We start from the raw sequence: 115,343 nt of genomic DNA on the forward strand, positions 1-115,343 counted from the left end.
AAGGAGTTTTCCGTTTCGACTGCGCCGGAAGTGGGGCGAATTATAGACGTCCAGAATCTGCCGTCAACCCCTAATTCCAGCTTTATTCGGATTTGAGCGAAATACGTGCAAACGCCTTCTTGCCTGCCTGGCAAACATGGGTCGCGCCCAGTGCATATATAAAGGTGCGATCAACAACCTCACCATCTACACGCACACCGCCAGAGTTCAGCAGGTCACGCGCCACCGCCGAGTTTTTCACCAAGCCAGCCTTATTAAGAACAGCAGCGATCGGCATATCTTCAGCAGCCGTCAACTCAACCTCCGGCAGGTCATCCGGCAGCTCGCCATCCTTCATGCGGTTACCTGCCGCACGATGGGCATTGGCCGCAGCCTCCTCACCATGGAAGCGCGCAACGATCTCTTCAGCCAACTTGATCTTGATATCCCGCGGATTGGCACCCGCCTCGACATCGGCACGGAACGCATTGATCTCGTCCATGGAGCGGAAGCTGAGCAACTCGAAGTAGCGCCACATCAGCGCATCCGGCATGGACACCAGCTTGTTGTACATCACGCCCGGGGCCTCCTGGATACCGATGTAGTTCCCCAAGGACTTGGACATCTTCTTCACGCCGTCCAGACCTTCGAGCAACGGCATGGTCAGAATGCACTGCGGCTCCTGCCCATAACCACGCTGCAGCTCACGCCCCATCAGCAGGTTGAACTTCTGATCGGTGCCCCCCAGCTCGACATCCGCGCGCAACGCGACCGAGTCGTAGCCCTGAACCAGCGGATACAGAAACTCGTGAATGGCGATGGGCTGATTGGTGGTGTAGCGCTTGTCGAAGTCGTCACGCTCGAGCATGCGCGCGACGGTGTACTGCGAAGTCAGACGAATGAAGTCGGCCGGCCCCATCTGATCCATCCAGGTGGAGTTGAATGCCACTTCGGTTCTGGCCGGATCCAGGATCTTGAACACTTGAGTCTTGTAGGTCTCGGCGTTCTCGAGAACCTGCTCACGCGTGAGGGGTGGACGCGTAGCACTCTTGCCGCTCGGGTCGCCGATCATCCCGGTGAAGTCACCTATAAGGAAGATCACCTGATGCCCCAGCTCCTGGAACTGGCGCAGCTTGTTGATCAGCACGGTGTGCCCCAGGTGCAAATCCGGCGCGGTCGGATCGAAGCCGGCCTTAATACGCAGCGGCTGGCCACGCTTGAGCTTTTCTACCAGCTCGGACTCGACCAACAGTTCTTCCGCACCACGTTTGATCAGCGCTAGCTGCTCTTCAACCGACTTCATAACAGACCCGCAAGGCTCGAATTCAAAGGGAACCAACCATACAAGATCACGCGTCAAATACAAAATTTGGCCAGCGCAATGACGCCAATCCACCGGCAGAACGTCCGCGGACTTGCTTCAGAGATGATTTGGTTATATTTTATACAGTTATTTCATCTTCATCATGTCATTCATCTTTTCCAATTCATCTTTTCAAAGCCAAAATTACTTATGACCAACGAATCGTCTAAAGCGCCACCGCTTTACCCGAAGACCCACCTGCTCGCAGCAAGCGGTATCGCCGCCCTTCTGAGCCTGGCGCTTCTGGTATTCCCTTCCAGTGATGTAGAAGCCAAAAAGACAACTCTGAGTCTTGAACTGGAAAGCCCTGCTGAACAACTGACACAGGATCAAGACGCTGCTGACGCCGCCCAAGCCACAAATGAGCCGGTAACTTCCCCATTCGCGCAGATCGAAAACAGCGCCGAGGAGACTCAGGAAACCGCCCAGGCCGCACCGGCAGCAGCCGAAGAGAAGCAGAACCCCAATCACCGGGAAGTGATCGTTGCCAAAGGCGACACGCTGTCGACCCTGTTCGAGAAAGTCGGCCTTCCCGCCACTGCCGTGCATGAGGTGCTCGCCAGCGACAAGCAGGCCAAGCAGTTCAGCCAACTCAAACATGGCCAGAAACTCGAGTTCGAACTCAACCCTGAAGGTCAACTGACCAACCTGCACACTAAAGTCAGCGACCTCGAAAGCATTACCCTCACCCGCAATGACAAGGGTTACGCCTTCAATCGCATCACCGCCAAGCCGACCGTGCGCTCGGCTTACGCCCATGGCGTGATCAACAGTTCACTGTCGCAATCTGCTGCACGCGCCGGGCTGTCTCACAGCCTGACCATGGACATGGCCAGCGTATTTGGCTACGACATCGACTTCGCCCAGGATATTCGCCAGGGCGACGAGTTCGACGTGATCTACGAACAGAAGGTCGTCAACGGCAAATCGGTCGGCAACGGCCCCATTCTCTCCGCGCGCTTTACCAACCGCGGCAAGACCTACACCGCCGTTCGCTACACCAACAAACAAGGCAACAGCAGCTACTACACGGCTGAAGGCAACAGCATGCGCAAGGCGTTCATCCGCACGCCGGTAGATTTCGCCCGCATCAGTTCCAAATTTTCCATGGGCCGCAAGCACCCGATCCTCAACAAGATTCGCGCTCACAAAGGTGTCGACTACGCCGCTCCACGCGGTACACCCATCAAGGCGGCGGGTGATGGCAAGGTACTGTTGGCGGGCCGCCGCGGTGGCTACGGCAATACCGTGATCATCCAGCACGGTAATACCTACCGCACGCTGTACGGACACATGCAAGGTTTCGCCAAGGGTGTACAGACCGGCAGTTCGGTCAAGCAGGGTCAGGTTATCGGTTACATCGGCACTACCGGCCTTTCCACTGGCCCGCACCTGCATTACGAGTTCCAGGTCAATGGCGTTCACGTCGACCCGCTGAGCCAGAAGCTGGCCATGGCGGATCCGATCTCCAAGGGCGAGCGCTCGCGATTCCTCGCGCAGAGCCAGCCACTGATGGCGCGCATGGATCAAGAGAAAGCCACCATGCTGGCTTCGAGCAAGCGCTAAGCCATGACGCTCTATATAGGCGTAATGTCCGGGACCAGTCTCGATGGTCTGGACATTGCGCTGGTGGAACTCGCTCCGGCGATCAAGCTGATCGCCACCCACTACACCCCAATGCCTGACGCCCTGCGCACCGAGCTGCTGGGTTTGTGCGCCAGCGGACCTGACGAAATCGCCCGTTCGGCCATTGCCCAGCAAAACTGGGTGAAGCTGGCGGCAGACGGCATCCGCGCCCTTCTTGACCAACAGAACCTGAAACCCGCAGACATTCGCGCGATTGGCAGCCATGGCCAGACCATCCGCCACGAACCGTCACGCGGATTCACCGTGCAGATCGGCAACCCTGCCCTGTTGACCGAGCTGACCGGCATTACAGTCGTCAGCGACTTTCGCAGTCGGGACGTCGCGGCCGGCGGCCAGGGGGCACCCTTGGTCCCCGCCTTTCACGAAGCATTGTTCGAAGAACAGGCAGGCAGCCGTGCGGTGCTGAACGTCGGCGGATTCAGCAACCTCAGCCTGATCGAACCCGGCCGACCCGTGGCCGGGTTCGACTGTGGCCCTGGGAATGTTCTGCTGGATGCCTGGATTCACCAGCAACGGGGCGAAAACTTCGACCGCGACGGCCAGTGGGCTGCCAGCGGCCAGGTCGAACCGGTACTGCTGGAGGCACTGCTGAGCGACAGCTTCTTCGTGACCAAGGGCCCGAAAAGCACCGGTCGCGAAGTGTTCAATCTGGCTTGGCTGACCCAGCACCTTTCGCGGTTGCCGTCGCTTGCCGCCGAAAACGTGCAGGCCACACTGCTGGAACTGACGGCGCTGACCATCATTGAATCACTGCAAGGTGCCCAGGCCGATACCCGGGAACTGCTGGTGTGCGGTGGTGGAGCCCACAACGCCACGCTGATGCAACGCCTGGCCAGCCTGCTGCCGGACGCCACCGTCAGCAGCACGGCCTCTCACGGGGTTGATCCGGACTGGGTCGAAGCCATGGCCTTCGCCTGGTTGGCTCATTGCTGCCTGGAAGGCATCGCCGCCAATCGCCCCAGCGTCACCGGTGCTCGCGGCCTGCGCGTGCTTGGCGCCATCTACCCGGCCTGAGCCGCAGACAGCAAAACGCCGCAGGGCCCTGAAGCCCTGCGGCGCTTTTGACTGCCGATACCCGCGATCAGATCGAGAACGAAGAGCCGCAGCCACAAGTGGTCGTGGCATTCGGGTTCTTGATCACGAAACGCGAACCTTCCAGACCTTCCTGGTAATCCACCTCGGCGCCCGCCAGATACTGGAAGCTCATCGGGTCAACCACCAGGCTGACGCCTTCGCGCTCGACGATGGTGTCGTCATCGGCCACTTCTTCATCGAAGGTGAAACCGTACTGAAAACCTGAACAACCGCCGCCCGTCACAAATACGCGCAGCTTCAAGCGATCATTCCCCTCTTCATCGACCAGGCTCTTAACCTTGTGCGCGGCACCGTGGGTGAATTGCAAAGCCGTGGGGGTGAAGGATTCGACGCTCATGCTAACTATCTCCCGGCGTTACGCCGCCATAATGCGTGATGACGCGCATTATCCGCTTCTCCGAGAAAATCGGTCAACTATTGTTACGGTATATCAATAAACCCGATCGCCGGTTGCGAATGCAAAAAGGCCCGTTCGACGGGCCTTTTTGCTGTGCGCGAGGAAGCCTTACGGCAGCATGCCCGCGTGGGACAAGCCCAGGCGCTCATCCAGCCCGAACAGGATGTTCAGGTTCTGCACCGCCTGGCCCGACGCACCTTTGACGAGGTTGTCGATGACCGACAGCACAACGACCAGATCACCGTCCTGCGGGCGGTGCACGGCAATACGGCAGACGTTGGCGCCGCGCACGCTACGGGTTTCCGGGTGGCTGCCGGCCGGCATGACATCCACGAATGGCTCGTTGGCATAACGCTTCTCGAACAGCGCCTGCAGATCCACCGAGCGATCAGCCACCGTCGCGTAAAGCGTGGAGTGAATACCGCGAATCATCGGGGTCAGATGCGGAACGAAAGTCAGACCGACATCCTTGCCCGCTGCGCGACGCAACCCCTGACGGATTTCCGGCAAGTGACGGTGACCTTTTACGGCATAGGCCTTGAAGCTTTCCGAGGTTTCGGAGTACAGCGATCCGACGGATGCACCACGACCAGCACCGCTGATGCCGGATTTGCAGTCAGCGATCAACCGCGTGGTATCGGCGAGGCCGGCTTCGAGCAATGGCAGAAAGCCCAGTTGCGTGGCCGTCGGATAGCAACCCGGCACGGCGATCAAACGGGCCTGCCTGATCTGCTCGCGATTGACTTCCGGCAACCCATAGACGGCTTCTTCCAGCAACTGCGGCGCGCCGTGCGGCTGGCCGTACCACTTGGCCCATTCATCAGCATCCTGCAGGCGGAAATCCGCAGACAAGTCGATGACCTTGGTCCCGGCCGCCAGCAGTTCGCCGGCCAGCGCGTGGGCCACGCCGTGGGGTGTGGCGAAGAACACCACGTCGCAGGCACCCAGGGTCTTCACGTCCGGAACGCTGAACGCCAGGCCATCGTAATGACCGCGCAGGTTCGGGTACATGTCGGCCACGGCCAGGCCGGCCTCGGATCGGGAAGTGATCACCACCACTTCAGCTTGCGGATGCTGCGCCAACAGACGCAGCAGTTCGACACCGGTGTAACCCGTGCCGCCGACGATACCGACCTTGACCATAAACCTGCCCTCAACGAACCCACTGGAAAGCCGTCGATAATAGGGCCCGTATCGCCCTGCGACAACCGTCGACGTGACGTGCGGGCGCTCAAGCCTCTACTATTCGGCCTACCGTGAACCTGGGAATAATCAAAAATGCTTTATCTGTGGCTCAAAGCGCTTCATATCGTCAGCATGGTCTGCTGGTTTGCCGGCCTGTTTTACCTGCCGCGCCTGTTCGTCTATCACGCACAAAGCGAAGACACCGTCAGCAAGGAACGCTTCAGCCTCATGGAGCGCAAGCTGTACCGCGGCATCATGGGCCCGGCGATGATTGCCACGCTGATCTTCGGCGGCTGGCTGATCAGCCTGAACCCGAGTGCGTATTTCGGTCAGGGTGGCTGGATGCACGCCAAATTGACCCTGGTGGTCATTCTGATCGGCTATCACCACATGTGCGGAGCGCAGGTCAAACGTTTCGCCCGTGGCGAGAACACCCGCAGCCATGTCTTTTATCGCTGGTTCAATGAAGTGCCGGTTCTGATATTGCTGGCTATCGTAATTCTGGTCGTGGTTCGGCCGTTCTGATTTCAACCAGCATCACTTACCGGGGTACTTCCAATGTCGCTGCCCGCTTTGCTCGAACAACGTTTGCGTTTGCCCGTCGTGGCGGCGCCGATGTTCCTGATTTCCAATCCACAACTGGTGCTTGCCTGCTGCCGTAATGGCGTCGTAGGCAGTTTTCCCGCGCTGAACCAGCGTGAGAGCAGCGGCTTCAAAGCCTGGCTGGAAGAAATAGAAGCAGGCCTGGCGACGCTGGAAAATCCAGCGCCTTACGCGGTGAACCTGATCGTCCACAACAGCAATCCACGCCTGCAAGCGGATCTGGAGATTTGCATCGAACACAAGGTGCCGATCGTGATCACCAGTCTGGGGGCGGTCAAAGAACTGGTGGACGCGGTTCACGGCTATGGCGGCCTGGTTTTCCATGATGTAACGACACGTCGGCATGCCGAGAAAGCTGCCGAAGCTGGCGTCGACGGCTTGATCGCCGTCGCGGCGGGCGCCGGTGGCCATGCAGGCACCTGGAGCCCGTTTTCGCTGATCGCCGAAATTCGCCAGTTCTTCGACAAGACCCTGTTGCTCGCTGGCTGCCTGAACCACGGCCACGAAATCCTTGCCGCGCAAATGCTCGGCGCGGACCTGGCCTACTTTGGCACACGTTTTATCGGCACCACCGAAAGTCATGCGCCTGACGCCTATAAAGACATGCTGCTGACGTCCAGGGCCGCCGACATCATCCACACACCCGCCGTGTCCGGTGTACCCGCCAGCTTCATGCGCCAGAGCCTGGAAGCTGCAGGTTTCGACATGGCCGCCCTGCAGAACAAGGGCGACGTCAATTTCGGCGCCAAGCTCAAGCCCCTGAACGACGAGGCCAAAGCCTGGAAAACTGTATGGTCGGCCGGCCAGGGCGTCGGTGAAATCAAGGATCTGCCAAACGTCGATCAACTGGTCGCACGACTGGATGCCGAATACCGCAAGGCGACGCAGTTGGCAGCACAGCTTCCCCAGCGCTGGCCGCGCTGACAGCAAGCTTGGCCAGTCACCCCCGACTGGCCTTACACTCACCGTCGGCCACGCCCCTCTCTCAAACTCTCGCGACAAGGAAGCCTCGCCATGAGCGAAAACCGGTTCAAGATTGTGTTCGACGGCGCCCTGCAGCCCGGGGTCGACGGCACTACCGCCCGGCTCAATCTCGCTGAGTTGTTCAAAAGCGATGTCGCTGCCGTCGAGCGACTGTTCAGCGGTCGCCCCGTGGCACTCAAGCGGGATCTTTCGCAGACGGAAGCGCAGGCTTACCTGCAAGCGCTGAGTCAAACCGGCATTGACGCACGAATAGAAAGCGACCCCTCGATCGAACTCAACCTGTCAGACGTCCAAGATCACGCCACTGCCGATCAAGCTCCGCCCGCCGAGCCGCAATCACCCTACGCACCACCCCGCGCGGCGGTGGGTGAAACGTTACCGGGGTTCTCCTCGTTGAAGCCGTTCAGTTATGAAGGGCGCATCGGTCGTCTGCGCTACCTCGCCTGGACCATGACGCTGACGCTGGTGACCCTTGGCATCGGTAGCCTCTTCGCCCTCTTCGGACTTGCACTCATCAGTTCGGACTCCACTGGCGGCCTGATTCTCGCGGGGTTGCTGGCCTTTATTCTGGTCGTGGTGCTCGCGGTGGTCAGCGTCCTGCTCACGATTCAGCGCCTTCATGATATCGGCTGGTCGGGCTGGCTCTGGCTGTTGACCCTGGTGCCCTTCGTCGGCAGCATTTTTCCGTTTGTCATCATGGTCGTACCCGGTAACGCCACGGCGAATCGATACGGTGCGCCACCGCCACCCAACAGCACCGCGGTCAAAGTTCTGGCTGCACTGTGGCTGGTGTTTATCGCGATCATGTTTATCGGCGGACTGGCCGGTGGACTGACCGCTATCCAGGACGAGTACGAAAACGCCGCACAAAGCAGCTATGAAAGTAGCTCGGTCATCACCGACGAAGTGGAGGTCGAGCCTGCCGAACAGGCCGAACCGATACCCGATTCCGCAGAGGATGAAGCCGAAGAAGCCCCGCCCCCTGTAGACTCTGCCAAAGAATGAACAGCGCTCCCCGCTCGTGACACCTGCGTCGCCGGCGCGGAGCTGTTGCGATGGAGAACTGCATGACCCGTTACGCTCTGATCACCGGTGCTTCCAGCGGCATCGGCCTGGCGATGGCCGAAGCACTGGCGCGCCGTGGCCGCAGCCTGATTCTGGTGGCCCGACAACGTGATCAGTTGGAAAGCATTGCGATTGAACTGACTCAACGGTTTGGCGTGGAGGTATTGTTTCGTGTCTGCGACCTGGGCGAGCCGCTGCGGCTGTCCGGTTTCCTGCTGGAACTGGAAGAAAGCGACCGCCAGATCGACCTGTTGGTCAACTGCGCCGGCATCGGCACCTGCGGCCCGTTCCTCGCGCAGGACTGGATGACCGAACAAGACCTGATCGAAGTGAACATCCTCGCCTTGACGCGTCTTTGCCATGCCATCGGCAACAGCATGGCCTTGCACGGCGGCGGACAGATCCTGAATGTCGCCTCGATCGCGGCGTTCCACCCCGGCCCCTGGATGAGCACCTATTACGCCAGCAAGGCCTATGTGCTGCATTTTTCCGAGGGATTACGCGTCGAGCTTAAAAAATGCGCGGTCAAGGTGTCGGTGCTGTGCCCCGGTCCGACCCGCACCGCGTTCTTCCGCACGGCGCAACTGAACACCGACAAACTGGCTGCCAGCAACCGGCTGATGAGCCCCGAGGAGGTTGCGCTCTACACCGTGCGAGCCCTGGAAAAAAATCGCGCCATCATCATTCCGGGCTGCCGCAACCGCTGGATCGCCTTCCTGTCGCGGTGTGGCTCACGCTGGTTGAACCGGACAATCACCGGCATGCTCAACAAGGCTTATTGTCCACGATGATGGCCGCAGGGTAAAAGACTGGGCTCGGACCAGCCCCTATGGGTACACTCAGGCCAGCCCAAACAACGGAGAAAACAGCTGTGGATACTCTGTTCACCAAGATCATCAACCGGGAAATACCGGCGAAGATCATCTACGAGGACGACCAGGTACTGGCCTTCCACGACATCGCCCCACAGGCACCGGTGCATTTCCTGGTGATCCCGAAAAAACCGGTGCGCACCTTGAACGACCTCACCGAGGACGATAAGGCACTGGCCGGGCACATCCTCTTCACGGCACAGCGTCTGGCCCTGGAACTGGGTTGTGAGGAAGGGTTTCGCGTGGTCATGAACTGCAATGAATTGGGTGGACAGACCGTCTATCACATTCATATGCACGTGCTGGGTCAGCGTCAGATGACTTGGCCGCCGGGCTGAGTTCGCGGTTTCTGCAGGAGTTGACATGGGGCGTCAGGTAGCCAGCGTTCTCGTTTACGGCCATCGCCAGCATGCTGGCTCCTACAGGGAAATGACCCAGCGCAAACCTTGGGTGGCCGATTGGGGTAAACTGGCCGCCGAGATTCTTCCCGGAGGTCAGCATGACTACCCAACGTCACTACTCGCCGATTGACCGTCTTCTGCTGCAAGCCGATGCCGCGATGCGTACCCTGCTGCCTTTCAGTGGCCAGCCGTACCGCCCGTCGCCGGCCATCGTGCAGCCGGAGGTGCAAATGAGCGACGAAGACACCCGGCACGTGGCCGGCCTGATGCGCATCAACCATACCGGCGAAGTCTGCGCCCAGGCGCTTTATCAAGGCCAGGCCCTGACTGCCAAGCTGCCGCAGGTTCGCGCCGCCATGGAACATGCGGCCGAAGAAGAAATCGACCACCTGGTCTGGTGCGAGCAACGCATTCATCAATTGGGCAGCCATACCAGCATTCTCAATCCCCTGTTCTACGGCATGTCGTTCGGGATTGGCGCCGTCGCCGGGCTGATCAGCGACAAAGTCAGCCTGGGATTCGTCGCCGCCACCGAACATCAGGTGTGCAAGCACTTGAACGAGCACCTCGAACAGTTGCCGGCAGAAGACGAGAAGTCCCGGGCGATCCTCGAACAGATGCGCATCGACGAAGAGCACCATGCTGAAAGTGCCCTGGAGGCCGGTGGCTTCCGCTTTCCGGCGCCGGTGAAGTTCGGGATGAGCCTGTTGGCCAAGGTGATGACCAAGAGTACCTACCGGATTTGAGACCGTATCGCGAGCAAGCTCGCTCCTACAGAAGAAGCGAGCCGTGACCCAGGTATGAAAAAGGCGACTGCCGTGAGGGAGTCGCCTTTTTTTGTGTTCAAGGATCTCAGCCCGGCATGTTGCGCGCGTAGAAAATCTCGAGCATTTCGTGTTTCACCCGGTCGGTCACTTGAGCCCTCTGCTCAGGGGACAGGTTGCTGGTAGCGTCGCCGAACAGGTAGTTATCCAGTTCGAAGTTCTTCAACAGCATTTTGGTGTGGAACAGGTTTTCCTGATACACGTTCACATCGGTCATCTGGTACGCGTCGCGGGTGTCTTCGGACAGGTAGTTCTGGATCGAGTTGATCTCGTGGTCGATGAAGTGCTTCTTGCCTTCGACGTCACGGGTGAAGCCGCGCACGCGATAATCCACGGTCACGATGTCCGAGTCGAACTGGTGAATCAGGAAGTTGAGTGCCTTGAGCGGTGAAATGACCCCACAGGTCGACACGTCGATGTCCACACGGAACGTCGCGATACCGTCATCCGGATGGATTTCCGGGTAGGTGTGCACCGTGATGTGGCTCTTGTCGAGGTGGGCCAGGATGATCTCTGGCAGTGGACCCGGGGATTCTTCGATCTGGCTCTCGGTCGGGGTCACCGGCTCTTCAGAGATCAGAATCGTAACGCTGGCGCCCTGTGGCTCGTAGTCCTGACTGGCGATGTTCAGGATGTTGGCACCAATGATATCGACAACTTCCGTGAGGATCTGCGTCAGGCGTTTCGCGTTGTACTCGGCGTTGATGTACTCGACGTACGCCTGCTGGTCTTGCGGGGTTTCCGCGTAGCAGATGTCATAGATGTTGAAGCTCAAGGTCTTTGTCAGGTTATTGAACCCGTGGAGCTTGAGTTTGCTTTTCACCGTTAAAAACTCTCTATGTATTGCGGCCCGGCCGCGTGATCAAGCATGCCCGTCAGATGCGAACAACGCACCTGCGTAGGACGGTTAACACCTCTTCGCGATGGCGATTTTGGTTGTCTGATCGGGCGAGCGGTCTGTCGGCTGACGGACCACCACCCTGAAAAAAGTGGCGCATTATGCAGACGTCAGCCATGGATCGCCAGAGTCTGCACTGCTTTTATGATAGTTGAATGTCGATTCAACCGAGTTCGACGATCTCGTAGTCGTGGGTAATCGCAACACCTGCCGCGCCGAGCATGATCGATGCCGAGCAGTACTTTTCGGCGGACAACTCGATGGCGCGCTTGACCTGAGCCTCTTTCAGCCCGCGGCCCTTGACCACGAAGTGCATGTGAATTTTGGTGAAGACTTTCGGGTCTTCGGTCGCGCGCTCGGCCTCGAGGAAGGCTTCACAGCTTTCAACGGCCTGACGGGACTTCTTGAGAATGCTGACGACGTCGAAGTTGCTGCATCCACCGACACCCAGCAGGAGCATTTCCATGGGCCGCACACCCAGGTTACGACCACCTGCGTCGGGCGGACCGTCCATGACCACGACATGACCGCTACCCGACTCGCCGAGGAACATGGCTTCGCCAGCCCATTGAATGCGTGCCTTCATCGCCAAGACTCCACTGTAAAAAAAGGGTCGTCAGCTTAGCACAGGGCCCTTGATTGACAGTGCTCGCCTTCCTAGGACATAACCGGTTGCCCAGTAGGTAAATTCTCGAATATTGCCGGAACTGTCTGTTAAGCTGACGCCAATTAGCTGGCGCATAGCCACCTGCGCAGCAACCCCAGCGCCTCATAAAAAATCAAACATACCGTGCAGTCTTTTCGGGATACAACCATGGTTGCTATTGCCCCACCCCCCAAAATCAAGAACCTCGACAAACTGTTGATGCATTGTCAGCGCCGGCGCTATGCGGCCAAGAGCAATATCATTTGTGCAGGCGACCGCTCGGAAACGCTGTTTTTCATCATCAAGGGTTCGGTCACCATCCTGATCGAGGATGACGACGGTCGTGAAATGATCATCGCCTACCTGAACCCCGGAGACTTCTTCGGTGAACTGGGCCTGTTTGAGCAGGCCGGTATGGAACAGGAGCGCAGCGCCTGGGTTCGCGCCAAGATCGAGTGCGAAGTTGCGGAAATCAGCTACACGAAATTCCGCGAGTTGTCCCAGCAGGACCCCGACATTCTTTACGCACTCAGCGGACAGATCGCACAACGTCTGCGCAACACCACTCGCAAGGTCGGTGACCTGGCCTTCTTCGACGTGACCGGCCGCGTGGCCCGCTGCCTCCTCGAATTGTGCAAGCAGCCGGACGCCATGACCCACCCCGATGGCATGCAGATCAAGGTGACGCGTCAGGAAATCGGACGGATTGTCGGATGTTCGCGGGAGATGGTTGGTCGCGTGCTCAAGGACCTGGAAGAACGCAACCTGGTGAACGTCAAGGGCAAGACCATGGTGGTGTTCGGGACGCGTTAAGTACCGAACATGGCCGCCAGCATCTGACGATAAAGCGTGTCGAGCCGCGCCAGTGCATCCGGTGCAACGAACTTCTCATGCAGGGCAATGTGGCTCTCGGCGCGAACCCGCTGCTCCAGGCCGCAGGCCTGATTGAATCGGTTGACCGCCGCGACCATCGACTCGCGCTCGTTATCGAGCAACATCGCACCGTGCACCAGGCCCACCGGCCGCAGTCCCCCCTGGCTTTGGCGCCAGCGCTGGGCGGTGCCCACCATCTTGCGGCCGTCGAGGTTGACATTGAAACGGCCATCGCAGAACGCACCGTCGATTTCGCCCAGAGACGAAACGCCACCCAACTCATCCAGCAGTTGGCATATCGGGTCGCATAAACGCCGGTAGCCGGACTCGATGCGATTCAGATCACCTTCGCTGCGCGGCGGTGCGTAGACCAAAGCGATGTTGAGGGTGCACGCCGATTGCGGCACCGGCTCGCCACCGGTCTCACGCAGCAGCACTGGCCAGCCTGCAGCCGACGATGCCTCGCAGGCCGCTTCGAAACCCGGCAGGCGACTCAATCGGCGCGGCATGACCAGAGCGCGATCACTGGGGTGCCAGAACAACAAGCCGAACTCGGCATCACCTGCGCAGACGGACGCCAGCAAATCCTGTTCGGCTTGCAGGCCGGCTTCGATGGTCAGGGAAGTAGGATGCGACATGATCGGCTCCGGGAGGTCTCAGCTAGCTGGAACATTCCAGACCCTGTTCGCGAGCAAGCCCGCTCCCACATTCGAAACACATTCCAGAGTGGGAGCGGGCTTGCTCGCGATAGGGTCAACTCGCTTGGCGCGTGATCAGTCCAGCGTCGAACCGCTGACAGGCACGCCACGCTCCGGGAAGAACAGACGCTGCAGTTCGTTGCCCGGTTGCTCGGCACGCATGAACGCTTCACCCACCAGGAATGCATACACGTCGCTGATTTCCATCAGCTCCACGTCCGCCCGGTTGAGAATGCCGCTTTCGGTGATCACCAGACGGTCGCGCGGGATTCGCGGCAACAGGTCGAGCGTGGTTTCCAGGCTGACCTCGAAGGTGTGCAGGTTGCGGTTGTTCACGCCCACCAGCGGTGTGTCGAGGGTTTTCAGGGCCCGCTCCAGCTCGTCGCCATCGTGCACTTCCACCAGCACGTCGAGCCCCACACCCTTGGCCACCGCTGCCAGCTCGGCCATTTTCACGTCATCCAGTGCGGAGACGATCAACAGCACGCAATCGGCGCCCAAAGCCCGTGCCTCGACGATCTGGTAGGGATCGATCATGAAGTCCTTGCGGATGACCGGCAGTGCGCAGGCCGCTCGGGCCTGCTGCAGATAGGCATCGGCACCCTGGAAATAATCGACGTCGGTAAGCACGGACAGACAGGTCGCACCGCCCCGCTCATAGCTCCTGGCAATGTCGGCAGGCACGAAGTCCTCGCGGATCACGCCTTTGCTTGGCGACGCCTTCTTGATTTCGGCAATGACCGCTGGCTGCTTCGATTTCGCCTGGGCGATCAGGGCCTGGGCAAAACCACGGGGCGCATCCGCTTCCCTGGCCAGTCGTTCCAGCTCGGCGAGGCTGACGCGAGCGCTACGCTCGGCCACTTCCTCGACCTTGCGCGCCAGAATTTTTTCCAGAACCGTCGGTACGCTCATCCCTCATTCTCCACTTTGAATACCGCCGTAAACGCACCCAGCTCCTCCAGCTTTTCCCGAGCGAGGCCGGTGTGCAGCGCGTCATGCGCCAGGGCAACGCCCTCTTTCAGACTGCTGGCGTGATCGGCGGCGTACAGCGCTGCACCCGCGTTGAGCATGATCATTTCAGCCGCTTTCTGACCGTTTTCAGTTTTGCGCTTGCCCAGCGCATCGCGAATCAGTTCAAGGGAAGCCTGCGGGCTATCGACTGCCAGACCGTGCAGGCTCTGGCTTTTCATGCCCAGGTCTTCCGGCTCGACCCAATACTCGGTGATCTGGTCGTTTTTCAGTTCTGCCACGAAGGTCGGTGCCGCCAGGCTGAACTCGTCCAGGCCATCCTTGGAATGCACCACCAGCACATGCTTGCTGCCCAGGCGCTGCAAGACTTCGGCCAACGGCCGGCACAAGGCCTGGGTGAACACGCCGACGACCTGATGTTTGACGCCGGCCGGATTCGTAAGCGGGCCGAGCATGTTGAACAGGGTGCGCAGGCCCAGGTCCTTGCGCGGTGCAGCAGCGTGCTTCATGGCACTGTGATGGGTCTGGGCGAACATGAAACCGATGCCGACGTTATCGATGCAGCGCGCCACCTGGACCGGCGTCAGGTTCAGGTAGATGCCGGCCGCCTCCAGTAGATCGGCACTGCCGCTCTTGCCCGAAACCGCACGGTTGCCATGTTTGGCCACGGTGCAACCGGCCGCCGAGACCACGAAGGCGGAAGCGGTCGACACGTTGAAAATATTCGCACCGTCACCCCCGGTGCCCACCACATCGACCACGCCGTCGAGGGTCTTGAGCTCGACCTTGTCCGCCAGCTCGCGCATGACCGATACGGCGCCCACGATCTCGTCGATGCTTTCGCTCTTCATGCGCATGGCCATCATGAATGCGCCGATCTGGGCATCCGTGCATTGACCGGTCATGATTTCGCGCATCACGTCGCGCATTTCCTCGGTGCTGAGGTCGAGGTGATCGACGATACGGCTCAGGGCTGTCTTGATATTCATGGAAAGTCCTTAGCGCGTGCCGCCGGTTTGTTTGAGGAAGTTGGCAAACAGTTCGTGCCCCTGTTCGGTCAGGATAGACTCGGGGTGGAACTGCACGCCTTCAATGTTCAGGGTCTTGTGACGCAGGCCCATGATCTCGTCGATCGAGCCGTCTTCATGCTGGGTCCAGGCGGTCAGTTCCAGGCAGTCGGGCAGAGTTTCGCGCTTGACGATCAAGGAGTGGTAGCGAGTAACTGTCAACGGATGATTCAGGCCTTCAAACACGCCCTTGTCTTCGTGGAACACCGGGCTGGTCTTGCCGTGCATCACCTGACGGGCACGCACCACATCCCCGCCGAAGGCCTGGCCGATGGACTGGTGGCCCAGGCAGACGCCGAGAATCGGCAGTTTGCCGCCAAAATGCTTGATCACGTCGATCGAGACGCCGGCTTCAGTCGGCGTGCAAGGGCCGGGCGAAACCACGATCCGCTCAGGGTTCAGGGCTTCGATTTCGGCGATGGTGAGCTCATCGTTGCGCACCACCTTGACCTCGGCACCGAGTTCGCCCAGGTATTGCACAACGTTGTAAGTAAAAGAGTCGTAGTTGTCGATCATCAGCAACATGGCTTGAGAACCTCTTGAATTCACTGACTTTAAAGGCTGCCTTCGAATGAATGTCCCGCAGCGTCCAGCGCTTTGTCAGCCAAAGCGGCATGGCATACGGGCGGCGTTCATCGGTCAGCTTTCCGGGGTTTGTTCAGCCAGGGCGACGGCACGGAACATTGCACGACGCTTGTTCAGGGTTTCTTCCCATTCCAGCGCAGGCACCGAGTCGGCAACGATGCCGCCGCCGGCTTGTACGTGCAGTTCGCCGTCCTTGATCACCGCCGTGCGAATGGCAATCGCGGTGTCCATGTTGCCGTTCCAGGCGAAGTAACCGACTGCGCCGCCGTAGACGCCACGCTTGACCGGCTCCAGCTCGTCGATGATCTCCATCGCACGAATTTTCGGCGCACCGGACAGGGTGCCCGCCGGCAGGATCGCCCGCAACGCGTCCATCGCCGTCAACCCGGCCTTCAACTGACCGGTGACATTGGAAACGATGTGCATCACGTTGGAGTAACGCTCGATGACCATTTTTTCAGTGAGTTTCACCGACCCGACTTCGGACACGCGACCGGTGTCATTGCGGCCCAGATCGATCAGCATCAGGTGCTCGGCGATTTCCTTGTCGTCGGACAGCAGATCCTGTTCCAGGGCCAGATCGGCTTCCTCACTGGCGCCGCGCGGACGGGTACCGGCAATCGGGCGCACAGTGATCAGATTGTCCTCGACCCGCACCAGCACTTCCGGCGAACTGCCGACGACGTGGAAGTCGCCGAAATTGAAGAAGTACATGTAAGGCGTCGGGTTGAAGCAACGCAGCGCCCGATACAGATCGATGGGCGCGGCCTTGAAGTCGATCGACATGCGCTGGGACGGCACTACCTGCATGCAATCCCCGGCCAGGATGTATTCCTTGATGGTGTCGACGGCTTTTTCGTAATCGTGCTGGGTGAAACTGGAACGGAAGACCGGGTCGGCAGATTGTTGCTTGCTGAAATCCAGGCCCCGGCGCGGGGTGATCGGCTGACGGAGTTTTTCCAGCAGTGCCTCCAGACGCACACGACCTTGCTCGAAGGCGTCTTCCTGCGCGGGGTCGGCCAGGACGATGGCGTGCATCTTGCCGGCGAGGTTGTCGAACACCACCACGGCGTCGGAGACCATCAGCAGGATATCCGGTACGCCCAGTGGATCCGGATTCGGGCATTTGCCCAGGCGTTTTTCCACGTAACGCACGCAGTCGTAGCCGAAGTAACCCACCAGGCCGCCGTTGAAACGCGGCAGGCCCGGGATGGTCGGTACGTTGTAGCGCGCCTTGAAGGTTTCGACGAACGCCAGCGGGTCTTCCACGTCATGGCTTTCGATCTCGACGCCGTCATGGGTGACGCTGACGTGATGGTCATGAACCCGCAGCACGGTGCGGCACGGCAGGCCGATGATCGAGTAACGGCCCCACTTTTCGCCGCCCTGTACGGATTCGAGCAGGTAGGAGTTGGGTTCGTCGGCCAGTTTCAGGTAGATCGACAACGGTGTGTCGAAGTCGGCCAGGGTTTCGCAGGCAAGCGGGATGCGGTTGTAGCCGGCAGCGGCCAAGCGCAGGAATTCTTCGCGGATCATGGTGTAGCCTCGTGGCTTGAGGTGCGAACAGTCAGGTATGCAAACGCGCCGGTAATACCGGCCAGGAACAAGTCAGGCGCGCCAACGCCAACGGGCCAGGGCCTTGATGACTTTCATCCAGAGTTTGCGAGTGACCACCACGATGGCGTTTCCAGAAGGGGGTTTAACAACGTCGCCCAACGTTATCTCAGCGGCCGGATCCAGGCAACCGGGAATTAGCTTGCGCAAATCGTCGATGACCAGCGCCGGCGACTCTTCGGCAATCGGCCGGCCATGATTGTAGCCGTAGCTGAGCGCCACGCATTTGACCCCTGCGGCTTTGGCGGCCAGCACATCGCTGCGCGAATCGCCGACAAACAGCGATTGCGATGCCGGAATGTTGGCCATTTTCATCACGAAAAACAGCGCGGCGGGATCAGGCTTCTTCTGCGGCAGGGTGTCGCCGCCGATGATCCACTTGAAGTACCGGCCGATTTTCATCTGATCCAGCAACGGCGCGACAAAACGCTCCGGTTTGTTGGTGATCAGGGCCATTTCCACGCCGTGCTTGTTCAACCACTTGAGGGTGTCGCGCACACCGGGGTAAACCACCGTCAGTTCATGACCCGCCTCATAAAAGCCGTTGAACAGCTCCAGGGCCTGTTCGGCCTCGAGCTCATCGACACCCTCGGCGTCGATGTGGTTGGCCAAGGCACGCCGCACCAATACAGGTGCGCCATTGCCGACCCACTCGCGCACCGACTCGAGGCCGGCCGGTGGGCGTCCGAGCTTGAGCAGCATGTTATCCACCGCCGCGGCCAGGTCAGGGACGGAATCGATCAGCGTGCCATCCAGATCGAACATCACCAGACGCGGCAGTCGGCCCGGAAACAGTTGCTCAAAACCACTCATGGGCGGGCCAGCGCCAGTTCAGCGCGCATCTTCTCGATCACTTCCTGGTAGTTCGGCGCATTGAAGATCGCCGAGCCGGCCACAAAGGTGTCGGCGCCCGCCGCCGCGATTTCACGGATGTTGTTCACGTTCACGCCGCCGTCGATTTCCAGACGGATGTCGCGACCGGACGCATCGATCAGGGCGCGGGCTTCACGCAGCTTGTCGAGGGTGCCGGGGATGAACTTCTGCCCGCCGAAGCCTGGGTTGACGCTCATGAGCAGGATCATGTCGACCTTGTCCATCACGTACTTGAGCACGTCCAGCGGGGTCGCCGGGTTGAACACCAGGCCGGATTTGCAGCCGCCTTCGCGGATCAGTTGCAGGGAGCGGTCGATGTGCTGCGTGGCTTCCGGGTGGAAGGTGATGTAGGTCGCGCCAGCCTCGATGAAGTCACCGACGATGCGGTCCACCGGACTGACCATCAGGTGCGCGTCGATCGGCGCGGTGACACCGTACTTGCGCAAGGCGGCGCACACCATCGGGCCGATGGTCAGGTTGGGCACGTAGTGATTGTCCATGACATCGAAGTGCACGAAATCTGCACCGGCGGCCAGAACGTTGTCCACTTCCTCACCCAGACGGGCGAAGTCGGCGGAGAGAATCGACGGAGCAATTACGAAGGGCTGCATGACGCACCTTTTCTGAGCTAAATCACGATGGCGCGCATTGTATACCTCATGCTTTGACGCGCGCACCGTGAGCACGATGATCAGTACGCCGAGCGATAGATCTTCTCGATATCAATGGCGCTCAACTTGCGCGGATTGTTGCGCATCAAGCGCTCAATGCCCGCAGCTTCCACGGCCATGGCGGGAATGGCGTCCTCGGGAACCCCGAAACTGCGCAGGCCAGGGGGAATTTCCACCGCTGCACACAGCTCGGTCATCGCTTCGACGGCTTTGTCGGCCGCCTCATTGGCGCTCAAATGAGCGGTTTTGACCCCCATGGCTTCGGCTATATCCTGCATGCGTTCAACGCAGGCCATCTTGTTCCAGGTCATGACATACGGCAGCAACAAGGCATTGCTGACGCCGTGGGCGATGTTGAAGCGCCCGCCCAGCGGATAGGCCAGGGCATGCACCGCACCGACCCCGGCATTACCGAAAGCCATGCCGGCCATCAGGCTGGCGGTGGCCATGTCTTCGCGGGCTTGCAGGTTGGACGGGTTGGCATAGGCCTTGGGCAGCGCCCTGGCGATCAGCTTGATTGCGCCGATGGCCAGCGCGTCGGTTATCGCCGAGGCGTTGACCGACAGGTAGGACTCGATGGCGTGCACCAGGGCATCGACGCCGCTGGCGGCGGTGACGCTGCGCGGACAGGTCAGCGTCATCTGCGGGCTGACCAGCGCCACGTCCGGCAATAGATAGTCGCTGACGATGCCTTTTTTCAGCTGCGCGACCTTGTCGGACAGGATCGCCACATTGGTGACTTCCGAACCCGTACCAGCGGTGGTCGGGATGGCAATCAGCGGCGGCCCCTTGCGCGGCACCTGGTCGATGCCGAACAGATCCTCCAGCGCACCGTGATAACCGGCATAGGCCGCGACGGCTTTGGCGATGTCGATGGCACTGCCGCCACCCAGGCCGATCAAGCCATCGTGCCCGCCTTCGCGGTACACCCGCATGCAGTCTTCGACGATGGCGATTTCCGGGTCGGGCAGCACCCGGTCGAAAATCTCGAAGGCCCGGTCTCCCAGCTGCGCAAGCGCCAGCTCGACCGTACCGGACTTGACCAGCGCCGCATCGGTGACAATCAACGGGTTATCGATGTCCAGGCGTGCGAGTTCGGCGGACAGCTGCTCGATGGCGGCCGCACCGGTGATCAGTTTGTGAGCGATTTTGAACGAGGAAAGACTCATCGTGCGCAGCCTCTTATAGACAGGGGAGCTGGGCACAATAGTAGCTGGGGATTTGGGGTTGTCTGCCATTCAGGTCGTGAATGACAGCACGGGACAACTGTGGGAGCGGGCTTGCTCGCGAAGGCGTCGTGTCAGCCAACATTGATGTCGTCTGATAAACCGCTTCGCGAGCAAGCCCGCTCCCACCTACCCACCGTGGGTCGCTTCAGACCTGCGCAGTCCGCAATTTTTCGCTACGGCCTCGCAGCCACTCCAGGGTCAGCAGCAGGATGACCGAAAAGGCGATCAGCAGCGTCGCGGCGGCGGCGATGGTCGGGCTGAGGTTTTCGCGGATACCGCTGAACATCTGCCGAGGCAAGGTCGCCTGTTCCGGGCCGGCGAGGAACAGCGTCACCACGACTTCATCGAACGAGGTGGCAAAGGCAAACAGCGCCCCCGAAATCACACCCGGTGCAATCAGCGGCAAGGTCACCCGGCGAAAGGCCGTGAGCGGTGACGCGCCGAGGCTGGCAGCTGCGCGCACCAGATTATGGTTGAAGCCCTGCAAGGTCGCCGACACGGTAATGATCACGAACGGCACACCCAGTACCGCGTGGACCACGATCAGCGAGAAGAAACTGTTGCCCAGGCCCAGGGGAGCGAAGAACAGGTAGCTCGCCACACCGATGATCACCACCGGCACCACCATCGGCGAAATCACCAGCGCCATCACCAGGGACTTGCCCGGGAAATCGCCCCGCGTCAGGCCGATCGCCGCCAGCGTACCGAAGACCATGGCCAGCGCCGTGGCCGCCGGGGCGACGATGATGCTGTTCTTCAATGCCCGCATCCACTCCGCCGACGCGAAGAAATCGTGATACCACTGCAACGAGAAGCCCTGCAGCGGGTACACCAGGAAGCTGCCGGAGTTGAACGACAACGGGATGATCACCAGCACCGGCAGCACCAGGAACAACAGGATCAGGCCGCAGAGAATCCGCAAGCTGTAGAACCACACCCGCTCGACGGGCGACATATAAGGACTCAGCATTTCAATTTCCCCTTAGCTCAGGCGCAGGCGACTGGCGCCCACCAGCCAGCTGTAAATCAGGTAAAGCACCACGGTCGCCAACAGCAGCAGCCCGCCGAGGGCGGTCGCCATGCCCCAGTTGATGCTGGTATTGGTGTAGAACGCGACGAAGTAACTGACCATCTGATCGTTCGGGCTGCCCAGCAACGCCGGGGTGATGTAGTAGCCAATGGCGAGGATGAACACCAGCAGGCACCCGGCACCGACGCCGGCATAGGTCTGTGGGAAGTACACCCGCCAGAAACTGGCGAACGGGTGGCAGCCGAGGGAAATCGCGGCGCGCATGTAGGTCGGCGAGATGCCTTTCATCACGCTGTAGATCGGCAGGATCATGAACGGCAGCAGGATGTGCACCATGGAGATGTAGACCCCGGTGCGGTTGAACACCAACTCCAGCGGCTTGTCGATGATGCCCATGGCCATCAGGGCGCTGTTGATCAAGCCACCCGATTGCAACAGCACGATCCAGGCCGCGACCCGCACCAGGATCGACGTCCAGAACGGCAGCAGCACCAGGATCATCAACAGGTTGCTTTGGCGTGCTGGCAGGTTCGCCAACAGGTACGCCAACGGATAGGCCAGCACCAGGCAAAACGCAGTGATGATCAGGCCCATCCAGAAGGTACGGGCAAAAATGTCGAGGTAGATCGCCTGATCGGGGGTCGCTGGCGCCAGCTCACCCAGGTCATCGATGCGGTGATCGACCGCCGCCAGCAGGTAATACGGGGTGATGCTGCTGGTGTTGCGACGCACCGCCTGCCAGTAGGCCGGGTCTCCCCAGCGCTCGTCGAGGCCTTCCAGCGCTTCCTTGTAAGAAGGCGGTTCTTCGGCGAGCGGCAAGGCACGGGCGGTTTTGGTCAGCAGGCTGCGGTAGCCGGCCAGCTCCATGTTCAGGCGCTTGGACAAATCACCCAGGGTCTGATTCTTGCGGGCTTCGGCGAGGTCTTCGGCGGCCGCTTTGTACACGGGTTCGTCAGGCAGGCCGCGGCCGTCCCAACTGGCGATGGCCTGGACCGTGCGCGGCATGCCGCCGACCACTTCCGGGTTGCCCACGCTTTTGTAGAGCAGCGCCACGATTGGCACCAGGAACACCAGCAACAGAAACAGCACCAGCGGTGCGATCAAGGCTTGGGCCTTCCAGCGGTTGACCCGCTCGGCATGCTTGAGCCGCTGCTTCAAGGTGGGGTCGGTGCCCGCGTTCACGGGAACGGCGATAGCCATGGCGTACTCCGGAAATCTATTTTTCTAGTTCGAAAAAACCTGCAGGAGCGGGCTTGCCCGCGAAGGCTTTGGCACATTCAACATCAATGGTGAATGACACGCCCCTATCGCGAGCAAGCTCGCTCCTACAGCGTAAGCCCGCGCTGCGGTCTTACTTGGCAGCCCAGGCGTTGAAGCGCTGCTCCAGTTGCTCGCCGTTGTCAGCCCAGAAGCTGACGTCGATCTGCACCTGGTTGGCGATGTTTTCCGGGGTGGTCGGCATGTCCTTCAGGACATCCTTGGCCAGCAACGGCACGGCCTGGGTGTTGGCAGGACCGTAGGCGATGTTTTCCGAGTAGGTCTTCTGCTGCTGCGGCTGCACCGAGAACGCGATGAACTTCTTCGCTGCCTCGGCACGCTCCTTGCTCAGGCCACGTGGAATCGCCCAGGCGTCGAAGTCGTAGATGCCACCGTTCCACACCACTTTCAGGTTGCTTTCTTTCTGCACGGCGGCGATCCGGCCGTTGTAGGCCGAGCTCATGACCACGTCACCAGAGGCCAGGTATTGCGGCGGTTGTGCGCCGGCTTCCCACCACTGAATGCTTGGCTTGAGTTCATCGAGCTTCTTGAACGCGCGGTCCTGGCCATCTTTACCGGCCAGCACCTTGTAGACGTCTTTCGGCGCAACACCGTCGGCCATCAGGGCGAATTCCAGGGTGTACTTGGCGCCTTTACGCAGGCCACGCTTGCCCGGGAACTGCTTGGTGTCCCAGAAGTCCGCCCAACTGGTCGGTGCGGTTTTCAGCTTGTCGGCGTTGTAGGCCAGGACGGTCGACCAGACGAAAAAGCCCACGCCGCAAGGCTGGATAGCGCCCTTGACGTAGTCTTCGGTCTTGCCGAAAAGTGCCGGGTCCAGTTGCTCGAACATGTCTTCGTCGCAACCACGGGACAGTTCCGGCGATTCCACTTCCACCAGGTCCCAGGACACGCTCTTGGTGTCGACCATGGCCTTGACCTTGGCCATTTCACCGTTGTACTCGCCCGCTACGATCTTGCCATTACCCGCCGCTTCCCACGGCGCGTAGAAGGCTTTGACTTGCGCCGCCTTGTTCGCCCCGCCAAAGGACACCACGGTCAGGTCCGGGCCCGCTGCCATCGCGTGTGCCGCACCGATCATGCCCATGACCAGGGCGGTGAATTTCAGGGATTTCAACATTTATATTGTTCTCCACGTGCAGGTTGGTGAAGCAGAAGGACGATTAATTCGCCTCTAGAAGTGGGTCGAGCGCACGGACGTGTTCGACCTGCCAGCCAAGCGGTACCACATCGCCAACCGCGAGCGCAGGGTCGAGCTCGGCGATCGGTTGTTTCACAAAGAAGTCGGTCTTGCCGCAGACTTCCAGGCGAACCCGGACGTGGTCGCCCAGATAGATGAATTCCGCCACCCTCCCTGAGAAGCGGTTGACGCAGGACTCGCTCGAACCATTGAGGCTCACGCGTTCCGGGCGAATCGACAGCGTGACGGGTTCGCCGGCCTTGCCGACATTGACCGCCAGGGCTTCAACCTTTTCACCACGACTGAGTTCGACCACGCAACGGTCGCCGGTGTGGCTGTGCAAACGGCCATTGAGACGGTTGTTTTCGCCGATGAAGTTGGCGACGAAGGTGTTTTTTGGCTCTTCGTAGAGGTGACGCGGCGGGGCGATCTGCTGGATTTCGCCTTGGTGGAACACCGCGACGCGGTCGGACATGGTCAAGGCTTCGCCCTGGTCGTGGGTCACGTAGACCACCGTCACGCCGAGGCGCTCGTGCAGGTGCTTGATCTCCATCTGCATGTGTTCGCGCAATTGCTTGTCCAGCGCACCGAGCGGTTCGTCCATCAGCACCAGCTGTGGCTCGAACACCAGTGCGCGCGCCAATGCCACCCGCTGCTGCTGGCCGCCCGACAACTGTGCCGGGTAGCGCTGGGCGAAGGTGTCGAGCTGGACCATGCTCAGGACTTTCTTGACCTTGTCGCTGACATCGCTTTTGTTCAGGCCGCGCACGGTCAGTGGAAACGCGAGGTTCTCGGCCACGGTCATGTGCGGGAACAGGGCGTAGTTCTGAAACACCATGCCGATGTCGCGTTTGTGCGGTGGCACGTTATTGATCGAGCGCCCCGCCAGGAGGATTTCACCGGCGGTCGGGGTTTCGAAACCGGCGAGCATCATCAGGCTGGTGGTCTTGCCCGAACCGGACGGCCCGAGCAGGGTGAGGAATTCGCCCTTGCGAATGTCCAGGTTGAGGTCTTTGACGATCAGGTTCTCGCCGTCGTAGCTCTTCTGCACTCCACGAAAGCTGACCAGAATGTCACTGGCCCCTGCGCTTGAATCGACCTGGCTCATACCCACACCTTTGTTGTTGATGACTGCTGTGGACTAAGCCTAGTGGACGCTGGGGAGCACGCAAATCGGGGCGCAGGAGAGAATCGCCTCAGCCGGATGGAAGGCTGGGGGTAGGGATTGCCCTACAAGGATGGCGCGTTTTGGCAACCGCGGCGGCACGCGCCTGGTTGCAGGCCGCCGTTCCACGCAAAAGCGCTGAGGCGGCATGTCGCAAATGGACATGCCGCCCCCACAGGGTCTTCCGTGATGCCTAGAGGAGCTTGTGCTCCATTGCGTACTTCACCAGCTCGGCCAGCGAAGTGATGTTGAGCTTCTGCATCAGCCGCGCCTTGTGGGTGCTGATGGTTTTGTTGCTCAGGGCCAACTGCTGGGCGATGTCGTTGACGTTGGCGCCCTGGGCCAGGCGCTCGAACACCGAGAACTCGCGCTCCGACAACAGCGAATGCAGGGGGCGCGAATCAGTCAGACCGACTTCAAAGACCATGCGGTCGGCCAGCTCCGGGTCGATGTAGCGCCCGCCCGACGCCACTTTGCGAATCGCCGTCAGCAGCAGCGCCGGATCACTGTCCTTGGTGGCATACCCCGCCGCGCCAACCTTCAATGCCCGCGCCGCCATTTGCGCTTCATCGTGCATCGACAACACCAGGATCGCCGGCGGATTGTTCAGTGCGCGGATCCGCGGAATCGCCTCCAGGCCATTGACGCCCGGCATGGAGATGTCCAGCAACACCACTTCACAGGGCACATGGCGCAAGGTCTCGAGCAACTGCTCGCCATTGCTCGCCTCCCCCACCACTTGCAGATCCTTGGCCAGGCCAATCAACTGCTTGATGCCTTCGCGAACGATGGTGTGGTCTTCGGCTACCAGTACACGGATCACAGACTTCTCCAGATTCAAGATCGATCGCGAGCAGACTCGCTCCCGCTGACATCCGCATCCAGCGGCACTCGCACGCTCAAGGACGTGCCCTCCCCCGGCTCGCTCTCCAGCGACAACCGCCCCCCCATGATCAACACCCGCTCACGCATGCCGACCAGACCAAAGGACGTTGGCCGGCCGGCTGCGGCAACAAATCCTACGCCATCATCGCTCACGGTCAGGCACAACTCGTCGCCCTCGAGAGTGAGTGTCAGTTCGACAGTATGCGCCTGGGCGTGACGCATGACATTGGTCAGCGCTTCCTGGAGGATGCGAAACAAGCCGATGGCCTTGGCGTCGCTGAGCACCGGCAGGTTTTCCGGCACCTGCACCAGGCACGGAATCTGTGTGCGCGCCTCGAAACGTCGCGCTTGCCACTCGATGGCCGAGGCGATCCCGGCATCGAGAATCGGCGGGCGCAACGCGGTTGCGACATCACGCACCAACTGGAACAGCTGGGCAATCAGCCGTTTCATGCTGTGCAAACGCTCGTTCAAGCCCGGGTCGAGCTGTGCGTAGGCCAATTCACACATGGACGTTTCCAGCTTCAACACCGTCAGCATCTGCCCCAGCTCGTCATGCACTTCCCGGGCAATTCGGGCCTTTTCCTCTTCCCGGACGCTCTCAAGGTGCGCGGAGAGTTCGCGCAACTGCTCACGGGAGCTGGCCAGCTCCAGTTCGATGCGCTTGCTCTCGCTGATGTCCCAGACAATGCCGTCCCAGACCGAACTGCCATCCTCGAGCCGGCGGGTGATGGCCTTGATCTCGGCCCAGCGCATATCACCCTGACGCGTGAGAATCCGCCCTTGCCACGACCAGTCGCTGTCGGTGTCCAGCGCATGGTCCTGGGTCTGGTGGTAACTGCCCTTGTCGTCCGGATACACCAGGCTGCGCAAACCTTTGTCACGATGGGCCAGGGTCGCCGGCGAATAACCCACCAGGCTTTCGCTGCCCTCACTGATGTAGGCAAAGTCGATCTGCCCGGTCACCGGCGCCCGCTCCAGGCGAAAGACCAATCCCGGTACATTGGCGGCAATGCCTTGCAGGCGCGCCTCGCTTTCCTGCAGTGCGGCCAAGGCGCGACGGCGTTCGGTCACGTCGTTGAGGTAAACCACCAGGTATTCGCCATCACGAAATCGCAGGAAGCTCAGCGAAACGTCGGTCGGCAACATGCTGCCATCGGCCCGCAGGCAATTGGTTTCGAAACTCAGCGGTCCTTCCTCGCTGGCACGGGCGCGCTTCCACAAGTTCAGCCAGCGGTCCATGTGCAGACCGGGCTCAAGGTCGATCAGCGGTCGGTCGATGATGCCACCGGCCGGATAGCCCAGCATGGTTTCGGCGGCACGATTGGCGTAGCGCACGTGGCTGTCCCAGTTGACCCAGAGAATCCCGACCGTGCTCTGGTCGATGGAAAACTGGGTGAGACGCAAGGCCTCTTCACTGGCGGCGCGCAGGGCGATGTCTTCCCGCGCGGCCAACAGACGGTGTTCCAGGCTCAGTTGCTGCCGACGCTGCCAGAACACGATGGCCATGCTGCTCAACATCAACACCGCCAGCAGCAGGCTGAGGTTCTGCCAGAACCCCCGTGACTCGGTGAGGCGCGGATACTTGGGCCGCAACCATTGGTTGTGCAATTGCTCCAGGTCCTTGCCCGGGATCGCTCGCAGCGCACTTTCGATAATGCCGGCCAACTCCGGCCAGTCGCGGCGGGTGGCCACGCGCAACAACTGGGGCAAACCAATGTCGCCCACCACCACCAGCGCGGCGAAGTCCGGCTCGACGGACAGCCGTCCCAGTTGCGCTTCATCGACCACGGCGTAACTGGCCTGCTGGCTTACCAGCAGTTGCAAGGCCTGGCGCTCGAGCGGCACACCTTGGAGATTCAGATGCGGATAGGTGCTGCGCAGATAATCGGCGGTGGCGCTGGGCATGCGCACGGCCACGCGGGTCTGGCTGTCGAGTTTCTCCAGTTCGACGACACCGGCGGCCTTCTGGTCGCTGACCACCAACTGCGGCACCCGCATGTACGGATCGGAAAACTGCCACAGGCGCAAGCCGCCAGGGGTTTGCACCAGCCCGGGGGCGAGATCGATTTCACCCTCGCGGGTGGCGGCTTCGAGTTGCGCCAGATCGGGAAAATTGCGCCAGCTCAGCTCGACATTCAGCGCCTTGGCCAACCACTTCATCAGCTCGACGTTGACTCCGGACAAGCGCTGCAAGCGGCGATCGTATTGCGCGTAGGGCATCTGCAACACCACGCCGACACGCAGCTCGCGATGTTGCGCCAACCATTGTTGCTGGGTGGCGGACAATGGCGCGACCTGTGCTGGTGGCACAGAGGATGCCCACCCCATCAAGGGAAACCACAAACAGCCGATAACCCACAGGCAGCGAATACGCTTCATTGAAGTCTCACACACTGACAAATACTGACCAACCCATTAGGCTGCCGGAATACCTTCTGGCCTGGAATATCCGATGCCCCCTGTCTACCGCCTGGCACTGCCAGCATTGTGCCTGTCGTTGATCCTGCCTTGTGCCTTTTCTGTCAGCGCCGCCGACCCGGTACCTGTTGCCGAGGAAAAAGCGCCGGAACGTCAGCCGCTGCTTGAGCGTAGTCAGGAAGAAGCGACTGCACTCGAGCGCAAGATCCCTGCCCAGGAACAGCAACAACTGCAAGCGGGCAACGATACGTTTCTGGCCTTGTGGAAGCCGGCCAATACTGCCGAACCCAAGGGCGCGGTCATTATCATCCCGGGTGCCGGTGAAACCGTTGACTGGCCGCAAGCAATCGGCCCATTACGCCGCAAACTGCCGGATGCCCAATGGAGCAGCCTGAGTATCACCCTGCCTGATCCGCAAAGCGAAGCCATCGCACCTCGTGTGGTCGAAGTGCCAGCGACGATCAAAGCCCCTGACGTCGGCAGCAAGGACTCGACCACCGCCGCGCCCATCGAACAGGTGGCCGGTGGTGAAGCCGACATGGTCGACAAGGCGGTCGTCGAGACCAGCGATGAACAGGTCAAGGCCGATGCCGAACGCATCTTCGCGCGCATCGATGCAGCCATTGCCTACGCCGAGCAACAAAGCGCACGCAGCATTGTGCTGCTTGGCCACGGCACCGGCGCCTATTGGGCGGCGCGCTATCTGAGCGAAAAACAGCCTTCGCAAGTCGAGAGATTCGTGATGGTCGCGGCTCAAGCACCTGCCGCAGCCAAACCCGGGCTGGCGGAACTCACGCCGACGCTGAAACTGCCGACCGCCGACCTCTTCTATCAGGACAAGCCGCTGGATCGCAACGCGGCCCTGGAGCGTCTGCAGGCCAGCAAGCGACTCAAGGCCTCTGCATTCAGTCAGGTCTCGCTCAAAGCGTTGCCGGGCAACAGCAAGGACCAGCAAGAGCAGTTGGTGCGCCGGGTCAGGGGCTGGTTGAATCCCCAGTCAGAGGACTGATCCACTGCATCGCCTCTATCGCGAACAGGCTCGCTCTCAATCAATGGGGCGCCTGTCGCGATAGCAGCTACGTCGCTGCGCTAACGAAAATCGCGCCGCTGACGAATCAACGTATACGCACTGTGCAAGTCTCGTGTCATTTCCGTGGCCTCACGCACTTGCGAAGCTGTCGCGCCGCTGCCGGCGACTTTGTCCGGGTGATGACGACTGAGCAGGCGCCGGTACGCACGCTTGATCTGCGCCGGCTCAGTGTCGGCAGTTACCCCCAGCAATTGCAGCGCCTCCTGATAAACCTGAGAACTGTTGGCCAGCGGACGCTTGGCCGGCTCGTAATCGGCCGCCAAAGCCTGCACCTGGTATGACTTCCAGCCGAGCCACTTGCCCCATTGGGTAACCAGCCTGCGCTCGGCCGTACCGGCACGACCGTCCGCCCAGACCATGCGCCAGCAGGCCCGCAACACACCTTCCGCCGCATGGGGCTGAACGCTGAGGCGACGCAAGTACCGGCGCAAGGGGTCATGACCGGACTTGCCGCGATTGAATGCCGCGATGGCCCGCTGCTTCGCCGCCTCGGTCATTTCCAGCGACTGCATCTCGCGCCGGGCCTGGAGGATGTGGCCATCCAGCACCCGCCCGTTGCTCTTGGCCAACCGCCCGAGCAGTACGAACAGCAGTTCATCGTTGCGCAGCACCGAGCGCCCGCCCAGCGCTTCGCGCAAATGCGCCCAGCTCTGCAACTGGGCGCGTCGATCCAGTGCCTGGCCCAATAATGCGCCAAGCATGGCCCCCGGAATGCTGGCAACGAAAAAGCCCACTCCGGCTCCAATCAGAGTCCCTGGCCACAGCATGTCAGCGACTCGCTTCAATCAAGGTTTCGACTTCAGCGAGACGCTCGTGGGTGCCGACATCCACCCAGCGACCGTGCAACCGCTCCCCTGTCACTTGCCCCTCGGCCATCGCCTTGCGCAGCAGCGGTGCCAATTTGAAAGCGCCCGCCGAGCACCCATCGAACAGCTGTGGATGCAGTACGGCGATGCCACTGTAGGTCAGGGTCGCCCCGCCTGGCTGGCCATCGCGAACCTGGCCGTCGTCCAGCATGAAGTCGCCGGCCGGATGGTGTCGCGGGTTATCCGCCAGCACCAGATGAGCCAGGCCGGAAATGGGCGCGTGCAGCACGCTGAAGTCGTAGTCGGTCCAGATATCGCCGTTGACCACCACAAACGCGTCATCTCCCAACAACGGCAATGCGCGAAAGATTCCGCCACCGGTTTCAAGGGGTTCGCCTTCCCGCGAGTACTGGATGCTCACGCCATATTGCGAGCCATCACCCAGGTAATCTTCAATCTGCCGGCCCAGCCACGCATGGTTGATCACGATATCGGTAAAACCGGCGGCGGCCAGCGCGAGCAGGTGATACTCGATCAAGGGCACGCCATTGGCGCGGACCAGCGGCTTGGGGGTCGTCAGGGTCAGGGGACGCATGCGCTCCCCCTTTCCGGCAGCCAGAATCATTGCCTTCATGCATTTGCTCCGGCACGCAGACTGAGGAGCAACACGTCCAGCTCAGCCAGTTCGGGCCGGCGGGCGATCACTGCGTCTATATAAGCAAAGAAGCGCGGCACGTCCGCCAGGTAGCGTGGTTTGCCGTCGCGATGACAAATACGGGCAAAGATACCGATGACCTTCAGGTGACGCTGCACCCCCATCAGGTCGCTGGCCCGCAGGAAGTCGTCGAAATCCGGCTGTACCGGGATACCCAGGGCCGCCGCTTGCTTCCAGTAGTTTTCCAGCCAGCCGTGTACACGTTCTTCGGGCCAACTGAGGAAAGCGTCCTTGAACAGGCAGGTCACGTCGTAGGTTACGGGGCCGTAAACGGCATCCTGGAAATCCAGCACGCCGGGATTCGGCTCGCTGAGCATCAGGTTGCGCGGCATGTAGTCGCGGTGGACCAGCACCTTGGGCTGGGCCAGGGCACTGTCGATCAACAGCTCGGTGACGTTATCCCAGAGGACCTGCTGCGCCGGATCGAATTCGATACCCAGCTCGCGCTTCACGAACCACTCCGGGAACAACTCCAGCTCGCGACGCAACAGCGCCACATCATAGCTGGGCAGTGGGGCTACCATCGGCAGTTGTTGAAAAGCGACCAGAGCCTGCAGGGCATCGGTGAATAAATCGTCGGCATTTTCACTGTCGATGACGTCCAGGTAGGTCTTGTTGCCCAGGTCATTGAGCAAAAGAAACCCGCGTTCGAGGTCCTCGGCGTAAATTTTCGGCACATTTATTCCGGATTTCGCCAGCAAAAAGGCGATATCCACGAAGGGTTTGCAGTTTTCCTGAGGGGGCGGCGCGTCCATGACGACGAAACTTCGACCTGCGCCTTCCCACCGGAAATAGCGCCGAAAACTCGCATCACTACTGGCCGCAGTCAACGTGGCCGGGGGTACGGCGCCCCAACCCTGCTCGGCAAAGAGGACTGCCAACTGCTCATCGAGCCAAACTTTCAGGTGTTGCAAACGTACATCTTGGTCAGGCATTACAAGGGTCTCCGACGGCCCTAGCCGTCAAGCGGGTCATGCTTTATTATCCAGCATCTTTTTCAGACCATCGAGAGGCGTGCGGCCCACACCGCGGGCAGATGGCACGCAGGAAGCCCGGACTAATAAGATGGCATTGAAATCCCCCGCGTTTCGTAAAAAATTTCCGTTGTTGGTCACTGGCAGTCTGCTGGCCCTGCAACCCCTAGCCACTTCGTTCGTGGTCGCCGCGGAACAGTATGACTGCTCAGTCTCTGCTTCGGGTGCCTGGGACTGTGCGCCAAAGACGCCGGCGGCAGCCTTGCCTCCGCGTCCCGTCCATGACGGCAGCGCAGTCAGCTCCAGTGGCGACGCCCCGGCGCAAGCCGGCGCTGACGAAGAAACCGGCGCCAAGCCCGTGCTGGTGACCGAGTCCAAGGGTCGCGGCCTCAAGTCACGTAGCGAAGACTACAGTCATCTTGACTGGGTTCCGCGCGAGAAGCTCACTGCAGCGCAATTGGCCGAAACCGGTCCTTACTGCTCTGGTTCCTATATCGAACCGATTCGTCCTGGCATGAATGACAAGACGAATAAAAGTGACGCACCGACCTTCGTCGGCGCCAAAGCCTCGCGCTACAAGCAGGATGAGCAGATTGCCACCCTGGCCGGCGACGTCGTCCTGCGCCAGGGCAGCATGCAGGCCGAAGCCGACGAAGCGAACCTCTACCAGGCCGAGAGCCGTGGCGAACTGGACGGCAACGTGCGCATTCGCGACAACGGCGCCCTGATCGTCGGCGACCACGCCGAAGTGCAGCTCGACACCGGTGAAGCCAAGGTCGACAACGCCGAATACGTGATGCACAAGTCCCGTATCCGCGGCAACGCGCTGTATGCCAAACGTGCCGAGAACGCGATCATCCGCCTCAAGGATGGTACGTACACCACGTGCGAACCGAACAGCAACGCCTGGCAGCTCAAGGGCAACAACATCACCTTGAACCCGGCCACCGGTTTCGGTACCGCGACCAACGTGACACTGCGGGTCAAGGACATTCCGGTCCTGTATACGCCGTACATCTATTTCCCGATCGACGACCGTCGCCAGTCCGGCTTCCTGCCGCCGACCATCGGCAGCGGCAGCGACACTGGCTTCCTGCTGGTCACCCCTTACTACTTCAACCTGGCACCGAACTACGATGCCACGTTGTACCCGCGCTACATGAGCAAGCGCGGCCTGTTGATGGAAGGCGAGTTCCGTTACCTGACCCAGTCCAGCGAAGGTCAGTTCGGCGCCGCGTACCTCAACGACGACGACACCGAACGCAGCCAACAGACCGACTACGAAAAAACCCGCTACATGTACAACTGGCAGCACAAGGGTGGCCTCGATTCGCGCGTACTGACCCAGGTCGATTACACCAAGATCAGCGATCCTTATTACTTCCAGGATCTGCAGACTGACCAGATCGGCGTGAAAAGCGACGATTACGTCAACCAGCAGGGTTCCGTGACCTACCGTGGCGACAGCTACACCGCTCGCTTGAACGCCCAGGCTTACCAACTGGCGACCGTTTCGAACGTCACGCCATATGATCGTCTGCCGCAGATTACCTTCTACGGTCAGCTGCCCGTCCACCCTAGCGGCCTGAATTTCGACTACGAAACTGAAATCGTGCGATTTGATCGCGATCTGAAGACTGGCAACTTTGTACAGGAAGACGGCGTAACAACGGAGCGACGTCTGGACACCAACGTGTTCGGCCTGGCCCGTGCCAATGGTGATCGCCTGAACCTCAAGCCAGGCGTGAGCCTGCCTTTGAACTGGACGTATGGCTTCCTGAAGCCATCGCTCAAGTATCAGTACACGCAATACCAACTGGATCTCGATGGTCAGGGCAAAGCCGACATCGCCGGTCAAGGTGCTGAAGGCGACCGTCTGAACGGTACGTTCAGCAGCAATCAGAACCGTGGCGTGCCGATTGCCAGCGTCGATAGCGGCCTGTACTTCGATCGTGATACCACCTGGTTCGGCAAAAATTACCGTCAGACCCTGGAACCGCGCCTGTTCTATCTCTATGTGCCGGAGAAAGACCAGTCTGACATCCCGGTGTTCGACACCGGTGAGTACACCTTCAACTACGCATCGCTGTTCCGCGACAACCGCTTCTCCGGTGCCGACCGCGTCGGCGACGAAAACAAGCTGTCGCTGGGCGTGACCAACCGCTGGATCGAAGACAACGGTTTCGAGCGTCAGCGCATCAGCATTGGCCAGGCCCTGTATTTCAGGGATCGCAAGGTCCAACTGCCGGGTATCGACGCAAGAACCCGGGAAGACTCGCAATCCGACGTTTCGCCTTACGCGCTGGAATACGAATACCGCTGGAACCGCGACTGGCGCACGACCGCCGAGTACAACTGGGACCCGGACAGCCGCAGCCCTCGCTCGGGTAGCGCGATGTTCCACTACCAACCAGAAGACAACCCGAACAAGGTCATCAACGCCGGCTATCGCTACCGTAATGACCAGGTCCGATACGATCAGAACACTGGCCAATGGTCGGTGGGTGGTGGTGACTACGGCACGCCGGGCCAGCCTGGCTACGTGAAGGACTATTACAAGATCCAGCAGCACGACTTCTCGGTGATCTGGCCGATCGTGCCGCAATGGAACGCCATCAGCCGCTGGCAGTATGACTACAACCGTAACCGTACCCTGGAAGCCTTCGGTGGTTTCGAGTACGACAACTGCTGCTGGAAACTGCGCCTGATCAACCGTTACTGGGTCAGCTATGACGAGTTCAGTCAGAACGCCCCGGAAAACGAAAAAGGCGACCACGGCGTCTTCCTACAAATCGTTCTGAAAGGTCTCGGCGGCCTCACCGGCGCCAAAGTAGAGAGCTTCCTCGACAAAGGCATCCAAGGTTATCGTGAACGTGAAGACCAAGCTTTCTGATTGTCTGCGCCCGCTTGTGCTGGGCGCGCTGTTCCTGGGTACCGCAGCGAATGCCGCGGTACAGTCCATCGATAAAGTGGTGGCCATTGTCGACAATGATGTGGTCATGCAGAGCCAACTGGACCAGCGTGTCCACGAAGTTCAGCAAACCATCGCCAAGCGCGGTGCTGCCGTGCCGCCCGCCGGCGTGCTGGATCAGCAGGTGCTCGAGCGCCTGATCGTCGAGAACCTGCAATTGCAGATCGGCGAACGCTCCGGCATCCGCATCACCGATGAAGAGCTGAATCAGGCCGTCGGCACCATTGCCCAGCGCAATAACATGTCGCTCGAGCAGTTCCGTGCCGCGTTGTCTCGGGATGGCCTGTCTTACGAGGACGCTCGCGAGCAGATCCGCCGTGAAATGATCATCAGCCGCGTGCGCCAGCGCCGTGTGGCCGAGCGCATCCAGGTGTCCGAGCAGGAAGTGAAGAACTTCCTGGCTTCCGACCTGGGCAAGATGCAGCTGTCCGAAGAGTTCCGCCTGGCCAACATCCTGATCCCGACGCCGGAAAGCGCCAACTCCGACGCCATTCAGAGTGCAGCCAAACAAGCAGACGCGGTCTACCAGCAACTCCAGCAAGGCGCCGACTTCGGCCAACTGGCCATTGCCAAATCCGCCAGCGAAACCGCACTGGAAGGTGGCGACATGGGCTGGCGTAAAGCGGCTCAACTGCCGCCTCCGTTCGACCGCATGCTGAGCACCATGGGCGTGGGTGAAATCACCGCACCCATGCGCACCCCGGGCGGCTTCATCATCCTGAAGATCCTCGACAAGCGCGGCGGCGAAACCCAGGTACGTGACGAAGTGCACGTGCGTCATATCCTGGTCAAGCCAAGTCCGATTCGCGATGAAGCAAAAACCAAGGCTCTGGCCCAGTCGCTCTACAGCCGTATCGAAGCGGGTGAAGACTTTGCCGAACTGGCCAAGAGCTACTCGGAAGACCCGGGTTCGGCCCTCAACGGTGGCGACCTGAACTGGATCGACCCGAATGCACTGGTGCCCGAGTTCCGCGAAGTGATGGCCAAGACCCCGCAAGGTCAGCTGTCCAAGCCGTTCCAGACCCAGTATGGCTGGCACGTTCTGGAAGTCCTTGGCCGCCGCGCCACCGACAGCACCAACCAGGCCCGCGAACAGCAAGCCATGACCGTACTGCGTAACCGCAAATACGACGAAGAGCTGCAAACCTGGCTGCGCCAGATCCGTGACGAAGCCTACGTAGAAATCAAACTCCCTGGTGCAGACCAGGCAGCGCAGTGAAACCCCAACGTTTCGCGCTGACACCCGGCGAACCAGCGGGCATAGGTCCAGACCTGTGCCTGCTGCTCGCCTCGCAACTCCAGCCACACCCCCTGATTGCCATCACCAGCCGTGACCTGCTCCTGGAGCGGGCCGCGCAGCTGGGTGTGGTTGTCGATGTGCTGGCGGTATCACCGGCCAACTGGCCGGACGCACCCGCACCGGCGGGCAGCCTGTATGTCTGGGATACACCCCTCGGTGCGCCGGTGACGACGGGCCAGCTCGACAAGGCCAATGCGGCCTTTGTGCTGGAAACCCTGACCCGCGCGGGCCAGGGATGCCTGGACGGGCATTTTGCCGGGATGATCACCGCGCCCGTGCACAAGGGTGTGATCAATGAATCGGGCATCGCCTTTTCCGGCCACACGGAGTTTCTCGCCGACCTGACGCACACTGCACAGGTGGTGATGATGCTTGCGACGCGTGGCTTGCGCGTAGCCCTGGTGACCACCCACCTGCCCCTTCGCGACATTGCCGACGCCATCACGCCGGAGCGTCTGGAACGGGTGACGCGGATTCTGCACACCGACCTGCAAGAAAAATTCGGCATCGCCCGGCCACGCATCCTGGTATGCGGACTCAACCCGCATGCCGGCGAAGGCGGTCACCTGGGCCATGAAGAAATCGACATCATCGAACCTACCCTGGAGCGCCTGCGCGGCGAAGGCATGGACCTTCGCGGTCCACTGCCCGCCGACACGCTGTTTACCCCCAAATATCTGGAGCACTGCGATGCGGTGCTGGCGATGTACCACGACCAGGGACTGCCCGTGCTGAAATACAAAGGCTTCGGCGCGGCCGTCAATGTGACCCTCGGCTTGCCGATCATCCGCACCTCGGTCGACCACGGCACCGCCCTGGACCTGGCCGGCAGCGGCAGGATCGACACCGGTAGCCTGCAGGTCGCCCTGGAAACCGCCTACCAGATGGCCGAGACCCGTTTATGACCGAGCACTACCAACACAAGGCGCGCAAACGCTTTGGCCAGAACTTCCTCCACGATGCCGGCGTTATCGACCGCATCCTGCGTTCCATCCATGCCAAGCCCGAAGACCGGATGCTGGAAATCGGCCCGGGCCAGGGGGCACTGACCCAAGGCCTGCTGGGCAGCGGCGCGCAACTGGACGTGGTGGAGCTGGACAAGGACCTGATCCCGATCCTCAACCAGCAATTCGCCGGCAAGAGCAATTTCAACCTGCATCAGGGCGACGCGCTGAAGTTCGACTTCAACAGCCTCAACGCTGCGCCGAACAGCCTGCGTGTGGTCGGCAACCTGCCGTACAACATCTCCACGCCGCTGATCTTCCACCTGCTGAACAACGCAGGGATCATTCGTGACATGCACTTCATGCTGCAAAAGGAAGTGGTGGAGCGCCTCGCAGCCGGCCCTGGCGGCGGCGACTGGGGGCGCCTGTCGATCATGGTTCAGTATCACTGCCGCGTGGAGCACCTGTTCAACGTCGGACCGGGTGCGTTCAACCCGCCACCAAAAGTCGATTCGGCCATTGTGCGGCTGGTGCCGCATGCCGTCCTGCCGCACCCTGCCAAGGATCATCGGTTGCTGGAGCGTGTCGTGCGCGAAGCCTTCAACCAGCGCCGCAAGACCCTGCGCAACACCCTCAAGTTGTTGCTGAGCAGCGACGAGATCACCGCCGCCGGTGTCGATGGCAGCCTGCGCCCCGAGCAGCTTGACCTGGCGGCCTTCGTACGCCTGGCCGACAAGCTCAGCGAACAAGTCCTACAGAAACCTGCCGCCGACTGACAGACAACCAGCATTATCGGGTAGGACACCAGCTTCCATGTCTGGTCTACTACCCGATACTTGGCCTAGACTGAATCTCATCAGCTACGCCACCGCGTCCCGCTCAGTTTTTAAGGCCCCTTGCATGTCCGATCCTCGTTACCAGGTCGACGTCAGCGTCGTCACCCGCTATCTGGCAGAACAATCGCAACCCGAGCAAAACCGCTTTGCTTTCGCCTACACCATCACTGTGCACAACAATGGCGAATTATCGGCCAAACTGCTGTCGCGCCACTGGGTGATCACCGACGGAGACGGGCATGTCGAGGAAGTGCGGGGTGCCGGTGTAGTGGGTCTGCAGCCGTTGATCCAGTCCGGCGCAAATCACACCTACAGCAGTGGCACCGTCATGACGACCAAGGTCGGTACCATGCAAGGCACCTATCAAATGATTGCCGATGACGGCAAACATTTCGATGCCATCATCGCCCCCTTCCGCTTGGCGGTACCAGGAGCGCTGCACTGATGGCGACCTACGCCGTCGGTGACCTGCAAGGCTGCCTTGAGCCGCTCGAATGCCTGCTCCAGCAAGTCGCCTTCGACCCTTCCCGGGACACGCTGTGGCTAGTAGGCGATCTGGTCAACCGTGGCCCGCAGTCGCTGGAAACCTTGCGCTTTCTCTATGGCATCCGCGAGTCGCTGGTGTGCGTGCTCGGCAATCACGACCTGCACCTGCTGGCTGCCGGGCACAACATCGAACGCCTGAAAAAATCCGACACCCTGCGCGAGATCCTGCAGGCACCGGACAGCGCGGAGTTACTCGAGTGGCTGCGCCAGCAAAAGCTCATGCACTACGACGAACAGCGCAACATCGCCCTGGTCCATGCCGGCATCCCTCCACAATGGTCGCTGCGCAAAGCGCTCAAGTGCGCGGCGGAAGTCGAGGAGGTCCTGCGCGATGACAACCGGCTGCCCCCTTTTCTCGACGGCATGTACGGTAACGAACCGTTGAAATGGGACAATGACCTCAAGGGCGTGACACGTCTGAGAGTGATCACCAATTATTTCACCCGGATGCGGTTCTGCACCCGCGAAGGCAAGCTTGACCTCAAGAGCAAGGAAGGCATCGACACCGCGCCGTCCGGCTACGCGCCCTGGTTCACCTACGACGACCGCAAGACCCGAGACACCAAGATCATTTTCGGTCACTGGGCTGCGCTCGAAGGCCGGAGTGACCAGCCAGGCATCTTCGCCCTCGACACCGGCTGCGTCTGGGGTGGGGCGATGACCCTGATGAACGTCGACACCCTTGAGCGCATTCAATGCCAATGCGACGACCACGGCCACGCAATGCGGCCAGGCGTCCCGTCTCTTTCCGCCTCAACGTCAGCTGGCGCCCAGCGCTAGACTGCGCCTTCAGCCGAGCCCCAGGAGCCCGCCATGAGCGAATTCAAACGTATCCCCCCAGAACAGGCCCAGGCCCTGCGCGAACAAGGCGCGGTCGTGGTCGATGTCCGAGACCCGGCGACATTTGCCGCGTTGCACATCAGCGGTTCGAAGCATCTGGACAATCATTCCCTGCACGCCTTCATTCAGGGCGCCGATCTGGATGCACCAACAGTCGTGGTCTGCTATCACGGCAACTCCAGCCAAGGCGCGGCGGCTTATCTGGTCGGCCAGGGCTTCTCCGACGTTTACAGCCTGGATGGCGGTTTTGAGCTGTGGCGCACGACCTATCCGGCAGAAACCTCGCAAGATACCGGCGAATAATTTTTTTGTAATGCGCAAGCCCCCGTCCACCGGGGGCTCGGGCGGCACCGGACGAACGGTCCGCCACAACTAATTACGTATCCGCCCTTTACCTCTCGAATTCCCAACTATCCTTAAGCGCAGGCCATCCAAAACAGGGGAGAGCCGGTACACCGGCGCGCGGATCATCGGGAGTAGCCTTCACAGTCGTCAGCTGCGAAGGGTTTCTGGGGGGTAAACAGCAACTGCCTGTTCGGTTGCTGCCAGCATCGACTGAGTGATCCGGCGTCGGCTCCACGTATCGAGCGAGGTGACGTCATGAGTATCTTTAGCCACTTCCAACAACGCTTCGAGTCCACACGCCAGGAAGAATTCTCGCTGCAAGAGTACCTGGAGCTGTGCAAAAAGGACCGCAGTGCCTACGTTTCCGCCGCCGAGCGTCTCTTGCTGGCCATCGGAGAACCGGAGCTGCTGGATACTTCCACCAACTCGCGACTGTCGCGAATCTTCTCCAACAAGGTCATCCGTCGCTATCCGGCCTTTGAAGACTTCCATGGGATGGAAGAATGCATCGACCAGATCGTGTCGTATTTCCGCCATGCCGCCCAGGGACTGGAAGAAAAGAAACAAATTCTCTATCTGCTCGGCCCTGTCGGTGGCGGTAAATCGTCCCTGGCTGAAAAGCTCAAACAACTGATCGAAAAGGTGCCTTTCTACGCCATCAAGGGCTCGCCGGTCTTTGAATCACCTCTGGGTCTGTTCAACGCCACTGAAGATGGCGCGATCCTCGAGGAAGACTTCGGCATCCCACGGCGTTATCTCAACACCATCATGTCGCCGTGGGCGACCAAGCGCCTGGCCGAGTTCGGTGGCGATATCAGCCAGTTCCGCGTGGTGAAACTCTATCCGTCGATCCTCAACCAGATCGCCGTGGCCAAGACCGAACCGGGAGATGAAAACAACCAGGACATCTCGGCGCTGGTGGGCAAGGTCGATATCCGCAAACTGGAAGAATTCCCGCAGAACGACGCCGATGCCTACAGTTACTCCGGCGCACTGTGCCGGGCCAACCAGGGCTTGATGGAGTTCGTCGAAATGTTCAAGGCACCGATCAAGGTGCTGCACCCATTGCTGACGGCCACCCAGGAGGGCAACTACAACAGTACCGAAGGCCTGGGGGCGATTCCGTTTACCGGCATCCTGCTCGCCCACTCCAACGAATCGGAATGGCACACGTTCCGCAACAACAAGAACAACGAGGCGTTCATCGACCGGATCTACATCGTCAAGGTCCCGTATTGCCTGCGGGTCAGCGACGAAGTGAAGATCTACGACAAGCTGCTGTTCAACAGTTCGCTGGCCAAGGCCCACTGCGCCCCCGACACCCTGAAGATGCTGGCCCAGTTCACCGTGCTTTCTCGCCTGAAAGAACCGGAGAACTCCAACATCTACTCGAAAATGCGCGTGTATGACGGCGAAAACCTCAAGGACACCGATCCAAAGGCCAAGTCGATCCAGGAATACCGCGACAACGCCGGTGTCGATGAAGGCATGAACGGTCTGTCGACCCGTTTCGCGTTCAAGATCCTGTCCAAGGTCTTCAACTTCGACCCGCACGAAATTGCCGCCAACCCGGTGCATCTGCTGTACGTACTGGAACAACAGATCGAACAGGAACAATTCCAGGCGGAAACCCGCGAGCGTTACCTGCGTTACCTCAAGGAATACCTGGCACCGCGCTATATCGAATTCATCGGCAAGGAAATCCAGACCGCCTACCTCGAGTCTTATAGCGAATACGGCCAGAACATCTTCGATCGCTACGTGCTGTACGCCGACTTCTGGATCCAGGACCAGGAATACCGCGACCCGGAAACCGGCGAAATCCTCAATCGCGTGGCATTGAACGAGGAACTGGAAAAAATCGAAAAACCGGCCGGCATCAGCAATCCGAAGGATTTCCGCAACGAAATCGTCAACTTCGTGCTGCGGGCTCGCGCCAACAACAATGGCAAGAACCCGACCTGGCTCAGCTACGAAAAACTGCGGGTGGTCATCGAGAAGAAAATGTTCTCCAACACCGAAGACCTCCTGCCGGTCATCAGCTTCAACGCCAAGGCCAGCAAAGAGGACCAGCAGAAGCACAACGACTTCGTCACGCGCATGGTCGAGCGGGGCTACACCGACAAACAGGTACGGCTTCTTTCCGAATGGTACCTACGGGTCCGGAAGTCGCAGTGAAGCAGCGGCAAGCTTCCAGCTACAAGCTGCAAGGGAACAGCGGTTGATTCCCCAACTCGGGAATTGAAGGCGCTTTCGCTTGCGGCTTGAAGCTCACGACTTGAAGCTCCCCGGAGGGGCCTATGAGCTATGTGATCGACCGACGTCTCAATGGCAAGAACAAGAGCACGGTAAACCGCCAACGGTTTCTGCGGCGATACCGTGACCACATCAAGAAGGCTGTCGAAGAGGCGGTCAGCCGGCGTTCCATCACTGATATGGAACACGGCGAACAAATCAGCATCCCCGGCCGGGATATCGATGAGCCGGTGCTGCACCATGGACGCGGTGGCAAACAGACCGTTGTCCACCCAGGCAACAAGGAGTTCACCACCGGCGAACACATCGCCCGCCCACCAGGAGGCGGCGGTGGCCGAGGTCCCGGCAAGGCCGGCAATTCCGGCGAAGGCATGGATGAATTCGTCTTCCAGATCACCCAGGAAGAATTCCTCGAATTCATGTTCGAGGACCTCGAGCTGCCCAACCTGGTCAAGCGCAACCTGACCGGCACCGATACCTTCAAAACCGTGCGTGCAGGGATCAGCAACGAGGGCAACCCGTCGCGCATCAACATCATCCGCACCTTGCGCTCGGCCCATGCCCGACGCATTGCATTGTCCGGCAGCAGCCGGGCGAAATTGCGCGAAGCCAAGGAGGAACTGCTGCGACTCAAGCGCGATGAGCCGGATAACTTCGGCGATATTCAGGAAATCGAGGCGGAAATCGAAAAACTCAGTGCGCGTATCCACCGCGTTCCGTTCCTCGATACCTTCGACCTCAAATACAACTTGCTGATCAAGCAACCCAACCCCAGCTCCAAGGCCGTGATGTTCTGCCTGATGGACGTATCGGGGTCCATGACCCAGGCCACCAAGGACGTCGCCAAACGCTTTTTCATCCTGTTGTACCTGTTTCTCAAGCGTAACTACGACAAGATCGACGTCGTGTTCATCCGCCACCACACCAGCGCCCGGGAAGTGGACGAGGAGGAGTTTTTCTACTCACGGGAGACCGGTGGCACCATCGTTTCCAGCGCCTTGAAGTTGATGCAGGAGATCATGGCCGAGCGCTATCCCGCCAACGAATGGAACATCTACGCGGCGCAGGCCTCCGATGGAGACAACTGGAACGATGACTCGCCGATCTGCCGCGACATCCTGATCAATCAGATCATGCCGTTTGTGCAGTACTACACTTACGTCGAGATCACCCCCCGGGAACATCAGGCACTGTGGTTCGAATACGAGCGCATCGCCGAAGCCTTTTCTGACACTTTTGCCCAGCAACAACTGGTCTCGGCCGGGGATATCTATCCGGTCTTCCGTGAACTCTTCCAGCGCAGGTTAGTGACATGACCGCCAAAGAGCAGAAGCGCCAACCCATTTCCACCGGCTCTGAATGGACGTTCGAGCTGATCCAGGCCTACGACCGTGAAATCAGTCGTATTGCGGCTCGCTACGCGCTCGACACCTACCCCAATCAGATCGAAGTCATCACCGCCGAGCAGATGATGGATGCGTACGCCTCTGTCGGCATGCCGCTGGGCTATCACCACTGGTCCTACGGCAAACACTTCCTCAGCACTGAAAAATCCTACTCCCGGGGCCAGATGGGGCTGGCCTACGAGATCGTGATCAACTCTGACCCCTGCATCGCGTACCTGATGGAGGAAAACACCATCTGCATGCAGGCCCTGGTGGTGGCACATGCCTGCTACGGGCACAACAGCTTCTTCAAGGGTAACTACCTGTTCCGCACCTGGACCGACGCCAGCTCGATCATCGATTACCTGGTGTTCGCCAAGCAGTACATCATGCAGTGCGAGGAGCGCCATGGCATTGACGCCGTCGAGGACCTGCTCGATTCCTGCCATGCACTGATGAACTATGGCGTCGACCGCTACAAACGTCCTTACCCGATTTCCGCCGAAGAGGAACGCCGGCGGCAGAAGGATCGGGAAGAGCACATGCAGAAACAGATCAACGATCTGTGGCGCACCATCCCCAAGGGCGCCGACAAGTTCAGCGACAAGGACAATGCACGCTTCCCCGCTGAGCCGCAGGAAAACATCCTGTATTTCATCGAGAAACACGCGCCGCTGCTGGAGCCCTGGCAGCGGGAGATCGTGCGTATCGTGCGCAAGATTGCCCAGTATTTCTATCCACAACGCCAGACCCAGGTGATGAACGAGGGCTGGGCCACGTTCTGGCATTACACCCTGATGAACGACCTGTACGACGAAGGCCTGGTCACCGACGGCTTCATGATGGAATTCCTCACGTCCCATACCAGCGTGGTCTTCCAGCCTGGCTTTGACAGCCCTTACTACAGCGGCATCAACCCCTACACACTGGGATTTGCCATGTACCGCGACATCCGGCGCATGTGTGAAAACCCCACCGAAGAGGATCGCCGCTGGTTCCCTGAGATCGCCGGCAGCGACTGGTTGTCGACCATCAAGTTCGCCATGAGCAGCTTCAAGGACGAGAGTTTCATCCTGCAATACCTGTCACCCACGGTGATCCGCGACCTGAAACTGTTCAGCATTCTCGATGACGACCAGAAGGACGATCTGCTGGTGCCGGCCATCCACGATGAAGAGGGCTACCGCACCATCCGTGAAACCCTCGCCGCGCAATACAACCTGGGCAATCGTGAGCCCAACGTGCAGATCTACAGCATCGACCGCCGGGGCGACCGCTCCCTTACCCTTCGTCACCAGCAACACGACCGTAAACCGCTGGGCGAATCCACGGAAGAAGTGCTCAAGCACCTGCACCGCCTCTGGGGCTTCGACATTCATCTGGAGACCCTGCAAGGGGATCAGGTGATGAAAACCCACCACGTGCCACCCCGCAACGAACAAAGCGAAGGCGACTACGGCCGGCTGGACCTGGCCGTCATTCATCTCTGATCAAGGTTTGTGCCTCCGAAAGTTCGACACAAGGGTTATTCTGTCGGGCTAACGGAGGTTTTTTATGCAGATCTATAAAGTCGGTGGGGCCGTTCGTGATCGCCTGCTGGGCAAACCCGTCACCGATATCGATTGGGTCGTGGTCGGCGCCACCACCGAGGAAATGCTCGCCAAGGGCTTTCGCCCGGTGGGGGCGGATTTCCCTGTGTTTCTTCATCCCAAAAGCGGCGAGGAATACGCGCTCGCGCGAACCGAACGCAAGAGTGGGCGTGGCTACGGCGGTTTCACCTTTCACGCCAGCCCCGAAGTGACCCTTGAAGAGGACCTGATTCGCCGCGATCTGACGATCAACGCCATGGCCGAAGACGATCAGCAAAACCTGACCGACCCATACCACGGCCAACGCGACTTGCAAGCCCGCATTTTACGTCATGTTTCCCCGGCTTTCGCCGAAGATCCCCTGCGCGTATTGCGTGTTGCCCGCTTCGCGGCCCGCTATGCCGAGCTCGGATTCACCGTCGCCGCAGAAACCTTGGAACTGATGCGCGAGCTGAGCGAATCCGGGGAACTGCAGGCACTGACCGCAGAACGCAGCTGGAAGGAAATATCCCGGGCACTGATGGAAGACCAACCGCAGGTGTTCATCCAGGTGCTGCGCGAATGCAACGCCTTGAAAGTGCTGATGCCGGAAGTCGACGCACTGTTCGGCGTTCCCCAGCCAGAGGCCCATCACCCGGAGATCGACACCGGCGTACACACCCTGAGCGTGCTCGAACAAGCCGCACGACATCGACAACCCCTGACCGTGCGCTGGGCCTGCCTGCTGCATGACCTGGGCAAGGGGCTGACACCCGAGGACGAATGGCCCCGGCACATTGCTCACGAACACAGGGGCCTGAAGCTGATCAAGGCCGTTAACGAGCGCTTCAAGGCGCCGAAGGATTGCCAGGAACTGGCACTGCTGGTGGGCCAATACCACACGCACGGCCATCGAGCGCTGGAACTGAAGCCGTCGACCCTGCTGGAGTTGCTGCAAAGTTTTGATGTCTACAGGCGACCGCAGCGATTCGAGGAGTTTATTGCGGCCTGCGAAATGGACGCGCGAGGTCGCAAAGGCCTGGAGCAAAGAAGTTATCCACAGGCGGATTACCTGCGCGGGGCTGCGGATGCCGCTCGGGGCGTTGCGGTTCAACCGTTACTGGAAAAGGGATTCAAGGGGCCGGAACTGGGCGAGGCGATCAAGCGCGAGCGACTCAAGACACTGAAAGCCTACAAAGAGTCACGGCTGGCCTGAACCAGGCCGCTCCTCCTGTGGGAGCGAGCCTGCTCGCGATAGCAATCTCAGCCTGGCAGCAGGCTCGACGGCGTCAGCGGTTGCCCACGCCACTCAAACGCCACCGGCGCCAACACTTGATCGATCTGCGCTTCATCCCACAGCGCAGCAAAGTTCTTGCCCACACCCGGGTGCACAAGATCCGGCGCAATCAGCGACAACGGCCACAAGACAAAGGCGTTTTTCAGAATTTCAGCACGGGGCAGCGTCAAACCGTCGAAGTTGCCGACCAGATCGCCAAACAGCAGTACATCGATATCCAGCGGCAAGCCCTTGCGGTCCGGCGCATAGCGACCATTGTCCGCTTCGATGAACTTGAGCCGGCGGTCGAGCTCCATCAGCGGCAGATCGGTATAAGCCGACACCACAAAGTTGAAAAACGGGCCGCTCTTGATGCCCACCGGCTGGCTTTCGAATACCGCCGAGCAGCGTATATCCACCAGGAAGCCCGCCAGAGCTTCCAGGCCGGCCTGCAAATGGGTTTCGCGCTCGATATTGCTACCGAGACCAAGGTACACCTGAGTCAGCGGCATCCGCGCTCGATCTCCACGCCCACACCACCGGTCGCCGCCGCAACGGCACCTGGCTTGGTCAGCTTGAGGCGCATCCAGGGGATGTTGAACTCACTCATCAACACCGCCACCAGACGCTCGGCAAAGGTCTCGACCAGCTGGAACTGCGCTTGCTCGGCAAAGGCCTGGATACGCGCGGAGACGCTCGCGTAATCGAGCGCCAGGGTCAGGTCGTCACCGGCTGCGGCTGGGCGATTATCCCAGGCGAAACTCAGATCAAGACGCAGGCACTGTCGGATGCCTCGCTCCCAGTCGTAGGCACCGATCACGGTGTCAACTTCCAGGCCCTCGATAAACACTCTGTCCAAGCACTCTTCTCCGCTGCACGACAAGGGCGCAATGCGCCGTTAGAATCAGGGCGTCCTCGCCCGGAATAGTTAGCATGTTTTGGTTACTGGCGACTCTCGCCTACCTGCTCGGCTCGCTGTCCTTCGCCATTTTGCTCAGCCGACTGACCGGAAACCCCGATCCGCGAATGAGTGGCTCGGGCAATGCCGGCGCCACCAACATGCTGCGCCTGGCTGGCAAAAAACTCGCCATCCTGACCTTGATCGGCGACCTCTGCAAAGGCCTGTTGCCCGTACTGATAGCAGGATTTGCCGGCCTTTCGCTGCAAGAACAGGCCTGGATCGGCGTCTGCGCCGTCATCGGCCACCTGTTCCCTCTGTACTTTCGCTTTCGCGGCGGCAAAGGTGTCGCCACCGCTGCCGGCATGTTGCTGGGCCTCTACCCGCCTGCGGCGCTTCTGGCGGTGTGTGCCTGGCTGCTGACGTTTTACCTGACCCGCACCAGCTCACTCGCCGCCCTGATCGCCACGCCGTTGACCCTGCCACTGCTGGCCTGGCAAGAACCGGCGGCCCTGCTGCCCATGAGCGCACTCACGGGGCTGATCGTCTGGCGTCATCGCGGCAATCTACGCGACCTGTTCGCCGGGCGCGAACGGCATTTTTAGAGGCCGGACCTGAGCAGCGCTCATCCAGCCCGCCCCTCATAGCCCCGACAGTTGTTCCATCGGCCAACGTGCCTGCACGCTGATCGCCAGGCTTTCGTGCTGGCCGGCCTGCAAACGCTGGCAACCGGCGAACGCGATCATCGCGCCGTTATCGGTACAGAATTCCGGACGGGCGTAGAACACATCGCCGTTCATGTCGCCGAGCATTTTCTCCAGCGAGGCGCGCAACGCCTTGTTGGCGCTGACGCCGCCGGCAATCACCAGGCGTTTCATACCCGCCTGCTTCAGGGCACGCTTGCACTTGATGGTCAAAGTCTCCACCACGGCTTCCTGGAACGCCAGCGCGATGTCGCAACGGACTTGCTCGCTGTCGTCCCCGGCGCCAACGCTCTGCTGCCAGGTGTTCAACGCGAAGGTTTTCAGTCCACTGAAGCTGAAGGCCAGGCCTGGGCGATCGCACATCGGACGGGGGAAGGTGAAACGCCCTGCAACGCCTTGCGCTGCCAGGCGGGCGATTTCCGGACCGCCGGGATAATTCAGGCCCATCATCTTCGCCGTCTTGTCGAATGCCTCACCGGCCGCATCATCGAGACTCTCGCCCATGAGCGTGTATTGGCCAATTCCGTCGACCTGCACCAGCTGCGTATGCCCGCCCGACACCAACAAAGCGACGAACGGAAACTCCGGCGGTTTTGCCTCCAGCATTGGCGCCAGCAAATGGCCTTCCATATGATGCACGCCCAGCGCCGGAATGCCCCAGGCGAACGCCAGCGCCTGGGCACAGGAAGCCCCCACCAGCAGCGCCCCGACAAGCCCGGGGCCCGCGGTGTAGGCGATTGCGTCGATTTCCGTTGGCACGCAGCCCGCCTCGGCCAATACCTGACGAATCAACGGCAGCATGCGCTTGACGTGATCACGCGACGCCAGCTCCGGCACGACGCCACCATAGGCGCGATGCAGGTCGATCTGACTGAACAGCGCGTCGGCCAGCAGGCCGCGTTCACTGTCGTATAAAGCGACGCCGGTTTCGTCGCAGGAAGTTTCCATTCCCAGTACTAGCATGGGTTTGCGCCTTGTTTAGGCTGAATTCGAAGGCGCGCATAATAGTCGCCGCGTGAGGCCCCGACCAGCGGTTTTCGATCAGAGGCTTTGCATTCCGAGCGATGAGGGGTTAACATCCGCAACCCTTAAAAACCGACGTCTTCAAGTGCTCTTTTGCCGCGAGGATGTTGACCCCGGTAATGAATGAAGGTAGCTCTGGATGCCAGCCGTCAAAGTAAAAGAGAACGAACCCTTCGACGTAGCTCTGCGTCGTTTCAAGCGCTCCTGCGAAAAAGCCGGTGTACTGGCTGAAGTTCGTAGCCGCGAATTTTACGAGAAGCCAACTTCTGAGCGTAAGCGCAAGGCAGCTGCTGCTGTTAAGCGTCACGCCAAGAAAGTTCAGCGCGAACAGCGCCGCGCCGTTCGTCTGTACTAATACACAGACGATCGTCGCAAGCTTCTGCCAAGCCCGGCCCTCAGCCGGGCTAATGGCATTTGCGGACAACGCTTGATGCTTCACCGTCAAAGCCGCACACGCGACCGAGACGAACTGCTTCACCGCGTCAGACCTGGCTTTTTGCCAGCGGTGCACGTCATTTCTGACGAGCCTTTCAAGGCTACTGACGAGCACACCCACTGATTCCTCTCACGACGATCAGCCCAAGGCACCGCTTGCGTGCCGCATGATGAGCTATCCGAGACCCATGATGGGTCGTCGCCGGATTCAGCGAGAAACACTTTCAAATAGTCGAATACTGATTGGAATTAACGTCAGTGGATTTTCGGCAGATACACTTCCCGACAGCGATTACGCAGACGACACTGGTTGAGCCGCACACTTTGCGTGCTTCAAACAACGACCCGCGCCCGTCCGCCCATCGCAACGGACCTCCTACAGTGCAGACGACGAGAACGCCATGGCCGGGCTGATCCCCCAGAGCTTCATTGACGACCTTCTGAACCGCACCGACATTGTCGATGTGGTCAGCTCGCGCCTGCAACTGAAAAAAGCCGGCAAGAACCACACGGCCTGCTGCCCGTTTCATAAAGAGAAAACCCCGTCTTTCAGCGTCAGCCCCGACAAACAGTTCTATTACTGCTTTGGCTGCGGCGCTGGCGGCAATGCCCTCGGCTTCATCATGGACCACGACAACCTGGACTTCCCCCAGGCCGTCGAAGAACTGGCCAAAGCCGCGGGCATGGAAATACCCCGGGAAGAAAGCGGCAGAGCACGCAAACCGCGACAGCCAACCGATTCGCCACTGTATCCGCTGCTCTCGGCCGCCGCCGATTTCTACCGCCAGGCCCTGAAAAGCCATCCAGCGCGCAAAGCCGCCGTGGATTACCTGAAGGGTCGCGGACTGACGGGCGAAATCGCCCGGGACTTCGGCCTCGGCTTTGCCCCGCCTGGCTGGGACAACCTGTTCAAGCACTTGAGCAGCGATACCCTGCAACAAAAGGCCATGATCGATGCCGGCCTGCTGATCGAGAACGCCGAAACCGGCAAACGCTATGACCGCTTCCGCGATCGTGTGATGTTTCCGATCCGCGACAGCCGTGGGCGCATCATCGCGTTCGGTGGACGGGTACTGGGCGATGACAAACCCAAGTACCTGAACTCGCCGGAAACCCCGGTCTTCCACAAGGGTCAGGAGCTTTACGGCCTATACGAAGCACGCAAGAACAACCGCAATCTCGACGAAATCATTGTCGTCGAAGGCTACATGGACGTGATCGCCCTCGCCCAGCAGGGCCTGCGCAACGCCGTGGCCACCCTCGGCACGGCCACCAGTGAAGAACACTTGAAACGACTGTTCCGCGTCGTGCCCAGCGTGCTGTTCTGCTTTGACGGCGACCAGGCGGGGCGCAACGCCGCCTGGCGAGCCCTGGAAGCGACACTGTCGAGCCTGCAGGACGGTCGCCGCGCCCGCTTCCTGTTTCTGCCCGAAGGCGAAGACCCGGACACCCTGGTTCGCTCGGAGGGCACCGATGCTTTCCGCGCCCGAATCAACCAGCATGCACAACCGCTCGCCGACTATTTTTTCCAGCAACTGACCGAAGAGGCCGATCCGCGCTCGCTCGAAGGCAAGGCCCACATGGCCACCCTCGCAGCGCCATTGATCGACAAGGTCCCAGGCGCCAACCTGCGCACCCTGATGCGCCAGCGCCTGCTGGAAATCACCGGCTTGAGCGGTGAAGCGGTGAGCCAACTGGTACACAGCGCACCGCAGGAGGCGCCGCCCGCCTACGACCCCGGCATGGACTATGACGCCATGCCCGATTATTCCGACTTCCACCAGCCCCAGGACGCATTCGCGCCCCAGCAGGAATGGACGCCGAAGAAACCCGGGGCCGGCGGCAAGAAATGGGACAAGAAACCCTGGAGCAAGAACGGCAAGCGTGGTGACCGCGAGGAGTATGCCCCGCGCACGCCCGTGGCGGTGGAAGCGCCGACGCTGATTGCCCTGCGCACGCTGATCCATCACCCGCAACTGGCCGGAAAGGTCGAGAGCGCCGATCATTTTGCCAACGAAAGCAATGTTTACGCCCAGGTACTGATCGCCCTGATCGAAGCGGTGCAGAAAAATCCTCAGCTAAACTCTATTCAATTGATGGCGCGCTGGCACGGCACCGAGCAAGGTCGCTTGTTGAGGGCATTGGCAGAAAAGGAATGGCTGATTAGCGGCGATAACCTTGAACAGCAGTTTTTAGACACCATTACTAGGTTATCTGCGGGTCAACACACGCAGACCCTGGACGAACTTATCAAGAAAGCACGACAGCCGGGTTTATCGGCTGAAGAGCAAATCCAGATAGCAAAACAGATGCGTGACCTTTTAAAACAGAATGTTTCCGCATCAAACCCGACCTCAACTGGCGCGTGAGGTCACAGCTCAGGTATAATCCTCGGCTTGTTTTTTGCCCGCCAAGACCTTCAGTGGATAGGGTGTTATGTCCGGAAAAGCGCAACAGCAGTCTCGTATTATTGAGTTGATCAAACTGGGTCGTGAGCAGAAGTATCTGACTTACGCCGAGGTCAACGACCACCTGCCTGAGGATATTTCAGATCCAGAGCAGGTGGAAGACATCATCCGCATGATCAACGACATGGGGATCCCCGTACACGAGAGTGCTCCGGATGCGGACGCCCTTATGCTGGCCGACGCCGATACCGACGAAGCCGCAGCCGAAGAGGCAGCAGCAGCGTTGGCAGCGGTGGAAACCGACATTGGTCGCACCACCGACCCCGTGCGCATGTACATGCGTGAAATGGGTACGGTAGAGCTCCTCACACGTGAAGGCGAAATCGAAATCGCCAAGCGTATTGAAGAAGGCATCCGTGAAGTGATGGGCGCCATCGCGCACTTCCCTGGCACGGTTGACCACATTCTCTCCGAGTACACTCGCGTCACCACCGAAGGTGGCCGCCTGTCCGACGTTCTGAGCGGTTATATCGACCCGGACGACGGCATTGCCCCGCCGCCTGCGGAAGTGCCACCGCCGGTCGACTCGAAAGCCGAAAAGGCCGACGACGACTCCGACGATGAGGAATCCGAAGGCTCGGATGACGAAGAAGAAGCCGAAAGCGGTCCGGATCCGGTCGTTGCTGCACAGCGTTTTGGCGCTGTCGCCGACCAGATGGAAATCACCCGCAAGGCGCTGAAAAAGCACGGCCGTGACAACAAGGCGGCGATTGCCGAACTGTTGGCCTTGGCCGAGCTGTTCATGCCGATCAAGCTGGTTCCGAAGCAATTCGAAGGCCTGGTCGAGCGCGTTCGCAGCGCTCTGGATCGCCTGCGTCAGCAGGAACGCGCAATCATGCAATTGTGCGTGCGTGATGCCCGCATGCCGCGTGCCGATTTCCTGCGCCAGTTCCCGGGCAATGAAATCGACGAAAGCTGGACCGATGCACTCGCCAAAGGCAAAAGCAAATACGCTGAAGCCATTGGTCGCCTGCAACCAGACATCATTCGTTGCCAGCAGAAGCTGACCGCGCTGGAAGCCGAAACCGGCTTGACCATCGCCGAGATCAAGGACATCAACCGTCGCATGTCGATCGGTGAGGCCAAGGCCCGCCGCGCGAAGAAAGAGATGGTCGAAGCGAACTTGCGTCTGGTGATCTCCATCGCCAAGAAGTACACCAACCGTGGCCTGCAATTCCTCGACCTGATCCAGGAAGGCAACATCGGCTTGATGAAAGCGGTGGACAAGTTTGAATACCGTCGCGGCTACAAGTTCTCGACATACGCCACCTGGTGGATCCGTCAGGCGATCACTCGCTCGATCGCCGACCAGGCTCGCACCATCCGTATTCCGGTGCACATGATCGAGACGATCAACAAGCTCAACCGTATTTCCCGCCAGATGCTGCAGGAAATGGGTCGCGAACCGACTCCGGAAGAGCTGGGCGAACGCATGGAAATGCCTGAGGACAAGATCCGCAAGGTATTGAAGATTGCCAAAGAGCCGATCTCCATGGAAACCCCGATCGGTGATGACGAAGACTCCCATCTGGGTGACTTCATCGAAGACTCGACCATGCAGTCGCCGATCGATGTCGCCACCGTTGAGAGCCTCAAGGAAGCGACTCGCGAAGTGCTGTCCGGCCTCACTGCCCGTGAAGCCAAGGTACTGCGCATGCGTTTCGGCATCGACATGAATACCGACCACACCCTCGAGGAGGTTGGTAAACAGTTCGACGTGACCCGTGAGCGGATTCGTCAGATCGAAGCCAAGGCGTTGCGCAAGCTGCGCCACCCGACGAGAAGCGAGCACCTGCGCTCCTTCCTCGACGAGTAATCACAAAACCCCCGGCCCAGCCGGGGGTTTTGCTTTCTGCAGATAAAACTCCCCCGCACGCCTCCCTCCGCCGAATAGCCCGTCTACACTCGAAGCATTCCCCGAGCCATAACGAGACCGTTATGACCAGACTGCCGACCGTGCTTTTTCTGCTGTCGATGATGAACTGGACTGCAACGGCTGGCGCGCTGACTCTGACCGACGAAGAACGTAGCTGGCTGACCGCCCATCCGGACTTGCGCCTGGGTGTCGATGCGTCTTGGCCACCTTTTGAGTTCCGCGACGAACAGGGCCGTTACCAGGGCCTTGCAGCCGACTACATCGACCTGATTCGCGAGCGGCTGGCCATCAAGCTCACGCCCATCGAGCCCGTGAGCTGGACGGAGGTACTGGATCAGGCCAAACACGCCAGACTCGACCTGCTGCCAGGCATCATGTCGACGCCGGAGCGTCAGGCCTACCTGTCATTCACGCGCCCCTACCTCGACTTTCCGATCGTCATCCTCGCCCACGTGGGCGGTGCTCAGCCGCGCAAGATCGAAGACCTGTACGGGCTGAAAATCGCCGTGGTGGAAGACTACGCGCCCCATGAACTGCTGCGAACCCATCATCCCGATCTGAACCTGGTGGGCATGCCCAACGTCGCCTCGGCCCTGCAGGCGCTGGCGACCGATGAGGTGGACGCGGTGGTCGGCGATCTTGCTTCCAGCGTCTGGAGCCTGCGTCAGCTCAAGCTGGACGGGCTTTATGTCAGCGGCGAAACGCCCTACCGCTACCAGTTGGCCATGGGTGTGCCCAAGGACAACAGGATTCTGGTAGGCATTCTGGACAAGGTGCTGGCGGACATGGCACCGGAGGAAATCAGCGCCATCCAGGAACACTGGATCGGCAACGTCCTCGACCACCGCACATTCTGGTCCGATCTGCTGGTGTATGGCCTCCCGGGCCTGCTGTTGCTGGTGACCGTGCTGGCGGTTGTGATCCGCATCAACCGGCGCCTGAGCTCGGAGATCGCCCGGCGCGTCGACCTGGAACAGGAACTGCGCAGCAGCGAATACCATTATCGCGGGCTGGTCGAGAGCCTTTCGGCCATCGCCTGGGAAGCCCGCATCACCGACTTCACCTACAGCTACGTGTCGCCCCACGCCGAAGAACTGCTCGGTTACCCCCTGTCCCACTGGCTGATCCCGGGGTTCTGGCGCAACATCATCCACCCGGCCGACCTGACCCGCGCCCAGTCCTTCTGCGATCACGAAGTGCTCGCCGGGCGCGATCACAGCCTCGATTACCGGGTCATCACCGCCGACGGCCGCTGCCTCTGGGTGCGCGACATCGTCAGCCTGATCGAGCACGGCCATGAACCGGTGATGCGCGGCCTGATGATCGACATCACCGATGCCAAGCGCACCGAGGAAGCCTTGCGCCTGTCGGAGCAGAAATTCGCCTCGGTGTTCCAGCAGTGCCCGGACATCCTGGTCATCGCACGCCTCTCCGACGGCTGCCTGCTGGAGGTCAACGAAGCGTTCGAAGAACAGATCGGGCTCAAGGCTGAAGAAGTCATCGGCCAGACCGCTACCGACCTCAACATCTGGGGCATTCCAGGCGTTGGACCGGGGCTCTTGCAGCGTTTGCAGGCTGGCAGCATCCGCAACCTGGAGATGCTGTTCCGACGCAACAACGGTCAGGTGTTCACCGGCCTGATCTCCGCCGAACCCTTCGACCTCGACACCACGCCGGCGCTGGTGGTCGTGGTACGCGACATCAACCAGCTCAAGGAAACCCAGCAGCAGCTGCAAACGTCCGAAGAAAAGTTCGCCAAGGCCTTCCATGCCTCACCCGACGGCCTGCTCCTGTCGCGCCAGAGCGACGGTTTGCTGCTGGAGGTCAACGAAGGTTTCAGCCGCATCACCGGATTCAACAGCGCAATGTCGGTGGACCGTTCTTCCCTGGAGCTGGGCATCTGGGTCAACCTCAACGAACGCAAGCAGATGCTCGACCTGCTGCACCGCGACGGCTTTGTCCGCGACTTCAGTTGCCATATCCGTCGCAGCGACGGGCAGATCCGCCTGTGCGAGGTCTCCAGCCGGCCGCTGCCGATTGGCGATGAAGACTGCATGCTGACCATTGCCCGGGACATCACCGAGCGGCACCTGATGCAGGAAAAACTGCAACAGGCTGCCACCGTTTTCGAAAGCACCGCCGAAGGCGTGCTGATCACCGACACGCAGCAGCACATCAGCGCCGTGAATCGGGCCTTTACCGAAATCACCGGCTACAGCGAAAGTGAAGCCCTGGGCCACACCCCGCGCCTGCTCGCCTCCGGGCTGCATGACAGCGCGTTCTACGCCGCCATGTGGCATCAATTGACCGCCGAAGGGCATTGGCAGGGGGAAATTTCCAACCGCCGCAAGAATGGCGAGTTGTACCCGAGCTGGCTGACCATCAGCGCCGTACGCAACCGTGACAAGTTCGTCACCCACTTTGTCGCCGTGTTCGCGGACATTTCCAGCCTCAAGCACGCGCAGGCCAAGCTCGATTACCAGGCCCACCACGACCCCCTGACCGGCCTGCCCAACCGCACCTTGTTCGAAAGCCGTCTGCTGGGCGCACTCAACTGCCAGCGAGAGAACGGCGGCCAGGGCGCCGTGCTGTTCCTCGACCTCGACCGGTTCAAGCACATCAACGACAGCCTTGGCCACCCGGTGGGCGACCTGCTGCTCAAAGGCATCGCCGTGCGCCTCAAGGAGCAATTGCGCGACATCGACACCGTGGCGCGACTGGGCGGCGACGAGTTCATCATCCTGCTGCCGGGCCTGCAGCAGGCCAGTGACGCTGACAACATCGCCATGAAACTGCTCAATTGTTTCTCGGCGCCGTTCCAGGCCGGCGAACATGAGTTCTTCATCAGCGCCAGCATCGGCACCAGCCTGTATCCCAAGGACGGTTGTGACGTCGCCACCCTGGTCAAGAACGCCGACGCGGCGATGTACCGGTCCAAGGCCAAGGGGCGCAACCGGATCGAGAGCTACACCCGCGACCTGACCGCCCAGGCCAGCGAACGGGTTGCTCTGGAATACGAACTGCGCCGGGCCATCGAACGCAATGAACTGCTGCTGCACTATCAGCCGAAAATCAGCCTCGAAGACAATCGCCTGGTGGGCGCCGAAGCCCTCCTGCGCTGGCGTCACCCGACCTTCGGCGACGTGCCGCCAGAACACTTCATTTCGCTGGCCGAAGAAAACGGCATGATCCTGCAAATCGGCGACTGGGTGCTCGAAACCGCCTGCCGGCAGATGTACGAATGGGGCCTGACGTACGAGTGCCTCGGCCCCTTGTCGGTCAACCTCGCGGGCGCGCAACTGCGCCAGCCCAACCTGCTCAGCCGGATCGAACAACTGCTCAAGGACAACCGCCTGCAGCCTGAATTGTTGCAACTGGAAATTACCGAAAACTTCATCATGAGTCAGGCCGAGGAAGCGCTGGCGGTGCTGCACCAACTCAAGCACCTGGGCGTGCAACTGGCCATCGATGATTTCGGCACCGGCTACTCGTCCCTGAGCTACCTCAAGCGGCTGCCGCTGGATATCCTCAAGATCGACCAGTCCTTCGTCCGGGGCCTGCCGGATGACCCCCATGACGTGGCCATCGTCCGCGCGATCATCGCGCTGGGGCGCAGCATGCAATTCACCGTGATCGCCGAAGGTGTCGAGACACTGGCCCAGCAACAATTCCTCGCCCAGGAACGCTGCGAACAGATCCAGGGCTACATCGTCAGCCCGCCCGTGTCCGCAGACGAATTCGCCGCGACCTTTCTTCGCGTGGCCATATCGGATTTTTCGGATAGCACAGCCGAGAAACCGTCGCTATAATCCGCGACCTACTGAGGGCCTATAGCTCAGTTGGTTAGAGCAGAGGACTCATAATCCTTTGGTCCACGGTTCAAGTCCGTGTGGGCCCACCATACTCAAAGCCGCGCACTGCGCGGCTTTCGTGTTTCTGGGTGGCACTCATTTCCGGCCTCTCAAACTGCAAAAACGCCAAAAGTGTCCACAAATCGTCCACGTTGGATGTTCTCATGCCTAACCATTTCAACGTCTAGTGACGATCCACGCAGACGCCTTGGCTCGCTCGTTCTCGGGTCGAGATGGCCAGCACGTGATCATATGCTCGTGGAACAGCTGAACGTGCGCCCCATTGCACCGGCGATCTTTTCGCCCGTGGCTTGATGGTGGCTGTACGTAGGGCGCCCTCGGGCGCGCCGGCTTTGCTGTGTTCCCCGGTCTGCTAACCTGCGTGCAGCCGCCACCCTTTCGGTTTAGCAGTCGGAAGGATGGCGCCCAATAGAGAACACACTTATGTCTAAAGCGACTCCCAACCCCCGAAATGCGGACGATGCGTCCGCACATGAAAAGATCGATCCTCAAAAGCCCGACGAAGCCACTCAGAGCCTCGCCGATGAAGATCTCCTCTCCAACGCCGACATCCGCGCCACCCGGCGCACGCCTCCCACGATGTTCATCGTCAATCCGGACGTTCATGTCATCGACCTGCTGGGCAGCGTGAGCGAGTCGCTGGCTTCGGCCAGCGTGATCACCCTGGATGTCGCCGACCGCGAAACCGGCACCAGTCGCAACTCGCTGCTGGGCATTGCTCAACTGGTGATGTTGGCGGAGATTTCGGTAAACCGGGCGCTGGGTCAACTCGACCCTCATGCACCTCAGTGACCGCAAAAAAAGAGCTCGCGCTCCGTGGTTCTTCGGTTGCTGTCACTCGGGAAACCACGGATTTCGTTCAATGTTACGTCCGGAACGAGCGGCCCGGCGGGCCTCTAAAAATATGAAGCTACGGACGTAAAAAAATGTTTCCGACTGCTACAATTCCTTCGAATCGCGTTGTGTTAACTTCAACGGACAGCAGAAAAATGGCGTCAGCAATTTTCAGGGTCTGACGGGCGCCCGGCAGGACATCTCAACATAACGGTCAAGGGTTCCTGTGAGGGGAATATGATTAAAGAGCCATACATCCTTTTCACAAGAATCCCGATTATAAAGGACGAACAAGGCAATCTATTTACAGATGCCTTGTGGGCCAAGGACATAGAACTTCACCTGGACTATATACAAAACTTCGGAATTTGCTGCCCCGTTGAAAAAACCAACGATGTCGAGGGACTGCAAAACATAACCAGCCTGAATATAAAGTGGCTTTTTGCGCTGAAGAACGACTACGGATTAACTTCAGTGCTGAAGAACCTGATCCCGAACTTCATCACCGCCATCAAGGCCTGCAAAAAAGCCAGGATCGTTCACTCCGACGGCGCCGGCTGGGCATTCCCACTCTCCTTTTATCTGTTGCCGCTCAAGCCGATTTTCCGTTTTCAATGGATTATCGTCATCGAGTCTTCATTCTGGATGCTGGGTCAGGGCGAAGCCAGGACCTTCCGGAAAACGGTGGAGCACTACGCGCATAAAATCCTGTTGAAACGCTGCCTGAAGTTGGCAAACGCACGGATATTCACCCAGTCTTTCTACAGGGAATATTTCTTGGGCGACGATGACAGCCGAGCGTTGATCAACCATGCCACCTGGGTCGACAAAAAGCACATCACGACCCCGGACGCGGTCAACAGAAAGTTCGTAGAGCGGCACGACGGCGCACTCAATATTTTCTACCCCTCACGTCTGGTCATGGATAAAGGTGTCCTGGTTGTGCTGGACGCCATAGAGCAACTCAAACACGACAACTTGAACGTCAATATCACCATCATGGGCTCTGGGGACCTGAAAGAGCATTGCCAGCGCTTTGCAGCCCAAGACCACGGCGGTATCAAGGTCAACTTCCAGAACACGGTCAATTACGGCGAAGACTTCTTCAACGCTATTGCCCAGCATGACTGGCTGCTGGTCCCGACACTCAAGCAGGAGCAGCCCAGGATCATTTTCGATGCGTTCAGCCAGGGCGTTCCGGTCATCGGTTCGGACACCTCCGGGATCCTGGACATCACGAACAAGGACAATGCGCTCACGTTCGAAACCGGTAACCCTGCCAGCCTGGCAGAGGTTATTCGCCACGCCGCCCGACATTCCGAACTGGGCTTGAAAATGGGCCTCGCCGGTTTGGCATACGCGACGGGTAAGACGCATTTGCAGATGCATCAGGACCGCGAAGCATTCCTGAAAAACAGCCTGAAGCTCCATGCCAGCCCACAAACCTGAGCCACGCCTTTAACGACCCTCGAGCGCCAGGCCGAGGATCAGGTTTCCAGCACTGGAATGGTGTGCACACACGGAAGCGCTTCAAGCCTTTCACGGGTAAAAACCACCTCGTAGGTATCCGCCGCCCGCCCCCACTGCTCGACGATGGCCATGCCGTCGACCAGCAGGCTTGCCAATTCGATGATCGTTTGTGCCAGATGTTCGACGAGGGTTTGGGTCCGCTCCCAGATCCGATCCGTTATCGACTTGAGCTCAGCTTCGATGCGCCCGGATGACCCGGGATCGGTTCCGGCGAAGGTGATATTGCGCAGCAGGTGCTGCAGCTCCTTGATTTTCGCGTAATCCTGTTCCGCCCCCAACGCCCCCTTGAGGATGGCCACCGCTTTGGATTTGTCGACGCGGGCTGACGAGAGTGTCTGCGCCATGACGCCCGCGAAGAGCACCATCATCCGGGCTTCCAGGTGCGTCTGCATGACCGCCATCGACGCAATGGGCCGGGCGAGGGTAATGGCGGCGCCCCCGCGATGCCGCAAGTCCAGGGTCACGCTCAGGCTGACGCCACCGGTTGCAAACCCCAGGGCACGAGCGATGACGTAATGGCCCATTTCATGACGGGCGATCTGTAGCGCATGCGCGCGCACGGCGCTGGGCATGTTCCTTGTCATTTCGTCGCCTCGCCTCTTCGATTTCGCATTCGACTACGCCCGACGGTGGCTGTCCATCCCATAAATGGCCTGCACGGTGTTCATCGCGGATCCGGTCCGTGCCTGTAACATGGCGTCTTCTGGATCTGTACCGCTGGAGCCCACCCTTGCCTGACGTCCGCCCACCCGTTCTTGACGAAATCGACCGCCAACTGATTGCGGCCCTGCAGATCAATGCCCGTGAAAGCGTGGCCATGCTTGCCCGGCAATTGGGCATCGCGCGCACCACCGTGACGTCGCGCCTGGCACGCCTGGAAAAGGCCAAAGTGATTACAGGATACGGCGTGCGCCTGGGCCAACGGGTGGTGGACGGCGGTTTGCAGGCCTATGTCGGCATCACGGTGCAACCCCGTTCCGGCAAGGAGGTGCTGCGTCGCCTCAGCGCCATGGCCCAGGTGCAGCAGTTGTGTGCCGTCAGTGGCGAGTTCGATTACGTGGCCTGGCTGCGCACCGACTCGCCCGAACAGCTGGATCAACTGCTGGACCAGATCGGCAGTGTCGACGGGGTGGAGAAGACCACCACCTCGATCATCCTGAGCAGCAAGATCGATAGGGGGCAGCCGGTGTGACGGGTTCGCGATGAGGGAGCATCAGCTTCCTTTGGCGGTGCTTGGACTACCGCTTTCGCGAGCAAGCCCGCTCCCACATGGATTCAATATGCAGTTTGTAATCGTCATTTTGACCAATAGACAGGCAAAACGACGACACTTTGCATCTTATTAACGTGTTGTACGCTCTCTAGAATGGCTGCCATCTTTTCCTATACTCAGACGCGCACTCCGCGTCCGAATGCCAAAGGCCAGCCATGAACAAGATCAATCGCCACCCTGCAGACGGCAAGAAACCTGTCACCATTTTCGGACCGGACTTCCCGTTTGCCTTCGACGACTGGATCGAACACCCGGCAGGCCTTGGCAGCATTCCTGCGCAGCATCACGGCGCTGAAGTGGCAATTGTCGGCGCAGGTATCGCCGGCCTCGTGGCGGCTTACGAATTGATGAAGCTGGGGCTCAAGCCTGTCGTCTACGAAGCGTCGAAGCTGGGCGGGCGCCTGCGATCGCAAGCCTTCAACGGCACCGACGGCATCGTCGCCGAGTTGGGCGGCATGCGCTTTCCAGTCTCGTCCACGGCGTTTTATCACTATGTCGACAAACTGGGCCTTGAGACCAAGCCGTTCCCTAACCCCCTGACGCCAGCCTCGGGCAGCACCGTCATCGACCTTGAAGGCAAAACCCATTACGCCGAGAAGCTGAGCGACCTGCCCGCCCTCTTCCAGGAAGTGGCAGACGCCTGGGCGGATGCACTGGAGGCCGGTTCGCAGTTCTCAGACATCCAGCAAGCGATTCGCGAACGCGACGTACCGCGTCTCAAAGCCTTGTGGAACACCCTGGTTCCGCTGTGGGATGACCGCACCTTCTACGATTTCGTGGCCACCTCCAAGGCCTTCGCCGAGCTGTCGTTTCACCACCGCGAAGTGTTCGGCCAGGTTGGTTTCGGCACCGGCGGCTGGGACTCGGACTTCCCGAACTCGATGCTGGAAATCTTCCGAGTGGTGATGACCAACTGCGACGATCACCAACATCTGGTCGTAGGCGGCGTCGAGCAGGTGCCGCAAGGTATCTGGCGGCATGTGCCCGAGCGTTGTGCCCACTGGCCCACCGGCACCAGCCTGAAATCCCTGCACCGGGGCGCGCCGCGCTCGGGTGTGAAGAAAATCGCCCACGCCGCCGATGGCCGGTTTGCGGTGACCGACAACAATGGCGATACCCGCGAATACGCGGCGGTGCTGACCACTTGCCAGAGCTGGCTGCTGACCACCCAGATCGAATGCGACGAAACCCTGTTCTCGCAAAAGATGTGGATGGCCCTGGACCGTACCCGCTACATGCAATCGTCGAAAACCTTCGTGATGGTCGACCGCCCGTTCTGGAAGGACAAGGACCCGCAGACCGGTCGTGACCTGATGAGCATGACCCTGACCGATCGCCTGACCCGTGGCACCTACCTGTTCGACAACGGCGACGACAAGCCCGGCGTGATCTGCCTGTCGTACTCGTGGATGAGCGACGCGCTGAAAATGCTCCCGCACCCGGTGGAAAAACGCGTGGAGCTGGCGCTTAACGCGCTGAAAAAGATCTATCCGAACGTGGACATCGCGGCGCGCATCATCGGCGACCCGATCACCGTGTCCTGGGAAGCCGACCCGTATTTCCTCGGTGCCTTCAAAGGCGCACTGCCGGGGCACTATCGTTACAACCAGCGCATGTACGCGCACTTCATGCAGGACGACATGCCCGCCGAGCAGCGCGGGATCTTCATCGCTGGTGATGACGTTTCGTGGACGCCGGCGTGGGTCGAAGGGGCGGTGCAGACCTCGCTCAACGCGGTCTGGGGCATCATGAAACACTTCGGCGGTGAAACTCACGCCGAGAACCCGGGTCCAGGAGATGTGTTCAACGAGATCGGTCCGATCGCCCTGCCCGAGTAGGAGAAACCCCAAATGCGCGTAGCCCTTTACCAATGTCCACCGCTGCCCCTGGACGTCGCCGGCAATCTGCAACGCCTGCATCAACTGGCACTGGAGGCCAAGGGTGCCGACTTGCTGGTGCTGCCGGAGATGTTCCTGACCGGCTACAACATCGGCGTCGACGCAGTCCGCGTGCTGGCGGAGGTGTACAACGGTGAATCGGCCCAGCAGATCGCCCGCATCGCCAAAGCGTCCGGGCTGGCCATTTTGTATGGCTATCCCGAGCGCACCGAGGACGGGCAGATCTACAACGCCGTGCAGTTGATCGACGCAAACGGCGAACGTCAGTGCAACTACCGCAAGACTCACCTGTACGGCGACCTCGACCGCTCGATGTTCAGCGCCGGGCGGGATGATTTTCCGCTGGTGGAGCTCAACGGCTGGAAACTCGGCTTCCTGATCTGCTACGACCTGGAGTTTCCGGAAAACGCCCGACGCCTGGCCCTGGCCGGTGCCGAACTGATCCTGGTGCCAACGGCCAACATGGTGCCCTACGATTTCGTCGCCGACGTCACCGTGCGCGCCCGGGCCTTCGAAAACCAGTGCTACGTTGCCTATGCCAATTACTGCGGCAGCGAAGGCGACATCCAGTATTGCGGCCAGAGCAGCCTCGCCGCCCCCGATGGCAGCCGCATTGCCCAGGCCGGCCTGGATGAAGCGTTGATTGTCGGTGAGCTGGATCGCCAGTCGATGAGTGATTCCCGCGCAGCCAATCGCTACTTGCTCGATCGCCGTCCGGAGCTTTACGGCGAGCTGAACAAGCGCTGATCCGCTAGCATGGGCGCTTCTCTGTCCTGGAAGTGCTCATGGCCGCGTTGAATCCCCTCCGCCCCCACACCGAAACTCTGGCCAACGGCTTGCGGGTGACCTTGCGTCATGCCCCGGACTTGAAGCGTTGCGCGGCGGCGCTGCGGGTGGCGGCGGGCAGTCACGATGTGTCGCCGGCGTGGCCAGGCCTGGCGCATTTCCTTGAGCACCTGCTGTTTCTCGGCACCGAGCGTTTTCCCGCCCCCCAGGGGCTGATGGCCTATGTGCAAGGCCATGGCGGGCAGGTCAATGCCAGTACCCGCGAACGCACGACCGACTTCTTTTTCGAATTGCCGCCCCAGGCATTCAGCGCCGGGCTTGAGCGCCTGTCGGACATGCTCACCCACCCACGCATGAATCCGGACGACCAGCAGCGGGAAAGGGAAGTGTTGCACGCCGAATTTCTCGCCTGGTCGCAGGATGAACGGGCGCAACAGCAGCAGGCACTGTTCGACGGCTTGTCGCCCAGTCATCCGCTGCGGGGTTTTCACGCGGGCAACCGCGACAGCCTGGCCGTTGAGCAAGCGGAATTTCAGCAAGCGCTGAAGGATTTCCACCGGCGGTTCTATCAGACGGGGCAGATGACATTGAGCCTGGTTGGCCCGCAGAGCATCGAAGAACTGAGGCAGCTGGCACTGGGGTTCGGCGCGGTGATGACCGAAGGGCAACACATCGCACAAACTTCACCGATGCCGCTGATGGCATCCGCTGACAGCTGCTATGAGAAAAACAGCGAGCAACGCCTCGACCTGCTGTTTGCCCTTGAAGATCTGCCACCTTCCTCGGGCGAAGCGCTGGCATTCTTGTGCCAATCGCTGAACGTGGCAAAACCCGGCGGGCTGCTGGCTCATCTGCGGGCCCATGATCTGGCCGGGCATTTGAAGGCGCAGGTGCTGTATCGGTTTGCCGATCAGGCGGTGTTGCACCTCGAGTTCACCACAACGGCAGAGGCGAGTGTGATTCGCCAGAAGCTGCTCGACTGGCTGGGCTTCTTCGCCGCCCAGCAAGACTGGGACCGGCTGCGCGCGGAATACGCCGTTGTGCTTGAGCGTCAGCAACAGGTCAGCGGCGCGTTGCAACGGGCTCGACTCGACAGCGAGCAGCTTGAGCCTGGCCTGTCCGAGCAAGGGGTTGCCGCACTCAAACACCTCTTGAAGGCCATTGGTGCTGTGGATAACTTCAGCGACGAATGGCACCTGCCCTCTCCCAACCCGTTCTTGCGCATCGAAGCCTCAGCGCCAAATGCCGGGCTGATTCGCGGACAAACCAGCAAACACCGCGGCCTGCGAACCTTCGCCCAGGACCGCTCGCGCAGCCGTCGCGAACAGTCACCGATGCAATTCAGCCTGGCCTTGCCGGATCACACGGCACAGGGTGCGCTCTACCTGCGCTGGCGACTTGAGGCACGCCCTCTGTCGCGCCTGCAACGGCATCTGGAAAACCGGCTGCAACCGCTGTGCGAAGAAGCGCGCCAGGCCGGCGTCGAAGTGTCTTTCAGTGCTGCAGGCAATGAATGGCTGCTGAAAATGACCGGGTTGCAGGAGCCGATGCCGAGCGTCCTGCAACAGGTGCTGAAAGACCTGACGACACCTGCCGATTACCTGCCTGAGGAACAACCGAAAAGCCCTGCGCTGATGCCCATCAGGCAACTGCTCAAGGCAATGCCCGATCAAGGTCTTGAACACACGGGGTCCTCTGATGATGCGCAGCACCTGTGGTCGAGCGCACGCTGGGAAGGCCTGGCCATCGGCTTGTCAGCGCAGACACAGGCGGCATTGGGGCTCGCCTTGAGCCGCGCGCCGGGGGTTGCCGACCATCAACCCTGCGCGCCCGCCTCGATCAACCGGCAACGGCTGTGGACGACCGTCGACACCGGCACAGGTGAACACGCGCTGTTGCTGGTGTGCCCGACGGCGACGGCGACGGCGGACCTCGGCGACGAGGCCGCGTGGCGCCTGCTGGCGCTGGTCTTGCAGACGCCGCTCTATCAGCGCCTGCGCGTGGAACTGCAATTGGGTTATGCGGTGTTCAGTTCCCTGCGCCAGGTCCATGGGCAGACCGCCATCCTGATCGGCGTGCAATCGCCGGGCACCGCGCCCTTGCAGTTGCTCGAACACATCGAACGCCTGCTTGGCGAACTGCCTGACCTGATCGAGGCGATGGACGACGCCCGTTTCGTCATTCAACGCCAGGCGCTGGCCGATCAGTTCGATCTGGCCGCCCTGCCCCTGGAGCAAGCTGCCGAACTGCTCTGGCAGGGCAAGCAGGCAGGCCGCTCGTCGGATTACCTGACGCAGCTGGTTTTCGCGATCCAGGCCATCGAACGCCCGCATCTGGTTGCCGCCGCCCATCGGCTGGTTCACGCCGAAGGGGGCTGGCGCTGCCTGGCCAACAGTTCAAAACCACCGGCGTCATGGCAGGTGACAAAATGATCGTTACCTCTGATGCAAAGAGCTTTTTCCGAGAATGCAGGCCACTCAATTGTAAATTTGAGTAACATAGCCACCTAACTATCTGAACATCTCCGGCCGGAGGTGGACTATATGTATAGATACCAACCGACCCATCACCAGAAGGAGCGCTCCCATGTCCTGGTCCAAGCCTGCTTACACCGACCTGCGTATCGGCTTTGAAGTCACCATGTACTTCGCCAGCCGCTAAGGCCTGCCGTTGTAGATAGAAAGCGATGTGCAACGCCTCGGGTTACCGGGGCGTTTTTATTTTCAGCGTTGTCATGATGGAGCGTCCATGTTTGTCCAGATCCTAGGTTCCGCTGCCGGCGGCGGTTTTCCCCAGTGGAACTGCAACTGCGTGAACTGCGCAGGCTTTCGCGACGGCAGCCTGAATGCCAAGGCCCGCACCCAGTCGTCCATCGCGATTTCCGATGACGGCATCAACTGGGTCCTGTGCAACGCCTCGCCGGACATCCGCGCCCAGCTCCAGAGCTTTGGCCCGATGCAACCGGGCCGTGCCCTGCGTGACACCGGGATCGGCGCCATCGTGCTGATGGACAGCCAGATCGACCACACCACCGGCCTGCTCAGCCTGCGCGAAGGTTGCCCGCACAACGTCTGGTGCACCGACATGGTCCACGAGGACCTGAGCACCGGCTTCCCGCTGTTCACCATGCTGACCCACTGGAACGGCGGGCTGAGCTGGAACCGCATCGAACTCGACCGCAGCTTCACCATCCCGGCCTGCCCCAGCCTGCGGTTCACCCCGCTGCCGCTGCGCAGTGCGGCGCCACCCTACTCGCCGCACCGCTTCGATCCGCACCCGGGCGACAACATCGGCCTGATCGTCGAAGACCTGAACACTGGCGGCAAACTGTTCTACGCCCCGGGCCTGGGCAAGGTCGACGCGCCGCTGCTGGACATCATGGCCGGCAGCGATTGCCTGCTGGTGGACGGTACGCTGTGGGACGACGACGAAATGCAGCGTCGCGGCGTCGGCACCCGCACCGGTCGTGAGATGGGCCACCTGGCGCAGAACGGCCCCGGCGGCATGCTGGAGGTGCTTGAACAGTTGCCCGGACAGCGCAAGGTGCTGATCCACATCAACAACACCAACCCGATACTCGATGAAGACTCGCCGGAGCGCGCGGAACTGGTTCGGCGAGGTGTTGAAGTGGCGTATGACGGGATGAGTATTGTTCTGTAGCGGACGACACCTTCGCGGGCAAGCCCGCTCCCACAAGGATCTGCAGCGCACACCAACCCTGTGGGAGCGGGCTTGCCCGCGAAGGGGCCGGACCAGACACACAAGTTTCCCGGAGAACAGCAATGACCGACACCCCACTGACCCCCGCCGAATTCGAGGCCGCCCTGCGCGCCAAGGGCGCTTACTACCACATCCATCACCCCTACCATGTGGCGATGTATGAAGGCCGCGCCACCCGCGAGCAGATCCAGGGCTGGGTTGCCAACCGCTTCTACTATCAGGTGAACATTCCCCTGAAGGACGCCGCGATCCTGGCCAACTGCCCGGATCGCGAGATTCGTCGCGAGTGGATCCAGCGCCTGCTCGACCATGACGGTGCTCCCGGCGAAGACGGCGGCATCGAAGCCTGGCTGCGCCTGGGCCAGGCCGTCGGTCTCGATCCGGATCAACTGCGTTCTCAGGAACTGGTCCTGCCCGGCGTGCGTTTTGCCGTGGACGCCTACGTCAACTTCGCCCGTCGCGCCAGTTGGCAGGAAGCCGCCAGCAGCTCGCTGACTGAGCTGTTCGCGCCGCAGATCCACCAATCGCGCCTGGACAGCTGGCCGCAGCATTACCCGTGGATCGACCCGGCCGGCTACGAGTACTTCCGCACTCGCCTGGGCCAGGCGCGCCGCGATGTGGAGCACGGCATGGCCATCACCTTGCAGCACTACACGACACGCGAGGGCCAGGAGCGCATGCTGGAAATTCTCCAGTTCAAACTGGACATTCTTTGGAGCATGCTCGATGCCATGAGCATGGCCTACGAACTGAACCGCCCGCCGTATCACAGCGTGACCGAACAACGGGTCTGGCATAAAGGAATCAGCTTATGAGTTTCGATCGCAGCAAAACCCCGACCTGGCGTCCCGGCTACCGGTTCCAGTACGAACCGGCGCAAAAGGGCCACGTTCTGCTGTACCCCGAAGGCATGATCAAACTCAACGAAAGCGCGGCGCTGATCGGCGGCCTGATCGACGGCCAGCGTGACGTCGCGGCGATCATTGCCGAACTGGACCAGCAGTTCCCCGGCGTGCCCGAGCTCGGTGAAGACATCGAGCAATTCATGGAGGTCGCCCGTGCTCAGCACTGGATCGAACTTGCCTGACGCGGCGTCGGACAAGTTACCGCCCAAGCCCGAAATCGGCCTGCCGCTGTGGTTGCTGGCCGAGCTGACCTACCGCTGCCCGCTGCAATGTCCCTACTGCTCCAACCCACTGGACTTCGCGCAGCAGGGCAAGGAGCTGAGCACCGAGCAGTGGATCAAGGTGTTTCGCGAAGCGCGGGAAATGGGCGCGGCGCAGCTGGGGTTTTCCGGCGGAGAACCGCTGGTGCGCCAGGACCTCGCGCAGTTGATTGGCGAGGCGCGACAACTGGGTTTCTACACCAACCTGATCACCTCCGGCATCGGCCTGACCGAGCAGAAGATCAGCGATTTCAAGAAGGCCGGGCTGGACCATATCCAGATCAGTTTCCAGGCCAGTGACGAGCAGGTGAACAACCTGCTGGCGGGCTCGAAAAAAGCATTCGCCCAGAAGCTGGAAATGGCCCGTGCGGTGAAGGCCCATGGTTATCCGATGGTGCTGAATTTCGTCACCCACCGGCACAATATCGACAAGATCGACCGGATTATCGAGCTGTGCATTGCGCTGGAGGCGGACTTCGTCGAACTTGCCACCTGCCAGTTCTACGGTTGGGCGCAGCTCAATCGCGTGGGGCTGCTGCCGACCAAAGAGCAACTGGTCCACGCCGAACGCATCACCAACGAATACCGCGCCAAGCTGGACGCCGAAGGGCACCCCTGCAAGCTGATTTTCGTCACCCCGGACTATTACGAAGAACGGCCGAAAGCCTGCATGAATGGCTGGGGCAGTATTTTTCTGACCGTGACCCCGGACGGCACCGCCCTGCCCTGTCACGGTGCCCGACAGATGCCGGTGCAATTTCCCAATGTGCGCGACCACAGCATGCAGCACATCTGGTACGACTCCTTTGGTTTCAACCGCTTCCGCGGTTATGACTGGATGCCCGAGCCGTGCCGCTCCTGCGATGAAAAAGAGAAAGACTTCGGCGGCTGTCGCTGCCAGGCTTTCATGCTCACCGGCGACGCCAGCAACGCCGATCCGGTGTGCAGCAAGTCGCCGCATCACGGCATGATTCTCAAGGCCCGCGAAGAAGCCGAGCACGCCACCCAGACCATCGAACAACTGGCCTTTCGCAATGAACGAAACTCACGACTCATCGCCAAAAGCTGAACCCTTCAGCGCCGCAAAAGCCGTGGCCGCCGGGATCGACTTTGCCGAACTGCAGGTCGGGCAGCATGGCCTGTTCTGGAACGAGTACCGCCCCGAGGACGCTGCGTGCCGGATCTGGCATTGGCGTGACAGCCAGGCGCACTGCCTGACACCCGCCGGTTTCAGCGTGCGCAGCCGCGTGTATGAATATGGCGGTGGAGCGTTCTGTCTGACGGATGACGCCATCGTCTTCGTCAACGAGGCGGATCAGCAGCTGTATCGCCAGTCGCTGAAGGGCGAGATGCCTGTGATGCTCACGTCCGGCGAATGCCGGTATGGCGACCTGAGGTTTGCCCACGGCCAGGTGCTGGCGGTTGAAGAACAGCGCGATTGCCACCGACTGGTGGCCATCGATCTGGCAGACGGCGCGCGTCATGTGTTGACCGAAGGCGCGGATTTCTATGCGGCACCGACGCTGAGCCCCGACGCGCAGCGATTGGCCTGGGTCGAATGGAACCGTCCGGAGCAGCCATGGACCGCCACGCGCCTGATGGTTGCCGAACGCGTGAGTGGCGGTGGTTTCGCCCCTGCGCGCTGCGTGGCGGGCGACGCGGTTCAGGAGTCGTTGCAACAACCGCGATTCGATGAGCGCGGTCGACTGTATTGCCTGACGGATCGCGACGGTTACTGGCAGCCTTGGGTGGAGTCATCCGACGGCCTGCGCCCGTTACCCGGCCTGGCCGCCGACCATGGGCCGGCGCCCTGGCAATTGGGTGGCTGCACCTGGTTGCCGCTCGGACAAAGCACCTACCTGGCCACCTGGACCGAGGAGGGGTTCGGCCGTCTGGCCCTGTGCGGTGACACCGTTGAAGAGTTCACCGGCGACTACAGTCGTTTCCGTCACCTCGCCATCGATGAACACTTCATCTACGGCATCGCCGCCTCTCCCGTCAGCCCTTCCGCCGTCATCGCCATCGAGCGCCGCACCGGTCAGGCCAACGTCCTGGCCGGGGGTGTGGCGCCGCTGCCCGTCGACCAGATCAGTGTCCCGCAGACCCTGCGTTATCCGAGCGGATCGGGCGAGGCTCACGGGTTCTTTTATCCGGCGATGTCTGGCGAGGCAAAACCGCCACTGGTGGTCTTCATCCACGGCGGACCGACGTCGGCCTGCTACCCGGTGCTTGATCCGCGCATCCAGTACTGGGCGCAACGCGGCTTCGCCGTGGCCGACCTCAACTACCGTGGCAGCAGCGGCTACGGCCGGGCGTATCGCCAAGCGTTGCATTTGAGTTGGGGTGACGTGGATGTGGAGGACGCCTGTGCGGTGGTCACGCATTTGGCCGAGCGCGGACTGATCGATGGCGACAAGGCCTTCATTCGCGGCGGCAGTGCCGGTGGCTACACCACGTTGTGCGCCCTGGCATTCAAGCAGGTGTTTCGTGCCGGCGCCAGCCTCTACGGCGTCAGCGATCCGGTGGCCCTGGGCCGAGTCACTCACAAGTTCGAGGGGGATTATCTGGACTGGCTGATCGGCGACCCCGACAAGGACGCCGAGCGCTACGCCGCACGAACACCGCTGCTGCATGCGGGGAACATCCGCGTACCGATGATCTTCTTTCAGGGGGAACTGGACGCAGTCGTCGTGCCGCAGCAGACGCGCGACATGGTTCAGGCGCTGGAGCAAAACGGCATTCTGGTCGAAGCGCACTATTACGCGGACGAACGTCATGGCTTTCGCAAGGCCGGCAATCAGGCTCATGCGCTGGAACAGGAATGGTTGTTTTATCGGCGGGTGATGGCGTTAGCGGACTGACATCTGCGTTTCAGGCGGGACTGGCGGCGCCTCATTCGCGAGCAAGCCCGCTCCCACATTTAACCGCGTTTTCAGGGGAGTGCGGGTCCACTGTGGGAGCGGGCTTGCTCGCGAAAGCGATCGGGTTGGCGCCGTCGGGCCTAGCGTTTGGCGATGATGTAAACCGCATGCACGATCCCGGGGATGTAACCGCACAAGGTCAGCAGAATATTCAGCCAGAATGCGCCGCCGAAGCCGACTTGCAGAAACACACCCAGTGGCGGCAGCAGAATGGCGATGATGATGCGAATGAAATCCATGGGGCAGCTCCTGATTTGAAGTGGGCTCTTGCGAGCCGTACAGCTAATCGACCTGCACCGTTCGTCAGGGTTCAGTTCGCGCCTTCAAGCCAGTATTTCGAGCCCATGTTTCTGGACGATGCTGAGCAGTTTCAGCGCCATGCCGCTGGGCTGCTTGGCACCCGCTTCCCATTGCTTGACGGTCGAAGCGCTGGTGTTCAGATAACGTGCGAAAACCGGCTGGCTGACATTGTTGCGCTCGCGTAGCGCCTTGATCTGGTCCGCCGGGATTGCGTCCGGGACATTCGCCAGGCAAGACTCATCGAACTCACGCATGGTGGCCTTGCTGATGGCGCCGATGGCGTAGAGGGCGCTGGCGGATTCGTGCACCGACTCCAATGCCTCACTCTTGAATTTTCTAGTCATGAGATATCTCCAAAAACTCCTTTTTATCCAACAGGTACTGGATCTGCTGCTCTGTCAGCGCTTCGTAGGTCTTCGCCACTTTCCGAAAACCGACCAGATCAGCCTGACTGATATTGCTTTGATCCTTCTTCGCATACAGGAACTGGTAAACCCAGTAATTTCCGCCCTTGGCCACGACAATCGAGCGATGACGATTGGCATTCAAGCGCTTCTTCCAGACCCCGCCGCCAAGGCTTTCAGCCTGTCCCCTCAGCATTTCGGTGAAGGCATCCAGTAGTTCATCGTCACCAATCCATGCCTTACCCGCTTGCACTGCAAACCGTTTTGTCTTGAACAATCTGGGTGGTAAAGGCATCCCTTCCTCCAACAAACATACCACTGAGTGGTATAGATATCAAAACCCGCTCAACAAGCTTGTTGTGTCGCCGGAGGCGGCACTCCTTGCCGACGCCCACTAAAAAGCCACCGATTGCGCTACGGCTCAAGTCCGGAATGTCAGTCGGAAAAACACCGAGACAAAAAAACGCCCCACGTCAAAAGAATCAAACGTGGGGCGACGCGTTATTACCGCGAGACGGTTCGGACATTCGTGCAGGATTCATCTGATCAGACGGCAATCCCTTTGCGGCATTGCAGTTGTGCGGTACGCACGCGGGAAAAGGCGCGGGCCAGGCGCAGGAGCATTTCATCGATGTTGGCAGTGCTGACGGTGAGCGCGGGGGTGAAACGCAGGCAATCCGGTTGCGGGGCGTCCAGCAGCAGGCCTTCGGCCATAGCGGCCTTGACCACCGCGCGCGCCGAATCATCGGACAGGGTCAAGCCCCACAGCAGGCCTTGCCCGCGCAGTTCGCCATGAGCATACCGGTGAGCCAGTCGCACCAGGCCTTCGCGCAGGTGTTCACCGGTTTGCGCGACATGCTCGAGAAACCCCTTGTCCTGGACGCTGCCCAGCACCGCCAGACCGGCCGCCGTCATCAGGGCGTTGCCATGATGGGTGCCCGTCAATTCACCCACATCGAAACAGCAGGCCTTGCCCCGGGCCAGCAATGCCGCCAACGGCACGCCACCACCCAGCCCTTTGCCGAGCACCACGATATCTGCCCGCACGCCGTAGTGCTGTTCCGCGAGCAAGCTGCCAAGGCGACCGACCCCGGTTTGCACCTCGTCGAGGATCAGCAGAATGCCCAGCTCGCGGCACAGACGCTCGACGCCTTTGAGGTAATGCTCGGTGGCAACAATCACTCCGGCTTCGTTCTGGATCGGCTCGAGCATGATCGCGACGGTTCGGGCATCGACGGCGGCATGCAGTGCCGCCAGGTCGTTGAACGGTACGTGGCTGAAGCCCGGCAGTTGCGGCTCGAAGCGGTTGGTCAGGTTGGAACTGTCCGACGCCGGAATCGTCCCGAGGCTACGCCCGTGACACCCTTTGTTCGCCACGATGATCCGCGAAGCGCCACCTCGATGCAGTTGACCCCATTTGCGCGCCAGTTTGATCGCCGCTTCACAGGCTTCACTGCCGCTGTTGAGCAGGTACGCCTGATCGCTGCCCGTGGCGGCGCACAGGCGTTCGGCCAGATTGAGCATGCCACGGTTATGCAGGCCAAATCCCGGATTGATCAGTGATTGCGCTTGGGCGGCGATGGCGTTGACCAGCACCGAAGGGCTGTGTCCAAGGCTGTTGGCACCGCCACCCTGGGAGAAATCGAGGTAAGCGCGATCCTCGCTGTCCCACAGCCACGAACCCTGGCCACGCAAAAAAACCTGCCTGGGCCGCTCGACGCTGGGCATGAGGCACTCGCTGGACAGGGTGTCGCCGGTGGATGGCGTGAAATCGTCAGCGTACAGGTCGTCAAGGCTGGGCGCGCTGCGCCGGAGGCTGAAGAGGTTCATGCGCAAAAACCTCGCTTGAGGTTTTCTGTCTTGCCTATGCAAGCACGCTTTCGGTGAAGAGTATTCATCGCGCTCTTTGGCCCTGTAAGCCTTGTGAATGCGGTTAGACTAGGCGCAGGACAGGCCCTGAGCCATTTCGATTTCCCAGCATTTTCGATAAGCAGAACTTATGGATTTCAAGCAACTGCGCTATTTCGTCGCGGTGTATGAAGAGGGCCATGTCGGGCGCGCTGCCGAGCGCCTTTCAATCTCGCAACCGGCGCTGTCGCAGCAGATCCGTCAGCTTGAACAGCACCTCGATCTCAGCCTGTTCGAGCGCAGCAGCAAACGTCTGCTGCCGACCCTCGCCGCCCACACGCTGTATAACCATGCCCTGCCCTTGCTCGATGGTTTGCAACGGGCGCGCGAAGCCCTTGGCAACTTCAAGGGGCAGGCGCTGCGCACCCTGGCCATCGGCGTGCTGCAAACCGTGCACACCAGTCTCGTGCCGCAGATGCTCGAGCGGGTGCGCAAGGCGCAGCCACACCTGGTGGTGCAGATCTATGAACTGTCGGGGCTGGAGATCGAGCGACGGTTGCTCAACGGCTCGTTGGACATCGGCATCAGCTACCTGCCTCCCCGGCAGCCCGGTTTACATGGCGTGCTGCTGTACGAAGATGAACTGACCCTCGTCATCCCGGAGGATCATCCATTGCGCGAATTCAAGAAGGTTTCCATGGCCCAGGCAGCCGAGTTGCCGATGTTGCTGCTGGGTGAAGAGTTTCAGGTGCGGCAGATCTGGCAGACGCAACTGGCCAGCCTGGGGCGGCGCCCCCACGTACAGGCGGAGCTGAACAACATGGCGGGGATTCTCGACAGCCTGCCCCACACCCGTCTGGCAACGGTTCTTCCGGGGCGTTCGCAAAAGATGCTCGGCCACCCGGAGCTGCTGTGGAAGCCGCTGACCGAACCGAGGGTGCCGCTGAAAGTCGGGCTGGTGTGCCGCGATGTGCAACGTCAACAGGCATCCATGACCCTGTTGCGGACCTTGCTCGAGGAGGTGATGAGTGCCACGGACGAACGCTCGATCACCCTGGATGGGCTGAGCTGAACACTTTTCTGCGGGCATAAGAAAACCCCGCCGAAGCGGGGCTTTGCAGACTGTTTCCCTGACATCCATTTCACTCCGCCACCCTGGCAGAATCCTACGTGTCCGTGTTGTTGCTTTGCGCTTCCTGCGCGACGTCCATGAGAAGTAGATTAGCGGTGGATCCAATCTGCATCTATGGGAGATGAGCAGCACGTTGTGTAAGAGAATGCTTACACAACGCGTTACGATCAGAACTGCGCGGCTTCCAGGAGGAACAGCGACTCGCTGCCGGCTTTCACCGAAGCGCTCAACGAATGAATACGCGGCAGCAGGCGTGCGAAATAGAACCGCGCCGTACCGACTTTGCTCGCGTAGAAATCGTCCTGCGCCTCCTTGCCCAAGGCAGCCTTGGCCATCAACGCCCACATGTAGGCGTAGGCGACATAACCGAAGGTTTGCAGGTATTCGACCGAGGCCGCACCGATTTCGTTCGGATTGCTCTTTGCCCGATCCAGCAACCAGGCAGTCAATTCATCGAGCGTGGTCAGCGCCTCGTTCAGCGGCTTGGTGAACTCGGACAGATCGGCACTGGCCGTCGCGGTGAAGTGGCGAATCTCGTCGGCGAACAGCGTGTAGAACGCCCCGCCACTGCCCACCACCTTGCGCCCGACCAGGTCCAGCGCCTGAATGCCGTTGGTGCCTTCGTAGATCTGGGTGATGCGTACGTCACGCACCAGTTGCTCCTGGCCCCACTCACGGATGTAACCGTGACCGCCGAACACCTGCTGGCCATGCACGGTGGTTTCCAGCCCGAGGTCGGTGAGAAAGGCCTTGGCGACCGGCGTCAGCAACGCCACCAGGTCTTCCGCACGCTTGCGAGTGGCAGCGTCCTCGCTGAATTTGGCGGTGTCCAGTTGCATGGCCACATACGTCGAGAAGGCGCGGCCGCCTTCGTTCGAGGCTTTCATGGTCAGCAGCATGCGCCGCACGTCCGGGTGAACGATGATCGGGTCGGCCACCTTGTCCTTGTTCTGCGCGCCGGTTGGCGAACGGCTCTGCAAACGGTCGCGGGCATATTCGACGGCGTTCTGATAAGAGCGCTCACCCGTGGCGAGGCCCTGGATACCCACCCCCAGGCGCTCGTAGTTCATCATCGTGAACATCGCCGCCAACCCCTTGTTCGGCTCGCCGACCAGATAACCCACGGCTTCGTCGAAGTTCATCACACAGGTCGCGGAGGCCTGGATACCCATCTTGTGTTCGATCGAGCCGCAGTTCGCCGGGTTGCGCGCGCCCAGGCTGCCATCGGCATTGACCATGAACTTCGGCACCAGGAACAGCGAGATGCCTTTCGGCCCGGCCGGTGCGTCCGGCAGCTTCGCCAGCACCAGGTGGATGATGTTCTCAGTCAGGTCGTGCTCGCCGCCGGTGATGAAGATCTTGGTACCACTGACCTTGTAGGAACCGTCGGCCTGAGGCTCGGCCTTGGTGCGAATGATCCCCAGGTCGGTACCGGCGTGAGGTTCGGTCAGGCACATCGAACCGGCCCAGATACCGGCGTACATGTTCGGCAGGTAAGCGGCCTTCAGCTCTTCGCTGGCATGAGCATTGATCGACAGGCAGGCACCGGCCGTCAGCATCGGATACAGGCCGAATGACAGGCTCGCCGAGTTGACCATTTCCTCGACCTGGGCCGACACCGCCTTGGACATGCCCATGCCGCCGTAGGCCGGATCGCCCCCGACACCGACCCAGCCACCTTCGGCGTAAGTCTGATAAGCCTGTGGGAAACCTGCCGGCGTGGTGACGGCACCTTCCGCCCAATGGCAGCCTTCTTCGTCAGCCGCACGGCTCAGCGGAGCGATGCTTTTGCTGGTGACCTTGCCGGCTTCTTCAAGAATGGCTTCAACGGTTTCTGCGTCGACGGTGTCGGCCAGTGCAGGCAACTCGGCCCAGAGTTTGGCGACCTCGAACACTTCATTGAGGACGAAGCGCATATCGCGCAGGGGCGCTTTGTAGTCAGCCATGGCAAACCTCGCAGGATCTTATACAGGTGATTCGTAGGAAGAGTGTCTCGTTGGGCCCGAGTGTAACCCAACAACTTTTGCGACACATAGGGTCAGCTAGTGACCCTTTTGTAATTTTTAGTCATTGCGTTTTTATGGCGATGGAAACGCACTCGCGGCCCATTCGAATCACCGAAAGGACCGCGATGCCATTAACGCCCTGGCGTCAAAGCGCAAACGACTCCGCTGGCAGCGTCATCAGGCAATCGCTCCCCGCTTCGATGGCGGCGCGGTGGGCCGCAGTACGCGGCAGCAGGCGCTTGAAGTAAAACGCGTTGGTCGCCAGTTTGCCCCGATGGAAGTCGGCATCGCCGTCGCCTGCCTCCAACTGCGCCTGCGCCACCAGGGCCATGCGCAACCACAGGTAGGCCAGGATGATGTAACCGCTGTACATCAGGTAGTCCACGGACGCAGCGCCGACTTCGTCCGGGTTTTTCATCGCGGCCATGCCAACCCGGGTGGTCACTTCACCCCACTGCTGGTTCAGCTCATTGAGTTGCGCCACATAGCTGCCGAGTTGCGCATGTCCGGCGTTCGCCGCGCAGAACTTGTGGACGATGCGGGTGAAACCACGCAACAGCTTGCCCTGGCTGCCCAGCACTTTCCGCCCCAGCAGATCCAGTGCCTGGATGCCGTTGGTGCCTTCGTAAATCGGTGCGATCCGGCAATCGCGCACCAACTGCTCCATGCCCCACTCACGAATGAAGCCGTGACCGCCGAACACTTGCATGCCGTGGTTGGTCACTTCCAGCCCGGTGTCGGTCATGAAGGCCTTGCAGATCGGTGTCAGGAAGGCCAGCAAGTCTTCGGCGTCCTGACGCGCCGTTTCGTCCGCACTCAAATGCGCGACGTCCAGAAGCTGTGCGGTGAAGTACGTCAGCGCGCGGTTGCCTTCGTTGAAGGCCTTCATCGTCAGCAGCATCCGGCGGACGTCAGGGTGGACGATGATCGGATCGGCCGCTTTCTCCGGCGCTTTCGGGCCGGTCAGCGCGCGCATCTGCAGACGGTCGTTGGCGTACCTGATCGCGCCCTGGAAGCTCGCCTCACCGAGGCACAGGCCCTGCATCCCGGTGCCGAGGCGCGCATGGTTCATCATGGTGAACATGCAGTTCAGGCCCTTGTTCGGTTCACCGATGAGAAAGCCCCTGGCTTCATCGAAGTTCAGGACGCAGGTGGCCGATGCCTTGATGCCCATCTTGTGTTCGATCGAACCGCAGGAAACGCCATTGCGCTCACCTGCTTCACCGTGAACATCGGGCAGGAACTTGGGAACGATGAACAGCGAAATGCCTTTGGTCCCCGCCGGGGCGTCCGGCAGTTTCGCCAGCACCAGGTGCACGATGTTGTCACTCAGGTCGTGCTCGCCGGCAGAGATGAAGATCTTGCTGCCGGAGATCGCGTAACTGCCGTCGGCGGCCGGCACGGCGCGGGTCTTGATGATGCCCAGGTCTGTACCGCAATGGGCCTCGGTCAGGCACATAGTGCCGGTCCATTGGCCGGCAGTCAGCTTGCTCAGATAAGTAGCTTTCTGTGCATCGGTGCCATGGGCGTGGATGGCCGACATTGCCCCATGGGTCAGGCCGGGGTACATGCCCCAGGAGGTGTTGCTGGAGCCGACCATCTCGCTGATGACCAGTCCCAGGGAACTGGGAAGACCCTGGCCGCCATAGGCGGGATCTGCCGCCAGCCCGTGCCAGCCACCCTCCACGTATTGGGCGAATGCCTGCTTGAAGCCCGCCGGGGTCGTCACCACGCCATTGTCGAAATGACAGCCTTCCTCGTCACCGCTGCGATTGAGCGGTGCGAGCACGTTCTCGCAGAATTTCGCGCCCTCTTCGAGGATCGCATTGACCATGTCCGGGCTGGCCTCGGTGGCGCCCAGCGCCGCATAGCTGCCATGGAAATCGAAGACATGGTCGATCAGAAAGCGCATGTCGCGCAGGGGGGCCTTGTACTCGGGCATGGTCATTCCTCCGGTAGCCGATGCCTAAACCTACTGCCGCCGGTCCCACCCCACAATCACAGTCCAGACGCTGAATGCGTCATCATCACTCAACCGGCAGCCGCCTCCGTGCGCACCGCGCCGCGGCGGTTCTGCCCATAGGCCATCACACAGTTTCGCCCGGCCCCCTTGGCCGCATAGAGGGCTTCGTCGGCGGACTTGAGCACCTTCTCCGGGTTGCGCTGGTCCACGCGCTCGGCGACGCCGATGCTGACGGTGACCGATACCGTGGACGCAGCGGAACCGGAACGGCGCTGGCGGCCTTGCTGGTCGTCCTGGGGACGGCTGTCCTGGTTACGCAGGTGAATACTGTAGGTCTCGATCGATTCGCGGATGACTTCCAGGTGCGGCAGGCACTCCTCGAGCGTCTTGCCCGCGAACACCAGGGCAAATTCCTCGCCCCCGTAGCGATACGCCCTGCCGCCACCGCCGATTTTCGACAGTTTGCTGGCCACCAGCCGCAGCACCTGGTCGCCGACATCGTGTCCGTGGGTGTCGTTGAATTTCTTGAAGTGATCGACATCGCTCATCGCCAGCACGTAGTTACGCCCCAGCCGTTGCATGCGCTCGTTCAACGCACGGCGACCCGGCAGGCCGGTGAGCTCGTCGCGGAAAGCCATTTGATAGGCTTCGTGAGCGACTGCCGCAGCGATCATCAACATCACCTGGCTGCACATGATGTTGAGGGTGAACGGCAGGATGAAGGTTTTCGGCAAGGCCCAGAACAGACCGAGCAGGCCGACCAGTTGTGCCGCGTGCAAGGGACGCGGGCTGCGCCAGTACTGCCAGCCCAGCAACAGGAATACGGCGAAGAACACCGGGTAGGACAACTGGATCAGACTCATCCAGGCACCGTGCAGGGCCGGCCAGCGGATTTCCGACAACCACATCAACAACGGCTGCGGGTAACTTTGCTCCAGACCCAACGCCACACTGCCGACCGCCAGCAGCACGGCGAATCGCGCCACCATGTCCTGAAACAGATGGGTCCGCTCCTGCCACGCGGCGAACAGACCGAACATCAGGGGCAACAGCAGGCAACACAGGTGGAAAATCACCGCCGCGTCTTCGCGCACCCGGCCATTGTCGCGGTAGTAATCGGTCTGGGTATCCAGCAGGAAGTAGGCGATGTACACCGTGACCATCAGAAACAGCTCGCGCTGACGTCGGTAAACCGCGCAGTACGCGCCGCCCAGCAGCAGCACCAACGTAGGCAGCACGTTGAACAGTGAAGTGAAGAAGACGTTCAGATCCTTGACGTACGCCGCCGCCAGCCCCGAGAACAACAGCAGGAGAGACGGCAGGAAATGACTGAAACGTACAGCGGAAGAACGCGGCAAGGGTAAAGCTCCGACCCGTCAGATCAATAGATGGCAATGTGCCCACATACTTTAACGGCAGAACCCCCGACTTTCTGAGTCATTTAGTCAGGTTTTTTCAAGACCGCTGTGTAACGGGATGCAACCGTGCATCCCGGTGCTCCCATCGACAGTCAGAGATCGCTGCGGGAATGACCCGCGAGGGGCACTGGGACAGGGCCTGCACTTTCCTCCATACAGGTCTGCCAGGCAGATATCCATGAAACGGCGCAACGCCTCGGCCTCATCGGCGCTCAGGAACAATCGAGCGCAAAAAAAAAACCGCTGCCCTCGAAGGGGCAGCGGTTTTTGATGAGACCGCCTTGAGGCTTAGTAGCCCAGGGCGAAGTCTTCTTCTTTCATGTCCATCAGGTTGTTGGCGCCCGACAGCATGGTTGCAACGTGAGTGCGGGTACGCGGCAGGATGCGCTGGAAGTAGAAACGCGCCGTCTGCAGCTTCGCCGTATAGAACGCGGTGTCGGTGGTACCGGCCGCCAGCTTCTCGGCAGCCAGACGCGCCATGTCAGCCCAGAAATAGGCCAGGCAGGCGTAACCGGAATACATCAGGTAGTCCACGGAGGCCGCGCCGACTTCTTCGCGGTCTTTCATGGCGGCCATACCGACCTTCATGGTCAGCTCACCCCATTCCTTGTTCAATGCAGCCAGCGGTGCGACGAACTCTTGAACCGCTTCGTTGCCTTCGTTGCTCTGGCAGAACTTGTGAACGATCTTGGTGAAGCCTTTCAGGGCTTCGCCCTGGGTCATCAGCACCTTGCGGCCGAGCAGGTCGAGGGCCTGAATACCGGTGGTGCCTTCGTACAGCATCGAAATGCGGCTGTCGCGAACGTTCTGCTCCATGCCCCACTCGGCGATGAAACCGTGACCACCGTAGATCTGTACGCCGTGGTTAGCCGATTCGAAACCGACTTCGGTCATGAAGGCCTTGGCGATTGGCGTCATGAACGCCAGCAGTGCGTCGGCTTTCTTCTTCTCTTCTTCGTCCACGCCGTACTTGACGATGTCGACCTGCTTGGCGGTGAAGTAGACCATTGCGCGGTTGCCTTCGGCGAACGCTTTCATGGTCAGCAGCATGCGGCGCACGTCAGGGTGAACGATGATCGGATCAGCGGCTTTGTCCGGCGCTTTCGGGCCAGTCAGCGAACGCATCTGCAGGCGATCACGGGCGTACTTCAAGCCACCCTGGAAACCGATTTCAGCGTGGGCCAGGCCTTGCAGTGCGGTGCCCAGGCGTGCGGTGTTCATGAAGGTGAACATGCAGTTCAGGCCCTTGTTCGCCGGGCCGATCAGGTAACCGGTGGCGGCGTCGAAGTTCATTACGCAGGTCGCGTTACCGTGGATGCCCATCTTGTGTTCGATCGAACCGCAGGACACGGCATTGCGCGCACCGATCGAGCCGTCTGCGTTTGGCAGGAACTTGGGCACGATGAACAGCGAAATACCTTTGGTACCCGCCGGGGCATCCGGCAGGCGAGCCAGCACGATGTGGACGATGTTGTCGGCCATGTCGTGTTCACCGGCCGAGATGAAGATCTTGGTGCCGGAGACTTTGTAGGAACCGTCGGCCTGAGGCTCGGCCTTGGTCCGCAGCATGCCCAGGTCGGTGCCGCAGTGCGGCTCGGTCAGGCACATGGTGCCGGTCCACTCGCCCGAGACCAGTTTGGTCAGGTAGGCATCTTGCTGCTCAGGGGTGCCGTGCTCGGAGATGGTGTTCATCGCGCCATGGGACAGGCCCGGGTACATGCCCCACGACCAGTTGGCTTCGCCGACCATTTCACTGACCGCCAGCCCCAGCGACTCAGGCAGGCCCTGACCGCCGTGCTCGACGTCGTGGGCCAGGCTTGGCCAGCCGCCTTCGACGAATTGCTTGTAGGCTTCCTTGAAACCGGTCGGGGTTTTAACCCCGGACTCGCTCCAGGTGCAGCCTTCGGTGTCACCCACGCGGTTCAGCGGTGCCAGCACCTGTTCACAAAACTTGGCGCCTTCTTCGAGAATGGCGTCAACCATGTCCGGAGTGGCGTCTGCGCAAGCCGGAAGGCTCTGATAGTGCGCTTCGTAGCCGAGCAGTTCGTCACGAACGAAGCGAATATCACGCAAGGGGGCCTTGTAGTCAGGCATAGCGATAAACCTCTGCTGATGTAACCGGGAATGAACGACCGCTTGTTTTGTTGTGACGGTCAAACAGTTGTTTGAAACATACGTTTACGCCTAAATCTTGTCAAGCGTCGATCTTTTGCCGTTCGTCATCACTGTGCGCGAATGTCGCACGCACGCGAACAGCACGACGCTGCGAAGGCGCGCGAGCGCACAGGAAAGTTTAGTGGGAGAAGAAGGACTTACACGCAAAAACGCCGCGACAGGTCGCGGCGTTGGCAGTGTGGATTCAGCGCAGAATCAGGCGAAGGTGTCGATCAGTGTGCCGAGCACTTCATCGGAAGCCTTGGCAACCTTGACGCCCGCCTCCACCTGAAACTTGCCCTGGGCCATTTCGACCATGTTGCTGCTCAGGTCCGATTGCTGGCTGCGATCGACAGAACGCAGGCGATCGACCTGGACTTCGGAAGACTGGCTGGTGATCGAACGCTCGATCGTATTGTTGGCGATCTGGCCAGACGCCTGATCGACACGGTTCTGCCCCGTCTGAATAGTGCTCAGACCGGCATAAAAAGCGGTGTTTCCTGAGATTTCCATGGGAGAACTCGTCCTGACAAAGGATCAACGGTGCTTATTGAAGCAGACATCGCGGCATAACGCTCGACAAAAACACTAATGGCACAGTGCCTTGTCATAGGCAAAACCATTGCCGCCAGGCGTCAGTCCAGCAGATCCAGCTGAAGGTGTTCGGCGACCGCTTCGGCCGTCAGCAGCTTGAGCTTCGGCACCCGGCCAAGGCACGGTGCGGGGATGCGTTCGGCCAGCGTGGCGAGGTTTTCTTCCAGGCGCGCCGTTTTGGCATCGATGATGTTGGCCACCCAGCCGGCCAGTTGCAAACCGTCCTGGGCAATGGCTTCGGCCGTCAGCAACGCATGGTTGATGCATCCCAACCGCACGCCGACCACCAGAATCACCGGCAGGCCCAGCGCCATGGCCAGGTCCGACAGGTTGTCCTGGTCGGCCAGCGGCACACGCCAGCCGCCGGCGCCCTCGATCAGGGTGAAATCGGCCTGCATCTCCAGAATCTGCCGCATCGGCGCCAACAGCGATTGCACGGTCAATGCCACGCCCGCCTCACGCGCCGCCAGGTGCGGCGCGATGGCCGGCTCGAACGCGACCGGATTGACCTGGGCATAGGTCAGCGGCAGCGAACATTCGGCCTGCAGCGCCAAGGCATCGGCATTGCGCAAGCCCCTGGGCGTGACGTCGCAACCCGAGGCCACCGGTTTACCCGCCGCCGTACTCAGCCCCGCCAATCGCGCGGCATGCAACAGGCCGGCAGCGACGGTGGTCTTGCCGACATCGGTGTCGGTGCCCGTGATGAAATACGCTGCGCTCATAAGGGTTTCTCCAAAACGGCATACACCACTTGATAAGTCGCCGGCAGCCCAGGGGCCTGGCGAAACTGCTCATAAGCCTCCACCAGACCGAGAATCCGTGCCCGCCCGGTCAATCCACCCGGGCGTCCGGGGTTCAGGTTGTGCGCCCCCAACGCCTTGAGTTCATGGGTCAGGCTGCGCACATCCGGGTAATGCAGCACATGAGCCCGGGTTTGCAGACCCACGATCCGCAAACCGCTGGCGGCACACAGTTGCTGATAAGCCTCGAATTCACGGAAGCGATTGACGTGGACCATGCCGTCCACTTGCCGCCAGCTGTCACGCAGCTCTGCCAGTGTGCCCACGCACAGACTAGCAAACGCGAAAATACCACCCGGTTTCAGTACACGCCGCGCTTCGCTGAGCACCGAGGCGAAATCGGCACACCACTGCACGGCCAGGCTGGAGAAAATCAGGTCACAGGTCGCTTCCCGCAGCGGCAGGCGCTCCGCATCGCCAGCGATGAAATGGGCGGCCCCGCCCAGCGGACGCGCGTGATTGAGCATGCCTTCGGCGATGTCCAGCGCCACGCCGTCGCCCTCGGGAAAGCGCGTGCTCAGCAACCGACTGAAATGCCCGGTGCCACTGCCCAGGTCAAGCCAGCGGCCCGGTACGAAGTCACGAGGCAATCGGCTCAGCAACTGATTGCCGACATCGCGCTGCAATTGGGCCACGCTGTCATAGCTGCTCGCCGCGCGGGAAAAGGACGCCGCCACCTGGCGCTTGTCCGGCAAGGCGCCGGGCAGCTTTGGAAAGGATAAATCAGTCATCGCCGGACTCGTGCAAAAAGGCCTGGATCGCACCCGCCACTCCGTGCGGGTCCTCCAGGAGAAACGCGTGGCTGGCCTGTTCAATCAGGCCGATTTCGACATCCGGCAGCAACGCCAGCAAATCACTGGCGGCCTCTGCCGGCACCAGGCCGTCAAGCCCGGCGAACAGGTGCATCTGTGGGCCGCGAAACGCCTGCAACGCGTGACGGGTATCCAGTTGGGCCAACAACTCCAGGCCGCTCATCAATACCGACGTCGCGGTGTTGGGCGCGCCGCCGAGCAGCAACCGAGACAACCCGCGCGGGTCTTCGGCCCCCTGAGCACAGAGCAGCGAAAATCGCTTGAGCGTCATCCGTGGATCGGCCGCGCAGCCGGCCAGGAAGGCGTCGAAGGTCTCGCCGGGCATCGCGCCCGACCATTGCTCATGGGCGACGAACGAAGGATTACTGGCCAGGGTCAGCAGGCCGCAGCAACGATCACCGCGCCGCGCCGCGAGCTCGGCAGCGAGCATGCCGCCCAGGGACCAGCCACCGAGCCAGGCGTCCTGGGGCACATTGGCATCGAGCTCGTCGAGCCATTCTTCCGGGTCACTGGAGGTCAGCTCCGGCAACGGTTCGATCTCGACGCGCAGGTGTTCGTCCAGCCCTTTGAGCGCAGCAGCCAACGGCTCGAGCGGAGAAATACCGAGCCCCCAGCCGGGCAACAGAATCAGGCGATCACGCATGGCTTGGCTCCGGTCCCAGAGATTGAAAGCAATCGGCCAGTCCATCTAACAATAGCTGCACCTGCGCCTCGCTGTGCGCTGCGGTCAGGGTCACGCGCAAGCGAGCGCTGCCGGCGGGCACGGTCGGAGGGCGGATCGCGGTCACCATCAACCCGCGTTCACGCAGCAGGTGCGACAAGCGCATCGCCCGTCCGGCATCGCCGATCATGATCGGCTGGATCGGTGTGAAGCTGTTCATCAGCTCAAGTCCGATCTGTTCCGCGCCGTGGCGGAACTGGCGGATCAGCGTATTCAGATGCTCGCGCCGCCAATGCTCGGTACGCAGCAGCTCAAGACTCTTCAGGGTCGCGCAGGCCAGGGCCGGTGGTTGGCTGGTGGTGTAGATGTAGGGGCGGGCGAACTGGACCAGGCTTTCGATCAGTTCCTCACTGCCGGCGACAAAAGCGCCCGCCGTACCGAACGCCTTGCCGAGGGTGCCGACCAGCACCGGCACATCATCCTGGCTCAGGCCGAAGTGCTCGACGATCCCGCCGCCATGGGTCCCCAGCGCCCCGAAGCCATGGGCGTCATCGACCATCAGCCAGGCGCCCCGGGCCTTGGCCTCGCGGGCCAGGGCCGGCAGGTCGGCGATGTCGCCGTCCATGCTGAACACGCCGTCGGTGACCACCAGCGTGTTGCCGATGGCCTTCTCCAGGCGACTGGCCAGGCTTGTCGCGTCGTTGTGCAGGTAACGGCTGAACCGTGCTCCGGACAACAGCCCGGCATCGAGCAGCGAGGCGTGATTGAGCCGGTCTTCCAGCACGGTATCGCCCTGCCCCACCAATGCCGTGACGGCGCCGAGGTTGGCCATGTAGCCGGTGGTGAACAACAGCGCACGCGGGCGCCCGGTCAGGTCGGCCAGGGCTTCTTCCAGCTCGTGATGCGGGCCGCTATGGCCGATCACCAGGTGCGATGCGCCGCCACCGACGCCCCATTTCGCAGCGCCAGCGCGCCAGGCTTCGATCACCTGCGGGTGATTGGCCAGGCCCAGGTAATCGTTGTTGCAGAACGCCAGCAACGGCTGACCATCGACCACCACCTCCGGCCCTTGCGGGCTTTCGAGCAGGGGCCGTTGGCGGTAGAGATTGTCGGCACGACGGGCAGCCAGGCGTGCAGCGAGATCGAAAGACATGCAGGCCTCGATGTTTCAGATCGCATAAATCAGGAATCTAATCTCACGTGGGAGCGGGCTTGCTCGCGAAAGCGGCGTATCAGACGACATGAATGTTGAATGTCAGTCCGTCATCGCGAGCAAGCCCGCTCCCATATTCGATGTGCGTCGCATCAAACAGCCGCGTTGTAGAACATCTCGCTGCTCTTTTGCTCCACCAGCGCCTGTTCGATGGCGGCCTGATGCACCTCATCGGCGTGCTCTTCGCGGGCTTCGGGCAGGATGCCCAGACGCGAGAACAGTTGCATGTCCTTGTCGGCCTGCGGGTTGGCGGTGGTCAGCAGTTTTTCGCCGTAGAAGATCGAGTTGGCGCCGGCGAAGAACGCCAGGGCCTGCATCTGCTCGTTCATGGCTTCGCGGCCGGCGGACAGGCGCACGTGGGATTTGGGCATCAGGATGCGCGCAACGGCGAGCATGCGGATGAAGTCGAACGGGTCGATGTCTTCGGCGTTTTCCAGCGGTGTGCCGGCCACTTTCACCAGCATGTTGATCGGCACCGACTCCGGATGCTCCGGCAGGTTGGCCAGCTGGATCAGCAGGTTGGCGCGGTCGTCGAGGGACTCGCCCATGCCGAGGATACCGCCGGAACAGATCTTCATCCCCGAATCCCGCACGTAGGCCAGGGTTTGCAGGCGCTCGCTGTAGGTGCGGGTGGTGATGATGCTGCCGTAGAACTCCGGCGAGGTATCAAGGTTGTGGTTGTAGTAGTCGAGGCCGGCCTTGGCCAGCGCTTCGGTCTGCTCCTGATCGAGGCGGCCGAGGGTCATGCAGGTTTCCAGGCCCAGGGCCTTCACCCCTTCGACCATTTTCAGCACGTAGGGCATGTCTTTGGCCGACGGGTGTTTCCAGGCGGCGCCCATGCAGAACCGGGTCGAACCGATGGCCTTGGCGCGGGCGGCCTCTTCGAGGACCTTCTGCACTTCCATCAGCTTTTCTTTTTCCAGGCCGGTGTTGTAGTGACCGGACTGCGGACAGTATTTGCAGTCTTCCGGACAGGCGCCGGTCTTGATCGAGAGCAGCGTGGACACCTGCACACGGTTGGCGTCGAAGTGCGCGCGGTGCACGGTCTGCGCCTGGAACAACAGGTCATTGAATGGCTGAACGAAGAGAGCTTTGACTTCGGCCAAAGACCAGTCATGACGCAGGGTGGCAGAGGTGCTGGCGCTCATGGGCGTTACCTTTATTTTAAGCAGGGCAAGGTTCTATGCTGGACTGACGACTGAGGCAGGGAATAACCCCAGTCGCGATACGGATGTTTGGCATATTTAAGGATGAGCGATGCGCTGTCAACCACGTCATGTAGGAAAGGTTCACATCTGGTTAAACAATGACCAACATTGTTTGCTTTGCAGTGAAAGCACCGAAGACATCAGGCCCATCTGCCTGACCTGCGAAGCCGATCTGCCCTGGCTGGGCGATCACTGCGACACCTGCGCCTTGCCCATGCCTTCACCGGGCCTGACCTGCGGTCAATGCCTGCAGCAGCCACCGGCTTTTCAACAGGTGATTGCGCCCTGGACCTACACCTTTCCGGTCGACAGCCTGATCACCCGCTTCAAACACAGCGCCAAGTGGCCCCTTGGCCGCCTGTTGGCCGAACTTCTCGCGCAATCCCTGCAACATCGCTTTGATGAAGCGGTGGCGCGACCAGACGCGCTGGTGCCCGTCCCGCTTGCCGTTAAACGCCTGCGCCAGCGCGGTTTCAACCAGGCCGCGATGCTGGCCCGCTGGCTGAGCGAAAGCCTGGGCATCCCCTGCGACGAACGGTTGCTGCAGCGCACCCAGGACACCAGCGCCCAGCAGGCACTCAAGGCCGATGCCCGGCGCAAAAACCTGCGCCACGCCTTCGCCCTGATGCCTGAAGCGTCGATCAGGGGACGCCACCTGGCCCTGGTGGACGACGTGCTGACCACCGGCGCCACATCGCAGGCCCTGGCGCGCCTGTTGATGGAGGCCGGAGCCGCGCGGGTCGATGTCTATTGCCTGGCACGCACGCCCAAACCAGGGGACTAACCCCGCACACCCTGTGGGAGCGGGCTTGCTCGCGAAAGCGGCTCGGCATTCAACATCGAAGTCGTCTGTGAGGCCGCCATCGCGAGCAAGCCCGCTCCCACAGGATCGCGGTCCAACTTGACTACCGGGGCTTCAGCCGCCAACGTCTTGACATACATCCGCCAAAGCACCCAGCCATGTCCCTGCCTACCCTGCTGTCCCAACACATCGTTCGTCGCCCGCAGCGCATCGCGTTGCTGCAGCACATCGCCGAACAGGGTTCGATCACCCGCGCCGCGAAGAGCGCGGGCCTGAGTTACAAGGCGGCATGGGACGCCATCGACGAATTGAACAACCTCGCGCAAAAGCCGCTGGTGGAACGCAGTGTCGGCGGCAAGGGCGGTGGCGGCGCCAGGCTGTCCAGCGAAGGCGAGCGCGTCTTGCGCCTGTATCAGAAACTGCAGGCCTTGCAGGCCCAGGTGCTGGAAGCCGCCGAGGAGGCCAGCGATCTGGATCTGCTCGGGCGCCTGATGCTCAGGACCAGCGCGCGCAATCAGTTACACGGCAAGGTTGGGGCGATCGAGGCGCAGGGGCGCAACGACCTGATTCGCCTGGAACTGGCCGAAGGCCTGATCCTCGACGCGCAGATCACCCACAGCAGCACCCTGCGCCTGGCCCTGGAGCCGGGCAGCGAAGTGGTTGCCCTGATCAAGGCCGGCTGGCTCGACGTGCTGCCCATCGAGAGCGCAGCAACACCGGGACACAATGACCTGACCGGCATCATCGAAGAAGTCCTCGCCGCCGAAGACGGCCCCAGCGAAGTGCGCATCACCTTGCCCAATGGCCAGACCCTGTGCGCATTGGCCGAACCACGGGATCTGCAAAGCCGTGGCCTTTCGGTCGGTCGAGCGGTACGGGTGCAGTTCGCCGCGTCGAACGTGCTGCTCGGTACACAGCTCTGAAACACAAGCGTCATTTATGCACTTTAAGGTGACTGCAAAAAACCGCAGGGAGCCTGACGTGAGCCTATTAGAAGAGAACCAATCGACCGACCTCGAAACCATGGTCGGCCTCAGCCGTCGTGGTTTCATCAGCGCGGGCGCCTTGTGCGGTGCCGCGATGTTCCTGGGCGGCAACCTGCTCAGCCGCAGCGTACTCGCCGCCAGCGTCAGTGCCGGCAACAGCAGACTGCTGGGCTTTGCCAGCATCCCCGCCGCCACCAGCGACGCCATCACCCTGCCGCCGGGCTACAAATCCTCGGTGCTGATCAGTTGGGGGCAGCCGCTGCAGAAGGACGGTCCCGCGTTCGACCCGAGCGGCAACGGCACCGCCGCGCAACAGGAAGTGCAGTTCGGCGACAACAACGACGGCATGAGTCTGTTCGAATTCCCCGGCGAAAAAGACCGGGCGCTGATGGCGATCAACAACGAATACACCAACTACCGCTACCTCTATCCCCACGGCGGCATGCCGCAGTCGGCTGAAGAAGTGCGCAAGGCGCTGGCCTGCGAAGGTGTCTCGGTGATTGAAGTTCAGCGCAAGCATGGTCACTGGCAGTTCGTCCAGGGCTCGCGCTACAACCGGCGCATCCACGGCAACGCGCCGATCAGCCTGAGCGGTCCGGCCGCCGGCCATGACTTGCTGAAAACCAGCGCCGACCCGCAGGGCAAGCATGTCCTCGGCACCTTCCAGAACTGCGCCAACGGCAAGACGCCGTGGGGCACCTACCTGACCTGCGAAGAGAACTTCACCGACTGTTTCGGCAGCAGCAATGCCGAGCAGAAATTCGATGCTGCGCAGAAACGCTACGGTGTGGTCGCCGCCAGTAAAGAGATCAACTGGCATCAGCACGATGAGCGTTTCGACCTGGCGAAAAACCCCAACGAACTCAATCGTCACGGCTGGGTGGTGGAAATCGATCCGTTCGATCCCAAATCCACGCCGGTCAAGCGCACGGCTCTGGGCCGCTTCAAACATGAAAACGCGGCCCTGGCCGAAACCCATGACGGCCACGCCGTGGTGTACATGGGCGACGACGAACGCGGCGAATTCATCTACAAGTTCGTCAGCCGCGACAAGATCAACCACAAGAACCCCAAGGCCAATCGTGACCTGCTGGACCACGGCACCCTGTACGTGGCGCGCTTCGACGCGGGCGACGACAATGCCGACCACCCCAAAGGCCAGGGCGAATGGATCGAGTTGACCCATGGCAAGAACGGCATCGACGCCAGCAGCGGCTTCGCCAGCCAGGCCGAAGTGCTGATCAACGTGCGACTGGCGGCCTCGGTGGTCAAGGCCACACGCATGGACCGCCCGGAATGGATCGTCGTCAGCCCCAAGGACGGCCAGGTCTATTGCACATTGACCAACAACGCCAAGCGCGGCGAAGACGGGCAGCCGGTGGGCGGTCCCAACCCACGGGAGAAAAACGTCTACGGGCAGATTCTGCGCTGGCGCACCGACGGCGACGATCACGCGTCGAACAGCTTTGCCTGGGATCTGTTCGTGGTGGCCGGCAACCCGCAGGTCCATGCGGGCACGCCGAAGGGCGGGTCGTCCAACATCAACCCGCAGAACATGTTCAACAGCCCCGATGGCCTGGGTTTCGACAAGGCCGGTCGGTTGTGGATCCTCACCGATGGCGACTCCAGCAACACCGGTGACTTCGCCGGCATGGGCAACAACCAGATGCTGTGCGCCGACCCGGCGACCGGGGAAATCCGCCGCTTCATGGTCGGGCCGATCGGTTGCGAAGTCACGGGGATCAGCTTCTCGCCAGATCAGAAGACACTGTTCGTAGGGATTCAGCATCCCGGCGAGAACGGTGGTTCGACATTCCCCGAGCATTTGCCGAACGGCAAACCGCGGTCGTCGGTGATGGCGATTACCCGTGAAGATGGCGGCATCGTCGGCGCCTAGTGTGTACATACCCGATCACCTGTAGGAGCTGGCTTGCCAGCGATGGTCGTTAACGATGACGCTGGCTGCCTGGATGCCTGCGTTGCCTGGACGTTTTTCGCGAGCAAGCTCGCTCCTAGAGGGTTTTGGGGTGGACACCATGAGTGTGTACACGCCGAGGGGTCGGCACAGCCCCACCTAACGACGCCCGTCTGCGCTACCATGCCTGGCCGGACGCAGCAGCCTGCTGCGCGCAGGAGTCAGCATGGCCCACCCGTTTGCAACACTCACCCCAGACCTCGTGCTCGATGCCGTCGAAAGCATCGGCTTTCTCAGCGACGCGCGCATCCTGGCGCTCAACAGCTATGAGAACCGTGTCTATCAAGTCGGCATTGAAGACGGCGAACCACTGATCGCCAAGTTCTACCGCCCGCAACGCTGGACCAACGAGGCGATCCTCGAAGAACACCAGTTCACCTTCGAACTCGCCGAGTGCGAGGTGCCGGTGGTGGCGCCGCTGATCCACAACGGGACCAGCCTGCACGAACACAACGGTTTCCGTTTCACCCTGTTTCCACGTCGTGGCGGCCGCGCGCCGGAGCCGGGCAACCTCGATCAGTTGTATCGCCTCGGCCAGTTGCTCGGCCGCTTGCACGCCGTCGGCTCGACCAAGCCGTTCGAACACCGTGAAGCCCTGGGAGTGAAAAACTTCGGCGACGATTCGCTGACCACACTGCTGGAGGGCAATTTCATCCCCAGGAGCCTGCTGCCGGCCTACGAGTCCGTTGCCCGCGACCTGCTCAAGCGGGTCGAGGAGGTCTATCAGGCCACGCCGCACCAGAACATCCGCATGCATGGCGATTGCCACCCCGGCAACATGATGTGCCGCGACGAGGTCTTCCACATCGTCGACCTCGACGACTGCCGCATGGGCCCGGCGGTGCAGGACATCTGGATGATGCTCGCCGGCGATCGTCAGGCGTGTCTGGGGCAGTTGTCGGAACTGATGGACGGCTACAACGAGTTTCACGACTTCGACCCACGGGAACTGGCGTTGATCGAACCCTTGCGCGCGTTGCGCCTGATGCACTACAGCGCCTGGCTCGCCCGGCGCTGGGACGACCCGGCGTTCCCCCACAGTTTTCCGTGGTTCGGCACCGAGCGTTATTGGGGTGACCAGGTGCTGGCCTTGCGCGAACAACTGGCGGCGCTCAACGAAGAACCATTGAAGCTGTTCTGACAAGATCAACTGTAGGAGCGAGCTTGCTCCTACAGTTGGAATCGCGACATATGCTGAATAATTTCCTTACAATCATCTTTTGTTAGCTGCCTAAGCAAGGATTCTGCATGCAAGCCGCCAACCCGCGTCGCGGGTACATACTGGGCCTGACCGCCTACATCATCTGGGGCCTGTTCCCGATTTACTTCAAAGCCATCGCCAGCGTGCCCGCCGTGGAGATCATCATTCACCGCGTGCTCTGGTCGGCTCTGTTCGGTGCCTTGCTGTTGCTGGTCTGGAAGCATCCCGGTTGGTGGCGCGAATTGCGCGAAAACCCCAAGCGCCTGGCGATCCTGGCGCTGAGCGGGACGCTGATCGCCGCAAACTGGCTGACGTACGTCTGGTCGGTGAACAACGGGCGCATGCTCGAGGCCAGCCTCGGTTACTACATCAACCCACTGGTCAACGTGTTGCTGGGGATGCTGATTCTTGGCGAGCGGCTGCGGCGCATGCAGTGGATCGCGGTGGGGCTGGCCGCCGTTGGCGTGGCCCAGCAGGTCTGGCAGGTGGGCAGCCTGCCGTGGGTGTCGCTGATGCTGGCACTGACCTTCGGATTCTATGGCCTGATCCGCAAGCAAGCCCCGGTCAAGGCCCTGCCCGGCCTGGTGGTGGAGACCTGGATGCTGGTGCCGATTGCCATGGCCTGGTTGCTGTTCAATCAGACGGCCATGAGCGCGCAACCCGAGTTCTGGACCACTTCCGAAGCCTGGTGGCTGATTGCTGCCGGCCCGGTCACGTTAGTCCCGCTGGTCAGCTTCAATGCCGCTGCACGGCACCTGCCCTACACCACGCTGGGCTTCCTGCAGTACCTGGCACCGACACTGGTGTTGCTGCAGGCCGTGCTGCTGTTCGGCGAACATCTGTCGTCCAGCACCTTGACCGCGTTCATCTTCATTTGGGCCGGTCTTGCGATTTACAGCGTCGACGCGTGGACAAGTCTGCGCCGCCGCAGCTGATCAAAAAACGCACAAACCTCTGCGCGCCATGTGTCACGTGGCCTGCGGAGGTTCTTCCCAAGGTTATCCACAGCGTGATCCCCGGCGATTGTGCGCAAGTCGCTGAATATTGGTGATTTTTTGACCAAGCCTGGCCAAGCCTCGAACGGCGTGGCCTGGCGGGCTGTCTCTACAGGTTATCCACAGGCAGGTGCAGTTAAAAACTGGATAACCCGCTCAGGGCTCACTGCGCAAAACCAGTTCCACCATCAAATCATCCGCCAGGGTTTCCAGGCGTGACTGCAGCACATCCAGGGACAAGGTCAGCGGCACCGCCAGAATCGCCTCGGCGTGGAACAGCGGCTCGCTGCTCATGGGTGCTGGACGCACTTCGGTGACCAGCCGTTCAAGGTTCACCCCCTGCTCGCTCAACAGGCGCGTGATATCGCGCACGATCCCGGGCCGGTCATTGCCGACCAACTCCATCGCGATCGGCTTCCAGGTGCAGGATTGCTCGATACCGCTTTCGGCGATCAACACGCGAATGCCGTGGGCCGACAACCCCTGCAGCGCATCCACCAGCGCGTCGTAGGCTTCGGCCGGCACGCCCACCCGAAGAATCCCGGCGAACTGCCCGGCCATGCGCGACATGCGGCTTTCCAGCCAGTTACCGCCCTGCTCGGCGATGCACTGGGCAATGCGCTCGACCTGCCCGGGCTTGTCCGGTGCGAAAACAGTGAGTACGAGGTGGTCCATGGCGCAGCCCTCTGGTCATGACGTTTGTGCTTGAAGGGCAAGTATAGGCAAGGGGTGGCTCTGCGCCGGACCGGCTGGCCCCATCGCGAGCAGGCTCGCTCCCACACGAACAACGCCGGCCCCCTGTGGGAGCGAGTCTGCTCGCGATTGAAGGCCACACAATCTTGAGCTGCCCAACAAATCGTGTACAACTCACGATATTTAACTGGAACAATCCACCCTTTTTTTGAGAACATCCCGTACCCCATCATGACTGCAATGCGTCATGGGGTCGCAGAACGACGTCAATAGTCTAATTTTCACAAGCGCAATTCATCATGTAGTATGCCGCAGCGCGCACTACATAACGTTGGATCGATGTCTGCCGCAGGCACGCTCGCAACCCTGAAAGCCCTGTCATCAAGGCCTCAAAGCCGTTGATCGGTTCCATCCCGGCCGCCCGAAAGGGCATGTACCGGGGGAAGGGGTTTGTGGTTTAAATAGCCCGAGGCTTCATTGTCAATTTGAAGAAAAAGAAATAGCTGAGCAGAGTGAGGCAAGCAATGACTGACCACGTTCAAGTCGGTGGCCTTAAGGTCGCCAAAGTCCTGTTCGACTTCGTGAACAACGAAGCCATTCCCGGAACCGGCCTCACCGCCGAGCAGTTCTGGGCCGGTGCCGACAAGGTCATCCATGACCTGGCGCCGAAGAACAAAGCCCTACTCGCCAAACGCGATGACATCCAGGCCCGCATCGATGCCTGGCACCAGGAACGCGCAGGTACTGCGCACGACGCCGTGGCCTATAAGGCCTTCCTGCAAGACATCGGTTATCTGCTGCCAGAAGCGGCCGATTTCCAGGTCACGACGCAAAACGTCGATGAAGAAATCGCCCGCATGGCCGGCCCGCAACTGGTGGTGCCGGTGATGAATGCCCGTTTCGCGCTCAACGCCTCGAACGCCCGCTGGGGTTCGCTGTATGACGCGCTGTACGGCACCGACGCCATCAGCGAAGCGGATGGCGCGGAAAAAGGCAAAGGCTACAACAAGGTTCGCGGTGACAAGGTGATCGCCTTCGCCCGCGCCTTCCTCGACGAAGCGGCGCCATTGGCCGCCGGCTCTCATGTCGATGCCACCGGCTACACGATCGTCGACGGCAAACTGGTGGTCGCCCTCAAGGGCGGCAGCAACAGCGGCCTGCGCAACGACGCGCAGTTGATCGGTTTCCAGGGCGATGCCTCGGCGCCGATCGCGATCCTGCTGAAAAACAACGGCCTGCATTTCGAGATCCAGGTCGACGCCAGCACCCCGGTCGGCCAGACCGACGCCGCCGGTGTCAAAGACATCCTGATGGAAGCGGCGTTGACCACCATCATGGACTGCGAAGACTCCGTCGCCGCCGTCGATGCCGATGACAAGGTGGTGATCTACCGCAACTGGCTCGGCCTGATGAAGGGCGACCTGGCCGAAGAAGTCGCCAAGGGCGGCAAGACCTTCACCCGGACCATGAACGCTGACCGCACCTACACCGCAGTCGACGGCAGCGCACTGAGCCTGCATGGTCGCTCGCTGCTGTTCGTGCGCAACGTCGGCCACCTGATGACTATCGATGCCATCCTCGACAAGCAGGGCAACGAAGTTCCGGAGGGCATCCTCGACGGCCTGGTGACCAGCCTCGCCGCCCTGCACAACCTCAACGGCAACACCACGCGCCGCAACACCCGCACCGGTTCGGTCTACATCGTCAAACCGAAGATGCACGGCCCAGAAGAGGCCGCGTTCACCAACGAGCTGTTCGGACGCATCGAAGAAGTGCTCGGCCTGGCGCGCAACACCCTCAAGGTCGGGATCATGGACGAGGAGCGCCGTACCACGGTCAACCTCAAGGCTTGCATCCAGGCGGCGAGCGAGCGTGTGGTGTTCATCAACACCGGCTTCCTGGACCGTACCGGCGATGAAATCCATACCTCCATGGAAGCCGGCCCGATGGTGCGCAAGGCGGACATGAAGTCGGAAAAATGGATCGGCGCCTACGAGAACGCCAACGTCGACATCGGTTTGAGCACTGGCCTGCAAGGTCGCGCGCAGATCGGTAAAGGCATGTGGGCCATGCCCGACCTGATGGCGGCGATGCTCGAACAGAAAATCGCCCACCCACTGGCCGGCGCCAACACGGCCTGGGTTCCGTCGCCAACGGCGGCGGCGCTGCACGCGCTGCATTACCACAAGGTCGACGTGTTCGCCCGCCAGGCCGAACTGGCCAAGCGCGCGCCGGCGTCGGTGGACGACATCCTGACCATCCCGCTCGCGGTGAACCCGCAGTGGACAGCCGAACAGATCAGGAACGAACTGGACAACAACGCCCAGGGCATCCTCGGTTACGTGGTGCGCTGGATCGATCAAGGCGTGGGTTGCTCCAAGGTTCCGGACATCCACGACATCGGCCTGATGGAAGACCGCGCCACCCTGCGCATTTCCAGCCAGCACATCGCCAACTGGCTGCGCCACGGTATCGTCACCGAACCCCAGGTAATGGAAAGCCTCAAGCGCATGGCGCCGGTGGTTGATCGTCAGAACGCCAGCGACTCGCTGTATCGCCCGCTGGCGCCAGACTTCGACAGCAACATCGCCTTCCAGGCGGCGGTCGAACTGGTGATCGAAGGGACCAAGCAGCCGAACGGCTACACCGAGCCGGTCCTGCACCGTCGTCGTCGCGAGTTCAAGGCTGCCAATGGCCTGTAACTGAGCGCTGATGCCGCAAACGAAAAAGCCCTGATCGAAAGATCAGGGCTTTTTTTGTTCGCGATGGATAACCGATCAGGGCTCCATCCCCAGCTCATGCTTGACCAACGCCAGCAGTTTGCTGGAATCGATGGGTTTGAGCAGAAAATCCACCACGCTCAAATGCATGGCGGCGATGGCGTCCTTCACATCGGCATCACCGGAAACGATGATGAACGGCATGGCCGCCCGTACCGATTCGCGCACCTGACGGATCAGGTCGAGGCCATCGACATGCCCCATGCGCAGATCGGTGATCACCAGACCGATCGAGGGTTTTTCACTCAGCATCTTCAGCGCGGTTTCACCGCTGGCAGCGGTCATGCAACGAATGCCATCCAGACCGAGGATCTCCGACAACAGCTCGCGGGCGTCCTTATCGTCGTCGACGATCAGCACCCGTTGCGGCGGCAGGTCGGGCTCCAGCATGACGGCACTCAGCGCCTCGCGCTCGGCGTCACTCAAAATATCGTGGTCGGACATGGCTTTCTCTAAGTGATCAAATTCATTCCCTGCTCAGTGGTCAGACATCGCTAAGAAGACCTTCTAATGTGCACTTCGTCGGATTTTTTGCCTATAAGGGAAAGGATAGTTTTTTCCTGGGGATTAGTAGGGGTTTTCCTTTACTTCAAGCGTCGAGGCCCAACCTAGACTTACGTCCAATGGGCACTGCGCGCTCAGAAGCTGACCATGGCCGAGTCATCCGACAACAACAATTTTAAAAAAGACTGCGGTAATGGTTATGAGTAAAGCGGACGCCTTCACACAGGCAGGGAAAACCGCGGTGTTGCAGAACATCCAGGGCACCTTGCAATTCCTCCAGCGTTTCCCGCCCTTCAATCAGATGGAACATGCCCACCTGGCGTACCTGGTGGAACAGTGCCAGTTGCGTTTTTATGCGCCCGGCGAAAGCATCATCAAACCCGCCGACGGCCCGGTCGAGCATTTTTACATCGTGAAACAAGGCCGAGTGGTCGGCGAGCGCCCCCACAGCGCCAAGGGCGGCACCGAAACCACCTTCGAAATCACCACCGGCGAGTGCTTTCCCATCGCCGCGTTGCTCGGTGAACGCGCAACCCGTACCGAACACCTGGCGGCCGAAGACACCTTTTGCCTGCAACTGAACAAGCTCGCCTTCATCAAGCTGTTTGCGCTGTCCAACACCTTTCGCGACTTCGCCCTGCGCGGGGTCAGCAGCCTGCTGGACCAGGTCAACCAGCAAGTCCAGCAAAAAGCCGTGGAAACCCTCGGCACCCAATACTCGCTCAACACCCGCCTGGGCGAACTGGCCATGCGTCACCCCGTGACGTGCAGCCCCGACACGCCCCTGCGCGAGGCCGTGACCCTGATGCACGAACAGCAGGTCGGCAGCATCGTGGTCGTCGACGCCAACAAGGCGCCGCTGGGGATTTTCACCCTGCGCGATCTGCGCCAGGTCGTGGCAGGCGGCACCAATGACTTCAATGAAGTGATCGACCGGCACATGACCCGCGCGCCGTTTTTCCTGAGCCCGGACCATAGCGCCTTCGACGCGGCGATTGCCATGACCGAGCGGCACATCGCGCATGTCTGCCTGGTCAAGGATCAGCGCCTGTGTGGCGTGGTGTCGGAGCGGGACCTGTTCTCCCTGCAACGGGTCGACCTGGTGCACCTGGCCCGCACCATCCGCAGCGCCCAGCGGGTGGAAAACCTGGTGGCGCTGCGCGGCGAGATCGGTCAACTGGTGGAGCGCATGCTCGCCCACGGCGCCTCGTCGACCCAGATCACCCACATCATCACCCTGCTCAACGATCACACCGTGTGCAGGGTGATCGAACTGACGCTCGCCGAGAAAGGCGACCCGGGCATTGCGTTCAGCTGGTTGTGCTTCGGCAGCGAAGGCCGCCGCGAGCAGACGCTGCACACCGACCAGGACAACGGCATCCTGTTCGAAGCCCGCGACGCCGCCCACGCCGCCGAGATTCGCGGCAAGCTGCTGCCCATCGCGCAACACATCAACCAGAGCCTGGCGCTGTGCGGCTTCACCCTGTGCAAAGGCAAGATCATGGCCGGCAATCCCGAGCTGTGCCTGTCGCGCGCCGAGTGGGCGCGGCGCTTTGCGGCGTTCATCCGCGAGGCGACGCCGGAGAACCTGCTGGGCTCGAGCATCTACTTCGACCTGCGGGTGGTGTGGGGCGAGGAGCAAAGTTGTGAACAATTGCGCCGGGGCATTCTCGACCAGGTGGGAGACAACCGCCTGTTCCAGCGCATGATGGCCGAGAACGCCCTGCGCAACCGCCCGCCCGTAGGACGCTTCCGCGAGTTTGTCCTGGCGCGCAAGAACGGTGAGAAAGCCACGCTGGACCTGAAGGTCCAGGGGTTGACCCCCTTCGTCGACGGCGCCCGTCTGCTCGCGCTGGCCCATGGGATCGGCGCGAACAATACCCTGGAACGCTTTCGCCAACTGGTGGAAAAACAGGTGATCGAGCCACTGGACGGTGCGGCCTACGAAGAGGCGTATCACTTCATCCAGCAAACCCGAATGCAGCAACACCAATTGCAGACCCGGGAGAATCTGCCCTACTCCAACCGGGTCGATCCCGACAGCCTCAATCATCTGGACCGGCGGATCCTGCGTGAATCCCTGCGCCAGGCTCAGCGCCTGCAAAGCAGCCTTAGTTTGCGGTATCAGCTATGAGCCTGTTTTCATGGCTGCGCCCGACAGGCCCGATGTTATCCGGTGAGTTGCAGCAACGACTCAAGGACCTGCCCGTGACCAGCGAGCTAGGCGAGTGCAGCCTGCGCGAACAGCGCTGGGTGGTGCTGGACCTGGAAACCACCGGCCTGAACCTGAACAAGGATCGCGTGCTGTCGATCGGCGCCGTGGTGATCGAGGACGGCGCGATCGACTTCAGCCAGCAGTTCGAACGCACCCTGCAATGCGCCGACATGAAAGTCGCCCCCAGCGTGTTGATCCATGGCCTGGGCCCGAGCGCGATCGCCGCCGGCAGCGATCCGGCGCAAGCCCTGGTCGAATTCATGGAATTTGTCGGCGACAGTCCGATGCTGGCGTTTCATGCACCGTTCGACCAGCACATGCTGGGGCGCGCGCTGAAAGATCATCTGGGTTACAAGCTGCAACATGCGTTTCTGGATGTGGCAGAGATTGCCCCGCTGTTGTGCCCGCAGGCGCAGATTCGCGAGGCCGGGCTGGACGACTGGATCGACTGGTTCAAACTCCAGGTACAAGAGCGCCACCATGCCAGTGCCGATGCACTGGCCACCGCCGAACTGGCGCTGATCCTGTTCAGCCGGGCGCGCCAGCAACAGATCCACAGCCCGCTGAACCTGCAACAGCGCTTGAGCCAGTGGAAACGGCGGCAGAATTCGCCGTCGTTCTAGAGTTGTGGCGCTGTTTCGGCCGTCATCGCGAGCAGGCTCGCCCCCACAGGAATTGCAAGTGAACGTGGCTTCTGTGGATACGCTTGGCCCCTGTGGGAGCGAGCCTGCTCGCGATGAACGATAACGCGGCCGGAACCCTTCACATCACCTGACAAGTGGCCAATTGCTTACCTCTCACGCCTCTGACACAATCGCGAACAATTCTCGTTAGTTAACACTTCTTAATCGGTGATGCGGCGTGTCGTCAGTCCCCAGTCCTCAAGTTGAGCTCGTCGGTGCGTTATATCGCGACCATCGCGGTTGGTTGCTGGCCTGGCTTCGACGCAACGTCGCCTGCCCGCAACGGGCCGAGGACCTGAGCCAGGACACCTTCGTGCGTTTGCTGGGGCGCGATGAACTGAAGGAACCGCGCGAGCCCCGGGCGTTTCTGGTGGCCATCGCCAAGGGCCTGCTGTTCGACTATTTCCGGCGTGCCGCACTGGAGCAGGCCTACCTCACCGAGTTGATGCTGATTCCCGAAGACGAACAGCCTTCGCCTGAAGAACAGCAGATGATCCTCGAAGACCTGAAAAACATCGATCGCCTGCTCGGCAAACTGTCCAGCAAGGCCCGGGCGGCGTTTCTCTACAACCGGCTCGACGGTCTCGGCCATGCGGAAATCGCCCAGCGCCTGGGCGTATCGGTGCCAAGGGTTCGCCAATACCTGGCTCAGGGCATTCGTCAGTGCTACATCGCGCTGTACGGTGAGCCGGTATGACCCCGGTCAGCGCCAAACCGGTCTCGGCACAGGTGCTGGACGCGGCGATTGCCTGGCAGTTGTCGCTGGATTCGGCCAACCCGGTAGAACACGAAGAGTTCGCCAAATGGCACGCTGCCCACGAGGAGCACGCGCGCGCCTGGCGCCAGTTGGGCATGCTCGACCAGCGCTTCAGTGTGGCCAGCGGCCCGGCCCGCGCCGCGTTGCTGCAATCACGGGCGAGCATTCGTCGGCGGGTGCGAAAGCTGGGCAGTGGCCTGGCGAGCGTCGTCGCGGTGATTGGTTTGGCCCTGTTCGCGGGTGAGCGCTACTTGCCGGTGGACTACTGGCTCGCCGATCAGCGCACCGCCACCGGCGAACAGCGCACCCTGCGCCTGAGCGACGGCACCGTGATCAACCTCAACACCCACAGTGCCCTGGACGTGCGTTTCGACGCGAAGCAGCGTCGGGTGATTCTTCAGGACGGGGAAATCCTCGTCGAAACCGGCCACGGCGACGCCCGGCCGTTCATCGTCGAAACCCGCGAAGGCCGCATGCACGCACTGGGCACCCGCTTTCTGGTCAAACGCGAGGAGCAAGGCACGCGCCTGAGCGTGTTGAAATCCGCCGTCGCCGCCCGCCCTGAATCGAGTACTGACGAGCAGACCCTGCAGGAAGGCCAGCAAGTGCTGATGCGCAGCGACGGCCTGGGGCCTGTTGTCGCGCTCGGCGTCGGTGCCGACGCCTGGACACGCGGCATGCTGGTGGTGGACAACGCGCGCCTGGAAGACCTGGTGCATGAGCTCGGCCGCTATCGCCGCGGGCACCTTGGCGTGGCGCCGGAAGTCGCGGACCTGCGCATCACCGGCAGCTTCCCGTTGAACGACACCGACCTGGCCTTGAGCGCCCTGCTGCCAACCTTGCCGGTGCAGATCGAGCAGCACACGGCGTGGTGGGTGACGGTGGCGAAGGCGGATGTGAAGCCCTGAGTGATCGAGTGCCTGCACGGGCGCCATCGCTGGCAAGCCAGCTCCCACAGTGGCTGTGGGTGACCACAAGATTCATGTTCACTGGAGCTCCCTGTGGGAGCTGGCTTGCCAGCGATGGGGACATCAGCCACAGCCCAAAAACCGCTGAACAAAAATTATTTTCATCCAGCCCTATCACTTTTGAATTCTCGTCCGGCACCTAGGCAATTGAGAAGTATTATCTTTCAGGAGCCGCCGTATGTCCCGTTCGCTAGACACCTTGCTGCGCCCCAGTTTGCTGGCGGTCGCCATTGCCATTTGCACCCCTCTGGCCAGCAGCCAGCTGATCGCCGCTGAACAGGCGTCCAGCGTTCGCGCCTACAACCTGCCGGCCGCGCCATTGGCCAGCACCTTGAACCAGATCGCTAGCCAGTCCGGTGTGGCGTTGTCGCTGAATCCATCGCTGGCCGCCGGCAAGACCTCAGCCCCGGTCAGTGGCCAATTCGACGCCGTCGGCGCTCTGCGCGCAGCGTTGCGCGGCACCGGCCTGCAACTGGAGCAGAGCAGCACTGGCACCTACAGCTTGGTGGCTGCGCCTGAGGGTGTCATGGCGTTGCCGGAGACCGCGATCATCGGCGTGGAAAACACCGAAAGCGCCTGGGGCCCGGTGGACGGCTACGTCGCTACTCGCACGGCAGCCGGTACCAAAACCGACACGCCGATCGTCGAAGCGCCTCGCTCGATGTCCGTGATCACCCGTGCCCAGATGGAAGATCGCGGCGTGCAAAACCTCGATGACGCCGTACGTTACATGCCCGGTGTGATCGCCAGCAGCTATGGCAGCGACTCCCGTGCCGACTGGCTGCGCGTGCGCGGTTTCGAACCCACCCAGTTCCTCGATGGCCTGCCACTGCCGAAAGGCTCCTACGCCAACCCGAAGGCTGAAACCTGGGACCTGGAACGCATCACACTCCTGCGCGGGCCGGCTTCCTCGGTGTATGGCCAGACCCCACCAGGCGGCATGCTCGACATGGTCAGCCGCCGCCCCGACGCCATTGCCAGCCACGAAGTGCGCGCCGAAGTCGGCAGCAACAACCGCAAGCAGATCAACTTCGACAGCACCGGGAAAATCGATGACGAGGGGCAGTTCCTGTACCGCATCGATGGTGTGGTGCGTGACAGCGGGATGCCGATCGATCACACCGATGACAAGCGTTACAACCTGGCACCGAGCCTGACCTGGAACATCGACGACGACACGCACCTGACGTTCCTCTCTCAGTTCACTCGCGACGATACCGGGGTCAGCGGCCAGTTCCTGCCGCTGCAAGGCACCAAGCTGGCCTCTCCGGCAGGCGCAAAAATTTCCCACCACAAGAACCTGGGTGACCCGGACTCCGATCACTACGACCGGACCTATTACGCGCTGGGCTATGCCTTCGACCATCGCTTGAACGATGTCTGGCAGTTCAAGCAGAACCTGCGCTACACCAAAAGCGACCTCTCGTTCCAACAAGCCTATGCGTCGTTCGGTGACGTAGTGGCCCCTGATGGAACCCTCCGTCGTCTGGTCGACAAAGTCGATGAAGACATCAGCCAGTTCGCCGTGGACAACAACTTCCAGGCCGACTTCCAGACCGGTGCACTGAGCCATGTCGTCCTGTTGGGCCTGGACCACCAGCGGACCAATACCAACTACAAATGGCTGGAAGGCAACGCCCCGGACAGCAACGTGATCCATCCGATCCGTGGCGCGGACTTCTCCAATGTTTCGTACGCCACCTTCTATGACTACGACCAGAAGACCAACCAGACCGGCCTGTACGCCCAAGATCAAATCTCCCTGGACAAATGGCGCTTGACCCTGGGCGGTCGTGAAGACTGGATTCATTCCGCCACTCAGTTCAATAACCAGAATGATGCGACCAACACCCAGCGCGACAAGGCTTTCAGCGGCAACGCCGGCCTGAGCTACGTGTTCGATTCCGGTATCACTCCGTACATTTCCTACACCGAGTCGTTCCAGCCATCGATGGGCGCTGAGGCCAATGCAACCCGCTCGTTCAAGCCGACCGAAGGCAAGCAGACTGAAGTGGGTGTGAAATACCAGCCGCCGGGCAGCCGCACCTTGCTCACCGTAGCGGCGTTCGATTTGCGCCAGGAAAACGTGTCGGTATCGCAGAACAACGTCACCAGTCAGATTGGTGAATTGAAAGTGCGCGGCATTGAGCTCGAAGCCACCTCCGACGTCACCGACAACCTGAAACTGGTGGCGTCCTACACCTACACCGATACCGAGATCCTCAAAGGTGACGACAAGGGCAACCGGATGAAACTGGTGCCTCGCAATCAAGCCTCGCTGTGGTCCGATTACACTTGGCGCACCGGTGTCCTCGACGGCTTTGGCGTGGGTGCGGGCGTGCGTTACGTCGGCGATACCTATGGCAACACGGCCAACACCGCCAACGGCCATGTCGGCTCCTACACTGTTTACGACGCAGCCGTGCATTACGACTTGAGCCGCTTGAACCCGGCATTGGCAGGGATCTCCGTGGACGTCACCGCGAAGAACCTGTTCAACAAGGATTACTTGTCGACGTGCGACGGCACCTGGTGCTACTACGGCGACGAGCGCAACGTCATCGCGGGCGTGAACTACAAGTGGTAAACCACTGAGCGGTTCGCAACCACCCGAGGGTCACGGTGCAGCCGTGACCCTTTTGCATTTGGATGGGCTATGAAAAGCAAAACAATCCGCCGCTGGTCCTTTGTCCACACCTGGACCAGCCTGATCTGCACCGTCTTCCTGCTGATGCTGGCACTCACCGGCCTGCCGTTGATCTTTCATCACGAGATCGATCATCTGCTGGGCGATGCGCCGGAGTTGAAGGTGATGCCGGCCGACACCCCGCAGTTGAACCTGCAGCAACTGGTGCAGGCGGCGGAAAAACACCGTCCCGGCGAAGTCATGCAGTATTTCGGCTACGACGAAGACGAACCCAACGCCGCGATTGCGATCATGGCGGCCACGGCCGGCACCGGTCCCAACGAATCCCACACCTTCATGCTCGATGCCCGCACCGGCGAAGCGCTGGAGATGCCGTCGGCCAATGGCGGTTTCATGATGGTCATGCTGCGCCTGCACGTGGACATGTTCGCCGAGCTGCCGGGCAAGCTGTTGCTGGCGTTCATGGGCATTCTGTTCGTGGTGGCGATTGTCTCCGGCACGGTGCTGTACCTGCCGTTCATGCGCCGGCTGACATTCGCCACCGTGCGCCAGGACAAATCCACCCGCCTGCGCTGGCTGGACCTGCACAACCTGATCGGCGTCGTCACCCTGACCTGGGCGCTGGTGGTGGGAGTCACAGGTGTGATCAGCGCCTGCGCCGACCTGCTGATCGCCGCCTGGCGCAACGACACGCTCAACACGATGATCGCGCCCTACCGCGACGCCCCGCCGCTGACCCTGCGGGCGCCGGCCACGCACCTGCTCGACATCGCCCGGGACGCTGCGCCCGGCATGCGGCCGGACTTCATCGCCTTCCCCGGCACTCGCTTTTCCAGCGAGCACCATTACGCGGTGTTCATGAAAGGCAGTACGCACCTGACCTCGCACCTGCTGACACCGATCCTGATCGACGCCAGCGACCTGAAAGTGACGGCCGTGGTCGAGCGCCCCTGGTACATGGACGCCATGGGCATGTCGCAGCCGCTGCACTTCGGTGACTACGGCGGCATGCCGATGAAAATCCTCTGGGCCACCCTCGACGTGCTGACCATCATCGTGCTCGGCAGCGGCGTGTACCTGTGGATCGTGCGGCGCAAGGCGGCTAAACCGGCGCTGGAAAAACTCGAGAGCGCCACATGAAGCCCCGGCAATCGAACTTCTGGAAGGTCTTCGCCAGCCCGACCCTCATCGCCCTGCTCACGGCGGCGGGTTTGTTCGCCGCGTTGCTCGGCGATGGCGCCTGGGATGCATTGAGCTGGCTGGGGCTAGGGGTTCCGGCCATCTTTGCCCTGCGCGGTTTGCTGCAACGGCGCTGATCTGGCGTGGCCACCCCCTGTGAAAGCGAGCCTGCTCGCGATGCGGTGTATCAGCCGCTGTCCCTGTCACTGGCTAACCGCATCGCGAGCAGGCTCGCTCCCAGAGGTGTCCGGTATTCAAGCCCATGCCTCAACGCGCTATGCTGCCGGCACTGTCCCTCGACCGAGACGCTGCCATGTCCGCCCCAAGCATGACCCTCTATCACAACCCGTTGTCGCCCTTCGTTCGCAAAGTCATGGTGCTGTTGCACGAAACCGGTCAGCAGGACCGCGTCGCCCTGCAGAACTGCGTGCTCACGCCGGTCGATCCGGATCAGGCGCTGATCGACGACAATCCCCTGAGCAAGATCCCGGCCTTGCGCCTGGCCGACGGCAGCGTCATCCACGACAGCCGGGTGATCCTCGACTACCTCGACCACCAGCACGTCGGCAATCCACTGATCCCCCGTGAAGGCTCGGCCCGCTGGCGGCGCCTGACCCTGGCCTCGATGGCGGACGGGATCATGGACGCCGCCGTGCTGACCCGCTACGAAGTCGCCCTGCGTGCGCCGGAAAAGCACTGGGCCGAATGGCTCGACGGCCAACGCGACAAGATCCGCCGGGCCCTGGGCCTGCTGGAAAAGGACGCGATTGCCGAGCTGACCAGCCATTTCGATGTGGCGGCGATCAGCGTGGCCTGTGCCCTGGGTTACCTGGATCTGCGCCATCCGGACCTGGCGTGGCGCGACGCTAACCCGCAGTTGGCGGCGTGGTATTTCGAAGTGAGTCAGCGACCTTCGATGGTGGCGACGATGCCCAAGGTCTGACACTTCTTCGCCTGGGCGGGTCTCTTCGGGAGCAGGTCGAGTCGTCGCACCGTCGCTCCCGCCTTTGATTCCCGCTCGCAAATGCCCCACAGCGGGTCCACCGCAAACAACCCGCCAATCAGCGTCGCCAACCGCGCCCCCACCCGCTGATCCTCGCGCAACCCCAACGAACGGCTCATTTCACCTCTCCCAGATCGAACGCCAGCGGCTTGCCTGCCTTCTGCCCGACGCCATACCAGTCCAGTTTGCGCGTCAACACCATGAACACCCCGAGCACGCCGAACAGCAGCCCCGAGCCCATCAACAGCGCGTAGTCCTCGGCGCTCAACAAGCCATACAGCAAGCCATACAACGTCGTCAGCCCCGCCGAAAAACTCAAGCCGTGGCGCACGCTGCGCAGCACGTGGCAGACGTAGAACCCGATCAACGACACACAGGCACTGGCCGACAGCAGATACGCCGCGGCAAAGCCGATGTGTTCGGACAACGACAGCAATAACAGGTAGAAGAACGCCAGCGCCACGCCGACCAAGGCGTATTGCACCGGGTGCACCGCGAGGCTTTTCAGCACTTCGAACAGGAAGAAGCCGGCGAAGGTCAGGACGATGAACAACAGCGCGTATTTGATCGCCCGGTCGCTTTTCAGATACTGGTCCACCGGGTCGATGAAGCTCACGCCAAAGCTGCGCCCATTGAACGCCTCGCAGCTGCGTCGCAACACGCAATCATCCAGGGCTTCCTGCAGGTTGGTGGAGAAAAACGAGGTCTGCCATTCGGCGGAGAAACCCTGGTCGCTGATGTCGCGCCGGGCCGGCAGGTAGTTGCCGATGAAACTGGGGTGCGGCCAGTTGGCGGTCAACGATACCGTGCTGGTCTTGCCCACCGGCAGCACCTGCAACTGGCCGGTGCCTTGCAGTTTCAGGTCGAAGGCGAACGTCAGTTGCGTGGTTTGCCGGGCGTCCAGCGTCGGCAGCATCACATGGACGCCCTCACCCAGCCAGCCCACCTGGCTGCCGGGAACGAAGTCCAGGCGCTGGCCGCCGAGTTCGAGTTTCAAGGCGTTCTCGATGCCGCGAATGTCACTGATACCCACCGCCAGGAATGGCTGGTCGAACTGGTAATCGGCGAAGTCTTCCTTGATGCCCAGTTGGGCCGGCAACGAGAAATGGCCATTGATGCGGTTGTCGGCATGGAACAGGCGCGCCTGATAGATGCCACGGGCACGCAACTCGGTCTGCACCTGGCCATCGAGTTCGAAGCGTTCCGGCAGGAAGTACAAACGCCCCCGCTCCTCCCCGACTTCCTGGTAACGCTGGTTGGTCTTTTCGTTGAGCTTCCAGGTGCGCACCACCTTGCGGTAGGGCACCACCATCAACGGCCCGCTCAATTGCTGGCTGTAGCTGGAGCTGCGGGCGATGTCTTCCAGCACGCCATCGCGCAGTTGCTGACGCTCCTGGATCACGCCGTCGATCATCAACAACGGGATCAGCAACAACAGAATCAACAGGGCGATGGCCCCGAGTTTAAAGGTCAGATTGCGGTTCATGGGACTCTCCCTGTTTGGATGGAGAGAGTCTGGAATCGGTGTGTGGGGGCTTTGTGGGGGGAATATGGAGATTGTGTGGAGAATTGGCCGCCGTTATCGCGAGCAGGCTCGCTCCCCCATTGGAATGCGCTCTTCTGTGGGAGCGAGCCTGCTCGCGATACATCCACCCCAGTCCTAAGGCAGCCGCAAAATCACCGCCACCCCACCCTCGACATTGCCGATCCTCAAGCCGCCCCCATGCAACTTGGCCACTTCCTCAACAAAATTCAGCCCCAGCCCCGTGCTCTTGCGCCCACTGTCCGGACGCGGCAGGGAATAGAAGCGCTCGCTCAGGCGCGGCAGCGCATAGTCGGGAATCGCCTCGGCCTGGTTGAACAATTTGATCTCGACCTGCTCGCCCAGCCGTTCGGCGCTCAAGCGCAACACGCCCTGAGGCGGGGTGAAGTCCAGGGCGTTCTCCAACAGGTTCGCCAGCGCCTGGCGCAACAGAAACGGCTCGCCCATCAGCGCCAGGTCCCCGGCAATCGCCTGCTCCACGCGCAGCTGCTTGCCTTCGATGCGTGCAGCCTGCGCGCCCAGCAACTCATCGACCAGGCTCGCCAACGGCACCGCCACCCGTTCTTCCAGCCCTTGGCGCTGTTCGACCAGTGCCAGATTCAACAAGCGCTCGATCAACTGCTGCATGCGCGCGCTTTCGTTGTCGATGTTGCTGACAAAACGCTGCCGTTGCGCCATCGGCATCTCGCCCTGCAGCAACTCCGCGGCGCCGCGAATCGCCGCCAGCGGGCTTTTCAGTTCATGGGTCAGCGTATGCACGTAGCGCTCGACATAGGCCTTGCCTTCAAGCTGTGTGCGCATCTGCTCCACAGCGCTCGCCAGTTGCTCCAGCTCACCGCCACGATAATGCGGCACCTCGACCCGGCGGCCTTCGCTCACGGCCTGCGCATACGCGGTCAGGCGCCGCAGCGCCGCACTCAGCCACCACGACAGCAACGCCCCGAACAACAGGCCCAGGCCGATCAGCCCGGCGCCATAGGCCAGGAGCCGTCGCTCGGTGCGATCGACGTAGGGCTGCAGCGAACTGTTGGGCTTGGCCACGGTGACCACGCCGATGATCTGACCGTTATCGCGAATGGCGGCGCCCACGTGCATCACCGAAGAGCTGGCATCGTTCGGATCGCTGCGACTGGAGCGGGCACCGTATTCACCGCGCAGGGTCAGCAGCACGTCGTTCCAGCGCGAATAATCCTGGCCGACCGCGACGCCGCTGGAGTCCAGCACCACAATCCCCTTGGCGTCGGTGACGTAGATGCGGTGGTTGACCTGATTCTTCGGCAAGCCCCAGATGTTCGCCTTCGGTTGTCGTTCGCCATAGGCCTTGAGCAGTTGCGGCCAGCGATTCTGGTTGAGGGTGCCGGCCTTGAAATCGTCGCGCAGGATCTCGGCCATCAGGTTGGCCGTGTCGACCAGGGTTTCTTCGGTGGACTGGCGCACGCCGGGGCGGATTTCTTCCATCACGGTGCTGAGCACGAAATAGCCGGTCAGGCCGATGAACAGCACATAGACCAGGAAAATCCGCATCCCCAACGGCATCAGCTGTGCCCCGGGCTGTAGCTGTAGCCGAGCCCGCGATGGGTCTGGATCGGCTCGGCATCGGCCTTCACCCCACGCAACTTGGCACGCACACTCTTGATGTGGCTGTCGATGCTGCGCTCATAACCGGCGTCGGCGGCAACGCCCAGTGCGTCGAGCAACTGCTCGCGACTGAACACCCGTTCGGGCTGTTCCAGCAGACATTGCAGCAGGCGGAATTCGTGGCGGGTCAGGGTCAGCCACTGGCTGCGATAGCTGATCTGCACCCGTTCGCTATCGATACGGAACAAGGCCGACGACGGCTCGGCCTCCACGCGCGGCGCCATGCGCTTGAGAATCGCCCGGACCCTCGCCGTCACCTCTCGGGGGCTGAAAGGCTTGACCACGTAATCGTCGGCGCCGATCTCCAGGCCCACGACCCGGTCGATTTCGGCGTCCCGGGCACTGAGGAAAATCACCGGGACTTCGCTGAAGCGCCGCAGCTGCTTGCAGGTTTCAAAGCCGGTGATGTCAGGCAGCCCGATGTCGAGAATGATCAGGTCAGCCGGCGTCTGCCGCTGATGCGCCAGCGCGTCGGCGCCCAGGCTCAGCCACGTCGTGCTGAAGCCTTCGCCCTGCAGGGCAAAAATCAGCGTATCGGCAATCGCCGCTTCGTCTTCGACAATCAGGATGTGAGGCATGGCGTCCGAGCCCGGCAATGGAGTGGGCGAACGGTGACGCAAGCCTCACATCCCGTCAATCGGGCGACGGGAAATCAGCAGTCCGGTTTGTCGGCGGTAAAGCGCCGTGCCGGATTCACCGCCGCGCCAAACTCGCGAAGGGCCTTGGCACCGATCAGCAACGGGTAATTGAAGCTGCTGCGGTCGGTGAGGTTGACCTCGACGGTGCGCTTGACGTTGCCCAGGCACAGTTCCAGATCGACCACCGGGCGCTTGGTCGGCGCCGCCACTTCTTCGTCGTCGTCCTCTTCGGAGCGGGTCTTGATCTTGCTGATGCGCGCGATCTTGTGCTCGTAGACCTTGTTGCTCGCATCCTTGGTGGCGAGGCGGAAGCGCACCCACTCCTCGCCATCCCGGGTGAAGGTCTCGATGTCTTTTGCCGACAGGGAAGCGGTCAGCGCGCCGGTGTCCATTTTCGCCTTGAGCACTTCACCGCCGATTTCCGGCAGCGCGATGTATTCGTATCGGCCATAAAGGGTGGGCTCGGCGGCCATGACCGGTAGGGCAACGACGGCCAAAATTGCAAGTAAAGATTTCACGTGACGGTTGTCCTTGAAAGAAGTGGCAGCGGGATTTTAGACCGTCAGTTGGCTAATCGTTCGTTCTTCAGATCGCATCGCGAGCAGGCTCGCTCCCACATTGGAACGCTGACTCCTTTGAGAACGAGCCTGCTCGCGAGGGGCTTGGTGCCTGACGATGTATTCGAGCTTGACGCCGGTCAGGTGAAACATTTGTAACCTCGCATTTGGCCTGCCACCCGAACCTGCTTATCATGGCCCGCCCAAACGCTTTCAAGAGTTGCCTATGCGCCGCCTGCTCACCGGCTGTTTCGTCGCCCTGCTGCTGTTGCTCAACACCCTGGTCCTGATCGGACCGTTAATGGTGTTTGCCCTGCTCAAGCTGGTCTTGCCGGGTCGTTTTCGCGATTACGCTTCCTGGTCGGTGATGTGGATCGCCGAGACCTGGTCGGAAATCGACAAGCTGATCTTCCGCCTGTGCATCCCCACCCAGTGGGACATTCGTGGCGGCGACGACCTGCGGCGCGACACCTCGTACCTGGTGATCAGCAACCATCAATCCTGGGTCGACATTCCGGCGCTGATCCAGACGCTCAACCGGCGCACACCGTTTTTCAAATTCTTCCTCAAGAAAGAACTGATCTGGGTACCGTTCCTCGGGCTGGCGTGGTGGGCGCTGGATTACCCGTTCATGAAACGCTACACCAAGGCCTTTCTGGCGAAAAACCCGGAGCTGGCGGGCAAGGACCTGGAGATCACCAAGGCTGCGTGCGAACTGTTCAAACGCCAACCGGTGACGGTGGTGAATTACCTGGAAGGCACCCGCTACACCCTGGCGAAAAGCACCCAGCAGCAATCACCGTTCAGCCATCTGCTCAAGCCCAAGGCCGGCGGCGTGGCCTTCGTGCTGGCGGCGATGGGCGAACAGCTGGATGCCATTCTCGACGTGACGGTGGTGTACCCGCAGGCGAAGATTCCGGGTTTCTGGGATTTGATCAGCGGCAATGTGCCGAGGGTCATCATCGATATCCATACCCGTGAACTCGACCCGGCGCTGTGGCAGGGCGATTACGAAAACGATCCGCAGTTTCGCGAAACGGTGCAGAACTGGGTCAACCAGCTCTGGACCGAGAAGGACCAGCGCATCGCCGCCTTGCGTGCCGAGCGCCGCTGAATCAGCTGCCGGTGCCCCAGATACCGCCCAGGCTTTGCAGCAGCGAACCGCCGACGCCCTGTTGACCGAGGTACTGCAGGATCACCGGGGCAAACTGGCCGATCATGCCGCTGTCCATCCCCAGGGCGCTGAAGGCGTTGTTCAGGTCATTGGTGTCCTTGACGTTGCCCAGGGCATTGTCCAGGCCGGCGGCCTTGCCATTGGAGCCCAGCAGGCTGGCGAGCGCGCCCAACTCACCGCCACCCGAGAGTTTGTCGATACCGGGCACGCTCTTGGCCAGCTCGGCGTAATCGGTGGTGCTCAGCTGATTCTTGGCCAAACCCAACATCGCCCCGGTGCCGCCGACGGCTTGTTGCGGCGTCACGTCCAACTGGCTGAGCGCCCCCAGCAGATCCGCCGTCTCCGAGGTCGGCGCCGCCTTGGTGGCGGCGTTGTCGCCCTTCATGCCCGCGATGGCATTGGCCGCGTCGCCCAAACTGAATTGCGCAAAGACCGGACTGGCGGCCAGTGTCATGAGCGATGCCAGTACAAAACCGCGTGAAACCTTCATCCAGACACCCTCAATGAAAAACCGCCCGGGAATGGGCGGCCAAAACTGCTTGTTGGACTGGTAACCCCAGGCATTGTTCCTCGTCCGCCGTCGCGGCGATCAACGGTGATGCCGGGGCGGGATGTTCTGCGGTGTTCTGTCGCCCATCGTCGGAACGCCGCCCGGAGCCGGCTCGCTCCCACCGGGTTTCAGGGTGTTAAGCCAATAGGCTGGGCAGCGTCAGTGAATCCCTGGCTTCCGCCGCCGTCATCACCATGGACCTCGCCGACCGGGAAACCGGCCCCGGCCGCAACACCCTGCTGGGCATTGCGCAAATCGTCATGCTGGCGGAAGTCTCGGTGAACCGCGCACTGGACCAACTCGACCCGGGCGATTGATGGGGCCCTGTAGGAGCGAGCTCGCTCGCGAAAAACGTGTGATCGCCGCGGGGTATCAGTCAGCCAGCGTCATCGTTTACGACCATCGCGAGCAAGCTCGCTCCTGCAGTTGATCGACGGTCGGACTATCAGATCTGCCAGTTGGCAAATTTCGACCATGCCATCTCGCCCGCTGTCCGGGCACAAAGCAAAACTCAACTCGCTCAAGGCTGAGGAAATTGGCAGGCAAGTTTCGGAAACCAACCGACGACCGACCTGACGACCAAAAAAAAGGGCGACCTCAGTCGCCCTTTTCGTTCTGCGCAGATCCCTACGCCGCACTGAACAGCTTGTGCGGATCAATCACGAATTTCTTCGGCACACCGGCATCGAACTCGCCGTAACCTTCCGGCGCCTGATCGAGGCTGATGACCTGCACGCCCACCACTTCGGCGATGTTGATACGGTCCCACATGATCGCCTGCATCAGCTGGCGGTTGTACTTCATCACCGGGGTCTGGCCGGTGTGGAAGCTGTGGGACTTGGCCCAGCCCAGACCGAAGCGGATGCTCAGGCTGCCCATCTTCGCGGCGGCGTCGACAGCGCCTGGGTCCTCGGTGACATACAGGCCAGGGATACCGATTTTGCCGGCCACCCGCACCACGCCCATCAGCGAGTTGAGCACGGTCGCCGGCGCTTCGTGTTTCACGCCGTCATGGCCGTGGCCACGGGCTTCGAAGCCCACGCAATCCACCGCGCAATCCACTTCCGGTTCGCCCAGCAATGCGGCGATCTGTTCGTGCAGCGGTGCGTCTTTCGACAGGTCGACGACTTCAAAACCCTGGGCCTTGGCGTGCGCCAGGCGAATGGTGTTGACGTCACCGATGATCACCACGGCGGCCCCCAGCAGGCGCGCCGAAGCGGCGGCCGCCAGACCCACCGGACCGGCACCGGCGATGTACACGGTACTGCCTGGGCCGACACCGGCCGTCACGGCACCGTGGTAACCGGTGGGCAGGATGTCGGAGAGGCAGGTCAGGTCACGGATTTTCTCCATGGCCTTGTCGCGGTCCGGCAGTTTCAGCAGGTTGAAGTCGGCGTAAGGCACCAGCACGTATTCGGCCTGGCCACCGGTCCAGTCGCCCATGTCGACGTAACCGTAGGCGCCACCGGCACGGGCCGGGTTGACGGTCAGGCACACGCCGGTGTGTTGCTCCTTGCAGGAACGGCAGCGCCCGCAAGCCACGTTGAACGGAACCGACACCAGGTCGCCGATTTTCAGGTTCTCGACGTCGCT

General features: G+C 61.0%; 103 protein-coding genes, 1 tRNA gene and 1 pseudogene (1 of these 105 running past the window's edge). 56 read left to right on the forward strand and 49 right to left on the reverse strand.

Annotation, left to right across the window (positions count from 1 at the left end):
* Positions 1-82: 82 nt before the first annotated feature.
* Complete coding sequence (gene tyrS / locus QIW53_RS20730) at positions 83-1,282, reverse strand: tyrosine--tRNA ligase (protein ID WP_371051568.1); 1,200 nt, start codon at positions 1,280-1,282, stop codon at positions 83-85.
* A gap of 210 nt (positions 1,283-1,492) precedes the next feature.
* Here tyrS and QIW53_RS20735 point away from each other — a divergent pair, with 210 nt between their 5' ends.
* Together QIW53_RS20735 and QIW53_RS20740 are read left to right on the forward strand one after the other, a co-directional pair.
* Complete coding sequence (locus QIW53_RS20735; RefSeq protein WP_371051491.1) at positions 1,493-2,908, forward strand: peptidoglycan DD-metalloendopeptidase family protein; 1,416 nt, start codon at positions 1,493-1,495, stop codon at positions 2,906-2,908.
* Positions 2,909-2,911: 3 nt separating this feature from the next.
* On the forward strand, positions 2,912-4,003 hold the full coding sequence (locus QIW53_RS20740; protein ID WP_371051492.1) for an anhydro-N-acetylmuramic acid kinase: 1,092 nt from the start codon (positions 2,912-2,914) through the stop codon (positions 4,001-4,003).
* 67 nt (positions 4,004-4,070) lie between these two features.
* On the opposite strand, the gene erpA is transcribed toward QIW53_RS20740, so the two are convergent.
* A complete protein-coding gene (erpA, locus tag QIW53_RS20745; protein ID WP_007906865.1) occupies positions 4,071-4,421 on the reverse strand; it encodes an iron-sulfur cluster insertion protein ErpA in 351 nt (116 codons plus the stop codon).
* A 168-nt stretch (positions 4,422-4,589) separates the two neighbouring features.
* Positions 4,590-5,624 (reverse strand): N-acetyl-gamma-glutamyl-phosphate reductase, encoded by a 1,035-nt coding sequence (gene argC, locus QIW53_RS20750; protein ID WP_371051493.1) that lies wholly within the window; start codon positions 5,622-5,624, stop codon positions 4,590-4,592.
* A gap of 135 nt (positions 5,625-5,759) precedes the next feature.
* Between argC and hemJ the strand changes: the two genes are divergently transcribed.
* The 6 genes from hemJ to coq7 all read left to right on the forward strand — a co-directional run bounded on the left by hemJ (position 5,760) and on the right by coq7 (position 10,337).
* Complete coding sequence (gene hemJ / locus QIW53_RS20755) at positions 5,760-6,191, forward strand: protoporphyrinogen oxidase HemJ (RefSeq protein WP_192306433.1); 432 nt, start codon at positions 5,760-5,762, stop codon at positions 6,189-6,191.
* Positions 6,192-6,224: 33 nt separating this feature from the next.
* Positions 6,225-7,193, forward strand: a complete 969-nt coding sequence (locus QIW53_RS20760; protein WP_371051494.1) for an NAD(P)H-dependent flavin oxidoreductase — start codon at positions 6,225-6,227, stop codon at positions 7,191-7,193.
* Positions 7,194-7,283: 90 nt separating this feature from the next.
* A complete protein-coding gene (locus tag QIW53_RS20765) occupies positions 7,284-8,258 on the forward strand; it encodes a DUF805 domain-containing protein (protein WP_371051495.1) in 975 nt (324 codons plus the stop codon).
* Between the two features lie 62 nt (positions 8,259-8,320).
* Positions 8,321-9,109 carry an SDR family NAD(P)-dependent oxidoreductase gene (locus tag QIW53_RS20770; RefSeq protein WP_371051496.1) on the forward strand — a complete coding sequence of 263 codons (789 nt, stop codon included), beginning with the start codon at positions 8,321-8,323 and terminating at the stop codon, positions 9,107-9,109.
* Between the two features lie 80 nt (positions 9,110-9,189).
* Complete coding sequence (locus QIW53_RS20775) at positions 9,190-9,528, forward strand: histidine triad nucleotide-binding protein (protein WP_092277358.1); 339 nt, start codon at positions 9,190-9,192, stop codon at positions 9,526-9,528.
* Between the two features lie 161 nt (positions 9,529-9,689).
* The gene (coq7, locus tag QIW53_RS20780; protein WP_368555624.1) at positions 9,690-10,337 is read left to right on the forward strand and encodes a 2-polyprenyl-3-methyl-6-methoxy-1,4-benzoquinone monooxygenase; all 648 of its coding nucleotides are present in this window, start codon (positions 9,690-9,692) and stop codon (positions 10,335-10,337) included.
* Between the two features lie 106 nt (positions 10,338-10,443).
* Here coq7 and speD read toward each other — a convergent pair whose 3' ends face one another.
* Both speD and QIW53_RS20790 read right to left on the reverse strand, forming a co-directional pair.
* On the reverse strand, positions 10,444-11,238 hold the full coding sequence (gene speD / locus QIW53_RS20785) for an adenosylmethionine decarboxylase (RefSeq protein ID WP_192306443.1): 795 nt from the start codon (positions 11,236-11,238) through the stop codon (positions 10,444-10,446).
* Between the two features lie 238 nt (positions 11,239-11,476).
* The gene (locus QIW53_RS20790; RefSeq protein WP_003228794.1) at positions 11,477-11,899 is read right to left on the reverse strand and encodes an OsmC family protein; all 423 of its coding nucleotides are present in this window, start codon (positions 11,897-11,899) and stop codon (positions 11,477-11,479) included.
* Positions 11,900-12,127: 228 nt separating this feature from the next.
* Between QIW53_RS20790 and crp the strand changes: the two genes are divergently transcribed.
* Positions 12,128-12,772, forward strand: a complete 645-nt coding sequence (gene crp, locus QIW53_RS20795) for a cAMP-activated global transcriptional regulator CRP (RefSeq protein WP_371051497.1) — start codon at positions 12,128-12,130, stop codon at positions 12,770-12,772.
* On the opposite strand, the gene QIW53_RS20800 is transcribed toward crp, so the two are convergent.
* The 14 genes from QIW53_RS20800 to QIW53_RS20865 all read right to left on the reverse strand — a co-directional run bounded on the left by QIW53_RS20800 (position 12,769) and on the right by QIW53_RS20865 (position 28,455).
* The gene (locus tag QIW53_RS20800) at positions 12,769-13,470 is read right to left on the reverse strand and encodes a lipoyl protein ligase domain-containing protein (protein WP_371051498.1); all 702 of its coding nucleotides are present in this window, start codon (positions 13,468-13,470) and stop codon (positions 12,769-12,771) included. The genes crp and QIW53_RS20800 overlap by 4 nt on opposite strands.
* A gap of 135 nt (positions 13,471-13,605) precedes the next feature.
* Positions 13,606-14,442, reverse strand: coding sequence for an indole-3-glycerol phosphate synthase TrpC (gene trpC, locus QIW53_RS20805; protein WP_371051499.1), 837 nt, complete (start codon positions 14,440-14,442; stop codon positions 13,606-13,608).
* Entirely contained in the window at positions 14,439-15,488 is a 1,050-nt protein-coding gene (trpD, locus tag QIW53_RS20810) for an anthranilate phosphoribosyltransferase (RefSeq protein ID WP_371051500.1), read from the reverse strand. The genes trpC and trpD overlap by 4 nt, the downstream gene beginning before the upstream one ends.
* Before the next feature lie 9 nt (positions 15,489-15,497).
* Entirely contained in the window at positions 15,498-16,091 is a 594-nt protein-coding gene (locus tag QIW53_RS20815; protein WP_371051501.1) for an aminodeoxychorismate/anthranilate synthase component II, read from the reverse strand.
* Between the two features lie 114 nt (positions 16,092-16,205).
* The gene (gene trpE / locus QIW53_RS20820; protein ID WP_192306461.1) at positions 16,206-17,687 is read right to left on the reverse strand and encodes an anthranilate synthase component I; all 1,482 of its coding nucleotides are present in this window, start codon (positions 17,685-17,687) and stop codon (positions 16,206-16,208) included.
* A gap of 72 nt (positions 17,688-17,759) precedes the next feature.
* Positions 17,760-18,578, reverse strand: coding sequence for a phosphoglycolate phosphatase (locus QIW53_RS20825; RefSeq protein WP_371051502.1), 819 nt, complete (start codon positions 18,576-18,578; stop codon positions 17,760-17,762).
* Entirely contained in the window at positions 18,575-19,249 is a 675-nt protein-coding gene (gene rpe, locus QIW53_RS20830) for a ribulose-phosphate 3-epimerase (RefSeq protein ID WP_192306465.1), read from the reverse strand. The genes QIW53_RS20825 and rpe overlap by 4 nt, the downstream gene beginning before the upstream one ends.
* An 80-nt stretch (positions 19,250-19,329) precedes the next feature.
* Positions 19,330-20,478, reverse strand: coding sequence for an iron-containing alcohol dehydrogenase (locus QIW53_RS20835; RefSeq protein ID WP_371051503.1), 1,149 nt, complete (start codon positions 20,476-20,478; stop codon positions 19,330-19,332).
* Between the two features lie 205 nt (positions 20,479-20,683).
* Positions 20,684-21,508 (reverse strand): ABC transporter permease, encoded by an 825-nt coding sequence (locus QIW53_RS20840; protein ID WP_192306469.1) that lies wholly within the window; start codon positions 21,506-21,508, stop codon positions 20,684-20,686.
* Between the two features lie 12 nt (positions 21,509-21,520).
* The gene (locus QIW53_RS20845; RefSeq protein ID WP_371051504.1) at positions 21,521-22,768 is read right to left on the reverse strand and encodes an ABC transporter permease; all 1,248 of its coding nucleotides are present in this window, start codon (positions 22,766-22,768) and stop codon (positions 21,521-21,523) included.
* A gap of 151 nt (positions 22,769-22,919) precedes the next feature.
* Entirely contained in the window at positions 22,920-23,963 is a 1,044-nt protein-coding gene (locus QIW53_RS20850; RefSeq protein ID WP_371051505.1) for an ABC transporter substrate-binding protein, read from the reverse strand.
* A 43-nt stretch (positions 23,964-24,006) separates the two neighbouring features.
* Positions 24,007-25,131: an ABC transporter ATP-binding protein gene (locus QIW53_RS20855; protein WP_371051506.1), complete on the reverse strand. Its 1,125-nt coding sequence runs from the start codon at positions 25,129-25,131 to the stop codon at positions 24,007-24,009.
* A 250-nt stretch (positions 25,132-25,381) separates the two neighbouring features.
* On the reverse strand, positions 25,382-26,011 hold the full coding sequence (locus tag QIW53_RS20860; protein ID WP_201191885.1) for a response regulator: 630 nt from the start codon (positions 26,009-26,011) through the stop codon (positions 25,382-25,384).
* Positions 26,012-26,025: 14 nt separating this feature from the next.
* On the reverse strand, positions 26,026-28,455 hold the full coding sequence (locus QIW53_RS20865; RefSeq protein ID WP_371051507.1) for a PAS domain-containing sensor histidine kinase: 2,430 nt from the start codon (positions 28,453-28,455) through the stop codon (positions 26,026-26,028).
* A 73-nt stretch (positions 28,456-28,528) separates the two neighbouring features.
* Between QIW53_RS20865 and QIW53_RS20870 the strand changes: the two genes are divergently transcribed.
* Positions 28,529-29,503, forward strand: a complete 975-nt coding sequence (locus QIW53_RS20870) for an alpha/beta hydrolase family protein (protein ID WP_371051508.1) — start codon at positions 28,529-28,531, stop codon at positions 29,501-29,503.
* Between the two features lie 80 nt (positions 29,504-29,583).
* On the opposite strand, the gene QIW53_RS20875 is transcribed toward QIW53_RS20870, so the two are convergent.
* The 3 genes from QIW53_RS20875 to QIW53_RS20885 are packed head-to-tail and all read right to left on the reverse strand — an operon-like array spanning position 29,584 to position 32,040.
* On the reverse strand, positions 29,584-30,351 hold the full coding sequence (locus QIW53_RS20875) for a DnaJ domain-containing protein (protein ID WP_371051509.1): 768 nt from the start codon (positions 30,349-30,351) through the stop codon (positions 29,584-29,586).
* Between the two features lies 1 nt (position 30,352).
* Positions 30,353-31,024 (reverse strand): N-acetylmuramate alpha-1-phosphate uridylyltransferase MurU, encoded by a 672-nt coding sequence (gene murU / locus QIW53_RS20880; RefSeq protein WP_371051510.1) that lies wholly within the window; start codon positions 31,022-31,024, stop codon positions 30,353-30,355.
* A complete protein-coding gene (locus QIW53_RS20885) occupies positions 31,021-32,040 on the reverse strand; it encodes an aminoglycoside phosphotransferase family protein (RefSeq protein ID WP_371051511.1) in 1,020 nt (339 codons plus the stop codon). Before QIW53_RS20885 ends, murU begins: the two co-directional genes overlap by 4 nt.
* Positions 32,041-32,170: 130 nt before the next feature.
* On the opposite strand from QIW53_RS20885, the gene QIW53_RS20890 reads away from it, so the two are divergent.
* From QIW53_RS20890 to QIW53_RS20940, 11 genes are all read left to right on the forward strand, one after another.
* Positions 32,171-34,972 (forward strand): LPS-assembly protein LptD, encoded by a 2,802-nt coding sequence (locus tag QIW53_RS20890; RefSeq protein WP_371051512.1) that lies wholly within the window; start codon positions 32,171-32,173, stop codon positions 34,970-34,972.
* Positions 34,953-36,269, forward strand: coding sequence for a peptidylprolyl isomerase SurA (gene surA / locus QIW53_RS20895; protein WP_371051513.1), 1,317 nt, complete (start codon positions 34,953-34,955; stop codon positions 36,267-36,269). The genes QIW53_RS20890 and surA overlap by 20 nt, the downstream gene beginning before the upstream one ends.
* On the forward strand, positions 36,266-37,255 hold the full coding sequence (gene pdxA / locus QIW53_RS20900; RefSeq protein ID WP_371051514.1) for a 4-hydroxythreonine-4-phosphate dehydrogenase PdxA: 990 nt from the start codon (positions 36,266-36,268) through the stop codon (positions 37,253-37,255). The genes surA and pdxA overlap by 4 nt, the downstream gene beginning before the upstream one ends.
* On the forward strand, positions 37,252-38,070 hold the full coding sequence (gene rsmA / locus QIW53_RS20905) for a 16S rRNA (adenine(1518)-N(6)/adenine(1519)-N(6))-dimethyltransferase RsmA (protein ID WP_371051515.1): 819 nt from the start codon (positions 37,252-37,254) through the stop codon (positions 38,068-38,070). Before pdxA ends, rsmA begins: the two co-directional genes overlap by 4 nt.
* A gap of 124 nt (positions 38,071-38,194) precedes the next feature.
* Positions 38,195-38,575 (forward strand): Co2+/Mg2+ efflux protein ApaG, encoded by a 381-nt coding sequence (gene apaG, locus QIW53_RS20910; protein WP_371051516.1) that lies wholly within the window; start codon positions 38,195-38,197, stop codon positions 38,573-38,575.
* Complete coding sequence (locus QIW53_RS20915; RefSeq protein ID WP_371051517.1) at positions 38,575-39,456, forward strand: symmetrical bis(5'-nucleosyl)-tetraphosphatase; 882 nt, start codon at positions 38,575-38,577, stop codon at positions 39,454-39,456. Before apaG ends, QIW53_RS20915 begins: the two co-directional genes overlap by 1 nt.
* Positions 39,457-39,489: 33 nt before the next feature.
* The gene (gene glpE / locus QIW53_RS20920) at positions 39,490-39,819 is read left to right on the forward strand and encodes a thiosulfate sulfurtransferase GlpE (protein ID WP_371051518.1); all 330 of its coding nucleotides are present in this window, start codon (positions 39,490-39,492) and stop codon (positions 39,817-39,819) included.
* A gap of 297 nt (positions 39,820-40,116) precedes the next feature.
* Positions 40,117-42,039, forward strand: coding sequence for a PrkA family serine protein kinase (locus tag QIW53_RS20925; protein WP_192306502.1), 1,923 nt, complete (start codon positions 40,117-40,119; stop codon positions 42,037-42,039).
* Positions 42,040-42,161: 122 nt separating this feature from the next.
* Positions 42,162-43,433, forward strand: a complete 1,272-nt coding sequence (locus tag QIW53_RS20930) for a YeaH/YhbH family protein (RefSeq protein WP_371051519.1) — start codon at positions 42,162-42,164, stop codon at positions 43,431-43,433.
* The gene (locus tag QIW53_RS20935; protein WP_371051520.1) at positions 43,430-44,992 is read left to right on the forward strand and encodes a SpoVR family protein; all 1,563 of its coding nucleotides are present in this window, start codon (positions 43,430-43,432) and stop codon (positions 44,990-44,992) included. Before QIW53_RS20930 ends, QIW53_RS20935 begins: the two co-directional genes overlap by 4 nt.
* Before the next feature lie 64 nt (positions 44,993-45,056).
* On the forward strand, positions 45,057-46,286 hold the full coding sequence (locus QIW53_RS20940) for a multifunctional CCA addition/repair protein (protein WP_371051521.1): 1,230 nt from the start codon (positions 45,057-45,059) through the stop codon (positions 46,284-46,286).
* A 47-nt stretch (positions 46,287-46,333) separates the two neighbouring features.
* Here the strand turns inward: QIW53_RS20940 and folK are convergent, their stop codons facing one another.
* Both folK and folB read right to left on the reverse strand, forming a co-directional pair.
* Complete coding sequence (gene folK / locus QIW53_RS20945; protein WP_371051522.1) at positions 46,334-46,858, reverse strand: 2-amino-4-hydroxy-6-hydroxymethyldihydropteridine diphosphokinase; 525 nt, start codon at positions 46,856-46,858, stop codon at positions 46,334-46,336.
* Positions 46,849-47,205 carry a dihydroneopterin aldolase gene (gene folB / locus QIW53_RS20950; protein ID WP_371051523.1) on the reverse strand — a complete coding sequence of 119 codons (357 nt, stop codon included), beginning with the start codon at positions 47,203-47,205 and terminating at the stop codon, positions 46,849-46,851. Before folB ends, folK begins: the two co-directional genes overlap by 10 nt.
* Positions 47,206-47,279: 74 nt before the next feature.
* Here folB and plsY point away from each other — a divergent pair, with 74 nt between their 5' ends.
* Complete coding sequence (gene plsY / locus QIW53_RS20955) at positions 47,280-47,849, forward strand: glycerol-3-phosphate 1-O-acyltransferase PlsY (RefSeq protein ID WP_109635333.1); 570 nt, start codon at positions 47,280-47,282, stop codon at positions 47,847-47,849.
* Between the two features lie 36 nt (positions 47,850-47,885).
* On the opposite strand, the gene tsaD is transcribed toward plsY, so the two are convergent.
* Entirely contained in the window at positions 47,886-48,911 is a 1,026-nt protein-coding gene (gene tsaD, locus QIW53_RS20960; protein WP_371051524.1) for a tRNA (adenosine(37)-N6)-threonylcarbamoyltransferase complex transferase subunit TsaD, read from the reverse strand.
* Positions 48,912-49,110: 199 nt separating this feature from the next.
* On the opposite strand from tsaD, the gene rpsU reads away from it, so the two are divergent.
* The 7 genes from rpsU (at position 49,111) to QIW53_RS20995 (ending at position 59,905) form a co-directional block, all read left to right on the forward strand.
* Positions 49,111-49,326 (forward strand): 30S ribosomal protein S21, encoded by a 216-nt coding sequence (rpsU, locus tag QIW53_RS20965; RefSeq protein ID WP_002551877.1) that lies wholly within the window; start codon positions 49,111-49,113, stop codon positions 49,324-49,326.
* A 481-nt stretch (positions 49,327-49,807) separates the two neighbouring features.
* Positions 49,808-51,775, forward strand: a complete 1,968-nt coding sequence (gene dnaG / locus QIW53_RS20970) for a DNA primase (RefSeq protein WP_371051525.1) — start codon at positions 49,808-49,810, stop codon at positions 51,773-51,775.
* A gap of 67 nt (positions 51,776-51,842) precedes the next feature.
* Positions 51,843-53,690, forward strand: coding sequence for an RNA polymerase sigma factor RpoD (rpoD, locus tag QIW53_RS20975; protein WP_371051526.1), 1,848 nt, complete (start codon positions 51,843-51,845; stop codon positions 53,688-53,690).
* 122 nt (positions 53,691-53,812) lie between these two features.
* Entirely contained in the window at positions 53,813-57,559 is a 3,747-nt protein-coding gene (locus QIW53_RS20980) for an EAL domain-containing protein (RefSeq protein ID WP_371051527.1), read from the forward strand.
* Positions 57,560-57,574: 15 nt separating this feature from the next.
* Positions 57,575-57,651, forward strand: a tRNA-Ile gene (locus QIW53_RS20985).
* A gap of 394 nt (positions 57,652-58,045) precedes the next feature.
* The gene (locus QIW53_RS20990) at positions 58,046-58,414 is read left to right on the forward strand and encodes a DUF6124 family protein (RefSeq protein ID WP_371051528.1); all 369 of its coding nucleotides are present in this window, start codon (positions 58,046-58,048) and stop codon (positions 58,412-58,414) included.
* 279 nt (positions 58,415-58,693) lie between these two features.
* Positions 58,694-59,905, forward strand: coding sequence for a glycosyltransferase family 4 protein (locus QIW53_RS20995; RefSeq protein ID WP_371051529.1), 1,212 nt, complete (start codon positions 58,694-58,696; stop codon positions 59,903-59,905).
* A gap of 38 nt (positions 59,906-59,943) precedes the next feature.
* Here the strand turns inward: QIW53_RS20995 and QIW53_RS21000 are convergent, their stop codons facing one another.
* Positions 59,944-60,570, reverse strand: a complete 627-nt coding sequence (locus QIW53_RS21000; RefSeq protein WP_371051530.1) for a peptidase M41 — start codon at positions 60,568-60,570, stop codon at positions 59,944-59,946.
* 146 nt (positions 60,571-60,716) lie between these two features.
* Here QIW53_RS21000 and QIW53_RS21005 point away from each other — a divergent pair, with 146 nt between their 5' ends.
* From QIW53_RS21005 to QIW53_RS21050, 10 genes are all read left to right on the forward strand, one after another.
* A complete protein-coding gene (locus QIW53_RS21005; protein WP_192306529.1) occupies positions 60,717-61,178 on the forward strand; it encodes an Lrp/AsnC family transcriptional regulator in 462 nt (153 codons plus the stop codon).
* Positions 61,179-61,414: 236 nt separating this feature from the next.
* Complete coding sequence (locus tag QIW53_RS21010) at positions 61,415-63,097, forward strand: flavin monoamine oxidase family protein (protein WP_371051531.1); 1,683 nt, start codon at positions 61,415-61,417, stop codon at positions 63,095-63,097.
* Between the two features lie 12 nt (positions 63,098-63,109).
* The gene (locus QIW53_RS21015) at positions 63,110-63,904 is read left to right on the forward strand and encodes a carbon-nitrogen hydrolase family protein (RefSeq protein WP_371051532.1); all 795 of its coding nucleotides are present in this window, start codon (positions 63,110-63,112) and stop codon (positions 63,902-63,904) included.
* Positions 63,905-63,942: 38 nt separating this feature from the next.
* Positions 63,943-66,375: a pyrroloquinoline quinone biosynthesis protein PqqF gene (gene pqqF, locus QIW53_RS21020; protein WP_371051533.1), complete on the forward strand. Its 2,433-nt coding sequence runs from the start codon at positions 63,943-63,945 to the stop codon at positions 66,373-66,375.
* Positions 66,376-66,529: 154 nt separating this feature from the next.
* Positions 66,530-66,604 carry a pyrroloquinoline quinone precursor peptide PqqA gene (pqqA, locus tag QIW53_RS21025; RefSeq protein ID WP_009045898.1) on the forward strand — a complete coding sequence of 25 codons (75 nt, stop codon included), beginning with the start codon at positions 66,530-66,532 and terminating at the stop codon, positions 66,602-66,604.
* A gap of 87 nt (positions 66,605-66,691) precedes the next feature.
* Entirely contained in the window at positions 66,692-67,603 is a 912-nt protein-coding gene (pqqB, locus tag QIW53_RS21030; protein WP_371051534.1) for a pyrroloquinoline quinone biosynthesis protein PqqB, read from the forward strand.
* Between the two features lie 122 nt (positions 67,604-67,725).
* Positions 67,726-68,478 (forward strand): pyrroloquinoline-quinone synthase PqqC, encoded by a 753-nt coding sequence (gene pqqC / locus QIW53_RS21035; protein ID WP_371051535.1) that lies wholly within the window; start codon positions 67,726-67,728, stop codon positions 68,476-68,478.
* Complete coding sequence (gene pqqD, locus QIW53_RS21040) at positions 68,475-68,750, forward strand: pyrroloquinoline quinone biosynthesis peptide chaperone PqqD (protein WP_371051536.1); 276 nt, start codon at positions 68,475-68,477, stop codon at positions 68,748-68,750. The genes pqqC and pqqD overlap by 4 nt, the downstream gene beginning before the upstream one ends.
* Positions 68,743-69,897 (forward strand): pyrroloquinoline quinone biosynthesis protein PqqE, encoded by a 1,155-nt coding sequence (pqqE, locus tag QIW53_RS21045; protein ID WP_371051569.1) that lies wholly within the window; start codon positions 68,743-68,745, stop codon positions 69,895-69,897. The genes pqqD and pqqE overlap by 8 nt, the downstream gene beginning before the upstream one ends.
* The gene (locus QIW53_RS21050; protein ID WP_371051537.1) at positions 69,863-71,689 is read left to right on the forward strand and encodes a S9 family peptidase; all 1,827 of its coding nucleotides are present in this window, start codon (positions 69,863-69,865) and stop codon (positions 71,687-71,689) included. The genes pqqE and QIW53_RS21050 overlap by 35 nt, the downstream gene beginning before the upstream one ends.
* A 140-nt stretch (positions 71,690-71,829) precedes the next feature.
* Here QIW53_RS21050 and QIW53_RS21055 read toward each other — a convergent pair whose 3' ends face one another.
* From QIW53_RS21055 to QIW53_RS21070, 4 genes are all read right to left on the reverse strand, one after another.
* Positions 71,830-71,988: a YqaE/Pmp3 family membrane protein gene (locus QIW53_RS21055; protein ID WP_003228885.1), complete on the reverse strand. Its 159-nt coding sequence runs from the start codon at positions 71,986-71,988 to the stop codon at positions 71,830-71,832.
* An 84-nt stretch (positions 71,989-72,072) separates the two neighbouring features.
* Positions 72,073-72,393 (reverse strand): helix-turn-helix domain-containing protein, encoded by a 321-nt coding sequence (locus tag QIW53_RS21060; protein ID WP_192306545.1) that lies wholly within the window; start codon positions 72,391-72,393, stop codon positions 72,073-72,075.
* Positions 72,386-72,748, reverse strand: coding sequence for a type II toxin-antitoxin system RelE/ParE family toxin (locus QIW53_RS21065; RefSeq protein ID WP_192306547.1), 363 nt, complete (start codon positions 72,746-72,748; stop codon positions 72,386-72,388). The genes QIW53_RS21060 and QIW53_RS21065 overlap by 8 nt, the downstream gene beginning before the upstream one ends.
* Before the next feature lie 251 nt (positions 72,749-72,999).
* A complete protein-coding gene (locus QIW53_RS21070; RefSeq protein WP_371051538.1) occupies positions 73,000-74,283 on the reverse strand; it encodes an aspartate aminotransferase family protein in 1,284 nt (427 codons plus the stop codon).
* Between the two features lie 169 nt (positions 74,284-74,452).
* Here QIW53_RS21070 and QIW53_RS21075 point away from each other — a divergent pair, with 169 nt between their 5' ends.
* Positions 74,453-75,373 carry a LysR family transcriptional regulator gene (locus QIW53_RS21075; protein ID WP_371051539.1) on the forward strand — a complete coding sequence of 307 codons (921 nt, stop codon included), beginning with the start codon at positions 74,453-74,455 and terminating at the stop codon, positions 75,371-75,373.
* A gap of 227 nt (positions 75,374-75,600) precedes the next feature.
* On the opposite strand, the gene QIW53_RS21080 is transcribed toward QIW53_RS21075, so the two are convergent.
* From QIW53_RS21080 to bioB, 10 genes are all read right to left on the reverse strand, one after another.
* The gene (locus QIW53_RS21080; protein ID WP_371051540.1) at positions 75,601-77,379 is read right to left on the reverse strand and encodes an acyl-CoA dehydrogenase C-terminal domain-containing protein; all 1,779 of its coding nucleotides are present in this window, start codon (positions 77,377-77,379) and stop codon (positions 75,601-75,603) included.
* A gap of 205 nt (positions 77,380-77,584) precedes the next feature.
* Positions 77,585-79,381, reverse strand: coding sequence for an acyl-CoA dehydrogenase C-terminal domain-containing protein (locus QIW53_RS21085; protein WP_371051541.1), 1,797 nt, complete (start codon positions 79,379-79,381; stop codon positions 77,585-77,587).
* Between the two features lie 89 nt (positions 79,382-79,470).
* On the reverse strand, positions 79,471-80,760 hold the full coding sequence (locus QIW53_RS21090) for a GGDEF domain-containing protein (RefSeq protein ID WP_371051542.1): 1,290 nt from the start codon (positions 80,758-80,760) through the stop codon (positions 79,471-79,473).
* A 348-nt stretch (positions 80,761-81,108) separates the two neighbouring features.
* On the reverse strand, positions 81,109-82,914 hold the full coding sequence (locus QIW53_RS21095; RefSeq protein WP_192306559.1) for a phenylacyl-CoA dehydrogenase: 1,806 nt from the start codon (positions 82,912-82,914) through the stop codon (positions 81,109-81,111).
* A gap of 276 nt (positions 82,915-83,190) precedes the next feature.
* Positions 83,191-83,487 (reverse strand): pyrroloquinoline quinone biosynthesis protein PqqE, encoded by a 297-nt coding sequence (locus tag QIW53_RS21100; protein WP_371051543.1) that lies wholly within the window; start codon positions 83,485-83,487, stop codon positions 83,191-83,193.
* A 122-nt stretch (positions 83,488-83,609) separates the two neighbouring features.
* A complete protein-coding gene (gene bioD, locus QIW53_RS21105; RefSeq protein WP_371051544.1) occupies positions 83,610-84,290 on the reverse strand; it encodes a dethiobiotin synthase in 681 nt (226 codons plus the stop codon).
* On the reverse strand, positions 84,287-85,099 hold the full coding sequence (gene bioC, locus QIW53_RS21110) for a malonyl-ACP O-methyltransferase BioC (protein WP_371051545.1): 813 nt from the start codon (positions 85,097-85,099) through the stop codon (positions 84,287-84,289). Before bioC ends, bioD begins: the two co-directional genes overlap by 4 nt.
* Positions 85,092-85,823, reverse strand: a complete 732-nt coding sequence (locus QIW53_RS21115; protein ID WP_371051546.1) for an alpha/beta fold hydrolase — start codon at positions 85,821-85,823, stop codon at positions 85,092-85,094. Before QIW53_RS21115 ends, bioC begins: the two co-directional genes overlap by 8 nt.
* Positions 85,816-86,994 (reverse strand): 8-amino-7-oxononanoate synthase, encoded by a 1,179-nt coding sequence (gene bioF / locus QIW53_RS21120; protein WP_371051547.1) that lies wholly within the window; start codon positions 86,992-86,994, stop codon positions 85,816-85,818. Before bioF ends, QIW53_RS21115 begins: the two co-directional genes overlap by 8 nt.
* A 152-nt stretch (positions 86,995-87,146) precedes the next feature.
* Positions 87,147-88,202, reverse strand: coding sequence for a biotin synthase BioB (gene bioB / locus QIW53_RS21125; RefSeq protein WP_371051548.1), 1,056 nt, complete (start codon positions 88,200-88,202; stop codon positions 87,147-87,149).
* Between the two features lie 109 nt (positions 88,203-88,311).
* Between bioB and QIW53_RS21130 the strand changes: the two genes are divergently transcribed.
* The 5 genes from QIW53_RS21130 (at position 88,312) to rarD (ending at position 94,161) form a co-directional block, all read left to right on the forward strand.
* On the forward strand, positions 88,312-89,046 hold the full coding sequence (locus QIW53_RS21130) for a ComF family protein (RefSeq protein WP_371051549.1): 735 nt from the start codon (positions 88,312-88,314) through the stop codon (positions 89,044-89,046).
* Between the two features lie 176 nt (positions 89,047-89,222).
* Positions 89,223-89,987 (forward strand): TOBE domain-containing protein, encoded by a 765-nt coding sequence (locus tag QIW53_RS21135; RefSeq protein ID WP_371051550.1) that lies wholly within the window; start codon positions 89,223-89,225, stop codon positions 89,985-89,987.
* 58 nt (positions 89,988-90,045) lie between these two features.
* Positions 90,046-91,947, forward strand: coding sequence for a PhoX family protein (locus QIW53_RS21140; protein ID WP_371051551.1), 1,902 nt, complete (start codon positions 90,046-90,048; stop codon positions 91,945-91,947).
* A gap of 244 nt (positions 91,948-92,191) precedes the next feature.
* Complete coding sequence (locus QIW53_RS21145; protein ID WP_371051552.1) at positions 92,192-93,166, forward strand: serine/threonine protein kinase; 975 nt, start codon at positions 92,192-92,194, stop codon at positions 93,164-93,166.
* Between the two features lie 107 nt (positions 93,167-93,273).
* Positions 93,274-94,161 carry an EamA family transporter RarD gene (gene rarD, locus QIW53_RS21150; protein ID WP_371051553.1) on the forward strand — a complete coding sequence of 296 codons (888 nt, stop codon included), beginning with the start codon at positions 93,274-93,276 and terminating at the stop codon, positions 94,159-94,161.
* Between the two features lie 216 nt (positions 94,162-94,377).
* On the opposite strand, the gene QIW53_RS21155 is transcribed toward rarD, so the two are convergent.
* On the reverse strand, positions 94,378-94,896 hold the full coding sequence (locus QIW53_RS21155; RefSeq protein WP_371051554.1) for a glycine cleavage system protein R: 519 nt from the start codon (positions 94,894-94,896) through the stop codon (positions 94,378-94,380).
* Between the two features lie 542 nt (positions 94,897-95,438).
* On the opposite strand from QIW53_RS21155, the gene QIW53_RS21160 reads away from it, so the two are divergent.
* Positions 95,439-97,616 (forward strand): malate synthase G, encoded by a 2,178-nt coding sequence (locus tag QIW53_RS21160; protein ID WP_371051555.1) that lies wholly within the window; start codon positions 95,439-95,441, stop codon positions 97,614-97,616.
* A gap of 75 nt (positions 97,617-97,691) precedes the next feature.
* Here QIW53_RS21160 and QIW53_RS21165 read toward each other — a convergent pair whose 3' ends face one another.
* Positions 97,692-98,138 carry a response regulator gene (locus QIW53_RS21165; RefSeq protein WP_371051556.1) on the reverse strand — a complete coding sequence of 149 codons (447 nt, stop codon included), beginning with the start codon at positions 98,136-98,138 and terminating at the stop codon, positions 97,692-97,694.
* Positions 98,139-98,391: 253 nt separating this feature from the next.
* Here QIW53_RS21165 and QIW53_RS21170 point away from each other — a divergent pair, with 253 nt between their 5' ends.
* The 8 genes from QIW53_RS21170 to QIW53_RS21205 all read left to right on the forward strand — a co-directional run bounded on the left by QIW53_RS21170 (position 98,392) and on the right by QIW53_RS21205 (position 107,590).
* Positions 98,392-100,332 (forward strand): putative nucleotidyltransferase substrate binding domain-containing protein, encoded by a 1,941-nt coding sequence (locus tag QIW53_RS21170; protein ID WP_371051557.1) that lies wholly within the window; start codon positions 98,392-98,394, stop codon positions 100,330-100,332.
* A complete protein-coding gene (locus QIW53_RS21175) occupies positions 100,329-101,036 on the forward strand; it encodes a 3'-5' exonuclease (protein ID WP_371051558.1) in 708 nt (235 codons plus the stop codon). The genes QIW53_RS21170 and QIW53_RS21175 overlap by 4 nt, the downstream gene beginning before the upstream one ends.
* A gap of 238 nt (positions 101,037-101,274) precedes the next feature.
* Positions 101,275-101,793, forward strand: coding sequence for an RNA polymerase sigma factor (locus QIW53_RS21180; protein ID WP_371051559.1), 519 nt, complete (start codon positions 101,275-101,277; stop codon positions 101,791-101,793).
* Positions 101,790-102,761 (forward strand): FecR domain-containing protein, encoded by a 972-nt coding sequence (locus tag QIW53_RS21185; protein WP_371051560.1) that lies wholly within the window; start codon positions 101,790-101,792, stop codon positions 102,759-102,761. Before QIW53_RS21180 ends, QIW53_RS21185 begins: the two co-directional genes overlap by 4 nt.
* Positions 102,762-102,999: 238 nt before the next feature.
* A complete protein-coding gene (locus QIW53_RS21190) occupies positions 103,000-105,408 on the forward strand; it encodes a TonB-dependent siderophore receptor (RefSeq protein ID WP_371051561.1) in 2,409 nt (802 codons plus the stop codon).
* A gap of 69 nt (positions 105,409-105,477) precedes the next feature.
* Positions 105,478-106,608, forward strand: coding sequence for a PepSY-associated TM helix domain-containing protein (locus QIW53_RS21195; RefSeq protein WP_371051562.1), 1,131 nt, complete (start codon positions 105,478-105,480; stop codon positions 106,606-106,608).
* The gene (locus tag QIW53_RS21200; RefSeq protein ID WP_371051563.1) at positions 106,605-106,784 is read left to right on the forward strand and encodes a hypothetical protein; all 180 of its coding nucleotides are present in this window, start codon (positions 106,605-106,607) and stop codon (positions 106,782-106,784) included. Before QIW53_RS21195 ends, QIW53_RS21200 begins: the two co-directional genes overlap by 4 nt.
* A 176-nt stretch (positions 106,785-106,960) precedes the next feature.
* Positions 106,961-107,590, forward strand: coding sequence for a glutathione S-transferase (locus QIW53_RS21205; RefSeq protein WP_371051564.1), 630 nt, complete (start codon positions 106,961-106,963; stop codon positions 107,588-107,590).
* Here the strand turns inward: QIW53_RS21205 and QIW53_RS21210 are convergent.
* The 5 genes from QIW53_RS21210 to rloA2 all read right to left on the reverse strand — a co-directional run bounded on the left by QIW53_RS21210 (position 107,551) and on the right by rloA2 (position 111,987).
* Entirely contained in the window at positions 107,551-107,769 is a 219-nt protein-coding gene (locus QIW53_RS21210) for a hypothetical protein (protein ID WP_192307378.1), read from the reverse strand. The genes QIW53_RS21205 and QIW53_RS21210 overlap by 40 nt on opposite strands.
* Positions 107,766-109,136 carry a cell envelope integrity protein CreD gene (gene creD, locus QIW53_RS21215; protein ID WP_371051565.1) on the reverse strand — a complete coding sequence of 457 codons (1,371 nt, stop codon included), beginning with the start codon at positions 109,134-109,136 and terminating at the stop codon, positions 107,766-107,768. The genes QIW53_RS21210 and creD overlap by 4 nt, the downstream gene beginning before the upstream one ends.
* A gap of 174 nt (positions 109,137-109,310) precedes the next feature.
* Positions 109,311-110,729 (reverse strand): two-component system sensor histidine kinase CreC, encoded by a 1,419-nt coding sequence (creC, locus tag QIW53_RS21220; RefSeq protein WP_371051566.1) that lies wholly within the window; start codon positions 110,727-110,729, stop codon positions 109,311-109,313.
* Positions 110,729-111,409 carry a two-component system response regulator CreB gene (gene creB / locus QIW53_RS21225; RefSeq protein WP_192306626.1) on the reverse strand — a complete coding sequence of 227 codons (681 nt, stop codon included), beginning with the start codon at positions 111,407-111,409 and terminating at the stop codon, positions 110,729-110,731. Before creB ends, creC begins: the two co-directional genes overlap by 1 nt.
* A 74-nt stretch (positions 111,410-111,483) precedes the next feature.
* Positions 111,484-111,987, reverse strand: coding sequence for a retropepsin-like aspartic peptidase RloA2 (rloA2, locus tag QIW53_RS21230; RefSeq protein WP_192306628.1), 504 nt, complete (start codon positions 111,985-111,987; stop codon positions 111,484-111,486).
* Positions 111,988-112,252: 265 nt separating this feature from the next.
* On the opposite strand from rloA2, the gene QIW53_RS21235 reads away from it, so the two are divergent.
* The gene (locus QIW53_RS21235; RefSeq protein WP_201191789.1) at positions 112,253-113,140 is read left to right on the forward strand and encodes an acyltransferase; all 888 of its coding nucleotides are present in this window, start codon (positions 112,253-112,255) and stop codon (positions 113,138-113,140) included.
* A gap of 1 nt (position 113,141) precedes the next feature.
* Here the strand turns inward: QIW53_RS21235 and QIW53_RS21240 are convergent, their stop codons facing one another.
* A complete protein-coding gene (locus tag QIW53_RS21240) occupies positions 113,142-113,690 on the reverse strand; it encodes a DUF2780 domain-containing protein (RefSeq protein ID WP_201191787.1) in 549 nt (182 codons plus the stop codon).
* 209 nt (positions 113,691-113,899) lie between these two features.
* Between QIW53_RS21240 and QIW53_RS21245 the strand changes: the two are divergent.
* Positions 113,900-114,067 (forward strand): annotated as a pseudogene (locus QIW53_RS21245) (DUF6124 family protein); the annotation flags it as partial.
* A 310-nt stretch (positions 114,068-114,377) separates the two neighbouring features.
* On the opposite strand, the gene fdhA reads toward QIW53_RS21245, so the two are convergent.
* Positions 114,378-115,343: the 3' portion of a formaldehyde dehydrogenase, glutathione-independent gene (gene fdhA, locus QIW53_RS21250; protein WP_077046871.1), read on the reverse strand. 234 nt of this gene lie beyond the right edge of the window; only the last 966 of its 1,200 coding nucleotides appear in the window; the start codon falls outside the window, past its right edge; it ends in the stop codon at positions 114,378-114,380.

It is taken from the genome of Pseudomonas fluorescens, from assembly GCF_041354075.1.
GTDB lineage: Bacteria > Pseudomonadota > Gammaproteobacteria > Pseudomonadales > Pseudomonadaceae > Aquipseudomonas > Aquipseudomonas fluorescens_CE.

What these genes read in the sequence shown, in the direction of transcription:
- tyrS (WP_371051568.1), bottom strand. Translation starts at nt 1,282, where the DNA reads ATGAAGTCGGTTGAAGAGCAGCTAGCGCTGATCAAACGTGGTGCGGAA.
- QIW53_RS20735 (WP_371051491.1), top strand. Translation starts at nt 1,493, where the DNA reads ATGACCAACGAATCGTCTAAAGCGCCACCGCTTTACCCGAAGACCCAC.
- QIW53_RS20740 (WP_371051492.1), top strand. Translation starts at nt 2,912, where the DNA reads ATGACGCTCTATATAGGCGTAATGTCCGGGACCAGTCTCGATGGTCTG.
- erpA (WP_007906865.1), bottom strand. Translation starts at nt 4,421, where the DNA reads ATGAGCGTCGAATCCTTCACCCCCACGGCTTTGCAATTCACCCACGGT.
- argC (WP_371051493.1), bottom strand. Translation starts at nt 5,624, where the DNA reads ATGGTCAAGGTCGGTATCGTCGGCGGCACGGGTTACACCGGTGTCGAA.
- hemJ (WP_192306433.1), top strand. Translation starts at nt 5,760, where the DNA reads ATGCTTTATCTGTGGCTCAAAGCGCTTCATATCGTCAGCATGGTCTGC.
- QIW53_RS20760 (WP_371051494.1), top strand. Translation starts at nt 6,225, where the DNA reads ATGTCGCTGCCCGCTTTGCTCGAACAACGTTTGCGTTTGCCCGTCGTG.
- QIW53_RS20765 (WP_371051495.1), top strand. Translation starts at nt 7,284, where the DNA reads ATGAGCGAAAACCGGTTCAAGATTGTGTTCGACGGCGCCCTGCAGCCC.
- QIW53_RS20770 (WP_371051496.1), top strand. Translation starts at nt 8,321, where the DNA reads ATGACCCGTTACGCTCTGATCACCGGTGCTTCCAGCGGCATCGGCCTG.
- coq7 (WP_368555624.1), top strand. Translation starts at nt 9,690, where the DNA reads ATGACTACCCAACGTCACTACTCGCCGATTGACCGTCTTCTGCTGCAA.
- QIW53_RS20790 (WP_003228794.1), bottom strand. Translation starts at nt 11,899, where the DNA reads ATGAAGGCACGCATTCAATGGGCTGGCGAAGCCATGTTCCTCGGCGAG.
- crp (WP_371051497.1), top strand. Translation starts at nt 12,128, where the DNA reads ATGGTTGCTATTGCCCCACCCCCCAAAATCAAGAACCTCGACAAACTG.
- QIW53_RS20800 (WP_371051498.1), bottom strand. Translation starts at nt 13,470, where the DNA reads ATGTCGCATCCTACTTCCCTGACCATCGAAGCCGGCCTGCAAGCCGAA.
- trpC (WP_371051499.1), bottom strand. Translation starts at nt 14,442, where the DNA reads ATGAGCGTACCGACGGTTCTGGAAAAAATTCTGGCGCGCAAGGTCGAG.
- trpD (WP_371051500.1), bottom strand. Translation starts at nt 15,488, where the DNA reads ATGAATATCAAGACAGCCCTGAGCCGTATCGTCGATCACCTCGACCTC.
- QIW53_RS20815 (WP_371051501.1), bottom strand. Translation starts at nt 16,091, where the DNA reads ATGTTGCTGATGATCGACAACTACGACTCTTTTACTTACAACGTTGTG.
- trpE (WP_192306461.1), bottom strand. Translation starts at nt 17,687, where the DNA reads ATGATCCGCGAAGAATTCCTGCGCTTGGCCGCTGCCGGCTACAACCGC.
- QIW53_RS20825 (WP_371051502.1), bottom strand. Translation starts at nt 18,578, where the DNA reads ATGAGTGGTTTTGAGCAACTGTTTCCGGGCCGACTGCCGCGTCTGGTG.
- rpe (WP_192306465.1), bottom strand. Translation starts at nt 19,249, where the DNA reads ATGCAGCCCTTCGTAATTGCTCCGTCGATTCTCTCCGCCGACTTCGCC.
- QIW53_RS20835 (WP_371051503.1), bottom strand. Translation starts at nt 20,478, where the DNA reads ATGAGTCTTTCCTCGTTCAAAATCGCTCACAAACTGATCACCGGTGCG.
- QIW53_RS20840 (WP_192306469.1), bottom strand. Translation starts at nt 21,508, where the DNA reads ATGCTGAGTCCTTATATGTCGCCCGTCGAGCGGGTGTGGTTCTACAGC.
- QIW53_RS20845 (WP_371051504.1), bottom strand. Translation starts at nt 22,768, where the DNA reads ATGGCTATCGCCGTTCCCGTGAACGCGGGCACCGACCCCACCTTGAAG.
- QIW53_RS20850 (WP_371051505.1), bottom strand. Translation starts at nt 23,963, where the DNA reads ATGTTGAAATCCCTGAAATTCACCGCCCTGGTCATGGGCATGATCGGT.
- QIW53_RS20855 (WP_371051506.1), bottom strand. Translation starts at nt 25,131, where the DNA reads ATGAGCCAGGTCGATTCAAGCGCAGGGGCCAGTGACATTCTGGTCAGC.
- QIW53_RS20865 (WP_371051507.1), bottom strand. Translation starts at nt 28,455, where the DNA reads ATGAAGCGTATTCGCTGCCTGTGGGTTATCGGCTGTTTGTGGTTTCCC.
- QIW53_RS20870 (WP_371051508.1), top strand. Translation starts at nt 28,529, where the DNA reads ATGCCCCCTGTCTACCGCCTGGCACTGCCAGCATTGTGCCTGTCGTTG.
- QIW53_RS20875 (WP_371051509.1), bottom strand. Translation starts at nt 30,351, where the DNA reads ATGCTGTGGCCAGGGACTCTGATTGGAGCCGGAGTGGGCTTTTTCGTT.
- murU (WP_371051510.1), bottom strand. Translation starts at nt 31,024, where the DNA reads ATGAAGGCAATGATTCTGGCTGCCGGAAAGGGGGAGCGCATGCGTCCC.
- QIW53_RS20885 (WP_371051511.1), bottom strand. Translation starts at nt 32,040, where the DNA reads ATGCCTGACCAAGATGTACGTTTGCAACACCTGAAAGTTTGGCTCGAT.
- QIW53_RS20890 (WP_371051512.1), top strand. Translation starts at nt 32,171, where the DNA reads ATGGCATTGAAATCCCCCGCGTTTCGTAAAAAATTTCCGTTGTTGGTC.
- rsmA (WP_371051515.1), top strand. Translation starts at nt 37,252, where the DNA reads ATGACCGAGCACTACCAACACAAGGCGCGCAAACGCTTTGGCCAGAAC.
- apaG (WP_371051516.1), top strand. Translation starts at nt 38,195, where the DNA reads ATGTCCGATCCTCGTTACCAGGTCGACGTCAGCGTCGTCACCCGCTAT.
- QIW53_RS20915 (WP_371051517.1), top strand. Translation starts at nt 38,575, where the DNA reads ATGGCGACCTACGCCGTCGGTGACCTGCAAGGCTGCCTTGAGCCGCTC.
- glpE (WP_371051518.1), top strand. Translation starts at nt 39,490, where the DNA reads ATGAGCGAATTCAAACGTATCCCCCCAGAACAGGCCCAGGCCCTGCGC.
- QIW53_RS20925 (WP_192306502.1), top strand. Translation starts at nt 40,117, where the DNA reads ATGAGTATCTTTAGCCACTTCCAACAACGCTTCGAGTCCACACGCCAG.
- QIW53_RS20930 (WP_371051519.1), top strand. Translation starts at nt 42,162, where the DNA reads ATGAGCTATGTGATCGACCGACGTCTCAATGGCAAGAACAAGAGCACG.
- QIW53_RS20935 (WP_371051520.1), top strand. Translation starts at nt 43,430, where the DNA reads ATGACCGCCAAAGAGCAGAAGCGCCAACCCATTTCCACCGGCTCTGAA.
- QIW53_RS20940 (WP_371051521.1), top strand. Translation starts at nt 45,057, where the DNA reads ATGCAGATCTATAAAGTCGGTGGGGCCGTTCGTGATCGCCTGCTGGGC.
- folK (WP_371051522.1), bottom strand. Translation starts at nt 46,858, where the DNA reads ATGCCGCTGACTCAGGTGTACCTTGGTCTCGGTAGCAATATCGAGCGC.
- plsY (WP_109635333.1), top strand. Translation starts at nt 47,280, where the DNA reads ATGTTTTGGTTACTGGCGACTCTCGCCTACCTGCTCGGCTCGCTGTCC.
- tsaD (WP_371051524.1), bottom strand. Translation starts at nt 48,911, where the DNA reads ATGCTAGTACTGGGAATGGAAACTTCCTGCGACGAAACCGGCGTCGCT.
- rpsU (WP_002551877.1), top strand. Translation starts at nt 49,111, where the DNA reads ATGCCAGCCGTCAAAGTAAAAGAGAACGAACCCTTCGACGTAGCTCTG.
- dnaG (WP_371051525.1), top strand. Translation starts at nt 49,808, where the DNA reads ATGGCCGGGCTGATCCCCCAGAGCTTCATTGACGACCTTCTGAACCGC.
- rpoD (WP_371051526.1), top strand. Translation starts at nt 51,843, where the DNA reads ATGTCCGGAAAAGCGCAACAGCAGTCTCGTATTATTGAGTTGATCAAA.
- QIW53_RS20980 (WP_371051527.1), top strand. Translation starts at nt 53,813, where the DNA reads ATGACCAGACTGCCGACCGTGCTTTTTCTGCTGTCGATGATGAACTGG.
- QIW53_RS20990 (WP_371051528.1), top strand. Translation starts at nt 58,046, where the DNA reads ATGTCTAAAGCGACTCCCAACCCCCGAAATGCGGACGATGCGTCCGCA.
- QIW53_RS20995 (WP_371051529.1), top strand. Translation starts at nt 58,694, where the DNA reads ATGATTAAAGAGCCATACATCCTTTTCACAAGAATCCCGATTATAAAG.
- QIW53_RS21000 (WP_371051530.1), bottom strand. Translation starts at nt 60,570, where the DNA reads ATGACAAGGAACATGCCCAGCGCCGTGCGCGCGCATGCGCTACAGATC.
- QIW53_RS21010 (WP_371051531.1), top strand. Translation starts at nt 61,415, where the DNA reads ATGAACAAGATCAATCGCCACCCTGCAGACGGCAAGAAACCTGTCACC.
- QIW53_RS21015 (WP_371051532.1), top strand. Translation starts at nt 63,110, where the DNA reads ATGCGCGTAGCCCTTTACCAATGTCCACCGCTGCCCCTGGACGTCGCC.
- pqqF (WP_371051533.1), top strand. Translation starts at nt 63,943, where the DNA reads ATGGCCGCGTTGAATCCCCTCCGCCCCCACACCGAAACTCTGGCCAAC.
- pqqB (WP_371051534.1), top strand. Translation starts at nt 66,692, where the DNA reads ATGTTTGTCCAGATCCTAGGTTCCGCTGCCGGCGGCGGTTTTCCCCAG.
- pqqC (WP_371051535.1), top strand. Translation starts at nt 67,726, where the DNA reads ATGACCGACACCCCACTGACCCCCGCCGAATTCGAGGCCGCCCTGCGC.
- pqqD (WP_371051536.1), top strand. Translation starts at nt 68,475, where the DNA reads ATGAGTTTCGATCGCAGCAAAACCCCGACCTGGCGTCCCGGCTACCGG.
- QIW53_RS21050 (WP_371051537.1), top strand. Translation starts at nt 69,863, where the DNA reads ATGAACGAAACTCACGACTCATCGCCAAAAGCTGAACCCTTCAGCGCC.
- QIW53_RS21055 (WP_003228885.1), bottom strand. Translation starts at nt 71,988, where the DNA reads ATGGATTTCATTCGCATCATCATCGCCATTCTGCTGCCGCCACTGGGT.
- QIW53_RS21060 (WP_192306545.1), bottom strand. Translation starts at nt 72,393, where the DNA reads ATGACTAGAAAATTCAAGAGTGAGGCATTGGAGTCGGTGCACGAATCC.
- QIW53_RS21065 (WP_192306547.1), bottom strand. Translation starts at nt 72,748, where the DNA reads ATGCCTTTACCACCCAGATTGTTCAAGACAAAACGGTTTGCAGTGCAA.
- QIW53_RS21070 (WP_371051538.1), bottom strand. Translation starts at nt 74,283, where the DNA reads ATGAACCTCTTCAGCCTCCGGCGCAGCGCGCCCAGCCTTGACGACCTG.
- QIW53_RS21075 (WP_371051539.1), top strand. Translation starts at nt 74,453, where the DNA reads ATGGATTTCAAGCAACTGCGCTATTTCGTCGCGGTGTATGAAGAGGGC.
- QIW53_RS21080 (WP_371051540.1), bottom strand. Translation starts at nt 77,379, where the DNA reads ATGGCTGACTACAAAGCGCCCCTGCGCGATATGCGCTTCGTCCTCAAT.
- QIW53_RS21085 (WP_371051541.1), bottom strand. Translation starts at nt 79,381, where the DNA reads ATGCCCGAGTACAAGGCCCCCCTGCGCGACATGCGCTTTCTGATCGAC.
- QIW53_RS21095 (WP_192306559.1), bottom strand. Translation starts at nt 82,914, where the DNA reads ATGCCTGACTACAAGGCCCCCTTGCGTGATATTCGCTTCGTTCGTGAC.
- QIW53_RS21100 (WP_371051543.1), bottom strand. Translation starts at nt 83,487, where the DNA reads ATGGAAATCTCAGGAAACACCGCTTTTTATGCCGGTCTGAGCACTATT.
- bioD (WP_371051544.1), bottom strand. Translation starts at nt 84,290, where the DNA reads ATGAGCGCAGCGTATTTCATCACGGGCACCGACACCGATGTCGGCAAG.
- bioC (WP_371051545.1), bottom strand. Translation starts at nt 85,099, where the DNA reads ATGACTGATTTATCCTTTCCAAAGCTGCCCGGCGCCTTGCCGGACAAG.
- QIW53_RS21115 (WP_371051546.1), bottom strand. Translation starts at nt 85,823, where the DNA reads ATGCGTGATCGCCTGATTCTGTTGCCCGGCTGGGGGCTCGGTATTTCT.
- bioF (WP_371051547.1), bottom strand. Translation starts at nt 86,994, where the DNA reads ATGTCTTTCGATCTCGCTGCACGCCTGGCTGCCCGTCGTGCCGACAAT.
- bioB (WP_371051548.1), bottom strand. Translation starts at nt 88,202, where the DNA reads ATGAGCGCCAGCACCTCTGCCACCCTGCGTCATGACTGGTCTTTGGCC.
- QIW53_RS21130 (WP_371051549.1), top strand. Translation starts at nt 88,312, where the DNA reads ATGCGCTGTCAACCACGTCATGTAGGAAAGGTTCACATCTGGTTAAAC.
- QIW53_RS21135 (WP_371051550.1), top strand. Translation starts at nt 89,223, where the DNA reads ATGTCCCTGCCTACCCTGCTGTCCCAACACATCGTTCGTCGCCCGCAG.
- QIW53_RS21145 (WP_371051552.1), top strand. Translation starts at nt 92,192, where the DNA reads ATGGCCCACCCGTTTGCAACACTCACCCCAGACCTCGTGCTCGATGCC.
- rarD (WP_371051553.1), top strand. Translation starts at nt 93,274, where the DNA reads ATGCAAGCCGCCAACCCGCGTCGCGGGTACATACTGGGCCTGACCGCC.
- QIW53_RS21155 (WP_371051554.1), bottom strand. Translation starts at nt 94,896, where the DNA reads ATGGACCACCTCGTACTCACTGTTTTCGCACCGGACAAGCCCGGGCAG.
- QIW53_RS21160 (WP_371051555.1), top strand. Translation starts at nt 95,439, where the DNA reads ATGACTGACCACGTTCAAGTCGGTGGCCTTAAGGTCGCCAAAGTCCTG.
- QIW53_RS21165 (WP_371051556.1), bottom strand. Translation starts at nt 98,138, where the DNA reads ATGTCCGACCACGATATTTTGAGTGACGCCGAGCGCGAGGCGCTGAGT.
- QIW53_RS21170 (WP_371051557.1), top strand. Translation starts at nt 98,392, where the DNA reads ATGGTTATGAGTAAAGCGGACGCCTTCACACAGGCAGGGAAAACCGCG.
- QIW53_RS21175 (WP_371051558.1), top strand. Translation starts at nt 100,329, where the DNA reads ATGAGCCTGTTTTCATGGCTGCGCCCGACAGGCCCGATGTTATCCGGT.
- QIW53_RS21185 (WP_371051560.1), top strand. Translation starts at nt 101,790, where the DNA reads ATGACCCCGGTCAGCGCCAAACCGGTCTCGGCACAGGTGCTGGACGCG.
- QIW53_RS21190 (WP_371051561.1), top strand. Translation starts at nt 103,000, where the DNA reads ATGTCCCGTTCGCTAGACACCTTGCTGCGCCCCAGTTTGCTGGCGGTC.
- QIW53_RS21195 (WP_371051562.1), top strand. Translation starts at nt 105,478, where the DNA reads ATGAAAAGCAAAACAATCCGCCGCTGGTCCTTTGTCCACACCTGGACC.
- QIW53_RS21200 (WP_371051563.1), top strand. Translation starts at nt 106,605, where the DNA reads ATGAAGCCCCGGCAATCGAACTTCTGGAAGGTCTTCGCCAGCCCGACC.
- QIW53_RS21205 (WP_371051564.1), top strand. Translation starts at nt 106,961, where the DNA reads ATGTCCGCCCCAAGCATGACCCTCTATCACAACCCGTTGTCGCCCTTC.
- QIW53_RS21210 (WP_192307378.1), bottom strand. Translation starts at nt 107,769, where the DNA reads ATGAGCCGTTCGTTGGGGTTGCGCGAGGATCAGCGGGTGGGGGCGCGG.
- creD (WP_371051565.1), bottom strand. Translation starts at nt 109,136, where the DNA reads ATGAACCGCAATCTGACCTTTAAACTCGGGGCCATCGCCCTGTTGATT.
- creC (WP_371051566.1), bottom strand. Translation starts at nt 110,729, where the DNA reads ATGCCGTTGGGGATGCGGATTTTCCTGGTCTATGTGCTGTTCATCGGC.
- creB (WP_192306626.1), bottom strand. Translation starts at nt 111,409, where the DNA reads ATGCCTCACATCCTGATTGTCGAAGACGAAGCGGCGATTGCCGATACG.
- QIW53_RS21235 (WP_201191789.1), top strand. Translation starts at nt 112,253, where the DNA reads ATGCGCCGCCTGCTCACCGGCTGTTTCGTCGCCCTGCTGCTGTTGCTC.
- QIW53_RS21240 (WP_201191787.1), bottom strand. Translation starts at nt 113,690, where the DNA reads ATGAAGGTTTCACGCGGTTTTGTACTGGCATCGCTCATGACACTGGCC.